This window comes from Burkholderia ubonensis (assembly GCF_001718695.1).
GTDB lineage: Bacteria > Pseudomonadota > Gammaproteobacteria > Burkholderiales > Burkholderiaceae > Burkholderia > Burkholderia ubonensis_B.
The window spans coordinates 629,156-743,385 of the sequence record NZ_CP013420.1 but is presented as its reverse complement, the minus strand read 5'-3'; the positions used below and the strand labels follow the sequence as shown (position 1 = coordinate 743,385).

101 protein-coding genes, 1 other RNA gene and 3 pseudogenes (2 of these 105 running past the window's edge) are annotated in these 114,230 nt (G+C 68.0%); 35 read left to right on the top strand and 70 right to left on the bottom strand.

The features are described from left to right. On the top strand, positions 1–145 hold the 3' portion of the coding sequence (locus WJ35_RS03400) for an efflux transporter outer membrane subunit (RefSeq protein ID WP_060234402.1). 1,397 nt of this gene lie to the left of the window's left edge; 145 of the gene's 1,542 nt are visible here — the last part of the coding sequence; its start codon lies beyond the left edge, outside the window; it ends in the stop codon at positions 143–145. Positions 146–249: 104 nt separating this feature from the next. After that, complete coding sequence (locus WJ35_RS03395) at positions 250–1,281, top strand: MerR family transcriptional regulator (RefSeq protein WP_069238734.1); 1,032 nt, start codon at positions 250–252, stop codon at positions 1,279–1,281. A 42-nt stretch (positions 1,282–1,323) separates the two neighbouring features. Here WJ35_RS03395 and WJ35_RS03390 read toward each other — a convergent pair whose 3' ends face one another. Then, entirely contained in the window at positions 1,324–2,607 is a 1,284-nt protein-coding gene (locus tag WJ35_RS03390; RefSeq protein ID WP_420480904.1) for a sigma-54 interaction domain-containing protein, read from the bottom strand. Positions 2,608–2,958: 351 nt separating this feature from the next. Here WJ35_RS03390 and WJ35_RS03385 point away from each other — a divergent pair, with 351 nt between their 5' ends. From WJ35_RS03385 to WJ35_RS03375, 3 genes and pseudogenes are all read left to right on the top strand, one after another. Beyond that, entirely contained in the window at positions 2,959–3,825 is an 867-nt protein-coding gene (locus WJ35_RS03385; protein ID WP_415858254.1) for an MBL fold metallo-hydrolase, read from the top strand. A gap of 37 nt (positions 3,826–3,862) precedes the next feature. Next, positions 3,863–5,546 (top strand): annotated as a pseudogene (locus WJ35_RS03380) (TIGR01244 family sulfur transferase). A gap of 22 nt (positions 5,547–5,568) precedes the next feature. Next, the gene (locus tag WJ35_RS03375) at positions 5,569–6,375 is read left to right on the top strand and encodes a sulfite exporter TauE/SafE family protein (RefSeq protein ID WP_069238732.1); all 807 of its coding nucleotides are present in this window, start codon (positions 5,569–5,571) and stop codon (positions 6,373–6,375) included. A 107-nt stretch (positions 6,376–6,482) separates the two neighbouring features. On the opposite strand, the gene WJ35_RS03370 is transcribed toward WJ35_RS03375, so the two are convergent. The 4 genes from WJ35_RS03370 to WJ35_RS03355 form a co-directional block, all read right to left on the bottom strand. Beyond that, on the bottom strand, positions 6,483–7,304 hold the full coding sequence (locus tag WJ35_RS03370) for an ABC transporter permease subunit (RefSeq protein WP_069238731.1): 822 nt from the start codon (positions 7,302–7,304) through the stop codon (positions 6,483–6,485). Then, positions 7,301–8,230: an ABC transporter permease subunit gene (locus WJ35_RS03365; RefSeq protein WP_060234394.1), complete on the bottom strand. Its 930-nt coding sequence runs from the start codon at positions 8,228–8,230 to the stop codon at positions 7,301–7,303. Before WJ35_RS03365 ends, WJ35_RS03370 begins: the two co-directional genes overlap by 4 nt. Beyond that, positions 8,227–9,387: an ABC transporter ATP-binding protein gene (locus WJ35_RS03360; RefSeq protein WP_059592462.1), complete on the bottom strand. Its 1,161-nt coding sequence runs from the start codon at positions 9,385–9,387 to the stop codon at positions 8,227–8,229. Before WJ35_RS03360 ends, WJ35_RS03365 begins: the two co-directional genes overlap by 4 nt. A 102-nt stretch (positions 9,388–9,489) precedes the next feature. Further along, positions 9,490–10,584 (bottom strand): polyamine ABC transporter substrate-binding protein, encoded by a 1,095-nt coding sequence (locus tag WJ35_RS03355; protein WP_010095551.1) that lies wholly within the window; start codon positions 10,582–10,584, stop codon positions 9,490–9,492. Positions 10,585–11,096: 512 nt separating this feature from the next. Here WJ35_RS03355 and WJ35_RS03350 point away from each other — a divergent pair. Continuing rightward, complete coding sequence (locus WJ35_RS03350; protein ID WP_010095552.1) at positions 11,097–11,300, top strand: DUF1289 domain-containing protein; 204 nt, start codon at positions 11,097–11,099, stop codon at positions 11,298–11,300. Positions 11,301–11,520: 220 nt separating this feature from the next. Here WJ35_RS03350 and WJ35_RS03345 read toward each other — a convergent pair whose 3' ends face one another. The 3 genes from WJ35_RS03345 to WJ35_RS03335 form a co-directional block, all read right to left on the bottom strand. After that, complete coding sequence (locus WJ35_RS03345; RefSeq protein ID WP_029226818.1) at positions 11,521–12,162, bottom strand: OmpW/AlkL family protein; 642 nt, start codon at positions 12,160–12,162, stop codon at positions 11,521–11,523. 66 nt (positions 12,163–12,228) lie between these two features. Next, the gene (locus WJ35_RS03340; RefSeq protein ID WP_010095554.1) at positions 12,229–13,419 is read right to left on the bottom strand and encodes an NAD(P)H-dependent flavin oxidoreductase; all 1,191 of its coding nucleotides are present in this window, start codon (positions 13,417–13,419) and stop codon (positions 12,229–12,231) included. Between the two features lie 126 nt (positions 13,420–13,545). Then, positions 13,546–14,979 (bottom strand): aldehyde dehydrogenase family protein, encoded by a 1,434-nt coding sequence (locus WJ35_RS03335; protein WP_069238730.1) that lies wholly within the window; start codon positions 14,977–14,979, stop codon positions 13,546–13,548. 259 nt (positions 14,980–15,238) lie between these two features. On the opposite strand from WJ35_RS03335, the gene WJ35_RS03330 reads away from it, so the two are divergent. Further along, complete coding sequence (locus WJ35_RS03330; RefSeq protein WP_069239388.1) at positions 15,239–15,604, top strand: hypothetical protein; 366 nt, start codon at positions 15,239–15,241, stop codon at positions 15,602–15,604. Positions 15,605–15,635: 31 nt separating this feature from the next. On the opposite strand, the gene WJ35_RS03325 is transcribed toward WJ35_RS03330, so the two are convergent. Beyond that, positions 15,636–16,100, bottom strand: a complete 465-nt coding sequence (locus WJ35_RS03325; protein ID WP_011884930.1) for an Lrp/AsnC family transcriptional regulator — start codon at positions 16,098–16,100, stop codon at positions 15,636–15,638. Positions 16,101–16,233: 133 nt separating this feature from the next. Here WJ35_RS03325 and WJ35_RS03320 point away from each other — a divergent pair, with 133 nt between their 5' ends. Continuing rightward, the gene (locus WJ35_RS03320; RefSeq protein ID WP_014723080.1) at positions 16,234–17,280 is read left to right on the top strand and encodes a zinc-dependent alcohol dehydrogenase family protein; all 1,047 of its coding nucleotides are present in this window, start codon (positions 16,234–16,236) and stop codon (positions 17,278–17,280) included. 169 nt (positions 17,281–17,449) lie between these two features. Here WJ35_RS03320 and WJ35_RS03315 read toward each other — a convergent pair whose 3' ends face one another. Continuing rightward, complete coding sequence (locus WJ35_RS03315; protein ID WP_069238729.1) at positions 17,450–19,042, bottom strand: ABC-F family ATPase; 1,593 nt, start codon at positions 19,040–19,042, stop codon at positions 17,450–17,452. Between the two features lie 167 nt (positions 19,043–19,209). Continuing rightward, positions 19,210–21,465 (bottom strand): AsmA family protein, encoded by a 2,256-nt coding sequence (locus tag WJ35_RS03310; protein WP_069238728.1) that lies wholly within the window; start codon positions 21,463–21,465, stop codon positions 19,210–19,212. 152 nt (positions 21,466–21,617) lie between these two features. On the opposite strand from WJ35_RS03310, the gene WJ35_RS03305 reads away from it, so the two are divergent. Further along, entirely contained in the window at positions 21,618–22,319 is a 702-nt protein-coding gene (locus tag WJ35_RS03305) for an ABC transporter ATP-binding protein (RefSeq protein ID WP_069238727.1), read from the top strand. After that, positions 22,316–23,119, top strand: a complete 804-nt coding sequence (locus WJ35_RS03300; RefSeq protein WP_069238726.1) for an ABC transporter permease — start codon at positions 22,316–22,318, stop codon at positions 23,117–23,119. Before WJ35_RS03305 ends, WJ35_RS03300 begins: the two co-directional genes overlap by 4 nt. A gap of 183 nt (positions 23,120–23,302) precedes the next feature. On the opposite strand, the gene WJ35_RS03295 is transcribed toward WJ35_RS03300, so the two are convergent. Beyond that, positions 23,303–23,854 carry a DUF6013 family protein gene (locus WJ35_RS03295; RefSeq protein WP_069238725.1) on the bottom strand — a complete coding sequence of 184 codons (552 nt, stop codon included), beginning with the start codon at positions 23,852–23,854 and terminating at the stop codon, positions 23,303–23,305. A 160-nt stretch (positions 23,855–24,014) separates the two neighbouring features. Next, positions 24,015–25,031: a zinc-binding alcohol dehydrogenase family protein gene (locus tag WJ35_RS03290; protein ID WP_060234446.1), complete on the bottom strand. Its 1,017-nt coding sequence runs from the start codon at positions 25,029–25,031 to the stop codon at positions 24,015–24,017. 125 nt (positions 25,032–25,156) lie between these two features. Here WJ35_RS03290 and WJ35_RS03285 point away from each other — a divergent pair, with 125 nt between their 5' ends. Both WJ35_RS03285 and serB read left to right on the top strand, forming a co-directional pair. Beyond that, positions 25,157–26,110 carry a LysR family transcriptional regulator gene (locus tag WJ35_RS03285; protein WP_060234385.1) on the top strand — a complete coding sequence of 318 codons (954 nt, stop codon included), beginning with the start codon at positions 25,157–25,159 and terminating at the stop codon, positions 26,108–26,110. A gap of 227 nt (positions 26,111–26,337) precedes the next feature. Beyond that, the gene (gene serB / locus WJ35_RS03280; protein WP_060234384.1) at positions 26,338–27,183 is read left to right on the top strand and encodes a phosphoserine phosphatase SerB; all 846 of its coding nucleotides are present in this window, start codon (positions 26,338–26,340) and stop codon (positions 27,181–27,183) included. A gap of 77 nt (positions 27,184–27,260) precedes the next feature. Here the strand turns inward: serB and WJ35_RS03275 are convergent, their stop codons facing one another. The 4 genes from WJ35_RS03275 to rimO all read right to left on the bottom strand — a co-directional run bounded on the left by WJ35_RS03275 (position 27,261) and on the right by rimO (position 31,463). Next, positions 27,261–28,457 (bottom strand): cystathionine beta-lyase, encoded by a 1,197-nt coding sequence (locus WJ35_RS03275; RefSeq protein ID WP_010092284.1) that lies wholly within the window; start codon positions 28,455–28,457, stop codon positions 27,261–27,263. A gap of 110 nt (positions 28,458–28,567) precedes the next feature. Further along, positions 28,568–29,083 (bottom strand): hypothetical protein, encoded by a 516-nt coding sequence (locus WJ35_RS03270; RefSeq protein WP_420480903.1) that lies wholly within the window; start codon positions 29,081–29,083, stop codon positions 28,568–28,570. 88 nt (positions 29,084–29,171) lie between these two features. Next, on the bottom strand, positions 29,172–30,098 hold the full coding sequence (locus tag WJ35_RS03265) for a sugar kinase (protein WP_069238723.1): 927 nt from the start codon (positions 30,096–30,098) through the stop codon (positions 29,172–29,174). Between the two features lie 3 nt (positions 30,099–30,101). Next, on the bottom strand, positions 30,102–31,463 hold the full coding sequence (rimO, locus tag WJ35_RS03260; protein ID WP_059619141.1) for a 30S ribosomal protein S12 methylthiotransferase RimO: 1,362 nt from the start codon (positions 31,461–31,463) through the stop codon (positions 30,102–30,104). A gap of 226 nt (positions 31,464–31,689) precedes the next feature. Between rimO and WJ35_RS03255 the strand changes: the two genes are divergently transcribed. Next, complete coding sequence (locus tag WJ35_RS03255; RefSeq protein ID WP_069238722.1) at positions 31,690–31,944, top strand: hypothetical protein; 255 nt, start codon at positions 31,690–31,692, stop codon at positions 31,942–31,944. 82 nt (positions 31,945–32,026) lie between these two features. On the opposite strand, the gene phaR is transcribed toward WJ35_RS03255, so the two are convergent. The 6 genes from phaR to WJ35_RS03225 all read right to left on the bottom strand — a co-directional run bounded on the left by phaR (position 32,027) and on the right by WJ35_RS03225 (position 39,155). After that, positions 32,027–32,593 carry a polyhydroxyalkanoate synthesis repressor PhaR gene (gene phaR, locus WJ35_RS03250; protein ID WP_069238721.1) on the bottom strand — a complete coding sequence of 189 codons (567 nt, stop codon included), beginning with the start codon at positions 32,591–32,593 and terminating at the stop codon, positions 32,027–32,029. A gap of 121 nt (positions 32,594–32,714) precedes the next feature. Further along, entirely contained in the window at positions 32,715–33,455 is a 741-nt protein-coding gene (locus WJ35_RS03245) for a 3-ketoacyl-ACP reductase (RefSeq protein ID WP_010092274.1), read from the bottom strand. A 120-nt stretch (positions 33,456–33,575) separates the two neighbouring features. After that, positions 33,576–34,757: an acetyl-CoA C-acetyltransferase gene (locus WJ35_RS03240; RefSeq protein WP_069239387.1), complete on the bottom strand. Its 1,182-nt coding sequence runs from the start codon at positions 34,755–34,757 to the stop codon at positions 33,576–33,578. 99 nt (positions 34,758–34,856) lie between these two features. Then, entirely contained in the window at positions 34,857–36,731 is a 1,875-nt protein-coding gene (gene phaC, locus WJ35_RS03235; protein ID WP_069238720.1) for a class I poly(R)-hydroxyalkanoic acid synthase, read from the bottom strand. A 369-nt stretch (positions 36,732–37,100) separates the two neighbouring features. Continuing rightward, positions 37,101–37,940 carry a peptidoglycan editing factor PgeF gene (gene pgeF / locus WJ35_RS03230; protein WP_060235048.1) on the bottom strand — a complete coding sequence of 280 codons (840 nt, stop codon included), beginning with the start codon at positions 37,938–37,940 and terminating at the stop codon, positions 37,101–37,103. A gap of 6 nt (positions 37,941–37,946) precedes the next feature. After that, the gene (locus tag WJ35_RS03225) at positions 37,947–39,155 is read right to left on the bottom strand and encodes an RluA family pseudouridine synthase (RefSeq protein WP_069238719.1); all 1,209 of its coding nucleotides are present in this window, start codon (positions 39,153–39,155) and stop codon (positions 37,947–37,949) included. A 41-nt stretch (positions 39,156–39,196) separates the two neighbouring features. On the opposite strand from WJ35_RS03225, the gene WJ35_RS03220 reads away from it, so the two are divergent. Beyond that, on the top strand, positions 39,197–40,021 hold the full coding sequence (locus tag WJ35_RS03220) for an outer membrane protein assembly factor BamD (protein WP_060234909.1): 825 nt from the start codon (positions 39,197–39,199) through the stop codon (positions 40,019–40,021). Positions 40,022–40,090: 69 nt separating this feature from the next. On the opposite strand, the pseudogene WJ35_RS03215 reads toward WJ35_RS03220, so the two are convergent. The 3 genes and pseudogenes from WJ35_RS03215 to WJ35_RS03205 all read right to left on the bottom strand — a co-directional run bounded on the left by WJ35_RS03215 (position 40,091) and on the right by WJ35_RS03205 (position 43,449). After that, positions 40,091–42,341: pseudogene (locus WJ35_RS03215) on the bottom strand (ATP-dependent DNA helicase). A 55-nt stretch (positions 42,342–42,396) separates the two neighbouring features. Then, positions 42,397–42,612, bottom strand: a complete 216-nt coding sequence (locus WJ35_RS03210) for a YdcH family protein (RefSeq protein WP_010092269.1) — start codon at positions 42,610–42,612, stop codon at positions 42,397–42,399. Between the two features lie 78 nt (positions 42,613–42,690). Further along, on the bottom strand, positions 42,691–43,449 hold the full coding sequence (locus WJ35_RS03205) for a hypothetical protein (protein WP_069238718.1): 759 nt from the start codon (positions 43,447–43,449) through the stop codon (positions 42,691–42,693). 162 nt (positions 43,450–43,611) lie between these two features. Here WJ35_RS03205 and WJ35_RS03200 point away from each other — a divergent pair, with 162 nt between their 5' ends. After that, positions 43,612–45,939, top strand: coding sequence for a Tex family protein (locus tag WJ35_RS03200; protein WP_060234912.1), 2,328 nt, complete (start codon positions 43,612–43,614; stop codon positions 45,937–45,939). 94 nt (positions 45,940–46,033) lie between these two features. On the opposite strand, the gene WJ35_RS03195 is transcribed toward WJ35_RS03200, so the two are convergent. From WJ35_RS03195 to ndk, 17 genes and pseudogenes are all read right to left on the bottom strand, one after another. Then, positions 46,034–47,953, bottom strand: coding sequence for a potassium transporter Kup (locus WJ35_RS03195; protein ID WP_060234913.1), 1,920 nt, complete (start codon positions 47,951–47,953; stop codon positions 46,034–46,036). Positions 47,954–48,207: 254 nt separating this feature from the next. After that, positions 48,208–48,800: pseudogene (locus WJ35_RS03190) on the bottom strand (phosphoribosyltransferase). Positions 48,801–48,806: 6 nt separating this feature from the next. Continuing rightward, the gene (locus WJ35_RS03185; RefSeq protein ID WP_029226527.1) at positions 48,807–50,153 is read right to left on the bottom strand and encodes an adenylosuccinate synthase; all 1,347 of its coding nucleotides are present in this window, start codon (positions 50,151–50,153) and stop codon (positions 48,807–48,809) included. Between the two features lie 115 nt (positions 50,154–50,268). Continuing rightward, positions 50,269–51,417, bottom strand: coding sequence for an ATP phosphoribosyltransferase regulatory subunit (locus WJ35_RS03180; protein WP_059618057.1), 1,149 nt, complete (start codon positions 51,415–51,417; stop codon positions 50,269–50,271). A 96-nt stretch (positions 51,418–51,513) separates the two neighbouring features. Then, on the bottom strand, positions 51,514–51,705 hold the full coding sequence (locus WJ35_RS03175) for a DUF2065 domain-containing protein (protein WP_010092260.1): 192 nt from the start codon (positions 51,703–51,705) through the stop codon (positions 51,514–51,516). A gap of 36 nt (positions 51,706–51,741) precedes the next feature. Next, complete coding sequence (gene hflC / locus WJ35_RS03170; RefSeq protein ID WP_069238716.1) at positions 51,742–52,641, bottom strand: protease modulator HflC; 900 nt, start codon at positions 52,639–52,641, stop codon at positions 51,742–51,744. A gap of 14 nt (positions 52,642–52,655) precedes the next feature. Beyond that, positions 52,656–54,014 carry an FtsH protease activity modulator HflK gene (hflK, locus tag WJ35_RS03165; RefSeq protein WP_069238715.1) on the bottom strand — a complete coding sequence of 453 codons (1,359 nt, stop codon included), beginning with the start codon at positions 54,012–54,014 and terminating at the stop codon, positions 52,656–52,658. Positions 54,015–54,061: 47 nt separating this feature from the next. Then, on the bottom strand, positions 54,062–55,237 hold the full coding sequence (hflX, locus tag WJ35_RS03160; protein WP_196222092.1) for a GTPase HflX: 1,176 nt from the start codon (positions 55,235–55,237) through the stop codon (positions 54,062–54,064). A 72-nt stretch (positions 55,238–55,309) separates the two neighbouring features. Further along, positions 55,310–55,549 carry an RNA chaperone Hfq gene (gene hfq / locus WJ35_RS03155; protein ID WP_006399927.1) on the bottom strand — a complete coding sequence of 80 codons (240 nt, stop codon included), beginning with the start codon at positions 55,547–55,549 and terminating at the stop codon, positions 55,310–55,312. Between the two features lie 141 nt (positions 55,550–55,690). Next, positions 55,691–57,028 carry a ribosome biogenesis GTPase Der gene (gene der / locus WJ35_RS03150; RefSeq protein WP_060234916.1) on the bottom strand — a complete coding sequence of 446 codons (1,338 nt, stop codon included), beginning with the start codon at positions 57,026–57,028 and terminating at the stop codon, positions 55,691–55,693. Positions 57,029–57,270: 242 nt separating this feature from the next. Next, on the bottom strand, positions 57,271–58,416 hold the full coding sequence (gene bamB / locus WJ35_RS03145) for an outer membrane protein assembly factor BamB (RefSeq protein ID WP_060234917.1): 1,146 nt from the start codon (positions 58,414–58,416) through the stop codon (positions 57,271–57,273). A gap of 41 nt (positions 58,417–58,457) precedes the next feature. After that, positions 58,458–59,087: a YfgM family protein gene (locus WJ35_RS03140; RefSeq protein ID WP_060234918.1), complete on the bottom strand. Its 630-nt coding sequence runs from the start codon at positions 59,085–59,087 to the stop codon at positions 58,458–58,460. 55 nt (positions 59,088–59,142) lie between these two features. Next, positions 59,143–60,483 (bottom strand): histidine--tRNA ligase, encoded by a 1,341-nt coding sequence (hisS, locus tag WJ35_RS03135; protein WP_060234919.1) that lies wholly within the window; start codon positions 60,481–60,483, stop codon positions 59,143–59,145. Between the two features lie 8 nt (positions 60,484–60,491). Next, positions 60,492–61,805, bottom strand: coding sequence for a flavodoxin-dependent (E)-4-hydroxy-3-methylbut-2-enyl-diphosphate synthase (ispG, locus tag WJ35_RS03130; RefSeq protein ID WP_069239386.1), 1,314 nt, complete (start codon positions 61,803–61,805; stop codon positions 60,492–60,494). A 112-nt stretch (positions 61,806–61,917) separates the two neighbouring features. Next, positions 61,918–62,943 (bottom strand): helix-turn-helix domain-containing protein, encoded by a 1,026-nt coding sequence (locus tag WJ35_RS03125; protein ID WP_069238713.1) that lies wholly within the window; start codon positions 62,941–62,943, stop codon positions 61,918–61,920. A 166-nt stretch (positions 62,944–63,109) separates the two neighbouring features. After that, complete coding sequence (rlmN, locus tag WJ35_RS03120) at positions 63,110–64,249, bottom strand: 23S rRNA (adenine(2503)-C(2))-methyltransferase RlmN (RefSeq protein WP_060234921.1); 1,140 nt, start codon at positions 64,247–64,249, stop codon at positions 63,110–63,112. Between the two features lie 57 nt (positions 64,250–64,306). Beyond that, a complete protein-coding gene (gene ndk / locus WJ35_RS03115; RefSeq protein ID WP_010092247.1) occupies positions 64,307–64,732 on the bottom strand; it encodes a nucleoside-diphosphate kinase in 426 nt (141 codons plus the stop codon). 249 nt (positions 64,733–64,981) lie between these two features. Between ndk and WJ35_RS03110 the strand changes: the two genes are divergently transcribed. Then, positions 64,982–65,680 carry a Bax inhibitor-1/YccA family protein gene (locus WJ35_RS03110; protein WP_010092245.1) on the top strand — a complete coding sequence of 233 codons (699 nt, stop codon included), beginning with the start codon at positions 64,982–64,984 and terminating at the stop codon, positions 65,678–65,680. Positions 65,681–65,752: 72 nt separating this feature from the next. Here the strand turns inward: WJ35_RS03110 and rlmD are convergent, their stop codons facing one another. Further along, positions 65,753–67,150 (bottom strand): 23S rRNA (uracil(1939)-C(5))-methyltransferase RlmD, encoded by a 1,398-nt coding sequence (gene rlmD / locus WJ35_RS03105; protein ID WP_196222085.1) that lies wholly within the window; start codon positions 67,148–67,150, stop codon positions 65,753–65,755. A gap of 70 nt (positions 67,151–67,220) precedes the next feature. Here rlmD and WJ35_RS03100 point away from each other — a divergent pair, with 70 nt between their 5' ends. Then, on the top strand, positions 67,221–68,075 hold the full coding sequence (locus tag WJ35_RS03100) for an endonuclease/exonuclease/phosphatase family protein (protein WP_060234923.1): 855 nt from the start codon (positions 67,221–67,223) through the stop codon (positions 68,073–68,075). Positions 68,076–68,084: 9 nt separating this feature from the next. On the opposite strand, the gene WJ35_RS03095 is transcribed toward WJ35_RS03100, so the two are convergent. The 10 genes from WJ35_RS03095 to ffs all read right to left on the bottom strand — a co-directional run bounded on the left by WJ35_RS03095 (position 68,085) and on the right by ffs (position 77,920). Continuing rightward, the gene (locus WJ35_RS03095; protein ID WP_010092242.1) at positions 68,085–68,861 is read right to left on the bottom strand and encodes a 3'-5' exonuclease; all 777 of its coding nucleotides are present in this window, start codon (positions 68,859–68,861) and stop codon (positions 68,085–68,087) included. Continuing rightward, positions 68,862–69,950 carry an RNA polymerase sigma factor RpoS gene (gene rpoS / locus WJ35_RS03090; protein ID WP_042584159.1) on the bottom strand — a complete coding sequence of 363 codons (1,089 nt, stop codon included), beginning with the start codon at positions 69,948–69,950 and terminating at the stop codon, positions 68,862–68,864. An 11-nt stretch (positions 69,951–69,961) separates the two neighbouring features. Further along, the gene (locus WJ35_RS03085; RefSeq protein ID WP_060234924.1) at positions 69,962–70,852 is read right to left on the bottom strand and encodes a peptidoglycan DD-metalloendopeptidase family protein; all 891 of its coding nucleotides are present in this window, start codon (positions 70,850–70,852) and stop codon (positions 69,962–69,964) included. 5 nt (positions 70,853–70,857) lie between these two features. Beyond that, positions 70,858–71,910, bottom strand: a complete 1,053-nt coding sequence (locus WJ35_RS03080; RefSeq protein ID WP_060234925.1) for a protein-L-isoaspartate(D-aspartate) O-methyltransferase — start codon at positions 71,908–71,910, stop codon at positions 70,858–70,860. Beyond that, the gene (gene surE, locus WJ35_RS03075) at positions 71,907–72,668 is read right to left on the bottom strand and encodes a 5'/3'-nucleotidase SurE (protein ID WP_010092237.1); all 762 of its coding nucleotides are present in this window, start codon (positions 72,666–72,668) and stop codon (positions 71,907–71,909) included. Before surE ends, WJ35_RS03080 begins: the two co-directional genes overlap by 4 nt. A 105-nt stretch (positions 72,669–72,773) precedes the next feature. Further along, a complete protein-coding gene (locus WJ35_RS03070; protein ID WP_010092236.1) occupies positions 72,774–73,979 on the bottom strand; it encodes a CaiB/BaiF CoA transferase family protein in 1,206 nt (401 codons plus the stop codon). A gap of 56 nt (positions 73,980–74,035) precedes the next feature. Further along, entirely contained in the window at positions 74,036–74,632 is a 597-nt protein-coding gene (gene recR, locus WJ35_RS03065) for a recombination mediator RecR (protein ID WP_010092235.1), read from the bottom strand. Between the two features lie 31 nt (positions 74,633–74,663). After that, entirely contained in the window at positions 74,664–74,990 is a 327-nt protein-coding gene (locus WJ35_RS03060; RefSeq protein WP_010092234.1) for a YbaB/EbfC family nucleoid-associated protein, read from the bottom strand. 114 nt (positions 74,991–75,104) lie between these two features. Then, complete coding sequence (locus tag WJ35_RS03055) at positions 75,105–77,690, bottom strand: DNA polymerase III subunit gamma/tau (RefSeq protein WP_069238711.1); 2,586 nt, start codon at positions 77,688–77,690, stop codon at positions 75,105–75,107. 131 nt (positions 77,691–77,821) lie between these two features. After that, positions 77,822–77,920, bottom strand: an RNA gene (gene ffs / locus WJ35_RS03050) — signal recognition particle sRNA small type. A 367-nt stretch (positions 77,921–78,287) separates the two neighbouring features. Between ffs and trxA the strand changes: the two genes are divergently transcribed. From trxA to WJ35_RS03010, 8 genes are all read left to right on the top strand, one after another. After that, positions 78,288–78,614 (top strand): thioredoxin TrxA, encoded by a 327-nt coding sequence (trxA, locus tag WJ35_RS03045; protein WP_006402348.1) that lies wholly within the window; start codon positions 78,288–78,290, stop codon positions 78,612–78,614. A 200-nt stretch (positions 78,615–78,814) separates the two neighbouring features. After that, on the top strand, positions 78,815–80,077 hold the full coding sequence (gene rho, locus WJ35_RS03040; RefSeq protein WP_060234927.1) for a transcription termination factor Rho: 1,263 nt from the start codon (positions 78,815–78,817) through the stop codon (positions 80,075–80,077). A 126-nt stretch (positions 80,078–80,203) separates the two neighbouring features. Continuing rightward, positions 80,204–80,704, top strand: a complete 501-nt coding sequence (locus WJ35_RS03035; RefSeq protein ID WP_060234928.1) for a MerR family transcriptional regulator — start codon at positions 80,204–80,206, stop codon at positions 80,702–80,704. Further along, a complete protein-coding gene (locus WJ35_RS03030) occupies positions 80,701–82,257 on the top strand; it encodes an MFS transporter (protein WP_060234929.1) in 1,557 nt (518 codons plus the stop codon). The genes WJ35_RS03035 and WJ35_RS03030 overlap by 4 nt, the downstream gene beginning before the upstream one ends. Positions 82,258–82,295: 38 nt before the next feature. Beyond that, positions 82,296–83,129 (top strand): M90 family metallopeptidase, encoded by an 834-nt coding sequence (locus WJ35_RS03025; RefSeq protein WP_060234930.1) that lies wholly within the window; start codon positions 82,296–82,298, stop codon positions 83,127–83,129. A 156-nt stretch (positions 83,130–83,285) separates the two neighbouring features. Then, positions 83,286–83,549 (top strand): type B 50S ribosomal protein L31, encoded by a 264-nt coding sequence (locus WJ35_RS03020; protein ID WP_010092226.1) that lies wholly within the window; start codon positions 83,286–83,288, stop codon positions 83,547–83,549. Positions 83,550–83,761: 212 nt separating this feature from the next. Further along, positions 83,762–85,519 carry an ArnT family glycosyltransferase gene (locus tag WJ35_RS03015; RefSeq protein WP_060234931.1) on the top strand — a complete coding sequence of 586 codons (1,758 nt, stop codon included), beginning with the start codon at positions 83,762–83,764 and terminating at the stop codon, positions 85,517–85,519. 2 nt (positions 85,520–85,521) lie between these two features. Beyond that, positions 85,522–86,871, top strand: a complete 1,350-nt coding sequence (locus tag WJ35_RS03010; RefSeq protein WP_069238709.1) for an MATE family efflux transporter — start codon at positions 85,522–85,524, stop codon at positions 86,869–86,871. A gap of 15 nt (positions 86,872–86,886) precedes the next feature. On the opposite strand, the gene lipA is transcribed toward WJ35_RS03010, so the two are convergent. The 6 genes from lipA to WJ35_RS02980 form a co-directional block, all read right to left on the bottom strand. Continuing rightward, positions 86,887–87,852, bottom strand: a complete 966-nt coding sequence (gene lipA / locus WJ35_RS03005) for a lipoyl synthase (RefSeq protein WP_069224226.1) — start codon at positions 87,850–87,852, stop codon at positions 86,887–86,889. A 2-nt stretch (positions 87,853–87,854) separates the two neighbouring features. Further along, positions 87,855–88,970 (bottom strand): acetoin dehydrogenase dihydrolipoyllysine-residue acetyltransferase subunit, encoded by a 1,116-nt coding sequence (locus tag WJ35_RS03000; protein ID WP_034195400.1) that lies wholly within the window; start codon positions 88,968–88,970, stop codon positions 87,855–87,857. Positions 88,971–88,974: 4 nt separating this feature from the next. Continuing rightward, a complete protein-coding gene (locus tag WJ35_RS02995) occupies positions 88,975–89,979 on the bottom strand; it encodes an alpha-ketoacid dehydrogenase subunit beta (RefSeq protein ID WP_046426131.1) in 1,005 nt (334 codons plus the stop codon). Between the two features lie 61 nt (positions 89,980–90,040). After that, a complete protein-coding gene (locus WJ35_RS02990) occupies positions 90,041–91,024 on the bottom strand; it encodes a thiamine pyrophosphate-dependent dehydrogenase E1 component subunit alpha (RefSeq protein ID WP_014723114.1) in 984 nt (327 codons plus the stop codon). A 76-nt stretch (positions 91,025–91,100) separates the two neighbouring features. Next, on the bottom strand, positions 91,101–91,907 hold the full coding sequence (locus WJ35_RS02985) for an SDR family NAD(P)-dependent oxidoreductase (RefSeq protein WP_069238708.1): 807 nt from the start codon (positions 91,905–91,907) through the stop codon (positions 91,101–91,103). Positions 91,908–91,966: 59 nt separating this feature from the next. Continuing rightward, entirely contained in the window at positions 91,967–93,025 is a 1,059-nt protein-coding gene (locus tag WJ35_RS02980) for an ATP-NAD kinase family protein (RefSeq protein WP_034195399.1), read from the bottom strand. A gap of 513 nt (positions 93,026–93,538) precedes the next feature. Here WJ35_RS02980 and WJ35_RS02975 point away from each other — a divergent pair. Further along, positions 93,539–95,467, top strand: a complete 1,929-nt coding sequence (locus WJ35_RS02975) for a sigma-54-dependent Fis family transcriptional regulator (protein WP_069239385.1) — start codon at positions 93,539–93,541, stop codon at positions 95,465–95,467. 37 nt (positions 95,468–95,504) lie between these two features. Here the strand turns inward: WJ35_RS02975 and WJ35_RS02970 are convergent, their stop codons facing one another. After that, complete coding sequence (locus WJ35_RS02970) at positions 95,505–95,939, bottom strand: carboxymuconolactone decarboxylase family protein (protein ID WP_069238707.1); 435 nt, start codon at positions 95,937–95,939, stop codon at positions 95,505–95,507. Further along, entirely contained in the window at positions 95,923–96,384 is a 462-nt protein-coding gene (locus WJ35_RS02965; protein ID WP_069238706.1) for a MerR family transcriptional regulator, read from the bottom strand. Before WJ35_RS02965 ends, WJ35_RS02970 begins: the two co-directional genes overlap by 17 nt. 309 nt (positions 96,385–96,693) lie before the next feature. Between WJ35_RS02965 and WJ35_RS02960 the strand changes: the two genes are divergently transcribed. Continuing rightward, the gene (locus tag WJ35_RS02960; protein ID WP_069238705.1) at positions 96,694–97,296 is read left to right on the top strand and encodes a ComEA family DNA-binding protein; all 603 of its coding nucleotides are present in this window, start codon (positions 96,694–96,696) and stop codon (positions 97,294–97,296) included. A gap of 98 nt (positions 97,297–97,394) precedes the next feature. Then, entirely contained in the window at positions 97,395–97,826 is a 432-nt protein-coding gene (locus WJ35_RS02955) for a YidB family protein (protein WP_010092219.1), read from the top strand. A gap of 109 nt (positions 97,827–97,935) precedes the next feature. On the opposite strand, the gene clpB is transcribed toward WJ35_RS02955, so the two are convergent. After that, positions 97,936–100,533: an ATP-dependent chaperone ClpB gene (gene clpB / locus WJ35_RS02950; RefSeq protein ID WP_060234935.1), complete on the bottom strand. Its 2,598-nt coding sequence runs from the start codon at positions 100,531–100,533 to the stop codon at positions 97,936–97,938. 154 nt (positions 100,534–100,687) lie between these two features. Next, entirely contained in the window at positions 100,688–101,203 is a 516-nt protein-coding gene (locus WJ35_RS02945) for an Rrf2 family transcriptional regulator (RefSeq protein WP_069238704.1), read from the bottom strand. A gap of 252 nt (positions 101,204–101,455) precedes the next feature. Here WJ35_RS02945 and WJ35_RS02940 point away from each other — a divergent pair, with 252 nt between their 5' ends. Next, the gene (locus WJ35_RS02940; RefSeq protein WP_069238703.1) at positions 101,456–102,019 is read left to right on the top strand and encodes a group III truncated hemoglobin; all 564 of its coding nucleotides are present in this window, start codon (positions 101,456–101,458) and stop codon (positions 102,017–102,019) included. 70 nt (positions 102,020–102,089) lie between these two features. Here WJ35_RS02940 and moaE read toward each other — a convergent pair whose 3' ends face one another. From moaE to WJ35_RS02910, 6 genes are all read right to left on the bottom strand, one after another. Then, complete coding sequence (gene moaE / locus WJ35_RS02935; RefSeq protein WP_069238702.1) at positions 102,090–102,566, bottom strand: molybdopterin synthase catalytic subunit MoaE; 477 nt, start codon at positions 102,564–102,566, stop codon at positions 102,090–102,092. A 9-nt stretch (positions 102,567–102,575) separates the two neighbouring features. Next, positions 102,576–102,833: a molybdopterin converting factor subunit 1 gene (gene moaD, locus WJ35_RS02930; RefSeq protein WP_060234937.1), complete on the bottom strand. Its 258-nt coding sequence runs from the start codon at positions 102,831–102,833 to the stop codon at positions 102,576–102,578. 19 nt (positions 102,834–102,852) lie between these two features. Continuing rightward, on the bottom strand, positions 102,853–104,100 hold the full coding sequence (glp, locus tag WJ35_RS02925; protein ID WP_060234938.1) for a gephyrin-like molybdotransferase Glp: 1,248 nt from the start codon (positions 104,098–104,100) through the stop codon (positions 102,853–102,855). A 281-nt stretch (positions 104,101–104,381) separates the two neighbouring features. Continuing rightward, positions 104,382–105,833 (bottom strand): threonine synthase, encoded by a 1,452-nt coding sequence (gene thrC, locus WJ35_RS02920; RefSeq protein WP_060234939.1) that lies wholly within the window; start codon positions 105,831–105,833, stop codon positions 104,382–104,384. 14 nt (positions 105,834–105,847) lie between these two features. After that, on the bottom strand, positions 105,848–107,176 hold the full coding sequence (locus tag WJ35_RS02915) for a homoserine dehydrogenase (RefSeq protein WP_060234940.1): 1,329 nt from the start codon (positions 107,174–107,176) through the stop codon (positions 105,848–105,850). Between the two features lie 54 nt (positions 107,177–107,230). Further along, positions 107,231–108,469 carry a pyridoxal phosphate-dependent aminotransferase gene (locus WJ35_RS02910; protein ID WP_042584181.1) on the bottom strand — a complete coding sequence of 413 codons (1,239 nt, stop codon included), beginning with the start codon at positions 108,467–108,469 and terminating at the stop codon, positions 107,231–107,233. A 355-nt stretch (positions 108,470–108,824) separates the two neighbouring features. On the opposite strand from WJ35_RS02910, the gene WJ35_RS02905 reads away from it, so the two are divergent. The 6 genes from WJ35_RS02905 to WJ35_RS02880 all read left to right on the top strand — a co-directional run. Continuing rightward, positions 108,825–109,199, top strand: a complete 375-nt coding sequence (locus WJ35_RS02905) for an Mth938-like domain-containing protein (RefSeq protein ID WP_042584182.1) — start codon at positions 108,825–108,827, stop codon at positions 109,197–109,199. A 128-nt stretch (positions 109,200–109,327) separates the two neighbouring features. Next, the gene (locus tag WJ35_RS02900) at positions 109,328–111,010 is read left to right on the top strand and encodes a glycosyltransferase family 39 protein (RefSeq protein ID WP_060234941.1); all 1,683 of its coding nucleotides are present in this window, start codon (positions 109,328–109,330) and stop codon (positions 111,008–111,010) included. Positions 111,011–111,022: 12 nt separating this feature from the next. After that, on the top strand, positions 111,023–111,394 hold the full coding sequence (locus WJ35_RS02895) for an EamA family transporter (RefSeq protein ID WP_059611520.1): 372 nt from the start codon (positions 111,023–111,025) through the stop codon (positions 111,392–111,394). Positions 111,395–111,516: 122 nt separating this feature from the next. Continuing rightward, the gene (locus tag WJ35_RS02890; protein ID WP_060234942.1) at positions 111,517–112,668 is read left to right on the top strand and encodes a DegT/DnrJ/EryC1/StrS family aminotransferase; all 1,152 of its coding nucleotides are present in this window, start codon (positions 111,517–111,519) and stop codon (positions 112,666–112,668) included. 6 nt (positions 112,669–112,674) lie between these two features. After that, the gene (locus tag WJ35_RS02885) at positions 112,675–113,712 is read left to right on the top strand and encodes a glycosyltransferase (RefSeq protein WP_029226520.1); all 1,038 of its coding nucleotides are present in this window, start codon (positions 112,675–112,677) and stop codon (positions 113,710–113,712) included. After that, positions 113,709–114,230, top strand: the 5' portion of a protein-coding gene (locus tag WJ35_RS02880) for a formyltransferase (RefSeq protein ID WP_060234943.1). Its footprint extends 426 nt past the window's final position; 522 of the gene's 948 nt are visible here — the first part of the coding sequence; it begins with the start codon at positions 113,709–113,711; the stop codon falls past the right edge of the window. The genes WJ35_RS02885 and WJ35_RS02880 overlap by 4 nt, the downstream gene beginning before the upstream one ends.

The following is a 114,230-nucleotide window of genomic DNA, read 5'->3' as shown; positions in this document are numbered from 1 at the left end:
CGCGACGGGCGCGCGGCTCGCGGACACCGCGCGGCTGTACCAGGCGATGGGCACGCCGCCCGTCGGCACGGCAGCCGGCCGGCAAGCCCGCGCCGCGATCCCGCACGCTCCGAACGCTCCGGACGCCCCGCCCTCGCCGCAATGAGCTGGCCCGGGCGTCGGGCGCCGCGCCCGACGCCCACTCTTCCGCTTGACCCTCACGTAGCGTAACGTTCGAGACTCCAGGGTGCGCACCAAACGGAGGAACGAATGCGACTGAAAGTGGGAGAACTGGCGAAACGCAGCGGGCTGACCGTCCGCACGCTTCATCACTATCACGCGATCGGTCTGCTGACGCCTTCGGCGCGCGCCGACAACGGCTACCGGCTGTACGACCGCGACGACATCGCCCGGCTCCACCAGATCCAGGCCCTGCGTCGCTTCGGACTGTCGCTCGCCGAAATCGGCGACTACCTGAACCAGCCCGGCGCCCCGCTCGTCGACCTCGTCGCGAAGCAGATCACGCTGCTCGACCGTCAGATCGAACAGAGCGCGCAGTTGCGCGAGCGGCTCGTGCGCCTGCACGCGCAGCTCGCCGAAGGCACGGAGCCGGAACTGGCCGATTGGCTCACCACACTGGAGTTGATGACCGTGTACGACAAATATTTCTCCGAGGAAGAACTCGCGCGCATGCCGATGTACCGCAAGAGCCAGACCGGCGACGCGGAATGGATCGCGCTCGTCGCCGACGTGCGCGCGCTATACGACGCGGGCGTGCCGCCCGAGGACGAGCGCGTGCGCGCGCTCGCCGACCGCTGGATGACGCTGCTCGTGCGCGACACGAACAACGACCCGCGCCTGCTGGCGAAGCTGAACCTGATGCACGAACGCGAGCCGTCGCTGCAGGCGCAGATCGGCATTTCGACCGCGTTGCGCGACTACGTGCTGCGCGCGGTGGCCGAAACGAAGATGCGGATCTTCGAGAAGTACCTCGCGCCGGACGAGATCCGCTTCATGCGCGCGCATTACGGCGAGCGTGCGATGGAATGGCCGCAGCTGATGGCCGACGTGCGCGACGCGATCGACGCGGGCGCGCGGCCCGATTCGCCCGAGGCCCGCGCGCTCGCGCGGCGCTGGCTCGACCTGTTCCGCAGCTATGCGGGCGACGATCCGGCCACGCACGCGAAATTCCGCCACGCGATGATGAACGAGCCGGCGCTGACGAAGGACGCGTGGGCCGACGAGACGCTGCTCGGCTTCATGCGGCAGGCGATGGCGCAGTTGCAGACGGCCCGGCATTGAACGACGGCGGCGGCAGCGCGACGGCCGCGCGACGCGGCACCGTCAATCGTCGCCGCGCGCGCCGAGCCCCAGCGCCTTCAGCCGGCGGTACAGCGTGCGCTCGCTCAGCCCCGCGCGCTCGGCCAGCGCCTTGCGCGTCCCGACGAATCCGCTCGCGATCCGCAGCAGTTCCGCGTCGCTCGGCGGGCTGGCCGCACGCTGCGCGTCGTGCGGCAATGCCGACGCCGCGACGAGTTCGGCAGGCAGGTGCTCGACGCGGATCGTGCCGTCGTCCGCGAACAGGCATGCGCGTTCGAGCACGTTGCGCAATTCGCGGATGTTGCCGGGCCATGCATAGGCGTCGAGGCACGCGCGCGCGGCGTCGGTCAGCGTGTGCGGCGCGGCGAGCGCGTCGCCCGCGCCGGCGCGCGCGTTCGCGATCCGCCGCAGGATCGACGCGGCCAGCAGCGCGACGTCGCCGTGCCGCTCGCGCAACGCCGGCAGGTGGATCGGAAACGCGTTGATCCGGTAATAGAGATCCTGCCGGAACCGGCCGTCGTCGATCATCGCGCGCAGCGGCTTGTGGGTGGCGGCGACCAGCCGGAAATCCGCGCGCAGCGTCTCGACGCCGCCGACGCGCCGGAACGTGCCCGACTCGATCAGCCGCAGCAGCTTCACCTGCATCGGCAACGGCACGTCGCCGATCTCGTCGAGAAACAGCGTGCCGCCCTGCGCGGTTTCGACGAGGCCAGGCTTGCGCGCCGCCGCGCCCGTAAACGCACCCTTCTCGTAGCCGAACAGCTCGCTTTCGAACAGCGTCTCGGCGATCCCCGAGCAATCGACCACGACGAACGGCCCCATCGCCCGCGCGCTCGCCTCGTGCAGCGCCCGCGCGAACAGTTCCTTGCCGGTGCCCGACTCGCCGAGCAGCAGCACCGGCAGCAGCGACGGCGCGACGCGCTGCAGCGCGCCGAGCGCCGCGTTGAACGCGTCCGAGCCGCCGACGAGCCCTTGCGCGCTCGGCTGCGCGGACGCGCTCTTCAGCGTCGTCAGCCGCTCGACGTACGCGATCACGTCGCCCGCCGCATCGAAGATCGGGCGCAGCTCGACGTCGACGTGCTCGGGGCCGCGCGGCGTGTGATGGATATGCAGCACGCGGTCGGCGCCGCGCGACTCGAGCGCCTGCTTCATCGGGCAGTGCTCGCCCGCCTGGTCGCACGGCACGTCGTAGTGATGCGACACGCGGTAGCAATGCCGGCCCACGTGCTCGACGCCCGCGACGCCGAACTGCCGCCGGTACGCGCCGTTCGCCGCAAGGATCCGGTAGTCGGGGTCGACCACGATCATCGGCTGCGGATCGTGTTCCAGGTAGGAGACGAGCGCGCCCACGTCGGGCGCGGCGCCGCGCGGCTGGGCGGGAACGATCGGGATGACGTCGTGCTGGCTCATGGTCGGGTTCGGCGGGGTCTGTCATGCGGACTGCCAATTCTGCCACGACACTGCCGGAACTGGCAGCATGCGTGCGCCGGCCGGTTGCGCGCAGCGCCGCCCGCCGCGTGCCTGCCGGTAAAAACCCGAACCGAATCAAGCCCCTGGTGCGTTCCCGGGCGCGTCACGGTCGCCTGGCACGGTTTTTGTACTACCGAACGCCGATTGCAGAACCTGAATGAGGACGATCCCGTGAGCAACCTGCCCGTCATGTCGGTCGAAGGCTTCTTCGACCCGGCGACCAGCACCATCAGTTACCTGCTGCTCGATACGACGAGCCGCGAATGCGCGCTGATCGACAGCGTGCTCGACTACGACCCGAAGTCGGGGCGCACGCGCACCGCCAGCGCCGACCGGCTGCTTGCGCGCGTCGGCGAGCTCGGCGCGACGGTGCGCTGGCTGCTGGAGACGCACGTGCACGCCGACCACCTGTCGGCGGCGCCGTACCTGAAGGCGCGCGTCGGCGGCGCGATCGCAATCGGCGCGCAGGTGCGGCGCGTGCAGCATGTGTTCGGCCGGCTGTTCAATGCGGGCGCCGGCTTCGCGAGCGACGGCAGCCAGTTCGACCGGCTGCTCGACGACGGCGACGTGCTGCCGCTCGGCGCATTGTCGATCCGCGCGCTGCACACGCCCGGCCACACGCCCGCGTGCATGACCTACTGCGTCGACGACGGCGCGCAACGCGCCGCGTTCGTCGGCGACACGCTGTTCATGCCCGACTACGGCACCGCGCGCTGCGACTTCCCCGGCGGCGACGCGCGCACGCTGTACCGGTCGATCGCGCGCGTGCTCGGCCTGCCCGCCGACACGCGCCTCTACATGTGCCACGACTACCCGCCCGGCGGCCGCGACGTGCAGTACGTGAGCACCGTCGCCGAGCAGCGGCGCGCGAACGTGCACGTGCGCGACGGCGTGACCGAGGACGACTTCGCCGCGATGCGCACCGCGCGCGACGCGACGCTCGACATGCCGGTGCTGATGCTGCCGTCGGTGCAGGTCAACATGCGCGCGGGCCACCTGCCCGAACCCGAAGACAACGGCGTGCGCTACCTGAAGATCCCGCTCGACGCGATCTGACGCCCCGCCGCCGCCCCAACCGAAGGACCCACAACTGATGAACATCCGCAAGCTGACCGACACGCTGTCGGTCTCGCCCCAGATCACGGCGGCCGACCTGCCCGCGCTCTCCGCCGCGGGCTTCCGTGCGATCGTCTGCAACCGCCCGGACGGCGAAGGACCGGACCAGCCGACCGTCGCCGAGATTCGCGCGGCCGCCGCGCCGCTCGGCATCGCCGTGCACGACCTGCCGGTCGATTCCGGCAAGGTCACCGACGATCAGGCCGCGCGCTTCGGCGCGCTCATCGCGTCGCTGAATGAGTCACTGCATGCGCCGGTGCTCGCATACTGCCGCACCGGCACGCGCTCGGCGACGCTGTGGGCGCTGTCGCAGGCGGGCCTGCGGCCGCTGGACGACATCGTCGCGACGGCCGCCGCGGCCGGCTACGACCTGGCCGGCATCGCGCCGCGCGTCGCGGCGCGCGGCCAGCGCGCGGCGCAGGCCGTCGACGCCAGCCACGACATCGTGATCGTCGGCGCGGGCGCGGCCGGCCTCGCGGTCGCATCGAGCCTGCTCGCGCGCGACCGGTCGCTCGACATCGTCGTGATCGATCCGGCCGACGTTCATTACTACCAGCCCGGCTGGACGATGGTCGGCGCGGGCGTGTTCCGGCCGGAGACGACCGCGCGCCGGATGTCCGCCGTGCTGCCGCGCGGCGTGCGCTGGATCCAGGCGGCCGTGGCCGGCTTCGAGCCGGACGCGCATGCGGTCGTGCTCGACGGCTGCCGGCGGATCGGCTACCGGCAGCTCGTCGTCTGCCCCGGCCTCAAGCTCGACTGGCACGCGATCGACGGCCTCGCCGACACGCTCGGCCGCAACGGCGTCACGTCGAACTACCGCTACGATCTCGCGCCGTACACGTGGCAACTCGTCCGCGAATTCCAGGGCGGCCTCGCGCTGTTCACGCAGCCGCCGATGCCGATCAAGTGCGCGGGCGCGCCGCAGAAGGCGATGTATCTCGCGTGCGACCACTGGCTGCGCTCGGGCCGGCTCGGCGCGGCGAACGTCGAGTTCTGCAATGCGGGCGCCGCGCTGTTCGGCGTCGCCGACTACGTGCCCGCGCTGATGGAATACGTGAAGCGCTACGACATCGGGCTGTCGTTCGGCCACAACCTCGTCGCGATCGACGGGCCCGCGCGCCGCGCGACGTTCCGGCGCACGCTGCCCGACGGCGGCGCGGAAACCGTCGAGCGCGAGTTCGACATGATCCACGTCGTGCCGCCGCAGACCGCGCCCGATTTCGTGCGCGCGAGCCCGCTCGCCGACCCGGCCGGCTGGATCGACGTCGATCCGGCGACACTGCGACACAAGCGCTTTCCGGACGTGTTCGCGCTCGGCGACGCGACCAACACGACCAACGCGAAAACCGCCGCCGCCGCGCGCAAGCAGGCGCCCGTCGTCGCGCACAACGTGCTCGCGGCGCTCGGCAAGGAAGGCGCGGGGCGACGCGGCCTACGACGGCTATGGCTCGTGCCCGCTGACCGTCGAGCGCGGCCGGATCGTGCTCGCCGAATTCCTGTACGGCGGCAAGGTCGCGCCGACCTTCCCCGCGTGGCTGATCGACGGGCGGCGTCCGTCGCGGCTCGCGTGGCTGCTGAAGGAGCGGCTGCTGCCGCCGCTCTACTGGAAGGCGATGCTCAAGGGCCGCGAATGGCTCGCGAAGCCGACCATCGCCGACTGATCGCGCCCGACCGGATGACATCATGCTGATCTCTCTCGTGCTGGGCGGCATCGTCGGCGCCGTGCTCGGGCTCACGGGCGCGGGCGGCGGCATTCTCGCCGTGCCCGCGCTCGTCGTCGGGATGGGCTGGCCGATGCAGCAGGCGACCCCGGTCGCGCTCGTCGCGGTGGCCGGCAGCGCCGCGCTCGGCGCGCTCGAAGGCTTTCGCCACGGCCTCGTGCGCTATCGCGCGGCGTTCCTGATGGCCGCGGCCGGCGTGCCGCTCACGACACTCGGCGTGCGGCTCGCGCACGTGCTGCCGCAACGCGTGCTGCTCGCGCTGTTCGCGGCGACGATGCTGGTCGTCGCCGGCCGGCTGCTGCGGCAGGCGCTGCGCACGCCTGGCGGCGCCGTGCAGGCTTCGCCGCTGTGCGTCGGCCGCGTGAACCCCGACACCGGCCGGCTCGTCTGGTCGTGGCCGGCCGGTGTCGCGCTCGCGTCGACCGGCGCGGTGACCGGCCTCATGACGGGCCTGCTCGGCGTCGGCGGCGGCTTCGTGATCGTGCCGATGCTGCGCAAGTTCACCGACGTATCGATGCACGGGATCGTCGCGACATCGCTGATGGTGATCGCACTGGTCGGCACGGGCGGCGTGTTCGCGACGCTCGCCGCCGGCACGCACGCGCCGCTCGACGTGACGCTGTGGTTCACCGTCGCGACGGCGCTCGGCATGGTAGTCGGGCGCGCCGCCTCGCGGCACCTGTCCGCGCGCCACGTGCAGGCCGGCTTCGCGATCGTGCTCGTGTGCGTGGCGCTCGGCCTGCTCGCGAAGGCCGCGTTCAGCGCATAAGCCGCGCGCAGCCTGCGCTGGCGACAAAAACGCCCGGCCCGACTCGTCGTCGGTGCCGGGCGTTTTGTTGTTGCCGGTTGCGCGGCAACCGGCGCGTCAAGCGGCGCTCAGGCCGCGAAGCCCGCCATCCGCTTGCGTTGCTGGCGCAGCATCACGAAGTTCGCGATCACGACGCCGGCCGTCACCGCGAAGATGAGCAGCGTCGCGAGCGCATTCATCTCCGGATTCAGGCCGAGCCGCACGCGCGAGAACACGACGAGCGGCAGCGTCGTCGAGCCGGGGCCCGACAGGAACGCCGACAGCACGAGGTCGTCGATCGACAGCGTGAACGACAGCAGCCAGCCGGCGATCAGCGCCTGCGAGATCAGCGGCAGCGTGACCGCGAAGAACACCTTGAGCGGCGTCGCGCCGAGATCGAGCGCAGCCTCCTCGAGCGACGGGTCCAGCTCGCGCACGCGCGACTGCACGATGATCGCGACGTACGAGATGCACAGCATCACGTGGCCGAGCCAGATCGTGAAGATGCCGCGCTCGGCCGGCCAGCCGATCCACTTGCCGAGCTCGATGAACAGCAGCAGCAGCGAGATCCCCTGGATCACTTCCGGAATCACGAGCGGCGCATTGATCATTCCGCTGAACAGCGCGAAGCCGCGAAAGCGCCCCATCCGCGCGAGCACGAAACCGGCCCATGTGCCGATCACGACCGACGCGGTCGCGGTCATGAGGCCGATCTTCAGCGACAGCCACGCGGCGGTCAGCAGCTCGTCGTCGTCGACGAGCGCCGAGTACCAGCGGAACGAAAAGCCGGACCATACCGTGACGAGCTTCGACTCGTTGAACGAATAGACGATCAGGCTGACGATCGGGATGTACAGGAACGCAAAACCGGCAAGGAGCACCGCGAACTGCAGGATACGATTCGGCTTCATTGACGGCGGCCCTCCTGCTCTTTCGCCTGGAAACGCTGGAACATCGCCATCGGCACGAGCAGCAGCAGCACCATCGCGCAGGTGACCGCGGAAGCCATCGGCCAGTCGGCGTTGTTGAAGAACTCGTTCCACATCACGCGGCCGATCATCAGCGTATTCGCGCCGCCGAGCAATTCCGGAATCACGTATTCGCCGACCGCCGGGATGAACACCAGCAGGCAGCCCGCGATGATCCCGTTCTTCGACAGCGGCAGCGTGATCTGCACGAACGCCTTCCACGGCTTGGCGCCGAGGTCGTACGCGGCTTCGAGTAGGCGCAGGTCCATCTTCACGAGGTGCGCATAGAGCGGCATCACGAGGAACGGCAGGTACGAGTACACCATCCCGATGTAGACCGCGTAGTTCGTGCGGTACAGCTCGATCGGCGTATGGATCACGCCGATCGCCATCAGGAAGTTGTTCAGGAGGCCGTTGTTCTTCAGGATGCCGATCCACGCATACACGCGGATCAGGAACGACGTCCAGAACGGCAGCATCACGCCCATCATCAGGATGTTGCGAGTGGCCGGATTCGAGCGCGCGATGTAGTACGCCATCGGATAGCCGATCAGCAGGCACAGCAGCGTCGTGATCGCGGCCACCAGCACCGAGTTCACGTAGGTCGCGAAGTACAGGCTGTCGGTCAGCAGGAACGCGTAGTGCGACAAGTTCAGCGCGATGTGCACGACGCCGTCGGCGTACGTCGCGAGCTCCGAGTACGGCGGGATGCCGAGCTGCAGCTCCGCGAAGCTGATCTTGACGACCAGCACGAACGGCACGAGGAAGAACAGCACGAGCCACGTGAACGGGCCGGCGACGACCGCGGTGCGGCCGGTCAGGTTGAAGCGCCTCACCGGCCAGTTGAGCAGGGACTTGAACGCGGTCATGAGGTCAGCACCACGCCCGCCGATGCGCTCCAGCGCACGTAGATCTCGTCGCCGAGCGACGGCGTCTCGAGCTCCGAGATCGCGAGGCTCGACACGTTCGCGATCACGGTCTTGCCGCCGTCGAGCTTCACGTGATACAGCGAATACCCGCCCATGTACGCGACGTTCGAGATCCGGCCGTGCGCCCAGTTGAACGCGCCTTCGGGCGGCTTGCGCGTCAGCGCGATGCGCTCGGGGCGCACCGACACCGAGACCGGCATGCCGAGCGGGCCGGTGATGCCGTGGTTCACGTACAGCCGGCACGGCAGGCCCGGCGACTCGATGAACACGTGGTCGGGCTCGTCCTCGACGGTGACGCCGTCGAACAGGTTGGTCGAGCCGATGAACTCGGCCGAGAAACGCGTGTTCGGATACTCGTAGACTTCGTTCGGCGAGCCGATCTGGACGATCTGGCCTTCGCTCATCACCGCGAGCCGGTTCGCCATCGTCATCGCCTCTTCCTGGTCGTGCGTGACCATGATGCAGGTGACGCCGACCTTGTTGAGGATGTTGACGAGCTCGATCTGCGTGCGCTGGCGGATCTGCTTGTCGAGCGCCGACATCGGCTCGTCGAGCAGCAGCAGCTTCGGGCGCTTGACGAGCGAGCGCGCGAGCGCGACGCGCTGCTGCTGGCCGCCCGACAGCTGGTGCGGCTTGCGCTTCGCGAACTTGCCCATCTGCACGAGCTCGAGCGCCGCATGCACGCGCTCCTTCAGCTCGGCCTTCGGCACGCCTTCCTGCTTCAGGCCGAACGCGACGTTCGCCTCGACCGTCATGTGCGGGAACAGCGCATACGACTGGAACATCATGTTCACGGGCCGCTTGTACGGCGGCATCTGCGCGAGGTCCTCGCCGTCGATCAGGATCTTGCCCGACGTGACCGTCTCGAGGCCGGCGAGCATCCGCAACAGCGTCGACTTGCCGCAGCCCGAGCTGCCGAGCAGCGCGAACAGCTCGCCTTTGCGCACCGTCAGGTTGACGCTGCGCACCGCTTCGGTCTCGCCGAATTTCTTGACGACGTCGATGATCTGGACAAAGTTTTCGGCGCGCGAACCGGCGCCGGACGAGGAAACGAAGGACGGCGCGCTCGCAACCGGCGCACTCGACTGGCTATTCATGATGTGCTGCTTCTCTCCTGCGTTTGACGAACAAAGCCCCCGGGGGCACCAGGGGCTTCATGACTGCATGTGCGATGCGACTCCGGCTCGCTTTGCTTTGCGTCAGCGTCCCGATTTCAGCTCGGTCCACAGACGCGTCTGCAGACGCTGGATCTCCGGCGGCAGCGGCTTGAGCAGGAACAGCGTCTTCACGACGTCGGCCGGCGGGTAGACGGCCGGATCGTTCGCGACGTCAGGCCGCACGTACTTGCGCGCCTCGGCGTTCGCGCTCGGGTAGTACACCGCGTTCGTGATCGCCGCGTGAACCTTCGGGTCCTCGATGTAGTTGATCCACTGCAGCGCAGCTTCCTTGTTCTTCGCATCCTTCGGGATCGCCATCACGTCGAACCAGACCGGCGCGCCGCCCTTCGGGATGTAGTATTCGACCTTGTACGGCTTCTTCGCTTCCATCGCGCGATGCTTCGCGATCACGACGTCGCCCGACCAGCCGAACGCGAAGCACAGGTCGCCGCCGACCAGGTCGTTGATGTAGCCCGACGAGTTGAACTGCGTGATGTACGGGCGGATCTTCTTCAGCACCTGCATCGCGGCCTGGTAGTCGGCCGGGTTCGTGCTCATCGGATCCTTGCCGATGTAGTGCAGCGTCGCCGCGAACATCTGGTCGGGCGCGTCGAGCACCGACACGCCGCACGCCTTCAGCTTCGAGATGTTTTCCGGCTTGAACAGGATGTCCCAGTTGTCGAGCGGCACCTTGCCGAGGATCTGCTGGGCCTTGTTCACGTTGTACCCGAGGCCGGTCGTGCCGTATGCCCAGGGCACCGCGAACTTGTTGCCCGGGTCCGCGCCCGCGACGAGCGCCATCAGTTGCGGATCGAGATGCTTGAGGTTCGGCAGCTTCGACTTGTCGAGCGGCGTGAAGATGCCGGCCGCGATCTGCTTGCCCGCGTAGTTGCTGGTCGGCACGACGATGTCGTAGCCCGAGCTGCCGGTCAGCAGCTTCGCCTGCAGCGTGTCGTCGCTGTCGTAGTTGTCGTAGCGGACCTTGACGCCGGTCTGCTTCTCGAAGTTCGGGATCGTGTCCTTCGCAATGTAGTCCGACCAGTTGTAGACATTGAGCTGCGTATCCTTCGCCGCTGCCGCCGATGCGCCCACGCACAGCGCTAGCGCTGCGAACCGGCCCGCCACCTTTGCTTTCATCCCGTTCTCCCGTCCGTCCGGACGCGTGTCCGGCTGTCGTCTGCCTCGCCATGACGGCGCGTGAAAATCCGTGCCGTCCCTCGAAAACCCCGAAAGCTACCATTATTCGCCGCCCGTCACAAAAAAATCGTGCCGGTGTCGCGCAAACGGAACACATTGCCGCCGCCGGCCCGTCGGGCGGCGCGCGCAGCCACGCATTTCCGGGGGAATTCTATCGGGTAATCGGCGTCTGTCCATCGGGAAAACAAGGCGGCGGCGAATCGGGATGCGGGTCGTGTACGCGGCGCGCGCAGGGGCGCCAAGGTTGCGATCGGGTCGCGGGTGCGGAGATGCTCAGTGGGTCACGTCGTCGCATGGCGTAGCGTGCCGGACGGCCGGTGTGGATCGGCGCCCGGTCGGTCGGCCGCGCAGTCCGGCGATGCGCCGTGCGCCCGGATGGCGGCCCGCCCGGGTCGAGCCATGCCGATGCATTAAAATGACGCCCCGTCGACTCCACCGCGCGAACCCTTCCGATGGCCTCCAATCTTCACGACCTGCCCGACAGCCCCTGCATCGGCGTCTGCTCGACCCTCTTCGACGAAGTCTGCAAGGGCTGCGGCCGCACGGCCGCCGAGGTCTCGAACTGGGTGTTCCTGAGCGACGACGAAAAGCGCGCGGTGTGGGAGCGCATTTCGCGCGAGGGCACCGCGATGCGCTTCCAGTACGACAAGCTGTAAGACGACGCGCGTCGATACGTACCGCTCGCGCGGCCCGTGAACGGCAACGCCGATGCCGGTCCGTCGCGGTGCCAGCGTCTTTCGGCCGCGCGATGCACGCGTCCCGCTTGCCGCCGCGCGCTGCGTGCTCTGGCTCCACCCGCAACGGCGCTGCATAAAAAAAGAGCGGCATGCCGACTGCCATGCCGCCAACCCCAACTCAGTTTGTTGCTCTGCTCGCTTAGAACTTCATCCCGACGCCCACGCCGACGATCAGCGGATCGATGTGCAGCGTGCCGATCGGCTTGTCGCCGAGCGTCGCGTCGGTGCTCATCCAGATCTTCTTCACGTCGACGTTGACGAACACCTTCTTCGTCACCTGCACGTCGACGCCGAACTGCAGCGCCGGGCCGAAGCTGCTCTTTTCGATCGACACGCCCTGCCCGCCGACGTTGAGCCCGTTGTTGTAGAAGTACGTGTAGTTCAGGCCCGCGCCGACATACGGACGCACCTTGCCGGCATGGTTGAAGTGGTACTGCAGCAGCAGCGTCGGCGGCAGCACGTTCACGCCGCCGAGGTTGCCGAGGTTCGACGTCATCTGGTGCCGCGACGTGCCGAGAATCAGCTCGACGCCCAGGTAGTCGCGGATCATGTACGTGAAATCGAGCTCCGGCACGATCGCGTTCTTCACGCCGACGTTGATCGCGCCCAGCGTGTCGCTGCCGCGCTCGTTCGGCTGAATGCTGATCGCGCGCAGGCGGGCCAGAAAATCGCCCTGGTAAATGCCGTCGCCCTGCGATGCTGCGTGCGACACCGCCGGCATCGCTGCAAGACCCGCGGCGCATGCCGCGGCGATAACAAATTTTTGAATCGTTTTATGCATCTGTATGGACCCCCAAAGAACGGAATCCATTCTGCCGGCAGGGTCTTGGGTGTGTTTTGATGTTCGTCAAGCCAGCGTAAACGCTGGACGGTTTGTCGCAGGCTCGTCCGCGCTGCCCGTGAGCAGCAGGTCGAGCAGATCGCGCACGCTGCGGATCGCACGGCCGAACGGCAGCGCTTCGCGGCCGCGGAAGAACAGCCCGTTCGCGACGTCGCCGCGCAACGCGGCCGCGAGGCGCGTATCGATGCAGAAGTGCCCGAACTTCTCGATGCCGTCGCGCAGCCCGCACACGCTCAGGCATTCGAGCGCGGCCGGGCAGCGCAGCTTCAGCGCGCCGAGCTTCTCGCGTATGCGCGCCTCGTTGCGCAGGTAGCGCTCGAGCCACGGCGTCTTCACCGCGCGCGCCGGCAGGCCCGTCACGCTGACGAACTCGACGATGTCGTCGGGGCGCGCGTCGGCGAGCACGCGCTTGAAATTCGGATGGGCGTCGCCTTCCGCGGTGACTGCGAACGGCGTGCCGATCTGCACGCCGTTCGCGCCGGCGGCCAGCGCGTCGCGCACCGCGTCGTGGCTGTTGATCCCGCCGGCGACGATCAGCGGAATGCGCTCGCGCTCGAGGCCGAGCGACGCGATCACCTGCGTGGTCTCGTCGAGCACGCGCGCGAAATCGAAGCGCGCGTCGTGCATGTCGTCGAGCTGCGTGACGCCGAGATGGCCGCCCGCGTGCGCGGGATGCTCGATCACGATCGCATCCGGCAGCCGGCCCTTCTTCATCCACTTCTTCAGCACGAGCGCGATGCCGCGGCTGTCCGACAGGATCGGAACCAGCGCGATGTCGCGGCCGTGCGTCAGGTCCGGCAGGTCGAGCGGCAGGCCCGCGCCCATCACGATCGCGTCCGCGCCTTCGTCGCAAGCGACGCGCACGTAGTCCGCATGCGCGCGGACCGCCTTCATCACGTTGACGGCGATCATTCCGCGCCCTTCGCCATAGGTTTTCGCGAGCCGGATCTCGCGCGCGAGCGCCTCGAGATTCGCGGCCTCGAGCGTGGCGCGGTCCGGTTGCGCGCGGCAGCGCGCGAGCAGGTCCGCATGGTGATGCCGCAGGTCGATGCTCGCGATCGTGCCGAGCGCGCCTTCGCGCGCGACGCTGCCGGCGAGGCGATGCGCGGACACGCCGACGCCCATGCCGCCTTGCACGATCGGCAGCAGCGAACGGCCGCGAATCACGAGCGGCGGGAAGGAAGTGCGTGCGGACATCGGGTACCTCGTCGAACATCGGGAAATGCGATGATCGGCGCGTCCGCCGACGCGCACCTTGAGCCGCGTCAAGAAAAAACGGCACGCGCGGTGCGTGCCGTTTTCAGAAATCGCGCGTCGTGCCGTTCAGGCGGGCTTCGCCGGCTTCATCTGCATCGACTTGTATTCGAGGTATTCCTCGAGTCCGTAGACGCCGTTCTCGCGCCCGTGGCCCGACTGCTTGAAGCCGCCGAACGGCGCGGCCATGTTCCACGTGCCGCCGTTGATGTCGACCTGCCCGGTGCGCATGCGCCGCGCGACGCGCAGCGCGCGCTCGTCGCTGCCCGCCCACACCGCGCCGCCGAGGCCGTACGGCGAGTCGTTCGCGATGCGGACCGCTTCCTCCTCGTCGCGATACGTGATGATCGACAGCACGGGCCCGAAGATTTCCTCCTGCGCGATCGTCGATTTCGGATCGACGCGGCCGAACACGGTCGGCTTCACGAAGAAGCCCTTCTCGATGCCGTCCGGCAGGCCGACGCCGCCCGTCACGAGTTCGGCGCCTTCGTCGATGCCGCGCTGGATGTACGACTGCACGCGCTGCTGCTGCGCCGCCGACGCGAGCGCGCCGAGGCGCGTCGCCTCCTGCCGCGGGTCGCCGGCGACATACGCTTCGGCCGCGGTCTTCGCCAGCGCCCGCGCCTCGTCGTAACGCGCCTGCGGCACGAGCATCCGCGTGTGTGCCGAACAGGTCTGCCCGGCGTTCAGGTAGCACGCGTTGACCGTGCCCTTCACCGCCGCCGCGAAGTCGGCGTCGTCGAGGATCACCGACGCCGACTTGCCGCCCAGCTCGAGCGCGACGCGCTTGACGCTCGCGGCGGCCAGCTCGGCCACGCGCTTGCCCGCGCGCGTCGAGCCGGTGAACGACACCATGTCGACGTCGGGGTCGGTCGCGAGCACTTCGCCGACGACGGGCCCGTAGCCGCACACGAGGTTGAATACGCCGGCCGGCAGCCCCGCGGCGTCGATCGCCTCGGCGAGCATGAACGCATTGAGCGGCGCGACTTCGGACGGCTTGAGGACCACCGTGCAGCCGGCCGCGAGCGCCGGCGCGACCTTCAGCGTGATCTGGTTGAGCGGGTAGTTCCACGGCGTGATTGCCGCGACGACGCCGACCGGCTCGCGCACGACGAGCGAATTGCCCACTTGCGCGTCGAACTCGAACGACTCCGCGAGCTTCGCATACGCGTTCCAGTTGTAGATCGGCCCGCCGACCTGGATCGCGCGCGACAGCTTGATCGGCATCCCGACTTCGCCCGTGATCGACTGCGCCAGCTCCTCGCTGCGCGCCTGCAGATGCCCGGCGATCTTGCGCAGGTACGCGGCGCGGGTCGCGGGCGGGGTCGCGGCCCAGCCGTCGAATGCGGCGCGCGCGGCGCGGACCGCCTGCGCGTCGGCCGGCTGCCCTTCCGGAATCCGGCCGATCACGGCCTCGGTGCCCGAGTCGATCACGTCGATCGTGCCGGCGCCCGCCGGTTGGCGCCAGGCGCCGTCGATATAGAACTGGTCGTAGGTTTTCATCGCTTCCTGTCTCCCGGAAAACGGCCATTCTAACGACGGTGCGACGGGTGCGGCGACGCGTGGGGAGCCGACGCGGCCGACCCGCTGCGGGCGCGCGGTGGGGCTGCGGTGCGCGCGCCGCCGGCCCCGCGTTCGACCCTCTGAGCCGAGCCCGCGACGCCGGTGCGCCAGGTGGCGCGCATCGTGCTATGTTTTTAGTATGGGCGCCGGCCGCTGCACGCCGCGCCACCCGGAATCGACGCTTTTCGTGAGCGCTGCCATGACCGACGCCCGCCCCACCCTCGGCTCGCACGACCGCCTGGAGCTCCTCTGCTGGCTCACCTGCGGCAATCTCGGCGCGTACTACCTCAATGAGGCATGGCCGGATTCCGCGTTCCAGGTACAGGCCGCGCACCGCTGGCTCGACCGCCACCACCGCATGGCCGACTGGCTGGCGATCGCGAAGCTGTCCGCGCTCGCGCAGGACATCGCGAAACGCCATGCCGGCTTCGTCGACGCGGCCTGGGCGCGCGACGCGGTCGAGGAGATCGTCGACACCGATGATCTCGACTACCGCGCGAAACTCGTGCAGCGGGTGTACGACGACTGCTGCAAGGCGCTCGCCGACAAACGGCTCGCCGACTAAGCGTCGGCGCACGCACGCGCCGGCGTGCGCGTCACGCGATCGGCAGCCGCTGCGTCGATTTCAGCTGCCGCAGCGACAGGTTCGAGCGAATGCTCAGCACGCCCGGCAGCTTGCGCAACACCCTTTCGACGAAATGGCTGTAGTCGTCGAGATCGGCTGCCACGACCTGCAGCAGGAAATCCGCTTCGCCGGTCGTGTTGTCGCAGGCGAGCACGTTCGGGCTCGCCTGGATCAGGCGCTCGAACTCCGCGGTCACCGCCTCGCTGTGCTGCGTGCAGACGATCTGCACGAACGCCATCACGCCGAACCCCAGCTTTCTGCGATCGAGCCGCGCGTGATAGCCGGCGATCAGCCCCGCTTCCTCGAGCCGGCGCAGCCGGCGCCAGCACGACGTCTCGCTCAGCGAGAACGCTTCCGCCAGGCGCGCGTTCGACACGCGCCCGTCCTGCTGCAGCATGTCCAGCATGCCGCGATCGATCCTGTCCAGCTGCTCCATGAAAGCTCCTTGCGGCAATCGCACGATCGTCGCAAGGCTATCTCAGAATCGTGCGCTTCTCAATCGCAAGACGAAAGAACAATCCACCATTGCCGCGCTATATTGAAAGAGTCATTCGACCCAGGAGGAGATCGTGAAAGCAGTCGTTTATGAAGCGTTCGGCGCGGCGCCGCGGCTGATGGACGTGGACGATCCGAGGCCGGCACCCGACGGCGTCGTGATCGAGGTGAAGGCGACCGGCGTGTGCCGCAGCGACTGGCACGGCTGGATGGGACACGATCCGGACATCGTGCTGCCGCATGTGCCGGGCCACGAACTGGCGGGCGTGGTGGTCGCGACGGGCGCGGCGGTCACGCGCTGGAAGGCCGGCGACCGCGTGACGGTGCCGTTCGTCGGCGGCTGCGGCCATTGCCCGGAATGCCACTCTGGCAATCAGCAGGTCTGCGAGCGCCAGTTTCAGCCCGGCTTCACGCACTGGGGCTCGTTCGCGCAATACGTCGGCATCCACCACGCGGACCTGAACCTCGTGCGGCTGCCCGATGCGCTCGACTTCCCGACCGCGGCGAGCCTCGGCTGCCGGTTCGTGACGTCGTTTCGCGCGGTCGTCGACCAGGGGCGCACGTCGGCCGGCCAGTGGGTGGCCGTGCACGGCTGCGGCGGCGTCGGCCTGTCGGCGATCATGATCGCGAACGCGATCGGCGCGAACGTCGTCGCGATCGACATTTCCGAGCGTGCCCTAACGCTCGCGCGCGCGCTCGGCGCGGCGGCGACCGTCGATGCGTCGCAGGTGACGGACGTCGTCGACGCGGTGAAGGAGATCACGCGCGGCGGCGCACACGTCTCGCTCGATGCGCTCGGCCATCCGACCACCTGCTTCAACTCGATCAGCAACCTGCGCCGGCGCGGCAAGCACGTGCAGGTCGGGCTGATGCTCGGCGAACACGCGACGCCGGCCGTGCCGATGAGCAAGGTGATCGCGCACGAACTCGAGATTCTCGGCAGCCACGGGATGCAGGCGCATCGCTACGGCGCGATGCTCGACATGGTGCATGCCGGCAAGCTCGCGCCGGAGCGCCTGATCGGCAAGGAAATCAGTCTCGGCGAGTCGATCGACGCGCTGATGAACATGGATCGGTTCGAAGGCGCCGGAGTGACGGTGGTGACGGATTTTTCGGGCTGAGGGGGGCTAACGGTTAGCGGTTCACGATTCATGGCCGCCGTGCTCGCATATCTCAACGGGTGTACGCACCGCCCGCTTATTGCCGCACGCCCACAGACGCAAAAAAGCCCGCCAGGAATAAACCTGGCGGGCTTCACGCGAATCGGCGCGGGCATGGTCGCCCGTGCGATTACTCCTGCCCCTGGCTCGCGAGGAAGTCCTCGTAATTCCCGCCGAAGTCGGTCAGCGTGCCATGCGTGGTCACTTCGATGATCCGGTTCGCGAGGCCGCTGACGAACTCACGGTCGTGCGACACGAAGATCAGCGTGCCTTCGAACTTCTCGAGCGCGATCTGCAGCGACTCGATCGATTCCATGTCCATGTGGTTGGTCGGCTCGTCCATCAGCAGCACGTTGTGGCGGCCGAGCATCAGCTTGCCCCAGATCATGCGGCCCTTCTCGCCGCCCGACAGCACCTTCACCGACTTCTTGATGTCGTCCGCCGAGAACAGCAGGCGGCCGAGCGTGCCGCGCACCATCGTCTCGTCGTCGCCGTCCTTGCGGTACTGGTCGATCCAGTCCATCAGCGTGACGTCGTTCGGGAACTCTTCGTACGTGTCCTGCGGCATGTAGCCGACGTTCGCGTTCTCGGCCCACTTCACCGTGCCGTGATCGAGCGTCAGGTTGCCGAGCAGCGCACGCAGCAGCGTCGTCTTGCCCGCGCCGTTCTCGCCGATGATCGCGATCCGCTCGCCCGGCTGCACCGACAGGTTGAAGTTCTGGAAGATCGTGCGCTCGTACTTCTTCGTGATCTCTTCCGCGACGACCGCGACGTTGTGCAGCTTCTTCTCGTACTCGAAGCGGATGAACGGGTTCTGGCGCGACGACGGCTTGAATTCCTCGATCTTGATCTTGTCGATCTGCTTCGCGCGGCTCGTCGCCTGGCGGGCCTTCGACTTGTTCGCCGAGAAGCGGCGCACGAAGTCCTGCAGCTCGGCCACGCGCTCCTTCGCGCGCGCGTTCGCGGCAGCCTGGCGCTCGCGAGCCTGCGCGGACGCGAGCATGTAGTCGTCATAGTTGCCCGGCCAGACCTTCAGCGTGCCGTAGTCCATGTCGGCCATGTGCGTGCACACCGAGTTCAGGAAGTGACGATCGTGCGAGATGATGATCATCGTCGAGTTGTACTCGTTGAGCGTGTCTTCGAGCCAACGGATCGAGTTGATGTCGAGGTTGTTGGTCGGTTCGTCGAGCAGCAGCACGTCCGGCTTCGAGAACAGCGCCTGCGCGAGCAGCACGCGCAGCTTCCAGCCCGGCGCGACGTCGCTCATCGTGCCGTTGTGGAACTTCTCGTCGATGCCGATGCCGAGCAGCAGCGCGCCCGCGCGCGCCTCGGCGTCATAGCCGCCGTACTCGGCGAACTTGGCCTCGAGCTCGGCCGCATGCATGTAGTCGTCGTCGGTCGCGTCCGGGTTCGCGTAGATCGCGTCGCGCTCGGTCATCGCGGCCCACATCTCGGTGTGGCCCATCATCACGACGTCGAGCACGCGCACGTCCTCGTACGCGAACTGGTCCTGGCGCAGCTTGCCGAGGCGCACGTTCGGCTCGAGCGCGACGTTGCCGCCGCTCGGCTCGAGGTCGCCGCCGAGGATCTTCATGAACGTCGACTTGCCGCAGCCGTTCGCGCCGATCAGGCCATAGCGATTGCCCTCGCCGAACTTGACCGAGATGTTCTCGAACAGGGGCTTCGGCCCGAATTGCATCGTGATATTGGCAGTAGAAAGCACGGCAGATCCCGTTAGGAGGTAATCGACGGAAAACCGGGTATTTTAGCAGGAGTCGGTGAATCGCTGGGTCACACCGAATCCGGCTGCCGGATAAACAGGGGCGCATCACAATTTCCGCGGGGGGCGGCAACCGGCGCCGAAGGCGTCCCGGCCGCCGTGCGCGCCCGTCATTTGCCGGCCTTCGCCGACACCTTCGTCGGCGTCTTCAGCTGCGCGAACAGCTCGCTGCACGGCACGTCCTTGTTGTTGCTCGGCGCAATCAGCGGGATCAGCGCGGCCAGCGGGTTGATCAGCCCGAGGCCGACCATCGCGCCGGCGCGCAACGCGAGCGCGCCCGCATCGACGCCGACGTCCGGATTCTTGAACGTGCCCTTCACGTACAGCGGCGAGCGCAGCGAGAAAATTCGGAAGCCCTTCGTGTGCGGATGCACTTTCAGGTTCATCGATTCGTCGCGCAGGCTGATCGGGCCGTCGACGTTGATCAGCGCGTCGTCGGTGTCGAGCGCGAACACCTTCGTGTCGAGCACGCCGTTGGTCGCCTGGAAATCGACCGCCGCGCAGTTGATCTTCACGTCGCGGCCGCCGAACAGCTTCTCGTAGACGACGTTCGCGACGTTCAGGCCGGCCGCTTCCATCAGCAGCCGGCTGATCGCGCCGTTGGTCACGATCGCCTTCACTTCGCCGTTCGACGTCGCGGCGAGCGCGGCCGGCGAATTGCCGGTCGCGGACAACGACGCATCGCCGTTGATCTCGCCGAGCGCCGACTGCATCACCTTCTGGGTCGGGAACAGCTGCTTGAGCTTCAGGTGCCGCGCGGCGACCGTGAAGCGGCCCTTGAGCGGCGCGCCGCTGCCGTCGAGATGCGCGGTCGTCGCGAGCGAGCCGCCCGCGACACCGAACTTCAGCGGCTCGAACGACAGCACGCCGTCCTGCATCACGACGTGCGTGTACAGGTCGGTGATCGGCAGGTCGGCGCTCTTGATCAGCTTGCGGCCGGTGAACTTGACGTCCGCGTCGAGCGCGCGCCAGCGGTCGGTGCGGAACGCCTCGACCGGCAGCACGCGGCCCGCCGGCTGGCGCGTCGTGTCGCCGCGCTGCGCCTTGCTCGCGGCGGTGTCCGCGCCGATCACCGGCGCGAGGTCGGAGAAGCGCAGCAGGTTCGACACCAGCTCGCCCGACAGCTGCGGACGCGGCTCGCGCTGCGCATAGGCGAGCGTGCCGCCCAGGTCGCTGCCGCCGACCCGGCCGTTGAAGTTCTCGTAGCGGAACGTGCTCGCGTGCGGCTTGAAATTGCCGATCAGGCGCCCTTCGGTCGCATAGGGCGGCGTGTCCGGCAGCGTGATGCCGGTCAGCGCATACAGGTGCGACATCGTCGTGCCCTGCAGCCACAGACGCAGGTCGATCGCGGCCAGTTGGCGCGGATCGGTCAGCGTGCCGACGATCGCGAGGCGCGTGTCGCCCGCCTTCACGTCGGCCTGCAGCGGGAACGGCCGCGACGCGTCCTCGAGCGCGAGCACGCCGCCGAGCTTGCCGGTGCCGCTGATCGGCACGCCCTTGTAGCGGCCGTCGACCTTGAGCCCGAACGCATAGGTCGGACCGGACGACTGCGCGGACGCAGTGGCGCCCGAGGCAGCACGCGCACTAGACGCACTAGACGCAGCGGACGCCTGCACGACCGCTGACGCAGACGAAGCCGAAGCCCCCGAAGCAGCCGCCGCTCCGCTCGCCCCCGACGCTGCATCGGCATTGGCCTTCGCGCTCAACTGCGCGGCGCCATGCTTGCCGACGCGCTGCGCCGACGCCGCACGCGACGTTTCCTCCTGCTCCTTCATCACGTCGCCGAGCGGAATCGGCTGGCCGAGCGTGTCGATCGCGATCGTCAGGTCGGCTTTCGTGATCGCGTCGCGATACGTGACCATGCCCTTCGCGAAGCCGAAGCTGTCGAGCCGCACCTTCCACGGCGACGGCTGGCTCGACTGCTTGAACTGGAAGGTCCACGTGTTGCGGCCGTCGGCGAGCCGTTCGAGATCCACCGCGGGATTGACGACGTCGATCGACGGAATGACGATTTCATGCGCAAGCAGCGGCAGGATCGCGAGATCGAAGTGCGCGGCGTCGAGCGTGACGAACTTCGGCGCCTTCGCCCAGTCGGGGTTGCCGATTTCGATCCGTGTCGCGGAGAGGCTCGGCCACGGCACCCACGCGCGCCAGCCGGTTTCGCCGTCGGGGCGGCGCCAGTCGACCTTGAGATCGCCGTTGATCGCGAACGGGCGGCCGAGCGCCGCGCTCACCTGTTCGTTGACCCACGGTTTCACGTGGTTCCAGTCGAACGTGAAGACAAACACGCCGGCCACCGCGATCACGACCGCGACGATGCCGGCGATCCATGCAGCCGATTTGCCGATGGCTCGAGTAAGCGTCATGGCGGTTCCGTTGTTGTTCTGCAGAGTTGGCGCGCCATGTCGGGCCACTTGCGCGAGCGCACAGAGCACGACACCGGCGGCTTTTCAATCGGTATTATGACGCACGCCTTCGCGCCGCTTCGGCGCCGTTAACGCTTTTTTTCATTTTCGACATGACCGCCCCGACCGCTCTCATCGACGCGCAGCAGATCACGCGCCGCGACGCGAACAACGGCAAGACGCTGCTGGCGCCGACCGACCTCAGCGTCGCCGCAGGATCGCGAATTGCTATCACGGGGCCATCGGGCTCCGGCAAGAGCGTGCTGCTGCGCGCGCTCGCGCTGCTCGATCCGCTCGACGGCGGCCAGCTCCTCTGGCGCGGCGCGCGCATCAAGCGCGGCGCAATTCCGCGCTACCGGCGCAGCGTCGCTTATGTGCGTCAACGCGCGGCGCAGACGGACGGCACGGTCGAATCGCAATTGCGCTATCCGTATTCGCTCGCGGTCTATCGCGACCTGACGTTCGATCGCGCGCGTGCGGAACAGCTCGCCGCGCGCGCGGGCCGCGGCGCGGACTTCCTCGACAAGCGCGCGAGCGAGCTGTCGGGCGGCGAGGCGCAGATCGCGGCGCTGCTGCGCGTGCTGCAGCTCGATCCCGACGTGCTGCTGCTCGACGAGCCGACCGCCGCGCTCGACCCTGACTCGACGCGCGCGATCGAGGCGCTCGTCGGCGCGTGGTTCGATGCGGCGCCCGACGCGCGCGCCTACCTGTGGATCTCGCACGATCCCGCGCAGGCCGCGCGGATCGGCACGATCCAGCTCGTGATGCAGGCCGGCGTGCTGCACGCGGTCAACCCGACGGAGTGTGCGCAATGAGCCCGACGCTGCAGGATCTGAGCCTCGTCGACGTCGGCATCGCGGCGGCGCTCGTCGCGGTCAACGGCGCGATCTCGGCCGCGCTGTCGCTCGGGCTCGGCCGCAAGCTCGCGCTCGCCGCGGTGCGCACCGTCGTGCAGCTGCTCGCGATCGGCTACGTGCTCGGCTGGGTGTTCGGCCATGCGCGCTGGTACGTCGTGCTGCCGCTCACCGCGCTGATGACGCTGATCGCCGGCTTCGCGGGCGCCGGCCGCGGCAAGCGCACCTATCGCGGGCAGCGCGTCGACAGCATCCTGTCGATCTGGGCCAGCAGCTGGATCGTCGCGGCGATCGGGCTGTTCGTCGTGATCCGCATTCATCCGTGGTATGCGCCGCAGTATGCGATTCCGATCCTCGGGATGATCCTCGGCAATACGCTGACCGGCGTGTCGCTCGGCGTCGAGCGGATGACCGAGGAGCTCACCGCGCGCCGCGACCGCGTGGAAACGGCGCTCGCGCTAGGCGCGACGCGCTGGGAAGCCGCGCAGGACGCCGCGCGGCAGGCCGTGCGCGCCGGCATGCTGCCGACGCTCAACCAGATGGCCGTCGTCGGCGTCGTCAGCCTGCCGGGCATGATGACCGGCCAGGTGCTGGCCGGCCAGTCGCCGCTGCAGGCCGTGCGCTATCAGATCGTCATCATGTTCCTGATCGCCGCGGCGTCCGCGCTCGGCACGGTCGGCGCGGTGCTGCTGACCTATCGCCGGTTGTTCTCGCCCGACCATCGCTTCATTGCGTCGCGGCTGGAGGAACGCAAGTCGTGACGCGTGGCGCGGCAAGGCCGCCCCGCGCGTATGCATGACCGGGTTGGAATGACGTCTGGGAAGAAGAACCGCCGCGCCGCAGCTGCGTGACGGCCATATGACGTCATGCAGTGCGGCGGGCGAGCGGCCATCCGGCCGGCGCGCACCCGCGATGGTTGCGCACGCACCGGTCGGCGGCCGGCCTCAGTGCTTGATCGATACGGTGACCTTCGTGCCGTCGCTCATCGTGACGGTTTTCGATCCGCCGCTGGACGAGATCGTCAGCCACTTCACCTGGCTCACCGACACGACGTTCGGACACAGCAGCGACTTGCCGCCGGCCGTCACGCTGCGCGTGCCTTTCGGCGCGGCCGCCTGGAAGCTCATCTGCACGTTCGCCATCCCCTTCGCGTCGATCGACGGCGCGAGCCGGACCTGCGTCTGCCGGACCATCGCGCCGTTCGCGTCGCGCGGCAGGTTGGCGGAATTCGGGCACTCGTCCGGCATCGCGACCGCGCCATCGGGCGGAACCGATTTCCAGTTGAAGTCGTCCGTCTCGCCCGAGCGGATCTTGCGCGTCTCCTGCGTGTTGCCGAACGTCTTCGAATCGACCTTGACGGTGTACTCGAGCTGTCCGGTGCCGCCGCCCTTCAGGCTGCCCTTGACCGGCGGCGCCGCGAACACGCTGGCGCTGACGCACGCCGCCGCGATCGCGACCGACCACGATGCGGCGACCGACACACTGCGTTGGCTCATGCTGACCTCCTTGTTTTGCGGCGCTGCTGGCGCGCGCCGCGCGGTTTTCGATGCATGATGCGCTGCCAGTCTACCGCCAAGCGGCCCGTCATGCGCCCCGATCGCATCGGGTGTTACCCCGCTTGCGTTCGCCGCGCATGCCGTGCGTCCGATGCTGCGCTCAGAAGCCGCTCAGCACCAGCTTGCCGATCGCGCGCCCCGCTTCCAGCAGCCGATGCGCGCGCCGCACGTTGTCCGCGTTGATCGCACCGAGGTGCTCGCCCAGCGTCGTGCGCAGCACGCCGTCGTCGACGAGCCGCGCGACTTCGGTCAGCAGCTTGTGCTGCTCGATCATGTCCGGCGTCTCGAACATCGCGCGCGTGAACATGAATTCCCAGTGAAACGCGGCGCTCTTCGCCTTCAGCAGCTCGACCGGAATCGGCTTCGCGTTCTCGACGATCGTGCAGATGCCGCCCTGCGGCCGGATCACCTCAGCCGCCGCCGGGAAGTGCCGGTCGGTGTCGTTGAAGATCAGCACGTAGTCGACCTGCGGGTGGCCCGCGTCGCGCAGCTGCGCGGGCAGGTCGCCGAAGTGGTCGACGGCCTGGTCGGCGCCGAGCGCGCGCACCCACTGCACCGATTCGGGCCGTGACGCGGTCGCGATCACGTGCAGCTTGCCGAGCGTCTTCGCGAGCTGGATCGCGATCGAGCCGACCCCGCCCGCGCCGCCGATGATCAGCACCGACTTGCCCGCGTCCGCGCCCTGCGGCGACACGCGCAGGCGGTCGAACAGCGCTTCCCACGCGGTCAGCGCGGTGAGCGGCAGCGCGGCGGCGGCCGCGAAGTCGAGCGTGCTCGGCTTCAGCGCGGCGACGCGCTCGTCGACCGCGTGGTATTCGCTGTTCGCGCCCGGCCGCGTGATGCTGCCCGCGTAGAACACCTCGTCGCCCGGCCGGAACAGCGTCACGTCCGCACCCACCGCGACGACCGTGCCGGCGGCGTCCCAGCCAAGCACGCGCGGCGCGGCTTCGACCTGCGGCTTCGGCGCGCGCACCTTGGTGTCGACCGGATTCACGGAAATTGCCTCGACCTTCACGAGCAGGTCGCGCGGGCCCGGCACGGGCTGCGGCAGCTCGACGTCGAGCAACGCCTGCGGATCGTCGATCGGCAGGTAACGTGTCAATCCAACGGCTTTCATCATGCGGCTCCTTGCAGGGGGTCGATCGGGCCGCGACGGCGGCCCTGTGACACCGCATCGTAGGCCGCGCGATCATTCGCGAAAACCGCTATATTTCCTGAAACATTTTCTTGATTTTCCGAAGAATGACATCGGCCCCGACATCAGCCCCCATGCCCGCCCCCGACAAGCCGCTCGACCTGCTCGACGTCGGCCTGTTCGTGCGCGCGGCGCTGCTCGCGAACGTGACCGCCGCCGGCCGCGAATTCGGCGTGTCCGCCGCGGTCGCGAGCGCACGCATCGCGCAACTCGAACGCCAGCTCGGCGCCCGCCTGCTGCATCGCACCACGCGCCGCATCAGCGTCACGCAGGACGGCGAGGTGTTCATGGCGCGCGCCGAGGCGCTGCTCGCCGCCGCCGACGCCGCGCGCGCGTCGGTCGGCCACGGCCGCACCGATCCGTACGGGCGCCTGAAGGTGTCGATGTCGTCGTCGTTCGGCCGCCAGCACGTCGCGCCGGTGATCCCTGCCTTCCTGCGCCGCTACCCGTCGGTGTCGCTCGACCTGCGGCTGTCCGACGAGATCGTCGACCTGGTCGACGAAGGCATCGACGTCGCGATCCGGCTCGGCGCGCTGAAGGATTCGACGCTGGTCGCGCGCAAGCTCGCCGTGAACCGCCGCGTCGTGTGCTGCTCGCCCGCCTATCTCGCCGAGCACGGCGCGCCGCGCCACCCGGCCGATCTCGCGCAGCACGAATGCGTGATCCTCGGCGACCAGCGCGACTGGTCGTTCGTCACGCCGCAGGGGCCGCTCACGGTACGTGTCGGCGGCCGGCTCGTCGCGAGCAACGGCGAGGCGATCCGCGAAGCGCTCGTCAACGGCTTCGGGATCGCGATCAAGTCGACCTGGGACGTCGCGCCCCAATTGGCGCGCGGCGCGCTCGTCACCGTGCTCGACGACTATCCGCTCGCCGACGAAGTCGCGATCTGGGCCGTCTACCCGAGCCGCGCGCACGTGCCGCTGAAGACGCTCGCGTTCATTGCGTTTCTCGCCGGGCATTTCGGCGATCCGCCTTACTGGGATCGGACGGATGCACGATAGACGGCGCGCGTGACCGGTGCGGACCGGCTCCGGGCGGGCGCGTGAACACGCCCGGCTATCCGCTCGCGATCGCCGCGCGCCGCCGTCCGGCGCCCAAGCCGCACTGACCGGCTACAATGTTGCGTTTGCGGCGCAGCCGCCCGCCGCCCGCTTCGGGCGGCCCGGTTCGGCGTCCGCAGGCGGCCACGGCCGCCCACGCATTCCATTCGCATTCCAACCCATCCGTCATGATTCAGAATCTCGTCATCCAGAGCGTCGCGCCGTTGTCGGACGCGCATCACAAACCGTTGCTCGCGCTGGCGCGCGGCGCCCGCGCCGTGCAGGTCGACGAGCACGCGCTGCGCATCGAGGGTGCCGATCCGGCGCAGCGGCCCGACATCGACGTGTACTGCGGCACGCACGCGCTCGACTTCGCGTTCGTCGACGCCGGCCGCACGCTGCGCGACTTCGGGCTCGTCGTGATGGACATGGATTCGACGCTGATCACGATCGAGTGCATCGACGAGATCGCGGATTTCTGCGGCCTGAAGGCGGAGGTGGCGGCGATCACCGAGGCGTCGATGCGCGGCGAGATCCGCGATTTCGACGAAAGCCTGACGCGCCGCGTCGCGCTGCTCGCCGGCCTCGACGCGCAGGCGCTCGAGCGCGTGTACGACGAGCGGCTGCGGCTGTCGCCGGGCGCGGAAACGATGCTCGCCGGCGCGAAGGCCGCCGGCCTGAAGACGCTGCTCGTGTCGGGCGGCTTCACGTTCTTCACCGCACGCCTGAAGACGCGGCTCGGCCTCGACTTCGCGCACGCGAACACGCTCGAGATCGTCGACGGCAAGCTGACCGGGAAAGTGATCGGCGAGATCGTCAACGCCGACGTGAAGGCGCGCATGCTGCGCGACACGTGCGCGTCGCTCGGCATCGCGCCGAGCCGCGCGATCGCGATGGGCGACGGCTCGAACGACCTGAAGATGATGGCGGAAGCCGGCCTGTCGGTCGCCTTCCGCGCGAAGCCGATCGTGCGCAGCGCGGCGACGGTCGCGTTCGATCACGTCGGCCTCGACGGCCTGCTGCGCCTGTTCTGAAATCAAAACGCCGGCGCGACCGCAGGTCACGCCGGCATATGGCCTTGACCGGCCTGCCCGCCCTGTGCGAGCGCCGCTCAGCCGAGCGTCGCCTGCATCGCGCGCTCGATGTCCGCGCGCAGGTCGGCCTCGTCCTCGAGGCCGACGTAGAAGCGCACCAGCGTGCCGCGATGCGGCCACTCCGGCCGCATCGACGCGACGTCGTACGGCATCGCGAGGCTGCACGCGCCGCCCCAGCTCCAGCCGATTGCGAACAGCTCCAGCGCCTCGACGAAGCGGTCGACCTGCGCCGCGCTGTAGCGCGCGTCGAAGATCACCGAGAACAGGCCGCCTGCCGCCGGAGCGCCGCCCGCGGTGAAATCGCGAACGAACGACGCATGGCCCGGACAATCCGGCAGTTGCGGATGCAGCACGGTCGCGATTTCGGGCCGCGCCTTCAGCCAGTGCGCGAGCGCGAGCGCGCTCTTGCTGTGCGCGTCGAAGCGCGCGCGCATGCTCGGCAGGCTGCGCAGCACGAGCGAGCAGTCGTCGACCGACACGCCGATCCCGCAGCGCATCCGCGCGAGCTTCAGATGCGCGTGCAGCGCCGCGTCCGCGGTGATCGTCGCGCCCATCAGCAGGTCGCTGCCGCCCGACTGGTACTTGGTCAGCGCCTGCACCGAGATGTCGACGCCGTGCTCGAACGGCTTGAACGCGAGCCCCGCCGAATACGTGTTGTCGATCGCGGTGACGACGCCGTGCTGCTTCGCGACCGCCGTGATCGCCCGGACGTCCGGCACTTCCATCGTCACCGAGCCGGGCGCCTCGAGCCAGATCAGGCGCGTGTTCGGCCGGATCAGGTCCGCAATGCCGGCGCCGACGAGCGGATCGTAGAAACGCGCGGTGATGCCGAAATCCTTGGCGAGCCAGTTGCCGAAATCGGCGTTCGGGCCGTAGACGTTGTGCGGGATCAGCACGTCGTCGCCTGCCTTCACCAGGCCGAAGTAGACGTTCATGATCGACGCGAGACCCGACGGCTGCAGCAGCGCGTGCGTGCCGCCCTCGATCTCCGCAAGCCGCTGCGCGAGCGCGAGCGAGGTCGGCGTCGCGTGCAGGCCGTATCGCCACTGGCTGTCCTGGCGCCAGTCGAGGTTGCGCATCGTCGCGAGGTCGGGAAACACGACCGTCGACGCGCGCGCGACCGGCGCGACGAACGAACGGAAGCCTTCCGGAATCACGTCGTCGGGTTGAACGATGCGGGTTTGCAGCGCGCGCTTGGAAGTGGATGCAGTCATGTCGGCAGGCCGGTAGGAGGCTCGGTTGCGAAAGATGTCGCTAGGGTAGTCAAATTCGCCGCGTTTGGCCCGGTACAATGCGCGCCGCGCACACCGAGCCAGCGCGGGACTCAGTCGTCGGCGCGCAGGTCGACGACACCGCCGACCGTCTCGATCTCCTGCACGCGGCCATCGCGCACCTGCAGCGCCGCGCGCGACCCGCGCGCCGGCCGCAGCACGACCGGCTGCGGGTCCGATTCATCCGAGTTCATCCGGTCCGCCTTCAGGCCGCCCGACGCATCGAAGCGGCCGATCCACACGCCGGTGATGCTGGTGCCGTCGTTCGACTCCTCGATTTCGAGCGTATCGCCGTCGCGGTCGCCGGCCAGCAGGATCACTTCGCCCGTGTCGGCGAACTGGTACTCGCCGTGCACGCCCTCTTCGTTCTCCTTCGGACCGAGACGCACGACGATCGGCCGGCCGCCGAGCGTGCCTTCGTAGCGCGGCAGGCGGGCGAACTCGGGATTGGGCCGCAGCGGCCGCGCGGGCGCCCCTTCGTCCATCTGCATGCCGGGCGCGACCGCCTGCGCGACGACCGCGCGCGGCAGCGCGAGGCTCGCCGCAAGCACGCCGGCCAGCGCCAGCATCCGTTGCCACTGCTTGTATTGCCGCACGTTGTGTTGCTCCCTTCTTCAAATTCGCTCGAAAATCGCGGCCGTATCCCGGCCATCGACGTCAGCCCCGCAGCAAGCGTTCGACCGCGTCGCGATGCGGAATCGGCGCGACCGCGCCGTAGCCCGTCGTCGACAGCGCCGCCGCCGCGTTCGCGTAGCGCGCCGCCGTGAACGGATCGTCGCCCGCGACGATCCGCGCGACGAACGCGCCGCCGAAGCAGTCGCCCGCGCCCGTCGCGTCGATCGCCTCGACCGTGAAGCCCGGCACGACGCGCCGTTCGTGCGGCGTCGCGACATACGCGCCGTCCTTGCCGAGCTTCAGCGCGACGACCTGCGGCCCGAGCTCGAGCATCGCGTCGACGATCGCGTCGCGATCGTCCGCGCCCGTGATCGCCGTGACATCTTCCCAGCTCGGCAGGCAGATGTCCGTCTGGCGCAGCGCTTCGCGCATCACCGCGCGGGCGCGCGGCAGCGGCCACAGCTTCAGGCGCAGGTTCGTGTCGAAGCTGACCTTCGCGCCGTGCTCGCGCGCATGCCCGATCGCCGCGAACGCGGCGTCGCACGCGGCCGTGCCGATCGCGAGGCTGATGCCCGACAGGTGCACCGCCTTCGCGGCGGCAAGCGCGTCGAGCGGCAGGTCGCCGGTCGTGTAGCGGCTCGCGGCCGAGCCGGCGCGCAGGTAGTCGAACTGATGGCCGTTCGGGCCGTGCGTGACGAAGTACACGCCGGTCGGCGCCGCATGGTCGATGCGCACGTACGTCGTGTCGACGCCTTCGCTGCGCCACAGGTCGCTCAGCAGCCGGCCGAACGGGTCGTCGCCGACCGCCGACACGAAGCCCGCCGACGCGCCCTGGCGCGCGGCCGCGATGCAGAAGTTCGACGTGTCGCCGCCGAAGCCCTGCAGGAATTCGGGGCGGCCCGGCTGCGACTGGTTGAATTCGACCATCGCCTCGCCGAGCGCGAGGATCTCCGGAAACGGCGCCGCCATTGCTTACACCTCGCCCCACAGATCATGACCGTCGGCGCCCGTGATCTTCACGGACACGAAATCGCCGACCTTGTAGCGCTTCGACGCCTTCTGCGCCGGCTCAACATAGACGACGCCGTCGATTTCCGGCGCGTCCGCCGCCGTGCGGCCGATGCCGCCTTCGTCGCTCACTTCGTCGATCAGCACCTTCAGCGTCTTGCCGACCTTGCGCTCGATGCGCTTCGCCGACACTTCCTCGGCCACTTCCATGAAGCGCGCGCGGCGCGCCTCGCGCACGTCGTCGGGCAGCGCGCCGTCCAGTTCGTTCGCGGTCGCGCCTTCGACCGGGGAATATGCGAAGCAGCCGACGCGGTCGAGCTCCGCCTCGCGGATGAAGTCGAGCAGCGTCTCGAACTGCTCCTCGGTCTCGCCGGGGAAGCCCGCGATGAACGTGCTGCGGATCGTCAGGTCCGGGCAGATCTCGCGCCACTTCTGCACGCGCTCGAGCACCTTCTCCGCGTTCGCCGGGCGCTTCATGCGCTTGAGCACTTCCGGATGCGCGTGCTGGAACGGCACGTCGAGGTACGGCAGCACGTGGCCCTTGAACGGACCTTCGGCCATCAGCGGAATGACTTCATCGACGCTCGGATACGGATACACGTAGTGCAGGCGCACCCACGCGCCGTACTGCGCCGCGAGCTCGCCGAGCGCGGCCACCAGGTCGGTCATGCGCGTCTTGATCGGCTTGCCGTTCCAGAAGCCCGTGCGGTATTTGACGTCGACGCCGTAGGCGCTCGTGTCCTGCGAGATCACGAGCAGCTCCTTGACGCCGGACTTGAAAAGGTTCTCCGCTTCGAGCATCACTTCCGCGACCGGGCGCGACACGAGGTCGCCGCGCATCGACGGGATGATGCAGAACGTGCAGCGGTGGTTGCAGCCTTCGGAAATCTTCAGGTATGCGTAGTGGCGCGGCGTGAGCTTGATGCCGGCCGCGGGCACGAGGTCGACGAACGGATCGTGCGGCTTCGGCAGGTGCGAATGGACCGCCTGCATCACCTCGCCGACCGCGTGCGGGCCGGTGACCGCGAGCACCTTCGGATGCACTTCCTCGATCAGGCCCGAGCCGCTTGCGCTCTTTTTCGCGCCGAGGCAGCCGGTGACGATCACCTTGCCGTTTTCGGTCAGCGCCTCGCCGATCGCGTCGAGGCTCTCCTGCACGGCTTCGTCGATGAAGCCGCAGGTGTTGACGACGACGAGGTCGGCGCCGTCGTAGGTGCCGGAGATTTCATAGCCCTCGGCGCGCAGCTGGGTGATGATTTGTTCGGAGTCGACCAGCGCCTTCGGGCAGCCAAGCGAAACGAAGCCAACTTTCGGGGATTGGGACATCTTGAATATGGGGGCGTGGCGGCAAAAACGAGAGTTTACAGCCATTTAGAGGTGAGCGAGACAAAACCGGCGGCAGCGCACCGCCCGCAGTGGCCCCAAAATGCGTGCCCCGCAAATGCGACACGCCGCCGAGGCTCGCGTTCCCGCCCACACCGAAGCGCTCCGCCGCCCCGCCCTCATGCGAAAATCGCAGCGTCCGCTTTTTTACTTTCCCAACGGAATCCGCATGACCACGCATATCACGATCGAATTCACCGAGCACGCCGCCGAAACCATCGGTGAACAGACCAGCACGAGCTTTTCGTACGATCAGGGCGCACAGGTGCCGCAACCGGGCGACTTCGTCGAACTCGAGAATTTGCAACAGACGTTTCTCGTCATCGGCCGGGTGTTTTCGCTCAAGGCGAACTACAGCGCGGTGAAACTCGTGCTCGATCTGCCGCCGTCGGACGACGATCAGGACCTCGATATCGCCCTGTGAGCAAAACCGGCACGGCGTGCCGGCCTTGCGCCGACCCGCCGCTGCACGCTGAACGTTGCACGCCGCCGCGCAGGCGACGGCCTTACTTCTTTTCCGGCTCCGGCGCGCCCGGCTGCTTGAACGGGAACGAGCTGAACATCGACTTCGCCTGATTCTGCATTTGCTCCTGCATCTGGACGAACATGTTCTTCGATTGCTCGATGTAGCTCGTCATCATGCCCTGCATCATCGGCGCCTGCATGTTCATGAACTGCGACCAGATCTCCGGGTTCATCGCATTGTTCTCATACAGGTTCTTCGACTGGTCCGCGAGCTTGTTCTGGATGTCGATGAATGCCTGGATGTTCTTCTCCAGATAAGTGCCCATCATCCCCTGCATCGCATGCCCGTAGAAGCGGATGATCTGCGACAGCATCGACGACGAGAACATCGGCACGCCGCCGCTTTCCTCTTCGAGGATGATCTGCAGCAGGATGCTGCGGGTCAGGTCTTCGCTCGATTTCGCGTCGACGACCTTGAAATCCTCCTGGTCCAGCACGAGCTGTTTCACGTCGGTAAGCGTGATGTACGTGCTTGTCTCGGTATCGTAGAGCCGGCGGTTCGGATATTTCTTGATGAGCCGTTCAGCCGTTTTCTTTGTAGTAGTCATGTAACGCCTTTAAGTGCCCAGCGCAGCGCAGTGACGATCCCCCGCCGCCCGAAAGACGGGCGGCGGGGCCCCTTTGCAAACGCCGAGCCGCGCGGCCACCCGGCCCGCGCGGCTCGGGGGCTCAGCCCATGTGCAGGCCGCCGTTCAGCGAGAAGTCGGCGCCCGTCGCGAAGCCCGAATCGTTCGACGCGAGCCACGCGACGATCGAGCCGATCTCCTCGGGTGCGCCGAGACGACGCACCGGAATCGTCGCGACGATCTTCTCGAGCACGTCCGGACGGATCGCCTTGACCATGTCGGTGCCGATATAGCCCGGCGACACGGTGTTGACCGTCACGCCCTTCGTCGCGACTTCCTGCGCGAGCGCCATCGTGAAGCCGTGAATGCCGGCCTTCGCGGTCGAGTAGTTGGTCTGGCCGAACTGGCCCTTCTGGCCGTTCACCGACGAGATGTTGATGATCCGGCCCCAGCCGCGTTCGACCATGCCGTCGATCACCTGTTTCGTCACGTTGAACAGGCTCGTCAGGTTCGTGTCGATGACGGCGGTCCAGTCCTCGCGCGTCATCTTGCGGAACACGACGTCGCGCGTGATGCCCGCGTTGTTGACCAGCACGTCGATCTCGCCTACCTCGGCCTTGACCTTGTCGAACGCTTCCTTGGTCGAGTCCCAGTCGCCGACATTGCCTTCCGATGCGATGAAGTCGAACCCGAGCGCCTTCTGGTCTTCGAGCCACTTCACGCGACGCGGCGAGTTCGGGCCGCAGCCCGCGACCACCTTGAAGCCGTCCTTCAGCAGGCGCTGGCAGATGCTGGTGCCGATGCCGCCCATGCCGCCCGTTACGTAAGCAATTCGCTGAGACATGAATCTCACTCCATTTTTAGATTCGAGAGCTGCAGAAGGCCCCTCTGACTTTCACGTGACGCCGGCCGATTGCGGCTTCGGCCGGCGCCCGGATCGGTTCGGCCGATTACGGACGACCGCTTACGCGCGCTCGACCGCGAGCGCAACCCCCATCCCGCCGCCGATGCACAGCGACGCCAGCCCGCGCTTCGCGTCGCGCTTGACCATCTCGTGCAGCAGCGTCACCAGGATCCGGCAGCCCGACGCCCCGATCGGATGACCGATCGCGATCGCCCCGCCGTTCACGTTCACCTTCGACGTGTCCCAGCCCATCTGCTTGTGCACCGCCAGCGCCTGCGCCGCGAACGCCTCGTTGATCTCCATCAGGTCCAGATCGCCCGGCGTCCAGCCCGCACGCTCCAGGCAGCGCCGCGACGCCGGCACCGGCCCCATGCCCATCACGCTCGGATCCACGCCCGCGTTCGCGTACGCCTTGATGCGCGCCAGCGGCGTGAGCCCCAGCGACTGCGCCTTCTGCGCCGACATCACCAGCACCGCCGCCGCGCCGTCGTTCAGCCCCGACGCGTTCGCCGCCGTCACCGAGCCGTCCTTCGCGAACGCCGGCTTCAGCCCCGCCAACGATTCCGCCGTCACGCCGTGACGCACGAACTCGTCGGTCGCGAACTGCAGCGGCTCGCCCTTCTTCTGCGGGATCGCCACCGGCACGATCTCGGCATCGAAGCGTCCCGCCTTCTGCGCCGCTTCCGCCTTGTTCTGCGACAGCGCCGCGAATGCGTCCTGCTCCGCGCGCGTGATCCCGTATTCCTTCGCGACGTTCTCCGCCGTGATCCCCATGTGGTACTGGTTGTACACGTCCCACAGCCCGTCGACGATCATCGTGTCGACCAGCTTCGCGTCGCCCATCCGGAACCCGTCGCGCGAGCCCGGCAGCACGTGCGGCGCCGCGCTCATGTTCTCCTGCCCGCCCGCGACCACGATCTCCGCGTCGCCCGCCGCGATCGCGTTCGCCGCCAGCATCACCGCCTTCAGGCCCGACCCGCACACCTTGTTGATCGTCATCCCCGGCACCGCGCTCGGCAGCCCGGCCTTGATCAGCGACTGCCGCGCCGGGTTCTGCCCCGAGCCGGCCGCCAGCACCTGGCCCATGATCACTTCGCTCACCTGCTCCGGCTTCACGCCGGCGCGCTCCAGCACCGCGCGGATCACCGTCGCGCCCAGCTCCGGCGCCGCGATCTTCGCGAGCGTGCCGCCGAATTTGCCGACCGCGGTCCGCGCGGCCGATACGATCACTACGTCCGTCATTTCCATTTCCTCCGGGCCGGCGCGACACGGCGCATCGCTCCCCGCCCTGTTAAAAAAACTGCGGCGCTCTGAACAGCGTGCTCCGCTGTCCGGCTTTCGTCAATCGCGCTGCAACACGTAGCGGCCGGGGGCCGGCTCGATCACCGGGAACTGTGGCGAGCCGAGCTGCGCGCGCGGGGCCACCTTGCGGCCGCCGTACTGATCGAGCCATTCGATCCAGGCCGGCCACCAGCTGCCGGGCTGCTCGGTCGCACCGGCGAACCAGTCGTCGGCCGATTCGGGCAGGCTGTCGTCGTTGATCCAGTAACTGCGCTTCTTTTTCGCGGGCGGATTGACCACGCCTGCGATATGGCCCGACGCACCCAGCACGAACTTCAGCGGCCCCGTCAGGATCGACGTCGACGCGTAGGCCGTCTGCCACGGCACGATGTGATCCTCGCGCGAGCCGTAGATGAACGTCGGCACGTCGATGCGCGACAGGTCGACCGCTTCGCCGCACACGGTCAGCGCACCCGGCACGCGCAGCCGGTTCTCGAGATAGGTATTGCGCAGGTACCACGCGTACATCGGGCCGGGCAGGTTCGTCGAGTCGCTGTTCCAGTACAGCAGGTCGAACGGCGCCGGCGTGCGGCCCTTCAGGTAGTTGTCGACGACGTAGTTCCACACGAGATCGTTCGGGCGCAGGAACGAGAACGTGTTCGCGAACTCGACGCCGCGCATCAGCCCGGGCGGCGTGCCGTTCTTGCCGCCGATCGTCTGTTCGCGCATCTGCACGTGCGCCTCGTCGACGAACACGTCGACGACGCCCGTATCGGAGAAGTCGAGCATCGCCGTGAGCAGCGTCATCGACGCGGCCGGATGCTCGCCACGCGCCGCGAGCACCGCGAGCGCGGTCGCCAGCATCGTGCCGCCGACGCAGAAGCCGAGCGTGTTGATCTGCTCGCGGCCGCTGACCTGCTGCACCGCATCGATCGCGGCCAGCATGCCTTCGTTCATGTAGTCGTCCCAGGTCTTGTGGGCGACCGACGCGTCCGCATTGCGCCACGACACGAGGAACACCTGGTGGCCGCACGACAGCGTGTGCGCGACGAGCGAATTCTCGGGCTGCAGATCGAGGATGTAGAACTTGTTGATGCACGGCGGCACGATCAGGAGCGGCCTTTCGAACACCGTCTCCGTCGTCGGCTTGTACTGGATCAGCTGGATCAGGTCGTTCTCGTAGACGACCGCGCCCTCGGTGCAGCCGAGGTTCCTGCCGACCACGAACTGCGATTCGTCGGTCTGCGAGATCTTGCCGCGCTGCAGGTCGCCGAGCAGGTTCATCATCCCCTGGCGCAGGCTCTCGCCCTGGGTCTCGATGATCGACTTCTGCGCGTCCGGATTGAGCGCGAGGAAGTTGCTCGGCGCGGCGGCTGCCGTCCACTGCTGGACCGTGAAGCGAATCCGCTCGCGCGTCTTCGGATCGGTCTCGAGCGCGTCGGCAAGCTCCTGCAGGTAGCGCGCGTTGAGCAGGTACCACGCCGCGGCGAACGCATGCGCGGGCGACGCCTTCCATGCGTCGCCGCTGAAGCGGCGATCCTTCAGTTCGGGCGCCTCGAGCTTCGCGGCGCTCGCCTGCTGCATCAGCGTCACGCAGTCGCGCGCATAGTCGGCTTGCAGTTTCTGCAGGCGCTCCGGGGCTATCGCGGCGACCGGCAGCTTCAGGCCCGCGAACGGCGAAGCGAAATTGCCGAGGCCCGCGAGGTCGGGCATCGCCGGCATCTGGAACGGAAGCGCTGTCGGGAACTGGAATGCGGCGAACGGATTCGCCGCGCTCGCCGCGGTGGCCGCGCGCGCCGGATCGGCAAAACCGCGCCATGCGTTCAACCACGCCTCGAACATCTGCTGCATCGGCTGGGCTGCCTGATCGAATGCCTGGCGGCCCGTGGGAGTGTCCGCCTGTGCGGACGTCGACGAGTTTTTCGATGCTGTCATTACCTGCCTTACCGGTGATTCCTGAGCGTCAATCGTAGAAATCCTGCTCGCGGCGCGGCGTGCCGGCCGAACGAGCCGGGCCGTCATGCACTGGAGAGGCGCCTCCAGATTCTGCCGCAGTGCGGTATTTTTATCATTATCGTTTTCCCCATGTGAAGCGCCACATCAAAGGACCGAACATTTCTGCCCGGAGATAATCGTCGCGCGACAGGCAGGACAAGGCTTGCGCGGAAACATAAAACATTTTCGGTGACTCGCGTTTGCGATTATTCATTCCAGTGTGCATGCCGCGCCGCATTGCGTCGGTAATATCGAGACAAACCGATTTTGCGGCGCAACACGCGGCGCGCGCAAGTGCGCGACCCGGTGTCAGTCGGCCAGCCAGATCGCCGCGGCCATGCGGCCCGTCACGCGATCGCGCCGGTACGAATAGAAGCGCGAACGCTCGGCGACCGTGCACGCGCCGCCGCCGCTCACGCGCACGACGCCCGCCCGCGCCAGGCGCAAGCGCGCCAGCGCGTACAGATCGGCGAGAAACTTGCCGGGCGCGCCTTCGATCGCGACGAACGCTCGGCCGGTTTCATCATGCTCCGACTGCGGGGCCGTGTCGAGAAATGCGTCGCGCACGTCCGCGCCGACCTCGAACGCATCCGGGCCGATCGCCGGCCCGAGGAACGCGTGCAGGCCATCCGTCGCGCCGCCGGCAAGCGCTGCGACGCGCGCGGCGGTCTGCTCGACGATGCCGGCCGCGAGCCCGCGCCAGCCCGCGTGCGCCGCGCCGACCGCGCGCCCCTGCGCATCGCACAGCAGCACCGGCAGGCAATCGGCGACCATCACGACGCATACCGCATTCGCGCGATCGGTCACGCTCGCGTCGGCCTGCGCCGGTGCCGCGGATCCGGAATCGGCTGCGATCACCTCGTCGGCACGCACGATCCGCGCGCCGTGAACCTGATCGAGCCACGCTGCGCGCGGCTGGCCCGCGAGCGCGAGCAGCCGTGCGCGGTTCTCGGCGACATGGGCCGGGTCGTCGCCGGTATGCAGGCCGAGATTCATCCCGCCCGGCAGCGCGACGCCGTCCAGCCAGCGCCCGTAAGGGCCTTCGCTGACACCGCCGTTGCGCGTCGTGACCAGCGCACGCACGCGCGGCGACACCTGCCAGTCGGGCTGCACGCAGTCCTGCCACGTCAACGGCGCCAGGTTCGTCATCGCCACTCACTCCTCCTCGTCGTCCAGGTACGGCTCATCGTCGTGATAGCCGCCGCCGAAATCATCGTCGTAGACACCGTCGTCGTCGTCGTCGAATTCCCCATCTTCCTGCCCGAACCCGAGCGCCGCGACGAGCGCGGTCATGTCGTCCGGCAGCGGGCAGCGCCATTGCATCGTCTTGCCGCTCGCCGGATGCACGAGGCCAAGCCGCCACGCATGCAGCGCCTGCCGCGCGAAACCGTCCGGCAGCGGCGTCACCGAGCGCTTGCCGCGCGCGCGCCCGTACACGGGATCGCCGAGCAGCGGATGCCCGGCGTGTGCGCAATGCACGCGGATCTGGTGCGTGCGGCCCGTCTCCAGATCGCACTGGATCGCGGAAACCGGCTGACATTGCCACAGGCATGTGTCAACCGTGCGGAAATGCGTGCGCGCCGGCTTGCCGGACGCGCCGGTCACGACCGCCATCCGGGTGCGCTCGCGCGGATCGCGGCCGATCGGCGCGTCGATCGTGCCTTCGTCGGGCATCGTGCCCCAGACGAGCGCGAAATAGCGGCGCTTCACGGTGCGGGCCTGCAGCTGGCGGACCAGGTCGGTCTGCGCGGCAAGCGTGCGCGCGACGACCATCAGGCCCGAGGTTTCCTTGTCGAGGCGGTGGACGATCCCCGCGCGCGGCAGGCCGGCCGCCGCGTCGCCGTAGCGGTGCAGCAGGCCGTTGAGGATCGTGCCGCTCCAGTTGCCGGCGGCGGGATGGACGACGAGGCCGGCCGGCTTGTTGATCACGACGAGCGCGTCGTCCTCGTAGACGATGTCGAGCGGCACCGGCTCCGGCGTGAACGCGAGCTGCTCCGGCAGCAGGTCGGGCACGAGCTCGATCGTCGCGCCGAGCGGCACCGGCTGGCGGATCTTCGCGGGCGCGCCGTCGACGCGCACGCGCTGCGCGTCGATCCAGCTCTGCAGCCGGCTGCGCGAGAATTCGGGGAACAGTTGCGCGAGCGCCTTGTCGAGTCGTTCGCCGGCGAGCGACGGCGGGACTTCGACGACACGCGGCGCATCGTCGGCCGTGGCGGACGGTGCGACGGACGACGGCAGCGCGTCGCCGATGAGGTCGTCATCGAGCGAATCGCCGGGAGCGGCGTCGGCGGGCCGATCGCTTGGGCTATAATCTTCGCGATTTGACTTGCCCTTCCGGGCATTCAGCGAATTAGAACGGGTCATTTAGACTGGGTCACCGAGACTTGAAGCTAGGACATGCGAGCATGATGAATTCGACCAAACGCGCGGCAATAACCGTCGCCGCCCGGGCAACGGCGGTTGCGGCCGCAGCCCTCATCGCGGGTTGCCACGGCTTGCCGCAGAAGCAGGACGAGACCGCGACCTGGTCGAACAACAAATTATACTCAGAGGCTCAGGATGCCTTGACCGGCGGCGACTGGGGCAAGTGCGCGAAGTACTTCGAAGCGCTGCAGGGCCGCGACCCGTTCGGCCATTTCGCGCAGCAGGCGCAGATCAACGTCGCGTACTGCAACTGGAAGGACAACGAACCGGCTGCAGCCGACCAGGCCGTCGACCGCTTCATCCAGTTCCACCCGGATCATCCCGACATCCCGTACGCGTACTACCTGAAGGGCATGATCCACTTCAACGACGATCTCGGTCTGTTCGGCCGCTTCTCCGGCCAGGACATGAGCGAGCGCGACCCGCAGGCGCTGCGCGAATCGTATGACGCATTCAAGGTCGTCGTCGACCGCTATCCGAAGAGCAAGTACGCGCCCGACGCGGCAGCCCGGATGCGCTACATCGTCAACGCGCTCGCGTCGCACGAAGTGCACGCCGCCGACTACTACTACCGTCGCGGCGCCTATGTCGCGGCGATCAACCGCGCGCAGCTCGCGATCAAGGAATACAAGGGCGCGCCGGCGATCGAGGACGCGCTGCACATCATGATCCTGTCGTACGACAAGCTGCAGCAGCCGCAGCTCGCCGAGGACACGAAGCGCGTGCTCGCGGGCACGTTCCCGGACAGCCCGTACGTGACGGGCAAAGCCCGCCCCGGCGCGAAGAAGTCTTGGTGGCAGTTCTGAGCCTCCGCTGCGCATGAAGCGACAAAAAAACCCGGCCGATTGGCCGGGTTTTTCATTGGCGCCGCGCCGCTATGCCCGCTTCGCCGCGCGATGCTCGTCGAAGAACTCCTCGACGACTTCGATCTCGCGGGTCCGCTTGAACGGCGGCAGGCTCTGCCAGATCCGCCGCCCATAAGGCTTGTCGACGAGGCGCGTGTCGCAGATCATCAGCACGCCGCGATCGGTTTCCGCGCGAATCAGCCGGCCCGCGCCCTGCTTCAGCGTGATCACCGCCTGCGGCAGCTGGTGCGCGGCGAACGGACTCAAGCCCTTCTTCGCGAGCGCGTCGAGCCGCGCGGCCAGCACCGGATCGTCGGGCGGCGCGAACGGAAGCTTGTCGATCACGACGAGCGACAGCGCGTCGCCGCGCACGTCGACGCCTTCCCAGAAGCTCTGGCTGCCGACGAGGATCGCGTTGCCGTACGCGCGGAACCGGTCGAGCAGCTCGGTGCGGCTCGCATCGCCCTGCACGAGAAGCGGCGTGTTCCAACCGCGCGACTCGATCACGTCGCGCAGCTTCGCGGCGATCCGGTCGACCGCGCGCAGCGTCGTGCACAGCATGAACACGCCGCCGCCCGATGCCTCGATGGCCGGCAGCGCGGCGTCGAACACCGCATCCGTGAAGGCGGGCGACGACGGCTGCGGCAGATTGCGCGGCACGTACAGCAGCCCCTGCGCCTGGTAGTCGAACGGGCTCGCGAGCGTCATCGAGCGGCGCGAGCTGAGCCCCATCTGCGCTGCGTAGTGCGTGAAATCGCCGCGCACCGACAGCGTCGCCGACGTGAACACCCACGCGCGCGGCACGCCCGCGCGCTGCTTCGCGAAGATCGGCGCGACGGACAACGGCGTCTCGTGCAACTGGACCGTATGCGAGAACACCTCGACCCAGCGCACCTTCTCGCCGGCGTCGCCGCCCTCGCCGGCCTTCGATTCCGCCGCCTCCACGCCGGCAGCCGCCTGCGCGGCGCCGGGCGCGACCCAGCCGGCGAGCAGGTCCTGCAGCTCGCGCGCGCGCCGCAGGCATGCGCCGAGCGATTCCGCGCGTTCGGCCTGGCTCGCGAGCGCCGATGCAAGCGCATCGAGCGCCGCCTCCAGCTCGTCGAGCGCGCCGAACAGCGGATGATCGTCGCCGAGCTGCGCGAGCGACATGCGCACGATCGTGTCGTCCGCGAACGCAAGCCGCAGGTCCCGCGCCGCGCGCTCGAGTGCGCCGCCGAGCTTCACCCATTCGACCGCGTCGCGCGCATGGCTCAAGCCCTCCGCGACCGTATCGCGCGCAAGCTCGAGGATCTGCGTCGTCGACAGCGTTTCGCCGAAGAACAGCGTCGCCGTCTCCGGCAACTGGTGCGCTTCGTCGAAGATGATCGTGTTCGCGTTCGGCAGCAGCTCGGCCATCCCGGTGTCGCGCAGCATGATGTCAGCGAAGAACAGGTGATGGTTGACGACGACGATGTCGGCCTGCTGGGCCTCGCGCCGCGCCTGCATCACGAAGCAGTCCTTGTAGTGCGGGCACTCCTGGCCGAGGCAGTTGTCGCGCGTCGACGTGACCATCGACCATACGGGCGCGTTCTCCGGCACGCTCGCCAGCTCGGCCTTGTCGCCGCTTCTCGTGACTTTCGCGAAACGGACGATCTCCTGCAGGTACGCAGTGTCCTGCCGCGACGGCAGCCTGCCGTTGTCGGCGGTGCGCTGCAGGTAGTAGTGGCACAGATAGTTCGCGCGCCCCTTGAGCATCGCGACCGTGACCGGCACCGCGAGCGCGTCGCGCACGGTCGGGAGATCGCGCAGGAACAGCTGGTCCTGCAAGTGCTTGGTGCCGGTCGACACGATGACCTTGCCGCCCCACAGCATCGCCGGCACGAGATACGCGTAGGTCTTGCCGGTGCCCGTGCCCGCCTCGACGATCAGCGTATTGTCGCCCGCGTCGCCGTCGGCCTCGGCCGCGACGTCGTCCGCGCCGGCTTGCGCTGCCTTGTCGGCGGCGCCTTCGCCGAGGCGCCGCGCCGGGCGCTTGCGGGTCTCGAATATCTCGGGTTCGGGCATCCGGCGCGCGGACGCCTCCATCGCGGCCGCGACCGCACGCGCCATCTCGATCTGCGATGCATGCACGGGGTCGGTAGCCGTCGAGCGCTCGCGCGAACAGCCCGCCGTCGCCGAAGATCGCGTCGAGCTCGTCGACGCGCTTGCGGCTCAGCTCAAAGGTGGCTTCAGGCGCACGGGCGCGCCCGGCGGACGAGGAGTCTCGCCGGGCATCGGGGGTGGCTTCAAGCGGTGAATTCAAGGCAAGCGTTCCTGTGTCCAGCGCCCGGGCGGCGCCGGCGCTTGCCAGGCCGCGCTCAGGCGCGCTTATCCGGTTCCAGCTGCGATTGCAGCATGATGATTTTGTCTTTGGCCGCCAGCTTCTCTTTCTTCAGTCTGTGCAGCGTAATGTCGTCGATGTCGGACCGCCCTTCCTTCTGCTCGATCTCCCGAGCAAGCTGAGCGTGGAGCTCCTGCAATGAAGCCAACCGGTTGTGCAATTCCTGCTGCTGTTCCGCATGACGGCTTTGCATATGCGCCTCCTCATCGAAGCGGCGCGCCGGCCTGCGCGCCGGTGCGCTCGAGACTGCTTTCCGGATCAACCCAACACGTTACTGCCCCTGCATTTGCTGCTGTTGCTGCCTGGCCTTCTCGGCCGCTTCCTTCTGTCGCTGCTCCACGTCGGCCTTGTGCTGCGCGGCCTCCTTCTGCTTCTGCTCGTAGCGCGCGGCGTTTTCCGCCCGTTCCTGCGCCTTCTGGGCCGCCTGCTGGTGCGCTTCGTCGAGCTTGCGCTGGAAACCGGCCTGCTTCTGGTCGTAGGCCTGCTTGTTCGCCGCGCGCTGCGGGCCTTCCGCGCCGCGCTGCGCCTGCTTCAGCGCATTCTGTTCCTGCTTGTCGCGGAACGCAGCCGCGTTCGCCGCTTCGTTCGCCGCGCGCTGCGGCGCCTCCGCCGCATTCTGCGCCTGTTTCAGCGCGGCTTGCTGGTCACGCTGCTGCGCCCGCACCGCACGCTGCTCGTCGTCGAGCGCGAGCTGCTCCTGCCGGATGCTCGCGCGCTCCTCGCGCATCTGGTCGCGCGCCTTGCCGAGACAGTAGTTGACGAAGAACTTGCTGTAGCAGTCGTGTTCGGCCACCGCATAACGATAATCGTTTTTGGCCGTGCGTTGATCGAGCACTTTTTGACGTGCGTCGAAATCCTGTGTGGCGGAAGCGGCGACGGGCGCGGCGGCTGCGACATCCGGCGCGGCTGCGCCCGAGGCCTGCGCATACACGGCGGCAGGCCCGCCGGACAAAGCCGCGGCAAGCGCTGCGCCGAGCGCGACGAGAGGAAAGCGGGAGGTTGGCAACGTCGTAGGAAAGCTGCGGGACATGTGTCAAATTCTATCACCCCGCGGATGGACGCTCTGCCATTTATGGCAAAATGCCCCGCTTCATTCACCCGCGGCGTCGGTTCGGCGGGCTCGTGTTGCAGGCCGCGAGCACGGCCCGCCGGCCCGCGCCGCGATTTCAGCCAGGCAGAGATCATCCACGACATGACGGAAACCGTAGCACTCAAGATCGTACAGCGCATCGCCACCGAACTGACCGTCCAGCCGCGCCAGGTCGCGGCGGCAGTGCAACTCCTCGACGAAGGCGCCACCGTTCCGTTCATCGCCCGGTACCGCAAGGAAGTGACCGGCAACCTGGACGACACGCAGCTGCGCCAGCTCGAGGAGCGCCTGCTGTACCTGCGCGAGCTCGAGGAGCGCCGCGCGACGATCCTCGCGAGCATCGACGAGCAAGGCAAGCTGACCGACGAACTGCGCGCCGCGATCGACGCCGCCGACAGCAAGCAGGTGCTCGAAGACCTTTATCTGCCGTACAAGCCGAAGCGCCGCACGCGCGCGCAGATCGCCCGCGAAGCAGGCCTCGAGCCGCTCGCGCAGGCGCTGCTCGGCAACCCGCTGCTCGACCCGCAGACCGAAGCGGCCGCCTACGTCGACGCCGACAAGGGCGTCGCCGACGTGAAGGCCGCGCTCGACGGCGCCCGCGACATTCTGTCCGAGCAGTTCGGCGAGACGGCCGAGCTGCTCGGCAAGCTGCGCGACTACCTGCACAGCCAGGGCGTCGTGTCGTCGGCGGTCGTCGAAGGCAAGGAGAACGAAGAAGGCGAGAAATTCCGCGACTACTACGACTACGCGGAAACGATCAAGACCGTGCCGTCGCACCGCGCGCTCGCGCTGTTCCGCGGCCGCAACGCCGGTGTGCTGACGGTCAAGCTCGGCCTCGGCGAGGAACTCGACGCGCAGGTGCCGCATCCCGGCGAGGCGATGATCGCGCGCCATTTCGGCATCGCGAACCAGAACCGGCCGGCCGACAAGTGGCTGTCCGACGTCTGCCGCTGGTGCTGGCGCGTGAAGGTGCAGCCGCACATCGAGAACGAATTGCTGACCCAGTTGCGCGAGGACGCCGAGCACGAGGCGATCCGCGTGTTCGCGCGCAACCTGAAGGACCTGCTGCTCGCGGCGCCGGCCGGCCCGAAGGCCGTGATCGGCCTCGACCCCGGCCTGCGCACCGGCGTGAAGGTCGCGGTCGTCGACCGCACCGGCAAGCTGCTCGCGACCGACACGATCTACCCGCACGAGCCGCGCCGCGACTGGGACGGCTCGCTCGCAAAGCTCGCGCGCATTGCCGCGCAGACCCAGGCGGAGCTCGTCAGCATCGGCAACGGCACCGCGTCGCGTGAAACCGACAAGCTCGCGAGCGAGCTGATCGCGAAGCACCCCGAACTGCGCCTGCAGAAGATCGTCGTGTCGGAGGCCGGCGCGTCGGTGTACTCGGCGTCCGAACTCGCGGCGAAGGAATTCCCCGAGCTCGACGTATCGCTGCGCGGCGCCGTGTCGATCGCGCGCCGCCTGCAGGACCCGCTCGCCGAACTCGTCAAGATCGAGCCGAAGGCGATCGGCGTCGGCCAGTATCAGCACGACGTGAACCAGCGCGAACTCGCGCGTTCGCTCGACGCAGTCGTCGAGGACTGCGTGAACGCGGTCGGCGTCGACGCGAACACCGCATCGGCCGCACTGCTCGCGCGCGTGTCCGGCCTGAACGCGACGCTCGCACGCAACATCGTCGACTACCGCGACGCGAACGGTCCGTTCCCGTCCCGTGAGCACCTGCGCAAGGTGCCGCGCCTCGGCGACAAGACCTTCGAGCAGGCAGCCGGCTTCCTGCGCATCAACGGCGGCGAGAATCCGCTCGACCGCTCGTCGGTGCACCCGGAAGCGTATCCGGTCGTCGAACGGATCCTCGCGAAGATCAGCAAGCGCATCGACGACGTGCTCGGCAGCCGCGAAGCGCTCGCGGGCCTGTCGCCCGCCGAGTTCGTCGACGAGCGCTTCGGCCTGCCGACCGTACGCGACATCCTGTCGGAACTGGAAAAGCCGGGCCGCGACCCGCGTCCGGAATTCAAGACCGCGACGTTCCGCGAAGGCGTCGAGAAGGTGTCGGACCTGGTGCCGGGCATGATCCTCGAAGGCGTCGTGACGAACGTCGCCGCATTCGGCGCGTTCGTCGACGTCGGCGTGCACCAGGACGGCCTCGTCCACGTTTCCGCGCTGTCGACGAAGTTCATCAAGGAACCGCACGAAGTCGTGAAGGCCGGCCAGGTGGTCAAGGTCAAGGTGCTCGACGTCGACGTCAAGCGCCAGCGCATCTCGCTGACGATGCGCCTCGACGACGATGCGACCCCGGGCACGGCGGCGCGCGGCGGCCAGGATCGCGGCGGCGCAAGCCGGGGCGGCCAGGCGCGTCCGCCCCGTTCGCGCGAGCCGGAACCGTCCGGCGCGATGGCCGCAGCGTTCGCGAAGCTCAAGCAGCGCTGAGCGCGAGCGTTCCGGCAAAAGGAAAAGCCCCACCGAATAAGCGGGGCTTTTTTCGTTCCGGTGCGGCCATCGCGGGGCGTGCGCCCCGCAGCCGTCAGATCTCGATCTTCGTGCCGAGCTCGACCACGCGGTTCGCCGGAATCGCGAAGAAATCGGTCGGCTTCGCGGCGTTCTGGTGCATCCACGCGAACACGCGCTCGCGCCAGATCGACATGCCCGGCAGCTGCGTCGGCACGACCGTTTCGCGCGCGAGGAAGAACGACGTATCCATCAGCTCGAACGTCATGTCGTGGGTGCGGCCGAACTCTTCGAGCACCGCCTTCACGTCCGGCGTTTCGTTGAAGCCGTATTCCGCCGTCACCATGTACAGTCCGCCGCCCGCGTCGCGCGCGGCCAGCCGCTTGTCGTCGCGCACGTACGGGATATCGCGCGTGACGAACGTCAGGAAAATGGTCCGCTCGTGCAGCACCTTGTTGTGCTTCAGGTTGTGCAGCAGGCTGACGGGCACGAGCTTGTCGTTGCCGGTCAGGTAGATCGCCGTGCCCGACACGCGGTGCGGCGGATGCGCGAGCAGCCCCTGCAGGAACGGCTCGAGCGGGATGCCGTCGGCCGCCGTGCGCTCCTTCACGATGTGCCGCCCCTTGTACCAGGTCATCAGCAGGAAGAACAGCAGCGCGCCGATCCCGAGCGGCAGCCAGCCGCCCTGCGCGACCTTCAGCAGGTTCGCGCCGAAGAAGCCCAGGTCGACCGCGAGGAAGACCGCGATGATCGCGCCCACCAGCAGCCGGTTCCAGTTCCACACCTTCACCATCACGACCGCGGCGAGCACGGTCGTGATCACCATCGTCGCCGTCACCGCGATACCGTACGCGGCGGCGAGGTTGTCCGAGCTCTTGAAGCCGATCACGATGCAGAGGATCACGAACAGCAGCAGCCAGTTCACGACCGGCACGTAGATCTGGCCGATCGCCAGTTCGGACGTGTGCAGCACCTTCATGCGCGGCACGTAGCCGAGCTGGATCGCCTGCGAGGTCAGCGAATACGCACCCGAGATCACCGCCTGCGACGCGATCACGGTCGCGACCGTCGACAGCACGACGAGCGGCAGCAGCGCCCAGTCGGGCGCGAGCAGGAAGAACGGGTTCTCGATCGCCTTCGGGTTCTGGATCAGCAGCGCGCCCTGCCCGAAGTAGTTGAGCACGAGCGACGGCATCACGAGCCCGTACGCCGCGATCCGGATCGGCTTCGCGCCGAAATGGCCCATGTCCGCGTAGAGCGCTTCGGCGCCCGTCAGCACCAGCACGACCGAGCCGAGCACGACGTAGGCCTGCAGCAGGTGGTCCGACATGAACGACACCGCATAGTACGGGTTGATCGCCGCGACGATGCCCGGCACGCGCACGATGTGATACACGCCGAGCGCTGCGATCGCGACGAACCACAGCACCATGATCGGGCCGAACAGCTTGCCGACCGTCGCGGTGCCGTGGCGCTGGATCCAGAACAGCGCGATCAGGATCACGATCGTGATCGGCAGCACGAGATGCGAAAGATGCGGGGTCGCGATCTCGAGACCTTCGACCGCCGACATCACCGAGATCGCCGGCGTGATCACCGCGTCGCCGTAGAACATGCACGCGCCGAAGATCCCGAGCGCCATCAGCGCGCCGGTCACGCGGCTCTTCGAATTGAGCGGCCGCAGCGACAGCGCCATCAGCGCCAGCACGCCGCCCTCGCCGTTGTTGTCGGCGCGCATCACGAACAGCAGGTATTTGACGCCGACCACGAGAATGATCGCCCAGAACAGCAGCGAGATCACGCCGAGGATCGAGCCTTCCGTGAGCGGAATGCCGTGTGCGGGGCTGAACGCCTCCTTGAGCGAATACAGCGGACTCGTGCCGATGTCGCCGAACACCACGCCGATCGCGGCAATCGCGAGCGCCTGCAGCGAATGTCGTTGCGTCGACGAATGCGGCGCGTGAATCGCGTCGGTCGCGTGAGTCGTATCGTTCATATGCAGCGAAATAATCGGGTCCGGAGTCGAACAAAACGAGCGCTATTCTACTCGCGCGGGGGTCGAATGCCGTCCTGTCCTGTTGCCGCGAAGCCACGAGGCCCACTGCGCCGATGCAACGCGGCGCGAGCTGTGGCAGGGAGGCCATCATAGCCGTGACGCCGGCGGTTGCCTACCCGGGTCGCGACGCGACAATGAAAAGCGGCGCCGCAAGCGGCGCCGTCAGAGCGGTTTGGCGATCGGCCGGCAGGCGCTTACGCGCGTGCGGCGTCGCGCTGCGCGTCGCCGCGCTTGATCCAGGCCTCGAGATTGTGCGGACGAACCGTATCCCATTCCTCGAACGGCTGATGGATCCACGGATTCGTCGGCAGGAACTGCGTGTGGTAGTCGGGCTTCACCTTCGAGCAGCCCTTGTACCAGAGCACGGCCGAGCGCACCGCCGTGACGGCCGGATAGCGCTCCTTCAGGTGCTCCTGCACGCGCGCGAGCGTGACGCCGGAGTCGACGAGGTCGTCGACCAGCAGCACGTTGCCGGCAAGATTGCCGCGTGTCATCGTGATGTACTGCGCGATGTCGAGGTCGCCCTGCTCGCGGCCGGCCGCTTCGCGGTACGAACTGGTCGCGAGGATCGCGAGCGGCACGTCGTAGATGCGCGACAGCTGGTCGCCGACGCGCAGGCCGCCGCGCGCGAGGCACAGGATCTGGTCGAACTTCCAGCCGGACTCGTGCACCTGGAGCGCGAGCATCTCGATCAGGCGGTGATACTCGTCCCAGCCCACCCACAGGTTCTTGTCGTCGTTGCGCGGATCGGTCATCACACAAGCGTCATCGTGTTCTGCTGCGTCATCGTGCGTTACACCTTGAACGGATGACGGAGCAGGATCGTCTCGTCGCGGTCCGGGCCGGTCGACACCATGTCGATCGGCACGCCGGCCACTTCCTGGACGCGGGTCAGATATGCACGGGCGTTTTCCGGCAGCGCATCCCACGCGTTGATGCCGACGGTGCTTTCCTTCCAGCCGACGAACGTCTCGTACACGGGCTCGCAGCGCGCGACATCGGCCGCGCCGCGCGGCAGGATGTCCGCATCCTTGCCGTCGATCTTGTAGCCGACGCACAGCTTGACCTCGTCGAGGCCGTCGAGCACGTCGAGCTTCGTCATGCACAGGCCCGACACGCCGTTGATCTGGATCGAGCGGCGCAGCGCGGCCGCGTCGAGCCAACCGGTGCGGCGCGGGCGACCCGTGACCGAACCGAACTCCTTGCCGACGTTCGCGAGCGTGACGCCGACCTGATCCTGACGCTTCGGGTTGTCGGCGTCGTACAGCTCGCTCGGGAACGGGCCCGAGCCGACGCGCGTGCAATACGCCTTCGTGATGCCGAGGATGTAGTTGAGCTTCTGCGGACCGACGCCCGCGCCCGCCGCCGCCGCACCGGCAACGCAGTTGCTCGACGTGACGAACGGATAGGTGCCGTGGTCGATGTCGAGCAGCGTGCCTTGCGCGCCTTCGAACAGCAGGTTCTGGCCCACGTTGTTCGCGTCGTACAGGCGGCGCGACACGTCGGCCACCATCGGCTTCAGGCGGTCCGCATAGCCGAGCATCGTGTCGAGCGTGGCCTGGAAGTCGACTGCCGCGCCGCCCAGGTACTGGGTCAGCACGAAGTTGTGGAAGTCGAGGTTTTCGCGCAGGCGGTCGGCGAAGGTCTTCGCGTCGAACAGGTCCTGCACGCGCAGCGCGCGGCGGCCGACCTTGTCCTCGTACGCCGGGCCGATGCCGCGGCCGGTCGTGCCGATCTTGCCCGCGCCCTTGCGCGCTTCGCGCGCCTGGTCGATCGCGATGTGATACGGCAGGATCAGCGTGGTCGCTTCGGAAATGAACAGTCGGTCGCGGACATTCAGGCCGGCCTCTTCGAGCTCGCCGATTTCCTTGAACAGTGCCTCGGGGGACAGGACGACGCCGTTGCCGATGTAGCAGGCGACGCCTTCACGCATGATGCCCGACGGAATGAGGCGCAAGATGGTCTTCTTGCCGCCGATGATGAGGGTGTGGCCGGCGTTGTGGCCGCCCTGGAAACGCACGACGCCCTGAGCGTGGTCCGTCAGCCAGTCGACGATCTTGCCCTTGCCTTCATCACCCCATTGAGTCCCCACGACGACGACATTGCGCCCGGGAGTCACATTCACTGCGCTGGCAGACATGTTGATTCGTTAGCTGGTTAAAAACGTATTCTACCTAGGTTCGCGGGCGATTCCGAATTTTTCCGTTTCGCTTCAACGATGTGGGCACGCCAAAACGCGGCCCGCGAACGCCTTTTTAGCGGGGCTCGACCACCCACGCGCCGTTGCGCTCGACGAGCGAGCGGTCGCAGGCGAACTCGTCGAGCACATGATCGTGCCCCGGCAACGCCTGGATCACGACCTCGCCTGCATCGCGCAGCGCCGCAACGGCCGCGCGCAGCGCGTCGTCCTGCGCCCACGGCGCGAGGATCGCGGTGCCGCGCGCCTCGACCGGCGAAATTCGCGCGAGCTCGCGCAGGTCGAGCGAGAAGCCCGTCGCCGGGCGGGCGCGGCCGTATGCCTGGCCGACGTGATCGTAGCGGCCGCCGCGCGCGATCGCGTTCGGCACGCCATCGATGTAGGCCGTCAGCATCGCGCCGCTGTGGTACGCGTAGCCGCGCAGGTCGGCGAGATCGATCGCGACTTCGACGCCCTTCGCCTGCGCGGCGAGCTGCGCGAGATCGTCGAGCGCCCGCGTGATCTCCGGCAGCGCGGGCAGCCGCGCGCGGGCCTCGTCGAGCACGCTCGCATCGCCGTACAGATGCGGCAGCGCGCGCAGCGCGGCGCGCGTGTCGGCGCCGAGATCGTCGGTCAGTTCGTTCAGCAGCGGCACGTCCTTGCCCGACAGCGCGTCGTACAACGCCTCGCCGCGCTCGGCGGCCTGCGCGTCGCGCGCGAGCAGCGCCGCGAGCACGCCCGCGTGGCACAGATCGAGCCGGATGCGCGACAGGCCCGCGAGATGCAGCGCGTCGAGCATCAGCTGCTGGATTTCGAGATCGGCTTCCAGCCCGGCGTGACCGTAGATTTCGGCGCCGATCTGGATCTGCTCACGGGTGGCGTGCAGGCCGCGCGGGCGCGTGTGCATCACGTGGCCCGCATAGCAAAGGCGCGTCACGCCCTGGCGGTTCAGCAGGTGCGCGTCGATGCGCGCAACCTGCGGCGTGATGTCCGCGCGCAGGCCGAGCGTGCGCCCCGACAGCTGGTCGACCAGCTTGAAGGTGCGCAGGCGCAGATCGTTGCCGCCGCTCGTCAGCAGCGACTCGAGATATTCGAGCAACGGCGGCATCACCATTTCGTAGCCGTACGAACGGAAGCGGTCGAGCAGCCTGCGGCGCAGCTCCTCGATCTTGCGCGCTTCCGACGGCAGCACGTCGGCGATATTCTCGGGAAGTAACCAGGTCGACATCGGTACGGTCCTACGACGGGAAACACGGCGCGCGACACGCGCACCGCGGTGTGAATCGGAATCGGGTTCAGGCAGACGGCCGGTGCACCGTCCGGATCAGGTGGCGAGCAGCAGCAGTGCGAGCCCGAGCGCCATCACGATCAGCCCGCCGATCCGGATATGATGCGGCGGCCGCTCCGCTATTCTACGAAACGTGTCCCGCCATGCGGACGGAAACACGAAGGGGAATGCGCCCTCGATAATCAGCATCAACGCAACTGCGAGCAACAACGAGCCAGCCAGATCCATGCGAGCGACGGCGCCGCGTGACGCGGCGCCCCAAGGTCAGTGTTTGCGGGGTGCGGGCGCCGCCGGTGCGGCACCGCCTGTCGGGCTGCGCATGAAGCGGAAGAACTCGCTGTCGGGGTCGACGACGATGATGTCGTTGCGCTTGAACGTATTGCGATACGCCTGCAGGCTCGCATAGAACTGGTAGAACTGCGGATCGCGGCCGAACGCGTCGGCGGCGATCGTCGCGGCCTTCGCGTCGCCCTCGCCCTTGATCGTCTGCGCCGACTTGTATGCGTTCGCCAGCACCGCCTGCTGCTCGCGCTCGGCGTCGGCCTTGATCTGCTCGACGTCCGCCGCGCCTTCGGCGCGCACCTGCGCAGCCTGCCCGCGCAGCGCGGCAATCATCCGCTGGTACGCGGCGTCGGTCTGCGCGGCCGGCAGGTCGACACGGGTGAGCTGCACGTCGACCACGTCCACGCCGAAGCCCGCCGCCTTTGCCCGCACCGCGTCGCGCGCCGCGCTCGCGATGTCGCGCTGGCCGCCGAGCGCGTCGTCGAGCGCGCGCTTCGCGAAGGCGTCGGCGAGCGCGCCCTTCAGCGCATCGGCGAGGCGTTCGGTGGCGGCCGTCGGGTCGCCGCCGGTGGCCGTGAAATACTTCATCGGATCGGCAATCCGATACTTGAGCGCATACGCGACGAGCAGATCGTGCTTGTCTTCGGTGGCCAGTTGCAGCGGGTCCGTCGACTCGAGCGACTGCAGGCGGGTGTCGATCAGCGTCGCCGTCTGCAACGGCGGCGGCAGCTTGAAATGCACGCCGGGGCCGGCCAGCGTAGGGTCGGCGCCCGAACGGCCCGACAACACGGCCGCATGACGCGGGTCGACGGTGAGGACGGTCGACGACGCGGCGAAGGCAACGATCACGATTGCAACGACGAGCGCAATGATTCGATTCATGACACGCGCTCCCGTTACTTCAGATTGTCTTCGCGCGACCGGCTGCGAAAAGCTTCGCGCGATCGCAGCACGTCGCTGCCCGCGGCGGGCGCGGCAGCGGCCGAAGCGCCGCTCGCCGGTGCGCCCGACGCGACGGCGGCCGGAGCCGACGCCGTGTCCGGCGCGGCTGCGCCGGCTGCCGCGTTCGATGCACCTGCGGCGTTCGCGGCATTTTGCCGGCCCTGCTCGACCAGCTTGTCGAGCGGGAGATACAGCACGTTGTTGCCGCCCTTGCTGCCGACGAATATCTTCGTCGAGTTCGAATAGATTTCCTGCATGGTCTCCAGGTACATCCGTTCGCGGATCACGGCCGGCGCCTTCGAATACTGCGCGTAGACCTGCTTGAAGCGCTCCGCGTCGCCTTCGGCCTGCGTGACGACACGATCCGCATACGCCTTCGCCTCGTCGATCAGTTTCGCGGCGTCGCCCTGCGCCTTCGGCAGCAGGTCGCTCGCATAGGCCTGCGCGGCGCGCTTCGCGGCCTCGCGCTCGTCGCGCGCCTTCGCCACTTCGCCATAGGCAACCTGCGTCTGCTCGGGCGCCGCGACGCTTTGCATCGTCACGGACGTGACTTCGAGCCCCGTGTGATAGCGGTCGAGATCGCGCTGGATCGCTTCGCTCACCTCCTGCTGGCGCAACGCATCGCGATCCTGATTGAGGATGTCCGCCGCGCTGCGCGTGCCGACGATCGCGCGCACCGCGGCCTGTGCGGCCTGCGTGACGCTGCGTTCCGGATCGACGCTGCGGAACAGGTAATCTGTCGCTGAACGGACCCGGTACTGCACCGCGAAGCGCACGTCGACGATGTCGGCGTCGCGCGTCAGCATCGCGGATTCCTTCACGTTCGCGACACGCACGACGTTGTTGCGGCCGACCTCGACCGAGCGGCTCTGCGACGTGTCGACGATCTCGTGCGATGCGAACGGATACGGCGCGCGCCAGTGCACGCCCTGCTCGACGGTGCCGGTAAGCCGGCCCATCTGCAGCACGACGCCCGTCTGGCCTTCCGGCACGACGAACAGGCCGCTGCCGGCATAGACCGCGGCCAGCACGCCGATCACGATGCCGACGCCGACTCGCGCGGCCCGGCCGTTATCCGGACGGAACCCGTTGCCGCCCTTGCCGCCGAACAGGCCGGCCAGGCGCCGGTTGAAGTTGCGCCACATTTCGTCGAGATCGGGCGGGCCTTCACCGTCACCGCCTGGCGGGCGCTTCGATTCGTTCGCGCGGGGCTGCGTCCCGCCATTGCGTTCGCCACGTCCCCAGCGGGGATCGTTGATCGACAGCAAGGCGTGCTCGCGCCGCCCGTTACTCCGCTCGTTGTATTCGTTCACCAGAGTTTGTTCACCAGATTAGACGCCGGCAAACCGGCCGGGACCGGCTAGCGCCCGTGTTCGGAAAGCGTATGGTCTTCGTGTGATTCCGCGGGCGCGCCGTCGAGCGGGCCGTCGGCTGACATCGCGCCGTCAAGGTGTTCCGCAGAGGCGATTTCGGCGATGGCGGCGCGCAGCGCATCCAGCCCTTGACCGGTGCGCGCGCTCAAAAAGACGCGCGAAATATTACCATACTCGTCCCGCTCGACCGCGTCGCCGCGGGCCGCCAGCTCAGGCACGGCGTCGATCTTATTGAATACCAGGACCTGCCGGATCGTGTCCGCGCCGATCTCGTGCAGCACACCGTTGACCTGCTCGATCTGCTCGAGCCGCACCGCGCTCGACGCATCGACGACATGCAGCAGCAGATCCGCGTGGATCGTTTCCTCGAGCGTCGCGCGGAACGCCGCGACCAGCTGGTGCGGCAGTTCGCGAATGAACCCGACCGTGTCCGACACGACGATCTGGCCGATCTCGTCGCCGAGATACACGCGCCGCGACGTCGTGTCGAGCGTCGCGAACAGCTGGTCGGCCGCATACGCCTGCGCTTTCGTCAGCGCATTGAACAGCGTCGACTTGCCGGCGTTCGTGTAGCCGACGAGCGAGACCGACATCGTGCCGCTGCGCGCCCGCTGGCGACGCTGCGTGCTGTGCTGGCGGCGTAGCCGGTCGAGGCGCGACTTCAGCATCTTGATGCGATCGCCGATCAGCCGGCGGTCGGTTTCGAGCTGGGTTTCGCCGGGGCCGCGCAGGCCGATACCGCCCTTTTGCCGCTCGAGGTGGGTCCACGCGCGGATCAGCCGGGTCGACAGGTATTGCAGTTGAGCGAGCTCGACCTGCAGCTTGCCTTCGTGGCTGCGCGCGCGCTGCGCGAAGATGTCGAGGATGAGGCTCGTGCGGTCGACGACCCGCCTGTTAAGCGCACGCTCCAGATTGCGTTGCTGAGCCGGCGCCAACGCGTGATTGAAGATGACGATGTCGACGTCGTTGGCTTCGCAGGCGAGCCGCAATTCTTCGGCTTTGCCGCTGCCGACGAACATCGCGGCATCGGGGCTGGAGCGGCGGCCTGTCAGGGTGACGGCGGGATGCGCACCCGCGCTGGATGCGAGAAGACTGAGTTCTTCGAGACTGGCCTCGAAATCGGTCTTGCCGAAATCGATGCCGACGAGCGCTGCGTTGATCAAATTGTCAGGTGTCAAGATTTGGCGGCTGGCATCGGTCGCACGCGGCGACCGGATGCCGGCCGCTGCGATAGGTTAGGACGAGGCTTCCGCGTCCGGGTGGAAGTTCACCGGGCGCGCCGGGACGACCGTCGAGATGGCGTGCTTGTAGACCATCTGGGTCACCGTATTACGGAGCAACACGACGTACTGGTCGAACGATTCGATGTTCCCTTGGAGCTTGATGCCGTTGACGAGATAGATCGAAACGGGAACGTGCTCCTTGCGCAGTGCGTTCAAAAACGGGTCTTGTAACAATTGCCCTTTGTTGCTCATGGCGTACTCCATCTTGTTTTGCAGGTTGATCTGGATTGGCGACGAAGAAAAAGAGATCCGGCGCCAATCGCTACACTATAGCTGATTTTGCGTGCCCCGCCCGGGCGTCGGCCATGCGGCCTACCCTTGCGGGACGTGCGTTCAGCTCTTGTCCGCGTACGGGTTGTGCGACGAACGGAACTCTATGCGCAATGGAGTCCCGGTCAGGGAGAAAGTTTCGCGGAAGCGGTTCTCCAGGTAGCGCTTGTAGGTGTCGGTCACCGCATCGAGCGCATTGCCGTGGATCACGATGACCGGCGGATTCTGGCCGCCCTGGTGCGCATAGCGCAGCTTCGGGCGCACCGGGCCGCGACGGCGCGGCTGCTGGAACTCGACCGCCTCGATCAGCGCGCGCGTGAGCTTCGGCGTCGGCAGCTTCGCCATCGCCGCGCCGTACGCATCGTCGACCGAGCGCATCAGCGGACCGATGCCGGTCTTTTCCGCTGCGGAAATGAAGTGGAATTTCGCGAACTCGAGGAATTTCAGCTTGCGGGTCAAATCCGCTTTCGTGCGTTCGCGCACGTGCGGGTCGAGACCGTCCCACTTGTTCACCCCGACCACCAGCGCCCGCCCTTGCTCGACCACGAACCCGGCGATGTGCGCGTCCTGGTCTGAAATCTCCTGGCGCGCATCCAGCAGAAGAATGACGACATTCGCGTCGGCAATCGACTGCAGCGTTTTCACGACCGAAAATTTCTCGATTGCCTCGAACACCTTGCCGCGGCGGCGCAGGCCGGCCGTGTCGATCAGTGTATAAGGCTTGCCGTTGCGCTCGAAATCGACATAGATCGAATCGCGCGTCGTGCCGGGCATGTCGAACGCGATCACGCGATCCTCGCCGATCAGCGTGTTGACGAGGGTCGACTTGCCTACGTTCGGCCGGCCGACGATCGCGATCTTGGTCCCGCGCGACGCCTTGTCCTCGTCGCTCTCTTCCGGCTGGCCCGCGTAAGCGACTCCGAGCGCCTCGTTGATCATCTCGGTCACGCCGTCGCCGTGCGCGGCCGAAATCGCGCGCGGATCGCCAAGCCCGAGCTCGTAGAAGTCCGACGCGACGGCCGTGTACTTCATCCCCTCGGACTTGTTGACGACGAGGAAGATCGGCCGGCCGGTCTTGCGCAGGTAGTCGGCGATCGACTTGTCCTGCGGCGCGAGCCCGTTGCGGCCGTCGACGATGAACACGACGACGTCGGCCTCCTCGACCGCCTGCCGCGTCTGGCGCGCCATCTCGTGCAGGATGCCGTCCTTCGCGACCGGCTCGAAGCCGCCCGTGTCGACGACGAGGTACGGCCGCTCGCCGACCCGCCCTTCGCCATAATGGCGATCGCGCGTCAGGCCCGGCAAGTCGGCTACCAGCGCATCGCGCGAACGCGTGAGCCGGTTGAACAGCGTGGATTTCCCCACATTGGGGCGCCCAACAAGGGCAATGACCGGTTTCATCTGTGTAGTCTACGGTGAGGCGCAGCAGCGGGAGGCCCGCTGCTGCGGGCGGCTGCGCTGAATGAAAATATCACGAATTCGCGCCGCGCCGGATGCGCGCGCCCGGCGCGCGACGCGCGCCGTCCATCTTTCGTCTCGTACTGCCTTCCAAATACCGAACGGCCGGGAGCACCCGGCCGCCTTCAAGTGATGCGCGGCGCACCGTGCGGCGAACCGCCGCGCCAGGCGAGCGTGCCGTCGCGTCAGCGCGGACGAAAGCCGTACAGCCCGCCGTCGTTCGTCTGCACGACAAGCGTGTTGCCCGCGAGGACCGGCGCCGCCGTGATCGGGCTGCCGTCGGTCTTCATCCGTGCGATGAACGTGCCGTCTTCGCGCGACAGGAAGTGCACGTAACCCTTGTAGTCGCCCATCACGACCGCATGGCCGAGCAGGTACGGCACGCCGACGTCGCGGCTCTTCAGCTTGGTGTTGCGCCACAGCTCGTTGCCGCTCGCCGCGTCGTACGCGGTGACGACCGACCAGTCGTCGCCGCCCGCGACCACCGAGTCGTCCTGCGCGATGCCGCTGCGGCTCGAGAACGCCTTCTCCCACACCGGGCGGCCCGAGTTCGCATCGAAGCAGCCGAGCTGCCCCTGGAACGTCACCGCGCACGCTTGCGCGCCGACGAGCGTCGGCGGACCGCTGACGTCGTTGATCCGCTCGACTTCCGTCACACCTTTCGGAAACGACACCGGCGTCTGCCAGTACGGTTCGCCCGTCTGCAGGTTGATCGCGACGAGGCCGCCGCCCGGGAAGCCCGCGAGCACCGCGGCGTCGCCCGCGAACGTCATGCCCGCCGACACGCGCAGGTTCAGCGGCACCGCGCGGTTGCGGTAGTTCCACTTCTGTTCGCCGGTTTGCGCGGAGAACGCGATCACCTGGCCGTCGATCGTGCGGACGATCACGAGGCCGTTGCCCACGAGCGGCGGCGAGAAGATCTCGCCCTGCACGCTCGTCTTCCACAGCAGCTTGCCGTCCGGGCCGAGCACGAACACGCCGCCCTTCAGCGCACCGACCGCGGTCAGGTTGCCGTCGCTGCCGACGCCCGCCGACAGGTCCGAGTCGAGCTTGGTGCGCCAGATCCGCTGACCGGTCTTTGCATCGATCTTCTCGACCGAGCCGTTTTCGCCGGCCGCGAAGACCGCGTCGCCCACCGCCACCGGCGAGAACAGGTAGCGGCCGCCCTTGCCGACGCTCGACGACCAGACCTGCTGCACGTCGAGAGCGGGTTTGAACTCGGTCAGCGGCGTCGGCACGCGACGCGCGTCCTTCGTCGACGAGCAGGCCCCCAGTGCCAGGACGGCCGCCGCGCAGGCAACGGGCACAGCGTAACGTTTCAGCAAATTCATCGGTTAGCGAAGCAAAGTTAAGAGGTTGAGGAAGCCGAGGCTCAGCTGCCCAGCGCGTCCAGCTTGAACTGCACGAGCTGGCGCGCCGACATGTCTTCCTTCGGCAGGCTGTCGAGCGCGAGCTTGTATGCGGCGCGCGCATCGTCCGCCTTGCCTTGCGCGGCGAGCAGATCCCCGCGGCGATCGGCCACGAGGCCCTTGAATGCATCGATCGGCGTGCCGGACAGCAGCGCGAGCCCCGCGTCGTACGCCTTCTCGTCGAGCAGCAGCGACGCGAGGCGCAGCTTCGCGATCTGCTTGTATTCGTCGTCCTTCGCGTGATCGACCGCCCACTGCAGCTGCGCCTTCGCGCCCGCGGCGTCGCCCGCCGCGTACAGCACCTTCGCGGCCGCGAGCGCCGTCATCTGCGCATACGGGGTGCCGCTGTACTTGTCTTCCATGTCGGCGGCAGCGCGGGCCATCGTCGCCTTGTCGTTCGACGCGGCGGCTTTCTGCACCTGTTCGTACAGCCCCGATGCCTGCGCGGCCTGGCGACGCTGCCAGAAATTCCAGCCGTTGAAGCCGGCCGCGACAACGAGCGCCGCGAGGACGATCCACGTGGTGAGGTTGCCCCAGCGGGCCCACCACGCCTTGAGGCTTTCAATCGATTCTTGTTCGTCGTGGTAACTCATCGGCGAGCGATTCCTTCCTGTTCAGGCCTTTCTTGTCGAGCGAATGCCAGCGCGATCAGTCGTCGCCGTCTTCGGCGGATGCAACCATCGCATTGATTAGGAATTCGGTCAAGCTTTCGACCGGTACGGTCTGCTGAGCGTTCTTTTCCCCTTCCTCGCCCGTGCCGCGCAGCGCTTTCACGCCCACCGTGCCGTTCGCGATCTCCTCTTCGCCGAAGATCACCGCGAACGCGGCGCCGCTCGCATCGGCGCGCTTCATCTGCGACTTGAAGCTCGCCGGCGCGCCGTCGGCGCTGCAGTGGAAGATCACGTCGAGGCCCGTGTCGCGCAGACGCTCGGCGGCGATGAACGCCTGCTCGCGCGCCGCCTCGCCCTGGTGCACGACGTACACGTCGACACCGTCCTGCTCCGGCACGAGCTGCTCCTCCTTCAGCAGCTCGAGAATGCGCTCGACGCCCATTGCCCAGCCGCACGCGGCGGTCGGCTTGCCGCCGAGCTGCTCGATCAGCGGATCGTAGCGGCCGCCGGCGGCGACCGTGCCCTGCGCGCCGAGCTTGTCGGTGACCCACTCGAACACGGTCAGGTTGTAGTAGTCGAGGCCGCGCACGAGACGCGGGTTGATCGTGAACGGAATGTTGTTCGCCTTCAGCAGGCGCTGCAACCCGTCGAAGTGCGCGCGCGAGTGGTCGCCGAGGAAGTCGATCAGCTTCGGCGCATTCCGCACGATCTCCTGCAGCACCGGGTTCTTCGTGTCGAGCACGCGCAGCGGGTTCGTATACAGGCGGCGCTGCGCATCGGCGTCGAGCGCGTCGACGTGCTGCTCGAGATACTTGATCAGCTCGACGCGGTGCGCCGCGCGCTCTTCCGCGAGGCCCAGCGAGTTGATCTCGAGCTTGATGCCGGTCAGGCCGAGGTCGTCCCACAGGCGCTGGCACATCATGATGATTTCCGCGTCCGCGTCCGGGCCCGCGAAGCCGAGGGCCTCGACGCCGACCTGGTGGAACTGGCGATAGCGGCCGCGCTGCGGACGCTCGTGACGGAACATCGGGCCGATGTACCACAGGCGCTTCGGGCCGTCGTACAGCATGTTGTGCTCGATCGCCGCGCGCACGACGGCGGCGGTGTTCTCCGGACGCATCGTCAGGTGCTCGCCGTTCAGCGCGTCGGTGAAGCTGTACATCTCCTTCTCGACGATGTCCGTGACTTCGCCGATGCCGCGCGTGAAGAGCTGCGTGTGCTCGACGATCGGCGTGCGGATGTTCTGGTAGCCGTAAGCGCGCAGCAGCGACTTCACGGTGGCTTCGAAGAACTCCCAAAGGCCGGCATCCTGCGGGAGGATGTCGTTCATGCCCTTGACGCCCGCGAGTTTCTCGATCTTGCGTTTCTGTTCAGTCATCGTGTCTGTTACGAATTAGTTCTGGACGGCCGCACACGGCCGTAATTGCGTTCGACGTAGTCGCTGACGATCTGCTGGAATTCCTCGGCGATGCGCTCGCCACGCAGCGTCCTGACCTTCTCGCCGTCGATGAAGACAGGTGCGGCCGGATTCTCGCCCGAACCCGGCAGGCTGATGCCGATGTTCGCGTGCTTCGATTCGCCCGGGCCGTTGACGATGCAGCCCATCACCGCGACGTTCATCGTCTCGACGCCCGGATATTCCTTGCGCCAGACCGGCATCTGCTCGCGCAGGTAGGTCTGGATCTGCATCGCGAGCTCCTGGAACAGCGTGCTCGTCGTGCGGCCGCAGCCCGGGCATGCGATCACCATCGGCGCGAACGAGCGCAGGCCCATCGTCTGCAGGATCTCCTGGCCGACCACCACTTCGCCCGTGCGCGATGCGCCCGGCTCCGGCGTCAGCGAAATGCGGATCGTGTCGCCGATCCCTTCCTGCAGCAGCACGCCGAGCGCCGCCGTCGACGCGACGATGCCCTTCGAACCCATGCCCGCCTCGGTCAGCCCGAGGTGCAGCGCGAAGCCGCAGCGGCGCGCGAGCTCGCGGTAGACGGCGATCAGGTCCTGCACGCCGCTGACCTTGCACGACAGCACGATGCGGTCGCGGCCGAGGCCCAGTTCGACCGCGCGCTCCGCCGAGCCGATCGCGGACTGGATCAGCGCTTCGTACATCACGCTCTGCGCATCCCACGGCTGCGCGCGCGCGCCGTTCTCGTCCATCATGCGCGCGAGCAGGTCCTGGTCGAGGCTGCCCCAGTTCACGCCGATCCGTACCGGCTTGTCGTACTTGATCGCCGCCTCGATCATCTGCGCGAACTGCGTGTCGCGCTTCGCGCCCTGGCCGACGTTGCCGGGGTTGATCCGGTACTTCGACAGCGCCTCCGCGCAGCCCGGATGGTCGCGCAGCAGCAGGTGACCGTTGTAATGGAAGTCGCCGACGAGCGGCACCGTCACGCCCATCCGGTCGAGCTGCTCGCGGATCGCCGGCACGGCCGCCGCCGCCTCGGGCGTGTTGACCGTGATGCGCACGAGTTCGGAACCCGCGTTCGCGAGCTCCTTGATCTGGATGGCCGTGCCGATCGCGTCCGCGGTGTCGGTATTCGTCATCGACTGCACGCGCACCGGCGAATCACCGCCGATCGTCACCAGCGTTCCGCCCCAGCGGACATTCACCGCATGCGATACGCGGCGCGGCGCATGCCCGCCGAACACCGGCTCGGTTGAACAAATCTGGCTGCTGCGTGGGGATTGAGCTTCGGATTGCATCGATAGATCCATTTACGCCGAATGCGCCGCGTCGCGGCGCATGAATTGAAAAAGCGCCGTGCCTTCAGGGCCTGTCGTCACGCGTCACAGACCCACGCCACGGCGCTTGCCGTCAGGGCAACGTGAACCGCGCCACGTTACCCCGCGCTGCCGAATATTTTGCCGGATCGACCGGTTTGCCTTCGAACGTGATCGCGTCGAGGCCCGCCTTGTTGCCGATCGTGACCTTGAACGGGCCGTCACCCGCGACCTGCTTCGTCTCGCCGCCGCGCACCAGCCCCGAGAACAGCTCCTTGCCGCTCTTGTCCCGCACGCTGAACCAGCTGTCCTGCTTGACCTTCAGCTCGACCATCGACTGGCCGGCCGCGACCGCGACGCTCGCCGGCTGGGCCGCATTTGCCGTGCTTGCCGCGCTCGCGGCGGCCGGCTGCGATGCGGGCGATGCTGGGGCCGCAGCCGCCGGGGCAGCCACGGACGCCGCGACCGGCGCCGACGCCGACGCCTGCGCGACTACGGCCGAAGCAGCCACAACCTCGTTGCCTGCTGCCGTCGACGCACTGCCCGCCGCGGGCTCTTCCGCGGCCGATGCGGCCGATGCCGCCACTGCACTCGCCGCCGGCGCATGCTCGGCGGCGGCGCCCTTGAAGCGCGCGAGCCAGTTCGGCGAATCGCCGCCAGTGTGCCACATGAGCACGGCGATCACCGCCACGACGACGATCGCGGTGCCCCACAGCCACGGATGATGACCGGACGAGCCGCCGAGCGGAATCGACACGCGGCCGCGCGGCAGATCCGTCCCCGACGACGCGGGCATCGACAGATCCACCTCCGGCTCGCCGCGCTCGCGGCGCAGCGCCTGCGCAAACGGCTCCGGATCGACGCCGAGCATCTTCGCGTAGCTGCGCACAACCCCGATCGCGAACGTCACCCCGGGCAGATGGCTGATGTCGCCCGACTCGAGCGCCCGAAGCTTCTGCGGCGCGACCTTGAGTCGCGCCGACACGTCGTCGACCGTCCAGCCCTTCGCCTCCCGAAGCTGCGCCAGCCGTCCCCCGACGGCCGTCAGCGATTCCAGTCCAGCCGTTGCCGGCTTCGCGGCATTCGTCTCTGCGCCGTTTGACGGCTGCGGCTCACTCATCCTATTCCTCGCGTCGATTCTTCTTCACTGGCGGGCGCATCCGGCTCCTGCCGGCGCGGCGCCCGCGCGTCGTCCATACCATGCGCGGCGCACGAGGCGCCGCGTCCGATCGCTATTCGCGTGTTGTACCGCCAAATAGTCCGGGCATCCCGCCTAGGCGGCCCCGTCAAACCGCCCGGACCTCGATTACTTTTCCTGCTGCGCCCGTGCGCTCGGCAAGGCGCGTGCGATCCTTCACCGCACCGGCCAGCTGGCCGCACGCGGCGTCGATATCGTCGCCGCGCGTCTTGCGCACCGTCGTGACGACGCCCGCGTCGATGAGGATCTGTGCGAAGCGCTTGATCTGCTCCGGCTTCGAACGGATGAGCCCCGACTCCGGAAACGGATTAAACGGGATCAGGTTGAACTTGCACGGGACGTCGCGCGTCACCGCCAGCAGTTCGCGCGCATGCGCCTCGGTGTCGTTGACGCCGTCGAGCATGCAGTATTCGAACGTGATGAAGTCGCGCGGCGCCACCTTCAGGTAGCGCTGGCATGCGGCCATCAGTTCGCGAAGCGGGTGCTTCTTGTTGAGCGGCACGAGCATGTCGCGCAGCGCATCGTTCGGCGCGTGCAGCGACACGGCGAGCGCCACCGGCAGCTCGGCGCCGAGGCGGTCCATCATCGGCACCACGCCGGACGTCGACAGCGTGACGCGGCGGCGCGACAGCCCGTACGCGTTGTCGTCGAGCATCAGCCGCATCGCCGGCACGACCGCGCTGTAATTCAGCAGCGGCTCGCCCATGCCCATCATCACCACGTTGGTGACCACCCGTTCGGCCTTGCCATTCGGGCCCGGCGCGCGGCCGAGCGAAGCGCGCAGCGCGAATTCGGCCATGCGCAGCTGGCCGATGATTTCAGCCGTCGACAGGTTGCGGGAGAAACCCTGCTTGCCCGTCGAGCAGAAGCGGCAGTTCACCGCGCACCCAGCCTGCGACGACACGCACAGCGTGCCGCGCGTCTCTTCCGGGATGAACACGGTTTCGACCGCATTGCCGTTTCCGACGTCGATCAGCCACTTGCGCGTGCCGTCGGTGGAAACGTGGTCGCTGACGATATCCGGCATCACGATCGATGCGCGGCCCTTGAGCTTTTCCCTCAGGGACTTCGCGAGATCGGTCATGCCGTCGAAATCGCCGGCGTTGTATTGGTGGATCCAGCGCTGCAACTGCTTGGCGCGGAACGGCTTCTCGCCGAGGCCGCCGCAATACGCGACAAGACCCTCGGCGTCGAAGTCGAGAAGATTGACGGAAGTTTCGCTCGTCATGATGTGCTGCCTTGCCGCGTGCGCTGAATCCTGCCTGCCTGTATGCTCAGTCAGTGCTTAACGCGAGTAGACGTTCATTTCCGGGAAGAAGAACGCGATTTCGACGCTTGCCGTTTCCGGTGCGTCCGAGCCGTGCACCGCGTTCGCGTCGATGCTGTCGGCGAAGTCGGCGCGGATCGTGCCCTTTTCCGCCTTCTTCGGGTCCGTCGCGCCCATCAGGTCGCGGTTCTTCAGGATCGCGCCTTCACCTTCCAGAACCTGGATCATCACCGGGCCCGAGATCATGAAATCGACGAGGTCCTTGAAGAACGGACGCGCCGCGTGGACTGCGTAGAACTTCTCTGCATCAGCGCGCGACAGGTGTGCCATGCGCGCTGCGATGACCTTCAGGCCGGCGCCTTCGAAACGGCTGTAGATCTGGCCGATCACGTTCTTTGCCACCGCATCCGGCTTGATGATCGACAGGGTGCGCTCGATTGCCATAAAAACTCCAAGAAATTAAGAAGTTACACTTCCAAATGAATCGGCTATTGTAGCACGATCCCGTGTATCATTGCGATTGAACCCTTACACACGTGAAAGGTTCCAAATCCATATGTTTTGCGTCGCTCGGCCATTGAAACCTCCCGGCGCGGAACATATCTTAGCCATAGCTGCTCCGGTTTGCTGCGCCGCACACCGCGCGCGCCGAACCGGCCCCGGACGCCCACGCGTTCAATGTTAGGAGAAACCATGAACGACTATCCGTACAATTTCGGCCGCGGTGGCTCCGTCAGCACCGTCGAGGTTCGCAACCGCGTGCTGCGGAACACGTACTGGCTGCTCGCGCTGTCGATGGTGCCGACGGTGCTGGGGGCCTGGGTCGGCGTCGCGACCGGCTTCTCGCTGTTCGCGGCCACCAGCCCGATGATGAGCCTCCTCGCATTCTTCGCGATCGCGTTCGGCTTCATGTTCGCGATCGAACGCACGAAGAACAGCGCGGCCGGCGTGTTCGTGCTGCTCGGCTTCACGTTCTTCATGGGCCTGATGCTGTCGCGCCTGCTCAGCTTCATCCTCGGTTTCTCGAACGGCCCGTCGCTGATCATGCTGGCATTCGGCGGCACCGGCATCATCTTCGCGGCAATGGCGACGATCGCCACGGTCAGCAAGCGCGATTTCTCCGGTCTCGGCAAGTGGCTGTTCATGGGCGTCATCGTGATCCTGCTGGCGTCGGTCGCGAACATCTTCCTGCAACTGCCGGCGCTGATGCTGACCGTGTCGGTGCTCGCGATCGCGATCTTCTCCGCGTACATGCTGTTCGACGTCCAGCGCGTCGTGAACGGCGGCGAGACGAACTACATCAGCGCAACGCTCGCGATCTACCTCGACCTGTACAACGTGTTCACGAACCTGCTCGCGCTGCTCGGCATCTTTGGCGGCAACCGCAACTGACGTTCGCCGCACAACCAGCAAAAAACCGGCCCTCCGGCCGGTTTTTTTACGTCCACCGCCGGCGCGGCGCGCTCAGTCGCGCTCGAACAGCGCGATCGATTCGACGTGCGACGTATGCGGAAACATGTTGACGACGCCCGCGCCCTTCAGCCGGTAGCCGGCCTCGTGCACGAGCAGGCCCGCGTCTCGCGCGAGCGTCGACGGGTTGCACGACACGTAGACGATCCGGCGCGGCAGCGGACCTTCGCCGCTCTGCGCGATGTCCGCGAGCGCCTTCGACACCGCGAGCGCGCCTTCGCGCGGCGGATCGATCAGGAACTTGTCGAATGCGCCCAGCGCGCGGATATCGTCGGCGGTCACTTCGAACAGGTTCCGGCACGCGAACGTCGTATGGCCGTCGACGCCGTTCTCGCGCGCATTCGCGAGCGCGCGCGTCGTCAGCGTCTCGCTGCCCTCGATGCCCATCACCTCGCGCGCGAGGCGCGCGAGCGGCAGCGTGAAATTGCCGATCCCGCAGAACAGGTCGAGCACGCGATCGTCGCGCGACGGCGCGAGCAGGCGCAGCGCGCGGCCCACCAGCACGCGGTTGATCTGATGGTTGACCTGCGTGAAGTCGGTCGGCTTGAACGGCATGCGGATGCCGAACTCGGGCAGCGTATAGTCGAGCGGCACGTCGAGCGGATAGAACGGCGTCACCGTATCCGGGCCCTTCGGCTGCAGCCAGAACTGCACCTTGTGCTCGTCGGCGAACGCGCGCAGCAGCGCTTCGTCGGCCGCGTTGATCGGCTCCAGCACGCGCAGCACGAGCGCCGTGACCTGAGAGCCGACCGCGAGCTCGATCTGCGGCATGCGATCGCGGATCGATAGCCCCTCGACCAGCCGGCGCAGCGGCACGAGCATCGCCGACACGTGCGGCGGCAGCACCTCGCAGCTCGTCATGTCGGCCACATAGCTGCTCTTCTTTTCGTGGAAGCCGACCAGCACGCCGCCCTTCTTCACGACATTGCGCACGGTCAGGCGCGCGCGGTAGCGGTAGCCCCACGACGGACCATGGATCGGCGCGAACATCGTCTCCGCGCGCAGCTTCGCGAGATGCAACAGGTTGTCCTCGAGCACGCGCTGCTTGATCGCCACTTGCGCGCGCATGTCGAGATGCTGCATCGAGCAGCCGCCGCAGGTGCCGAAGAACTTGCATTTCGGCTCCGTGCGCATCACGCTCGGGCGCAGAATATCGACAACCAGCGCCTGCTCGTAGCTCGGCTTGCGGCGGTAGCTCGAATAGGTCACGCGCTCGCCGGGCAGCGCGCCCTCGACGAAGATGACCTTGCCGGGCTCGCCGTCCTCGGTCGTCATGCGGCCGACACCGCGCGCTTCCATGTCGAGCGATTCGATCTCGAGAACCGGGGCGCCATCGTGCGCGGCGGGCACGCTTTTCAATTTGCGCGCAGAAGTGGGGGCGGCTTCAGACACCAGCTTTTCCTGACAAACGTTGAAAGGCGAGATTGTAGACGAAGCACCGCCTCACCATGGAGATTCGACCATGCGACTGATCGACTGGAACATTCAATGGGGTCGGGACGCGGATGGCGTCGTCGACCTCCCCCGCACCATCGCCGCCGCCCGCGGGCTCGGCGATTTCGACGTGCTGTGCCTGCAGGAAGTCACGCGCGGGTTCGGCGCGCTGGCCGGCCATCCCGGGCCGGACCAGTTCGCGGAGCTCGCCGCGCTGCTGCCCGGCTTCACGGTCGTCGAGGCGATCGGCGCCGACCTGCCACCCACCGCGCCCGACGCACCGCGCCGCCAGTTCGGCAACGCGATCGCCAGCCGCCTGCCGGTCGGGCGCGTGATGCGCCGGCTGCTGCCGTGGCCGGCCGACGATGCCGCGCCGTCGATGCCGCGCGTTGCGCTCGAGGTCGAGCTCGCGACCGCGTCGGGCCCGCTGCGCGTGACCACCACTCATCTCGAATATTATTCCGCCCGGCAGCGGCTCGCGCAGGTCGATGCGCTGCACGACCGGCATCGGGAAGCGTGCGCACATGCGGACCGCCCCGCGCGCGCCGAGCATGCGGACAGCCCGTTCAGCGCGACCGCGCAGCCGCGCGACGCGATCGTCTGCGGCGACTTCAACAGCGCATACGACAGCGACGCGTATCGGCGCTTTCTCGAACCGGTCGAAGGCGCGCCGCGCTTCGTCGACGCATGGGCGGCATTGCACCCGGGCGTCGCACCACCGCCGACGGCCGGCATCTATGACACCGTGCAATGGTCGGAGGGGCCGCTTGCGTGCGACTTCGTGTTCGTCACCGACACGCTGCTGCCGCGCGTCGCGCGCTGCGAGATCGACGGCGACCTGCGCGCATCCGATCACCAGCCGATCGTGCTCGAGCTGAATTGACGGCGCGCGCTACGCGTCGAATGCGGCGAGGTACTCGGCCCAGTGCGGCGCAAGCTCCTGGGCGAGTGCGTTCTTGACGAGCAGGATCTCGTTCGCGTACTCGTCCGGCGTCAGCCCGCCACGCATCAGCTGGAACCGGCAGTAGAGCAGATAGGTATTGACGACGTCGGTTTCGCAGTAGTTGCGGATCTCCTCGATCCGCCCTTCCCGGAACGCGGTCCAGACCTGGCTGCCGTCCATCCCGAGCTTGCCCGGGAAGCCGCACAGCTTCGCGAGCGCGTCGAGCGGCGCGTTCGCGCGCGCCTGATACATCGCGAGCAGATCCATCAGGTCGGTATGCCGCGAGTGATAGCGCGAGATGTAGTTGTTCCACTTGAAATCGCGGTCGTCCTCGCCGAGATCCCAGTAGCGCGTCGCGGGAATGCCGTGCACGAGCGCGCGGTAATGGAGCACCGGCAGGTCGAAGCCGCCGCCGTTCCAAGACACGAGCTGCGGCGTGTATTTCTCGATCACGCGGTAGAACGACTGGATCAGCGTCGCTTCGCCGTCCTGCGGCGTGCCGAGCGAGCGCACGCGAAAGCCGTTGGCGTCGCGGAACACGCACGAGATCGCCGCGACGCGCTGCAGATGGTGCGGCAGGAAATCGCTGCCGGTCTTCTCGCGGCGGGCGGCAAACGCGTGTTCGGCCACCGCGGCATCGTCGAGCGTCGCGGGCAGATCGTCGAGACGGCGAATGCCGTCGACATCGGGAATCGTCTCGATGTCAAAAACCAGAATCGGAGTCATTTACAGAACGGCGTCCTTGCGAACGCCATTGGAGGCGAAGAACCGCTTGAGGCGCACCAGCGCTTCCTGCTGGATCTGCCGCACGCGCTCGCGCGTGAGCCCCATTTCGTCGGCGAGTTCCTCGAGCGTCGCCGGTTCGATGTGGTTCAGGCCGAAGCGGCGCTCGATCACGTGCCGGTGCTTGTCGGACAGCCGCGACAGCCACGCGCGCGTGAGCGTCTCGAGCTCGCGGTGCTGCACTTCGGCGTCCGGCGACTGGCTCTGGTCGTCCGGCAGCAGATCGAGCAGGCTGCTTGCCGGATCGAGATCGAGCGGCGCGTCGAGCGACGCGGTGTGCTCGTTCAGCGCAAGGATGTCGGTGACTTCCTCGGCGGTCTTGCCGGTCAGGTAGGCGATGTCGTCGATGCTGGCTTCGCGGCGCTCGGCCGCCTCGCCCGTCGACATCGAGTTCTTTTCGAGGTGGCGCTTCGCGCGCAGCACCTGGTTGAGTTCGCGGATCACGTGCACCGGCAGGCGCACGGTGCGGGCCTGATTCATGATCGCCCGCTCGATGCTCTGCCGGATCCACCACGTCGCATAGGTCGAGAAACGGAAGCCGCGCGTCGGGTCGAACTTCTCGATCGCGTGCATCAGGCCGAGATTGCCTTCCTCTATCAGGTCGAGCAGCGGCACGCCGCGATTCAGGTAACCCTTCGCGATGCTGACGACGAGCCGCAGATTGCGCTCGATCATCACCTGCCGCGCCTCGAATTCGCCGGCCTTCGCGAGGCGCGAATAGCGCTGCTCTTCCTCGACGGTCAACAGCGGCTTGACGCTGATGCGGTTCAGGTAATGCTGGATCGTGTCGGCGGTCAGCTCCGCCTGCAGCATCGCCCGGAAATCGTCCAGCTCGGGCGACGCTTCCGCGCTGCCTTCGCGCTCGTCGTCGCCGCCGTCGGCGTCGGCGTCGCGCGACTCGAACTCGCGCTCGTTGTCCGCGACGTCCTCTTCGTCGTCCGTCGAAGCGCCAGTGCGCCCCACCGATGCTTGCGTGGCGCGACTGAGGTTCTCAGACTCGGCTTGCGGCTCGTGGCGCTTCGATTTCGGCATGGTCGTCTCGGTTATTGAGGCGGCAAATACTTCAGCGGATCGACAGGTTTACCCTGACGGCGAACCTCGAAATGCAGCATCACGCGGTCGGCATCGCTATTACCCATCTCGGCGATCTTCTGCCCCTTCGTCACCGCGTCCCCCTCTTTTACCATCAAAGCGCGATTGTGTGCATATGCCGTGAGGTAAGTTGCGTCGTGCTTGATGATAATGAGGTTGCCGTAGCCACGCAGGCCGTTGCCCGCGTAGACGACGCGGCCGTCCGCCGCCGCCTTCACGATCTCGCCGGACGCGCCGCCGATGTTGACGCCCTTGTTCTTCGCGTCGTCGAAATTGTTCAGCACCGGGCCGCGCGCGGGCCATGCGAACGTGACGGGGCCGCTCGGCGCCGCCGACGTGTCGCTCGACGCCGCCGCGGCAGCGGGCGACGCGGCGGTGGCTGCCGACGCGCCGCGGGCAGGCGTGGCCGGGCCGCTGCTCAGCGGCGCGGTCGCGACGCCGCCGCCCGTGATGGGCGCGGCGCCCGGCGCAACGCCGGCGGCTGCCGCGCCGCCCGGCGGCGCGACGCGCAACAGCTGGTCGACTTCGATCTGATTCGGATTCGCCAGGTTGTTCCACGCGGCGATGTCGCGGTAGTTCTGTCCGTTCTCCAGTGCAATCCGGTACAGCGTATCGCCCGGCTTCACACGGTAGTAACCCGGAGGAGGCGGGCCGAGCGGAACCGCCGGCTGCACGGCGGGCGTCGTGCCGAGCGAGCCGGAGCGGTCGACGACGGGCGCGTTGTCGAGCCGCGTCGCACAGGCGGCCAGTAGCGTGGTGAACGCGGCCACACAGATCGCGCGCTGGGCGAGCGTGAGCGGTTCCTTGGAACGTTTGTTTTGCATCGCGCGCAACATACTCATCGGTTTCAAATTACTCCGGATTTTAAAGGGACAAAGAAAACGCGATCAAGCCGCGACTCCCGCCACTGTGCGGGCGCGACGCGCTCGACGAGCGTGAGCACCTGGGGCTGCCCGCTCTGCCCGCCGACCGGCGCGACGAGCCGCCCGCCGATCGCCAGCTGCTCGAGTAGCGCCTGCGGCACATCGAGCCCGGCCGCGGCGATCACGATCGCGTCGAACGGCCCCGCGGACGGCAGGCCCACGCGCCCGTCGCCGTAGTGGAGACGGATGTTCGGCACGCGCAGCGGCCGCAGGTTCAGCTTCGCGCGCTCGTAGAGCGGCTTGATGCGTTCAATCGAATACACGTCGCGCGCCACATGGCTCAGCACGGCGGCCTGGTAGCCGCAGCCGGTGCCGATTTCCAGCACGCGCTCGAGGGTGCGGCCGGCCATCGCGAGTTCAATCATCCGCGCGACGACCGACGGCTTCGAAATCGTCTGCTGGTGGCCGATCGGCAGCGCGGAATCCTCGTAGGCCTGCGTCGCGAGCCCGGGATCCACGAACAGGTGGCGCGGCACCGCGGCCATGGCCTCCAGCACGCGGGCGTCGGCGACGCCGTTCGCGCGTAGCCGTTCGACCATCCGTTCGCGCACGCGTTCAGACGTCAGCGCATGCGCGCCGGCCAGCGCGGCATTCTGCATTTGCATCGCGGGCTTGGAGACAGCTTTCGGCGCAGCTGGTGGCGCGGCAGGCTTGCCGGCCGCCAGCCCGGGCGCGGGCGGCTTCGGCGCCGCCGGTTTGCGCGTGGCCGCGACGGGCGTCACCAGCTTGGGTGCAATCGGTTTTGGCGCAGCAGCGGGCTTGGGCGCAGGCGCCGCGCCCGGCCTGGACGCGCCAGGCGGATCGGACGCCCGCGGCGTCGCCACCGCGCCGCCTCGCGCGGACGCGCCGGCCGACAACCGCTGGCGCGTGCCGTCGCCCGCAGCACGGCGCTCGTCCGCCCGGCCCTCGGCCTTGCGCGGCGCCCGCTTGAGGTCTTCGAGCGCAAGCGGGAACCGCTTCGCGCGCTCGCCGCTCATGAAGCGTGCCCCCCGGCGCGCACCCAGTCGTGCGTCGCGGGCAGCATGTGCGTATGCGTGAGATCGAGCTGCAGCGGCGTGATCGACACGAAACCGTTTGCGACCGCATGGAAATCGGTGCCTTCGCTCGCATCCAGCGCCGCCCCTGCCGGCCCGATCCAGTAGATCGGCTCGCCGCGCGGGTTGGTCTGGCGGATCACCGGCTGCGACGGATGACGCTTGCCGAGGCGCGTGACCTTCCAGCCTTTCAGCTCGTCGTAAGGCAGGTTCGGGATGTTGACGTTCAGCAACGGCTGGCCCGGCAGCGGATGCGCGAGATAGTGCTGCACGATCTCGGCGGCAACGCGCGCGGCGTCGGCAAGATGCGCCCAGTCCTTGTCGACCAGCGAGAACGCGATCGCGGGCACGCCGAACATGATGCCTTCGGTCGCCGCCGCAACTGTCCCCGAATAGAGCGTGTCCTCGCCCATGTTCTGGCCGTTGTTGATCCCCGACACGACGAGGTCCGGCTTCGTATCGAGCATGCCGGTCAGCGCGATGTGCACCGAATCGGTCGGCGTGCCGTTCACATAGAAGAAACCCGTACTCGCGGAGCGCTGGATCGACAGCGGTCGCGACAAGGTCAGGGAATTCGATGCGCCGCTGCAGTTCTGCTCAGGCGCCGTCACCGTGAGTTCGGCCAGCGGCTGCAGCGCGTCGTGAAGCGCCGCGAGACCGGGGGCGAGATAGCCGTCGTCGTTGCTGAGTAGGATTCGCATGCGGCGATTGTAACCGAGGAAAGATGGCGCGAGAGCGACAGTCCGGCCCGTGCAAACGCGCGCTCGCGCGGCATGCGCCGCCGCGTTGCGCGGCGGCCTTCCCGGTCAGATCGCGCCGGCTTCGCGCAGCGCCGCGATCGCCTGCGCGTCATAGCCGAGACCGCGCAGCACCTCGTCGGTATGCTCGCCGAGCTCGGGCCCGAGCCAGCGCGTTTCGCCCGGCGTGCCGGACAGTTTCGGCGTGACGTTCGGCAGCGGAATGTCGGTGCCGTCGGCGAGCTTGAAGCGCTGGATCATCTGCCGCGCAACGAACTGCGGGTCGGTGAACATGTCGGCGACGCTATAGATCCGCCCGGCCGGCACGTCCGCCGCGTTGAGCACCGTGAGCGCCTCGTCGATCGTGCGCGGCGCGAGCCACGCGGCGATCGCGTCGTCGATCTCCCGGGTGCGCGGCACGCGCCCGTCGTTGCGCGCGAGCGCCGGATCGTCGGCGAGGTCGTCGCGTTCGATCGCCTTCATCAGCCGCTTGAAGATCGGGTCGCTGTTGCCGCCGATCACGATGCTGCCGTCGCGGCACGCGTAGGTGTTCGACGGCACGATGCCCGGCAACGACGCGCCGGTGCGCTCGCGCACCATCCCGTACACGCCGTATTCCGGCACGACGCTTTCCATCATGTTGAACACCGCTTCGTACAGCGCGACGTCGACCACCTGCCCCGCGCCGCCGTTCATGTTGCGATGATGCAGCGCCATCATCGCGCCGATCACGCCATGCAGCGCGGCGATCGAATCGCCGATCGAGATGCCGATGCGCGGCGGCGGCAAGTCGGGATAGCCGGTGATGTGGCGCAGCCCGCCCATCGATTCGGCGATCGCGCCGAAGCCGGGCCGGTCGCGATACGGGCCGGTCTGCCCGTAGCCGGACAGGCGCACCATCACGAGGCCGGGGTTCTCGGCTGACAGCACGTCGTAGCCGAGCCCGAGCTTCTCGAGCAGGCCCGGGCGGAAATTCTCGATCACGATGTCCGCGTCGCGCGCGAGCTGACGCGCGATCGTCTTGCCGGCGTCCGATTTCAGATTGAGCGTGACCGATTTCTTGTTGCGCGCCTGGACCGACCACCACAGTGACGTGCCGCCCGTCTCCGGATGCAGCTTGCGCCACTTGCGCAGCGGATCGCCGCCGTTCGGATCCTCGATCTTGATGACTTCCGCGCCGAATTCGGCAAAGAGCCGCGACGCAAAGGGCCCGGCGATCAGCGTACCGAATTCGAGCACTTTGACGCCCGCGAGCGGGCCCTGGCTGGTGCTCATGTGCCTCCCTGGCATGAGGAACGGCGCCGCCAGATCAATCAGCGGCGGCCGTAGCGTTACATCGTGCGGCGGTCGAGCATCGCGCGCGCGATCGTGCCCGCGTCGACGTATTCCAGCTCCCCGCCGACCGGCACGCCGCGCGCGAGACGCGTCACCGCGAGCCCGCGCGCCTTCAGCGTCTGGCCGAGATAGTGGGCGGTGGCCTCGCCTTCGTTCGTGAAGTTGGTCGCGAGCACGACCTCCTTGACGATGCCGTCGGACGCGCGCCGCACCAGCCGGTCGAAATGGATTTCCTTCGGGCCGATGCCGTCGAGCGGGCTCAACCGCCCCATCAGCACGAAATACAGCCCGCGATAGGTCATCGTCTGTTCGAGCATGATCTGGTCGGCCGGCGTCTCGACGACGCACAGCAGCGTCGGATCACGCTCCGTATCGCTGCAGACCTCGCAGATCTGCGCCTCCGTGAACGTATTGCACTTCTCGCAGTGCTGCAGATGCTCGGTCGCGAACAGCAGCGAACGGCCAAGCCGCTCCGCCCCCTCCCGATCGTGCTGCATCAGGTGGTACGCCATGCGTTGCGCGGATTTCGGCCCGACGCCGGGCAGCACGCGCAGCGCTTCGACGAGGGCGGACAAGGCGGACGGCTGTTTCATACGTCGACGGATGCCTGGACGGACGCGCCGCTCAGAACGGCAGCTTGAAGCCCGGCGGCAGCGGCAGGCCGGCCGTCATGCCGCTCATCTTCTCCTGCGACGTCGCCTCGGCCTTGCGCACGGCATCGTTGAACGCGGCAGCCACGAGATCCTCGAGCATGTCCTTGTCGTCCGCGAGCAGGCTCGGGTCGATCGACACGCGGCGCACTTCGTTGCGGCAGGTCATCGTCACCTTGACGAGGCCCGCGCCCGACTGCCCTTCGACCTCGATCTGCGCAAGCTGCTCCTGCATCTTCTTCATGTTTTCCTGCATTTGCTGCGCTTGCTTCATCAGTCCGGCGATGTTGCCTTTCAACATGGGAATACTCCTTCTTGATCGTGTGAAAACCGGCACGCGGCGCGTGCCGGCAATGTGCATGGGCGTGACTTGTGCCTGTCGCGGTGCTTATCGTTCAATGCGGTTCGATGCAGTTCAATGCAACGTCGGCGACGCGCCATCCGCCGATGCGGCGGCATCCGCGAGCGGACGCACCGAGCCGTCGACGATGCGTGCGTCGAAGTCGCGCACGAGCTGCTGGACGAACGGATCCGCGTGAATCTCCTGCTCCGCTTCGCGCTGGCGCGCCGCGCGCGCGGCCGCGTCGAGCGCCGCCGCGGTGCGTCGCGCGGGCCCGACCTCGACGGCGACGTCGACCGGCTTGCCCAGCGCATCCGCGAGGGCGGCCTTCAGTTTCGCGACCTGCGCCGCATCCGCGTATTGCGGCACCGGCACGGACAGCTTGAGCGTCGTCGCGTCGACCGCCGTCAGCTCGCTGTTGAACGCGAGTTGGTACGCGACGCCCTTCAGCGGCAGCCGCGCGGCCAGCGCCGGCCACTCGCCGTCGAAACCGATCGGATCGAGCGCGATGGCGGGCGGCAGTGGGCGCGTGTCGACCGGCGCGGACGCGGCCGGCTTCGGCGCGACGCGCACGTCGTCCGGCCCGCTGTCGAACACCGGCACGAAGCCGTCGTCGGGCGGACCGCCGAACATCTCGTCCGCGCTGAGCGGCACGTACTCGTCCGGCGGAATGTCTTCCCAAGGCGGCGGCGCCTGACGCGTATCGGGCTGCGGCGCGCGGGCGGCGGCTCGCGGAGTGGGCACCACGACGGCCGGACGCGACGGCGCGGGCTTTTCGGCCGCCGGTTGTGCGGCGGCTGCCTTCGGCGCGGCGCCGGGCCGCGAGCGATCGGGCGACACGCGCATGCCGGCGTTGCGCAGCACATCGAGCGCCGCGGCGGCGCCGCCGCGGGCGGAGGCACGCGGCGCCGACTCGGCCGGCGCAGGCTCGGCCGGCGCGGTGCGCGGTGCCGGCTCGGCGGACGGTGCGGGGGCCGCGCTGCGCGGTGCGACAGCGGACGCGTCAGGATCTGACGGCGCCGACGGACGTGCATCGTTTGCCGGTGCGGCGCGCGCTGCCGACGGCGGTTGCGCGGAAGCAGCGACCGGTGCTTCGGGCGTCGCCACTACCGGTGCTTGCGCAGCAGCAGGGTTCGCGGCGGGTGTAGCGGCTGCGTCGGCGGATTGGGCCGGTGCCGGGGTTTCGGCCGGCGCCTGTGATTGGGTCGGCGCCGCCGATTGTGCCGGTGCCGTGGATTGGTCCGGTGTCACGGATTGGGCCGGTGCCGCGGATTGTGCCGATGCCGCGGATCGGTTCGATGCCGTGGATTGGTCCGATCCCGAAGATTGGCTCGGCGCCGAAGATTGATTCGGTGCCGAAGATTTGGCCGGCGCGGTGGATTGAGCCGACGCCGAACGCGCCGCAGGCACAACCGGCGCGGCGGCCTGCGGACGCGCCGCTTCGCCTGCCCCGCCCGATACCGCAGCACGCGGCGTCGCAGCGGCAGCAGCGGCAGCAGCAGCAGCCGCGCGCGGCGCAGCCGCCGGCACCCCACGCGGCACGGCGGGCTCACCACCGGGCGCGCTGCCCGAGCCGACAGCCGGCTCGAACGCGAGCATCCGCAACAGCGTCATCGTGAAGCCCGCGTACTCGTCGGGCGCGAGACCCAGTTCCGCACGCCCGACCGTCGCGATCTGGTAGAACAGCTGCACCTGCTCGGGGCTGAGCGTCTGCGCGAACCGACGCAGGTCGGCCGCTTCCGGCCATTCTTCGAGCACCGAGCCCGGCGCGAACTGCGCCCACGCGATCCGGTGCAACAGGCTGGCGAGATCCTGCAAGGCGGTCGAGAACGACAGGCTGCGCAGCGACATTTCGTCGGCGATCGCGAGAATCTCGGTGCCGTCGCCAGCCGCGAGCGCGTCGAGCAGGCGCACCATGTAGGTCTGGTCGAGCGCGCCGAGCATCCCCGACACGGCCGTTTCCGTCACTTCGTTCGCCGAATAGGCGATCGCCTGGTCGGTCAGCGACAGCGCATCGCGCATGCTGCCCTGCGCCGCGCGCGCGAGCAGGCGCAGCGCCTGCGGCTCGAACGTAATCTGCTCTTCGCCAAGGATGCGCTCGAGATGCGACACGATGTGTCCGGCCGGCATCTGCTTGAGGTTGAACTGCAGGCAGCGCGACAGCACCGTGACGGGAATCTTCTGCGGGTCGGTCGTCGCGAGGATGAACTTGACGTGCGGCGGCGGCTCCTCGAGCGTCTTCAGCATCGCGTTGAACGCGTGGTTCGTCAGCATGTGCACTTCGTCGATCATGTAGACCTTGAAGCGCGCATCGACGGGCGCGTACACCGCGCGTTCGAGCAGCGCGGCCATTTCGTCGACGCCGCGGTTGCTCGCGGCATCCATTTCGACGTAGTCGACGAAGCGGCCTTCGTCGATCTCGCGGCACGCACGGCACACGCCGCACGGCTGCGACGTCACGCCGGTTTCACAGTTGAGCGCCTTCGCGAAGATCCGCGACAGCGTCGTCTTGCCGACGCCGCGGGTGCCCGTGAACAGATAGGCGTGATGCAAACGCCCGCCGTCGAGCGCGTGCGTGAGCGCCCTGACGACGTGCTCCTGGCCGACGAGCGAAGCGAAATCCTTCGGACGCCACTTGCGTGCGAGAACTTGATAGGTCATCGGGAAATTGTATCAGCAACGCTGCGTCGCGCCGACACGCGAAACGGTACGGAACACGGATGCATGCGAAAACGTGAAAAGCGCGTGGAGAGCGGAAATAAAAAACGCCCTGCGAACGGGGCGAGAAGGAAGGTGACGAGCCCGACCCTCGGCACTGGCGGAAAACGGCTGTGGCTGCTTCGTTCCCGACCTGACCAGGTTCACCGGCCCACCATGCGAGGAGGCCCGTCACGGCGCATTCTATCACCGCTTCGCGCCGAATGCGATCGTTATTCGAACGAACATGCGAAAGCAGGCGCGTGCAACAGGCGCGACCGCCCTCTTGTATTTTGCGCGCCGGCCTCCACCTGCGTGACGCAACGGTCTTCGGCGTACGTGCCCCTACTCGCGAAGCGGCTACTATCGCCGTCAACAGCGGATAGCAATTTAGGCTAATATGACGCCCGAATGACCCGCGAGCCGCGGTACGCAGCGCTTACGCCCTTCTTTTCCGGAGTGCGGAGCTACCTGCCGCAGCGGCCTGCCGCCCGCCGGGCGGCAGGCGCGCCGAGAAGGCGCCATGCAGGCAGTCCCCGAACCGAAAGAGGTATTGACCAAATGAGCGAACAGATCAAACACATCAGCGACGCATCGTTCGAACAGGACGTCGTCAAATCCGACAAGCCGGTGCTCGTCGATTTCTGGGCCGAATGGTGCGGCCCGTGCAAGATGATTGCCCCGATCCTCGACGAAGTCGCGAAGGACTACGGCGACAAGCTGCAGATCGCGAAGATCAACGTCGACGACAACCAGGCGACACCGGCGAAGTTCGGCGTGCGCGGCATCCCGACGCTGATTCTCTTCAAGAACGGCGCGGCCGCCGCGCAAAAGGTCGGCGCACTGTCGAAGTCGCAGCTGACCGCGTTCCTGGACAGCCACCTGTAAAAAAAATACCGGCAGGTTCGCGGACGTGTTGTCAGCCGGCAACATGTCCGCCGCCAAGCCGCCGATCGGCCGCTCAAGCGCGAATCGGCCTATGCTAGAATTAAAAAACGTCTACAAGACGCATTTAAGTCTCTGAGCGATTCCGCTCGCCCTCCTCCCTTTTTTCTTTCGTCGCTTCTCTTCCCTGGCGGGATTCCCGTATGCATTTATCCGAGCTCAAGTCTCTGCACGTGTCCGAATTGATCGAGATGGCCAACGGCCTGGAGATCGAAAACGCGAACCGCCTGCGCAAGCAGGAGCTGATGTTCGCCATTCTCAAAAAGCGCGCCAAGACGGGAGAGACGATCTTCGGCGACGGCACGCTCGAAGTGCTGCCGGACGGCTTCGGCTTCCTGCGCTCGCCGGAAATGTCGTACCTCGCGAGCACCGACGACATCTACATCAGCCCGTCGCAGATCCGCCGCTTCAACCTGCACACCGGCGACACGATCGAAGGCGAAGTCCGCACGCCGAAGGACGGCGAGCGCTACTTCGCGCTCGTCAAGGTCGACAAAGTCAACGGGCAGCCGCCCGAGGCCTCGAAACACAAGATCATGTTCGAGAACCTCACGCCGCTGCACCCGAACAAGCCGCTGTCGCTCGAGCGCGAAATGCGCGGCGAAGAGAACGTCACGGGCCGCATCATCGACATGATCGCGCCGATCGGCAAGGGCCAGCGCGGCCTGCTCGTCGCGTCGCCGAAGTCGGGCAAGACCGTGATGCTCCAGCACATCGCGCACGCGATCAAGCAGAACCACCCGGACGTGGTCCTGTTCGTGCTGCTGATCGACGAGCGCCCTGAAGAAGTGACCGAAATGCAGCGCTCCGTCGCAGGCGAAGTGATCGCATCGACGTTCGACGAACCGGCCACGCGCCACGTTCAGGTCGCCGAAATGGTGATCGAGAAGGCCAAGCGCCTCGTCGAAATGAAGCACGACGTCGTGATCCTGCTCGACTCGATCACGCGTCTCGCACGCGCGTACAACACCGTGATCCCGGCGTCGGGCAAGGTGCTGACGGGCGGTGTCGACGCGAACGCGCTGCAGCGCCCGAAACGCTTCTTCGGCGCGGCGCGCAACATCGAGGAAGGCGGCTCGCTGACGATCATCGGCACCGCGCTGATCGAAACCGGCAGCCGCATGGACGACGTGATCTACGAAGAGTTCAAGGGCACCGGCAACATGGAAGTGCACCTCGAGCGCCGCCTCGCGGAAAAGCGCGTCTACCCGTCGATCAACCTGAACAAGTCGGGCACGCGCCGCGAGGAAATGCTGATCAAGCCCGAGATCCTGCAGAAGATCTGGGTGCTGCGCAAATTCATCCACGACATGGACGAAGTCGAGGCAATGGAATTCCTGCTCGACAAGATCCGCCAGACGAAGAGCAACTCCGAGTTCTTCGACCTGATGCGCCGCGGCGGCTGATCGCCCCGGCAGCGGATAGGACGGCCGCCCGCGCGTTGCGCCCGGCGGCCGTTTTTTCGCGCCAACATGTACGTGAACGTACACGTTGATCTATAATCCATCCCGTCGCCCCAACCCACCGCCACGATGACGACCGACACCCCCATCCTGCTGCTGACCGTGAGCGACGCCGCCGCGCGGCTCGGCGTCACGCCGCGCACGCTGAAGTACTACGAGGAGCGCGGGCTCGTCACGCCGTCGCGCAGCGAAGGCCGCTATCGTCTCTATGACGACGCCGACCTCGAGCGCTTCGCGCGAATCCTGCGCCTGCGCGCGCTCGGCTTCTCGCTGCAGGGCATCACCGAAATGCTCAAGCGTCCGCTGGAAGAGACGGACGACGGCCGGCGCCGCTACTCGGACGCGTCGCTGCGGGACATCCGCACCGGTCTCGCGGAACAGATCGGCACGCTCGACCGGCGCATCGCGGCGGTCCAGCGCGAGCTGAAGGAAGCGATGGCGCTGCGCAAGGAACTGCAGCGCGACATCGACTACGTCGAGCGGCGTCTCGCCGGCGAAAGCGCGGATGCGCTGATCGCGCAGCGGCGGGCCGAGGCGAGCGAGCGCCGGGCGCGCAAGAGCCGCGCATGAACGCGACGCCGGGCCGCCCGCCACTGTGGAGCCGCGCAAGCCTGCGCGCCGACCTGTTCCCGTGGGCGCTCGCGCTCGTCACCGGCATCGACTATTTCGACAACGCGACGTTCTCGTTCTTCGCCAGCTACATCGCGGGCGGCATCAACGCGTCGCCGGACGAGCTCGTGTGGTCGTCGAGCGCGTACGCGGTCGCGGCCGTGCTCGGCATCCTCCAGCAGCAATGGTGGATCGACCGCCTCGGGCATCGCCGCTACGTCGCCGGCTGCATGCTGATGTTCTCGCTCGGCGCGATCGCGTCCGCGCTCGCCGATACGTCGCTGGAGCTCGCGTTCGCGCGCGGCTTCCAGGGCTATTTCATCGGGCCGATGATGGGCGCGTGCCGGATCCTGATCCAGATCAGCTTCACGCCGCGGGAACGGCCACCCGCGACGCGCGCGTTCCTGATCATGATCCTGCTCGGCAGCGCGCTCGCGCCGATCGCCGGCGGCCTGCTCGTCGCGCATTCGACGTGGCGCGCGCTGTTCGCGTGCACCGCGCCCGCAGGCGTCGCGTTCGCGATCCTCGCACTGCTGACGCTGCCCGACACCGGCAACCTGCCCGACGACGAACGCGGTACCGGGCATTTCTGGCCGTACGTCGTGTTCGCGCTCGCGCAGGGCGCGCTGCAGGTCGTGATGCAGCAGGTGCGGTACCAGCTCTACAGCGGCTCGCCGATGCTGATCCTGCTGACGGTCGCGGGCCTCGGCGCGCTCGCGTGGTTCGCGCACCACCAGTGGCACCACCCGACGCCGCTCGTGCGCCTGCACGCATTCCGCCAGCGGACCTTCCAGGTCGGGCTCCTGCTCTACATGTTCTATTACTACGAGTCGACCGGCTTCAGCTACCTGACCTCCCGCCTTCTCGAATCGGGGCTCGGCTATCCGGTCGAGAACGCCGGGCGCCTCGTCGGCACGATGTCGCTGATCTCCGCGACCGCGCTGTTCGCGTACCTGCGCTACGCGAAGCTGATCACGCACAAGAAATGGATCATCGTGCCGGGCTTCGCAGTCGCCGCGTTCGCCGCGCTGTGGATGACCCGCATGACGCCGCAGGTCGGCGAAGCGGCGCTGATCGTGCCGCTGCTGCTGCGCGGCCTGCTGCTGCTGTTCATCGTGCTGCCGGTCGCGAACCTGACGTTCCGGATCTTTGCGATCGACGAATACACGCACGGCTACCGGCTCAAGAACATCGTCCGCCAGCTGACGATCTCGTTCGCAACGGCGTCGGTGATCATCGTCGAGCAGCATCGGCAGGCCGTGCACCAGACGCGGCTCGTCGAGCGCGCGAACGTGTTCGACCCGCTGTTCCAGCAGACGGTCGACGCGCTGGCCCGCAGCTACGCGGCCGCCGGCCATGCACCGGGCGACGCGCACGCGTTCGCGATCTCGTCGATCGCGCGGATGGTCGCGCAGCAGGCGTCGTTCCTGTCGTCGCTCGACGGGTTCTATTTCCTCGCCGGCGTCGCGATTTGCGGCGGGATCTTCGCCGCATGGCAAAAAGACATCGATTGAGTTAAAAGTCAGGCTTTGGGATTCACGTTGCCGTTTTCATGCTTTCGAAACTCACCCGCTGGCTCGACCATCGCCGCCGCAACCGCGCGCTGCGCAGCCACCCGATCCCCGACGCGCTGTGGCAGGACACCGTCGCGCGACTGCCGTTCCTCGACTACCTGCCGCCCGACGACCTCGGCCGGCTGCGCGAGCTGACGAGCCTGTTCATCGCGCACAAGTCGTTTTCGACCGCGCACGGCCTCGAGCTGACCGACGAGATGATCGTCGGCATCGCCGTGCAGGCCTGCGTGCCGGTGCTGAATCTCGATCTGTCGCTGTACGACGGCTGGGTCGGCGTCGTCGTGTATCCGGGCGAATTCGTGATCCGCAAGACCGTGCAGGACGAGGACGGCGTCGTCCACGAGGTCGAGCAGGACGCGAGCGGCGAAGCCTGGGAAGGCGGACCGGTGATCCTGTCGTGGGAAGACGCGCAGATGACCGACGGCCGCGACGCGTACAACGTCGTGATCCACGAGTTCGCGCACAAGATCGACATGATCAACGGCGCGGCCGACGGCTATCCGCCCCTCTTTCGCCGCTGGCATGCGCCGCATCTCGACGCGCAGGCGTGGGCCGACGTGTTCGAAAACGCGTACGACCAGTTCTGCGCACGCGTCGATGCGGTGCCGGATCGCGCGTGGGCGCGCTTCGAGCGGGAGTCGCTGATCGACCCCTATGCGGCCGACCACCCGTCGGAATTCTTTGCCGTATGCAGCGAGGCGCTGTTCGTGCGGCCGCGTGCGTTCGAGGCCGAGTTCCCCGAGCTCTACCGGCTGCTCGCCCGCTATTACCGGCAGGATCCGGCCCAAACCGGCGCGCTGGACGCGCGCTGAAAATTAATCGCCAACCGTCTGATTTTCTGGCATAATTGCCGTTTTTCGACCTTAGGCAAGTGGCTCGCGCCGGGCTTGACGCCAGCCGACACGCGCAATTCGCGCGGTTCGGAGCGGCAAGCGGCGGGTTGGCTACCGCTCTCACCAAGGAAAATCATGAAACCTGGCATTCACCCGGATTACCGCGAAGTCGTCTTCCAAGACATGTCGAACGGCTTCAAGTTCATCACGCGCTCGACGATCCAGACGCGTGAAACCATCGACTTCGAAGGCAAGACCTACCCGCTCGCCAAGATCGAAGTGTCGTCGGAGTCGCACTCGTTCTACACCGGCCAGCAGAAGATCATGGACACGGCCGGCCGCGTCGAGAAGTTCAAGAACAAGTTCGGTTCGCGCGCCAGCGGCAAGGTCGCGAAGTAAGCTTCGCGCCGCATCCGGTGACCGCATCGCACCGGTATCGCACCAAAGGGCAGCCCAGGCTGCCCTTTTTCGTCTCTGCTCGCCCGAGCGCCGTCGGCCGGCGCCCGGGCGCGACCGCTGACGCGCAACGGCCGGCGCGTCTACAATGCCGGATGCTCAAAACCGGCGCGCCGCGCGGCATCGCGCGAGCCGCGCCCAGAACGCCCATCTGCATGAAGCCTGTCGTTCGTCTCACCGCCTCCGCCACGCGCGCGCTGCCGCGCTGGCTGCTGCTCACGCTCTGCCTCGTCTATGCGGCGTTCGGCCTGTTCGGCCGCGACCCGTGGAAAAACGAGGACGCGGCGGGCTTCGGCGTCATGTGGACGATGGCCAAGGGCGGCTGGCACGACTGGCTGCTGCCGAATCTCGTCGGCAAGTTCATCACGACCGACGGACCGCTCGGCTACTGGCTCGGCGCGCTGTCGATCCGCGCGCTTGGGTCCTGGGTCGACGCAAGCAACGCGTCGCGGCTCGCCACCGGCATCCTGTTCTGCATCGCCTGCGCGTTCGTCTGGTACGCCGCGTATCTGCTCGGCCGGCGCGCCGAAGTCCAGCCGTTCAAGTACGCGTTCGGCGGCGAGCCCGAGCCGCGCGACTACGGCCGCACGCTCGCCGACGGCGCGCTGCTGATCCTGCTCGCCTGCTTCGGCCTCGCGGAGCGCGGACACGAAACGACGCCGCAGCTCGCGCAGTTCGCGTGGATCGCGATGCTCGTCTACGGGCTCGTGCGCGGCATCGACAAGCCGCTGCAGGGCGCGCTGTGGTGGAGCGCGGCGATCGGCCTCGTCTGCCTGTCCGGCAACCCGGTGCTCGTCGGCGCGCTCGTCGTCGGCACCGCCGTGCTGTGGCTCGTCACGCCCGAGATGCGCAACCTGCACCTGCCCGCGATCGGCGTGCCCGTCGCCGCCGCGATCATCGCGCTGTGGGTGTTCGCCGCGCTCGCCGCGGCGCCGGACGACGCCGCGTGGTTCTTCGACCAGTGGGTGCGCGGCAGCCTGATGCGCTTTTCCGGCCCGCCGACCGCCGTGCTGATGTACGCGGCGAAGAACCTGCCGATCTTCGCGTGGCCCGCGTGGCCGCTCGCGATCTGGGCGTGGTGGAGCTGGGCCGGCCTGCGCCGGCGCACGCACATCGCGATTCCGCTGTCGGTCGTCGTGCCGCTCGTTGCGCTCGTGATCCTGCAGAGTCAGCAGTCGAACCGCATGTACATGCTGCTGCTGCCGCCGCTCGCGGTGCTCGCGACGTTCGCGCTGCCGACGCTTAAGCGCGGCGCGATCAACGCGATCGACTGGTTCGCGGTGTTGAGCTTCACGATCCTCGGCAGCTTCGTGTGGCTCGTCTGGCTGGCGTCGATGACCGGCTTCCCGCACCCGCTCGCGCGCAACCTCGCGCGGCTCCTGCCCGGCTACGAGCCGCACTTCAAGGTGCTGTCGTTCGTCTGCGCGGTCGCGGTGACGGTCTGCTGGTTCCTGCTCGCGAGGTGGCGCGTGTCGCGTCAGCCGAAGGTGCTGTGGCGCAGCGTCGTGCTGTCAGGCGCCGGCACCACGCTGATGTGGGTGCTGCTGATGACGCTGTGGCTGCCGATCGTCAACTACGGCCGGACCTATCGCGACGTCGCGCAGCAGATCGCCGCGCACCTGCCGTCCGATTACGAATGCATTTCGCCGGTGCGGCTCGGCGACGCGCAGATCGCGACGTTCGCCTATTTCGGCAACATGCACTTCGATTACTCCGGCGACTGCGACGTGATCCTGCGCCAGGACCGCGCCGATTTCGGCGAACCGAGCTCGATGTCGCAGTACGTGTGGCGTCTCGTCTGGGAAGGCCGCCGCGTCGCCGACCGCGACGAGCGTTTCCGCCTGTACGAGCGCATCGAGCGGCCGAAGACGCCGGTCAAGCGCCGGCCGCCGCGCCGCAAGGCGGACGATTGACGATGCTGGCCGATATCCGTCGGATCATCGGCCTCGCGTGGCCGGTGCTCGTCGGCCAGCTCGCGATCATTGCGTTCGGCGTGACCGACACCGCGATGGTCGGCCGCTTCTCCGCCACCGATCTCGCCGCGCTCGGGCTCGGCGCGTCGATCTACCTGTCGGTCTTCATCGGCCTGACGGGCATCCTGTCCGCGCTGCAGCCGATCACCGGCCAACTGTACGGCGCGCGGCGCTACGCCGAGATCGGCGAGGAAGTCCGCCAGGCGCTGTGGCTCGCCGCGCTGCTCGCGGTGCCCGGCTTCCTGCTGCTGCATTTCCCCGAACCGCTGTTGCGTCTCGCGCATGCGCCCGCCGCGCTGCACGAGCGCACCGTCGCCTATCTGCGCCTCCTGTCGTTCGGGTTGCCGGCGAGCCTCGTGTTCCGGATCTACGGCGCGCTCACCAACGCGGCCGGCAAACCGCGCCTCGCGATGATCCTGCAGATCGGCGCGCTCGCGCTCAAGTTTCCGCTGAACATCTGGTTCATCTTCGGCGGGTTCGGCGTGCCGGCGCTCGGCGGCCCGGGGTGCGGGCTCGCGAGCACGGTGATCAACTGGGCGCTCGCGCTGGTCGGCTTCACGTTGCTCGCGAAGCTCGACGTGTTCGCGCCGCTCGCGATCTTCTCGCGCTTCTGCTGGCCGGTCTGGGCGCGCCAGAAGGCGATCCTGAAGCTCGGCGTGCCGATGGGCCTGTCGTACCTGATCGAGGTCACGTCGTTCACCTGCATGGCGCTCTTCATCGCGCAGTTCGGCACGACCACGCTCGCCGGGCACCAGATCGCCGCCAACATCAGCGGCGTGCTGTACATGACGCCGCTGTCGATCGGCGTCGCGACGTCGACGCTCGTCGCCCGCGCGCTCGGCGCCGGGCAGCCCGACGAAGCCCGGCTGCTCGGCCGGCACGGCGTGACGCTCGCGGGCGGGATCGCCGCGCTGTATGGCCTGCTGGTGTTCGCGCTGCGACCGCTGATCGTCGGCGGCTACACGCCGAACCCGACAGTCGCCGCAGCCGCGATGCCGCTCGTCGCGATCGTCACCTGCTATCACTTCTTCGACGCGCTGCAGGTCACGTCCGCGTTCGCGCTGCGCGCGTACAAGGTCGCGGCCGTGCCGACCGTCATCTACGCGGTCGCGCTGTGGGGCGTCGGGCTCGGCGGCGGCTACCTGCTCGGCTTCGACGTCGGCGGCCACTCGCCCGCGTGGCTGACCGGCGCGCGCGGCTTCTGGTTCGCGAACACGATGAGCCTGATGCTCGCGGGCGCCGGGCTCGCGGTCTATCTGCGCCGCGTGAGCCGCGCGCAGGCTGGCGCCTGACGCGCGGCGGGCGGCTCACGCGGGCTTCAGCACGTCGGCCGCGTGATACGACGAGCGCACGAGCGGGCCTGCGACGACTTCGCGAAACCCCAGCGCCAGCGCCTCGTCGCGCCACGCGTCGAACGCGTCGGGGCTCACGTAGCGCCGCACCGGCAGGTGATGCGCGGACGGCGCCAGATACTGGCCGAGCGTCAGCACGTCGACCTCGTGCGCGCGCAGGTCGTGCAGCGTGGCGCGCACCTCGTCGTCGCGCTCGCCGAGCCCGAGCATCAAGCCCGATTTCGTCACGAGCGCCGGCCGCGCGGCCTTCGCCTGCGCGAGCAGTTCGAGCGAGCCGCGATAATCGGCGCCGGGCCGCGCGGCCCGATACAGCGACGGCACCGTCTCGATGTTGTGATTGAACACGTCCGGCCATGCCGACGACAACGCGTCGAGCGCACGCGCGACGCGGCCGCGAAAATCGGGCGTCAGCACCTCGACGCCGATGCCCGGCACGCGCGCGCGCACCGCCGCGATGCAGGCGGCGAAATGCGCGGCGCCACCGTCGCGCAGGTCGTCCCGATCGACCGACGTGATCACGACGTAGCGCAGCCCGAGCGCGGCCGCCGCCGCGGCGAGCCGCGCGGGCTCGTCGGGATCGAGCGGCTCGGGACGGCCGTGCGCGACGTCGCAGAACGGGCAGCGCCGCGTGCACAGCCCGCCCATGATCATGAAGGTCGCGGTGCGCTGCGCGAAGCATTCGCCGATATTCGGACACATCGCCTCCTCGCAGACGGAATGCAGCCGATGATCGCGCAGCACGGCCGCCATGTCGGCGACCGCCCCGCTCGACATCGGCCGCGCCCGCAGCCACGACGGCTTCGGCAGCGCCGCGCCCGCCACGGGCTCGACGCGCACCGGAATGCGCGCGAGCTTGTCGCGGCTGCGCGCGCCCGGCTGGCCGAGCGCGGTGAGGCTGGGTCGTTCGAGCGCGGCGGCCATCGTCAGTCTCCGAGAAACGCGACGATCAGGCGGTTCACGTCGGCAGCCGCCTCCATCTGCACCATGTGGCCGCTGCCGGCGATCACCTCGGCGCGCACGCCGTCCGGCAAGCCCTGCGCGTGCTGCGCGGGAATCACCTGGTCGTGCTCGCCCCAAATCACCAGCGTGCGCGGCGCGAGCGACGCGACGCGATCGCGGAACACGCGCCGCTGGGCCGCGCCGTCGAACGCCGCGTTCGCGATCTTCTCGAGCGCCGCCTGCACGCCTTCGAGCCGCTTGTACTTGACGAGATCCTCGACCAGTTGCCGCGTCACCAGCGCGTGATCCGCGAACAGCGCGCCGAGATGCGGCTTCAGCGTGTTGCGGCTGTTGCCCGCGACGAAGCCGTCGATGTAATCGCGGTTGATGTCGGCGCCGAGCCCGGCGCTCGCGATCAGCGTCAGCGACGCCACGCGTTGCGGCGCGCGCTCGGCCGCCGCCATCGCCACCGCGCCGCCCATCGAATGGCCGATCAGGTGCGCGCGCTCGATCTGCTGCGCATCGAGCAGCGCGAGCACCGCGTCGGCCAGCTCGTCGAGGCTGCCGGTCTCGACCGCCTTGCCGGACTCGCCGTGCCCCGGCAGGTCGAGCGCCCACACCGGCCGATGCGCGGCGAGTTCCGCGTGATTGAACAGCCAGTTGTTCAGATCGCCGCCGAAGCCGTGAATCAGCACGGCCGGCGTGCCCGAGCCGTCACCGAGCTTCAGGAACCGCAGCGTGCGCCCGCCGATCTGCGCCTTCTCGGGCTGCGGGCCGGCCGCGTCGTCGGCGGCCGCGCTCGGCACGAAATCGCGCTGGAATTCGGCGATCGCCGCGTCGATGTCGGCGTCGCTCGCATCAGCTGCGGCGACCACGCCGAGCAGCGCGCCGACCGGCAGCGTCTCGCCTTCCTGCGCGACTTGCCGGCGCAGCGTGCCGTCGAACGCGCACTCGACGCCCGACGAAATCTTGTCGGTCTCCACGTCGAGCACTTCGTCGCCCTTCGTCACGCGCTCGCCGATCGACTTCAGCCAGCCATTGACCTGCCCCTGCTCCATCGACAGCCCCCACTTGGGCATCGTGATCATGTGAATCGACATCGTGTCAGCTCCTCGTCTTCAGTACCGCCTGCGCGATCGCATCGGCGGACGGGATGTACAAGTCTTCCAGCACGCCGGCGAACGGCGTGGGCGTGTGCGGCGCGGTCACCAGCTCGATCGGCGCCTGCAGCGAGCGGAACGCGCGCTGCGCGACGAGCGCCGCGATGTCGGTGGCGATCGAGCAGCGCGGGTTCGCCTCGTCGACGACCACCACGCGCCCGGTGCGCTCCGCGCTCTCGAGGATCGTTTCCTCGTCGAGCGGCGACGTCGTGCGCAGGTCGATCACGTCGACGTGAATGCCGTCCTTCGCGAGCTTCGCGGCCGCGTCGGTGGCGAGATGGACCATGCGGCCGTAGGTGACGATCGTCGCGTCGTCGCCTTCGCGCACGATGCTGGCCTCGCCGAACGGGATCGCATACGATTCCTCGGGCACCTCGCCTTCACGCGTGTAGAGCAGCTTGTGCTCGAGGAAGATCACCGGGTCGTTGTCGCGGATCGACTGGATCAGCAGGCCCTTCGCGTCGTACGGCGTCGACGGGCACACCACCTTCAGCCCCGGGATATGCGTGAACAGCGACGTGAGCATCTGCGAATGCTGCGCCGCCGCCCGCAGGCCGGCGCCGTACATCGCGCGGATCACCACCGGCGTGACGGCCTTGCCGCCGAACATGTAGCGGAATTTGGCGGCCTGATTGAAGATCTGGTCGAAGCACACGCCCATGAAGTCGATGAACATCAGCTCCGCGACGGGCCGCATCCCGCACGCGGCCGCGCCGACCGCCGCGCCGATGTAGCCGCCTTCCGACAGCGGCGTATCGAGCACGCGGCCCGGAAACTTGTGGAACAGCCCCTTCGTCACGCCGAGCACGCCGCCCCACGCGTCGTCCTCGCCGGGCGCGCCCGCGCCGCCTGCATTGTCCTCGCCCATCACGATCACGCTGTCGTCGCGCGCCATTTCCTGCGCGAGCGCCTCGTTGATCGCCTGCGAATAAGTGATCTTCCTTGCCATGTCTGTCTCCTGGAATATTCGGTTCGCCGTGTCGGCCGGCAGTTGCTCGGTCAGGCCGCGCTCACGGATACGACACGTACACGTCGGCGAGCAGGTCCGCCGCATCGGGCAGCGGCGCGGCCTTCGCCTGCGCGACCGCGTCGTCGATCAGCGCCTTCACCTGCGCATCGACCGCGCGCAGTTCGTCGGTGGTCAGCACTTCGGCGCGCACCACGCGCGTTTCGAAGTGCTTCAGGCAGTCCTTCTCGTCGCGCAGCTTCTGCACTTCTCCCGGCGCGCGGTAAGTCTGCGCGTCGCCCTCGAAGTGGCCGAAGTAGCGCGTGAACTTCACCTCGACGAGCGTCGGGCCGCCGCCGTTGCGCGCGCGTGCGACCGCTTCGCCGAGCGCCTCGTGCACCGCGAAGAAGTCGAAGCCGTCGACGATCACGCCCGGCATCCCGAAGCCGTTCGCGCGGTCGGCGATGTTGTCGGTCGCGACCGACCAGCTCGCCGACGTCGCTTCCGCATAGCCGTTGTTCTCGGCGACGAAGATCGCCGGCAGCCGCCACACCGACGCGAGGTTCATCGATTCGAAGATCACGCCCTGGTTCGATGCGCCGTCGCCGAAGAAGCACACGCCGACGCCGCCGGTCTTCTTGTGCTTCGCCGCGAGCGCCGCGCCGCAGACGAGCGGGCCGCCCGCGCCGACGATCCCGTTGGCGCCGAGCATCCCCATCGCGAGGTCGGCGATGTGCATCGAGCCGCCCTTGCCGTGACAGACGCCCGTCTTCTTGCCGTAGATCTCGGCCATCATCCCGTGCACGTCGACGCCTTTGGCGATGCAGTGGCCGTGGCCGCGGTGCGTGGTGGCGACGTAATCCTCGAGGCCGAGGTGCAGCATCGTGCCGACCGCGGACGCCTCCTCGCCCGCATACAGGTGAACGAAGCCGGGGATTTCGCCGGTCGCGAACTCGACGTGCAGGCGCTCCTCGAATTCGCGGATGGTGCGCATCAGCCGGTAGGCGTCCAGCAGCGTGTCCCTGCTGAGCTGGGTCGAAACGGTCATGTGTGTCTCCTGAGTAGGTCTGACTGCGAATGCCGCCGCGGCCGCGCCGCGGCGACGGATTGCTCGGCGTGCGTGGTCAATGGAACGTGAAGCCGCCGTCGACGTTCACGGCCTGGCCGGTCACGTTGTCCATCGTCGCGAAGAACAGCGCGAGGCGGCCCATGTCTTCGGGCGTCTGCGCGCGGCCCTGCGGGATCAGCGTGAGCTGATGCCGCTGCCACGATTGCTCGACCGATTCGCCATCGGTCTTCCATTCGTCGGACAGCCGGTCCCACATGTAGGTGCGCACGATGCCCGGACAGATCGCGTTGACGGTCACGCCGTCGCGCGCGAGTTCCTTCGCCAGTGCGTTGGTGAAACCGACCACCGCGAACTTCGATGCGCTGTAGTGGGCGAGATTCGGGAAGCCCTCCTTGCCGGCGATCGATGCGACGTTGATGATCCGCCCATGCCCCTGCGCCTTCAGATGCGCAAGCGCCGCGCGGCAGCCGAGGAACGTGCCCTTCGCGTTCACGTCCATCACGAAATCCCAGTCGCGCTCGCTCAGCGCCTCGACCGGATGAATGCTGATCACGCCCGCGCAATTCACCATGATGTCGAGCCCGCCCAGCTCGGCGAGCGCCTGCGCGACCATCGCGTCGACCTGCGCGGCCTGCGTGACGTCGACCTTCGCGAGCACCGCCCGGCGGCCGAGCGCGCGCACTTCGCGCGCGGTCGAGTCGAGCGCGCGCACTTCGCGCGCGGTCGAGTCGAGCGCGTCGTCGAGCAGATCGGCCAGCAGGATGTCGGCGCCCGCCGCCGCGAGCGTCAGCGCGATGCCGCGGCCGATGCCGCGCGCACCGCCGGTCACGATCGCGACCTGGCCTTCCAGAGGGGTTGTCATGGCGATGTCTCCGTGTTCGTCGTTATGGATATCGAAATGGCTTGCCGGTACACGCACCTTCAATCGCGCCACGCGCCGGCTTCGCGCAGCACCTGTCGTGACGACGCGTAGCGCAGCGTGCGGCCGACGTCGACGGTCAGCGGCCCGTGCCAGTCGAGCGCGATCTCGTAGCGCTCGCCGCGCGCGACCTCGATCTCGCGCTCGCCGTCGAATGCGAGCGTGCCGCGCTCGAACGGGATGGTCTGCCATGCACCGGGCTCCAGCCGCTCGCAGCTGCGCATCACGACGCGATCGACGCGCCCCGGTGCGATCGGCGCGACGAGCGGCGTGCCGTCCGTCCGCCCGTCTACGGCAAAGCGCATCGCGAGCCCGTGCGGCGCGCTGCGCTCGAGCGGCGCCCATGCGCCGCCGAGCGCGGACAGGCCGATGCCGTCCGGCTCCGCGAAGGTCAGGTAGAGCGTCTCGATGTCGGCCGGCCCGGTGACCGCACGCGCGCCGATGAAGCGCTGTCGCGCCGCGCACACGTCGACCAGCGCGATCTCCTCGCGCCCCGCGTTCGCCCCGGCGATGCAGCGCACGACGAGCCGCTTGTTGCGCACGAACGCGATCTCGGCCGGCACCGCGCCGGTCGCGGCGAGCCCGGCCGCGACGCCCGCGACGGTTGCCTCGCGATGTTCGGGAAAGGCGTTGTTGGTGCCGGTGGACAGCGCGACGAGCGGCGTCGCGCCGCAGTGCGCGGCAACCGCGCGATGCGTGCCGTCGCCGCCGAGCACGACGATCAGCGACACTTCCATCCGGTGCATGTAGGCGGCGCCCGCCTGCGTGTCGGCGACGCTGTCGGTGATCGGCAGATCGACGAATTCGACCTCGGGCCAGCGCTCGTGCGGCGCGACCGCGCGGTGCGTATCGAGCGCACGCATCAGCAGCGTCGCGATGCCCGTCTTGTCGCGCAAGGTCAGCACGCGCTCGACGCCCATCGCGCCGAGGCCGGCGAGCAGGCGCACGACCATGTTGGCCTTCTCCGCGGTCGGGAACACGGATGCATGCGTCGTCAGACGGCGAATGTCGCGCCCCGATGCGGGGTTCGCGATCACGCCGACGGTCACGGGCGTCGTCACGGGCTTGTCTCCATCCATTGGGCCGGCGCTCGCGCAGCGGCCCTGCATGTCTCGTCCGCCGTCATCGAGGGCAGCGGATCGTCGTCGCCGACGCCAACGCGCCGGGCTTGCCGATCACATCTGCAAGCGGCGTGCCATCGTGCGCACCACGACCGCGAAACCCGCGCGGATACAGGCTCGGCACCGCTGCCGGGCGGTGACGCAGGCCGGCGCGACGGCTCGCCGCCGCACGAAACGCCCCGTGCGTCTCACGCGGCCGAGTCGCACGGGTGGCTGCCGCGGCGACGTCGCCCATCGCGCGGTTCGGCCGCCGAGCCATGCGTGTCGCGGCACGGCGCGCGCCGGCCGAACGTCGCGGCCGGCCCGCCCGCGCGTCTCAACGGCGCGAGACGGCCGAGATCGCGCTGAGACGAACGTCTCACGCGTGCCGCGTGCTGCGATGCAATGTGATCCGCGCAAGCGGATGTGCTACAAGAAGGTCGAATTCCCCGCCGTATGGAACCGGAGCCGACCATGCCCTATGCCGTCCCCCAGGCCCAGCACGCCGATCGCGTCCTTGGCGCGCTTGCCGGACGCCTGCCCGCGCCGGCCGAATCCGCGCGTCTGGTGTCGTCGTGGCAGCGCTCGCTCGAGCGCTACGCGCTCGATCCCGCGTCGTCGATCGGCCCGCGCGTGCTCACCGCGGCCGAGCTGCGCGAGGTGCGCGACAAGGAAGAGGCGTTCCTGCGCGCGTCGGGCCAGTGCCTCACGCGCCTGCACGACATGATTCGCGTTGCAGACTATTGCGTGATGCTGACGGACGCGCACGGCGTGACGATCGACTACCGGATCGAGCGCGACCGCCGCAACGATTTTCGTCATGCGGGGCTGCACATCGGCACCTGCTGGTCGGAAAGCGAGGAAGGCACCTGCGGCGTCGCGAGCGTGCTGACCGATCTCGCGCCGATCACCGTGCACAAGACCGACCACTTCCGCGCCGCGTTCACCACGCTGACCTGCAGCGCCGCGCCGATCTTCTCGCCGGGCGGCGAGCTGATCGGCGTGCTCGACGCATCGGCCGTGCAGTCGCCGGACAGCCGCGACAGTCAGCGCCTCGTGTACCAGCTCGTGCGGCAGAGCGCGGCGCTGATCGAGGACGGCTACTTCGTGCACAGCACCGCGCAGCACTGGATTCTGTTCTGTCATCCGAACCGTCATTACGTCGAGGCGCAACCCGAATGGCTGATCGCGTTCGACGAATGCGGCAACATCATCGCCGCGAACCGGCACGCGCGCGACGCGCTGCCGGCGCTGAACGAGCCGCGCCATATCGACGAGATCTTCGATGCGACCGAGATGCCGCTGCGCGACGCCGCGCGCCTCGATGCGATCGTTGCGCTGCGGCTGCGCGCCACCGGCGCGCCGCTCTATGCACGGCTGCGGGCGCCGCTGCGGCGCGCGAACCGCGAGACCGACAAGACGGCGCGCCGCCCGGGCGCCGAGCAGCGTCACGTCGGCGCGCTCACGCCGTTCCTGAACAGCAGCGACGCGCGCGTCGCGCAGCAGGCCGAACTCGCGCTGCGCGTGGCGAGCAAGCGGCTGCCGATCCTCGTGCTCGGCGAGACGGGCGCGGGCAAGGAAGTGTTTGCGCGCGCAGTGCATGACGCCGGCGCGCGGCGCGCGCGGCCGTTCGTGGCGGTCAACTGCGGCGCGCTGCCGGAGGCGCTGATCGAGAGCGAACTGTTCGGCTATGCGGCCGGCGCGTTCACCGGCGCGCGCAAGCACGGCGCGCGCGGCAAGATCGCGCTCGCCGACGGCGGCACGCTGTTCCTCGACGAAATCGGCGACATGCCGCTCGCGTTGCAGACGCGCCTGCTGCGCGTGCTCGCGGACGGCGAGGTCGTGCCGCTCGGCAGCGACACGCCGGTGCGCGTCGATCTCGACGTGATCTGCGCGACGCACCGCGATCTCGCCCGCATGGTCGCCGACGGCACGTTCCGCGAGGATCTGTACTACCGGCTGAGCGGCGCGACGTTCGCGCTGCCGCCGCTGCGCGAGCGCGCGGACGTGCGCGACGTGATCGCCGCGGTGTTCGCCGAGGAGGCGCAGGCCACCGGCCACGTGCTGACGCTCGACGCGACGCTCGCCGAAGAGCTCGCCGCCTACCCGTGGCCCGGCAACGTGCGCCAGCTGCGCAACGTGCTGCGCTACGCGTGCGCGGTATGCGACGGCGCGCGCGTGACGCGGCGCGACTTGCCGGCCGACCTCGCCGCGCAGCTCGGTGCCCGGCTCGGCGCGCACGGCGCGGGCGTGCCGCCGGACGACGAGCGCGGCCGCATCGTCGCGGCGCTCACCGCCCATCGCTGGCGGCCCGACGCCGCCGCGCGCGCGCTCGGCATCTCGCGCGCGACGCTGTACCGGCGCATCGCCAAGCACCGGATCGTCGCGCCGCACCGGATCTGATCCGTCGGCGCGTCCGCCCGCCGACGCGCGCTTCGCTTCACCCGCAGTGCGCCACGGCCGCTTCCGTGCGGGCGTCGGCGCCGGCCGCGTCGACGCGCCGCGTGAACACCTCGTGCGCGGCGAACAGCGCATTCAGCGCGGCCGGAAACCCCGCGTAGACGGCCATCTGCATGAACACTTCGACGATCTCGTCGCGCGTGCAGCCGACGTTCAGCGCCGCCTCGATATGCACCTTGAGTTGCGGCTGCGCGTTGCCCAGCGCGGCGAGCGCGGCAATCGTCGCGATCTCGCGCGCCCTCAGGTCGAGCTGCGGCCGGCTGTAGATGTCGCCGAAGCCGAATTCGACCAGCAGCCGGCCGAAATCCGGCGCGATCGGCGCGAGCGCCGCGATCACGCGTTCGCCCACGTCGCCGTCGATTTCCTTCAGTTTGTTCCAGCCGCGCGTGTAGCGGTCGTCAGCGAGTCGTTCCATTGTGTGTGTCCTGTTCCGAGGGTAAGTGAGTAGGATTTGCCCGTCGTTCCGTCTCGCGCTCCTGCTGCTCGTAGTACGCGATCTTCTCGCCGATCACGTCGAGGCTCGCCTGCAGCTCCGCGATATGCGCGCGCACCGCATCGCGATGCGCACTGAGCAAGCGCCGCCGCGCGCCGAAGGTCGACTCGCCTTCGGCCCGCAGCGCCGCGAACCGCTGCATCTGAGCGATCGGCATGCCGGTCGCCTTCAGTCGCATCACGAAGCGCAGCCAGTCGAGGTCGGCCGGCGCGTACAGCCGGTGCCCGGCCGGCGTGCGCGCGATCGCGCGCAGCAGGCCCGCCTGCTCGTAGTAGCGCAGCGTGTGCGTCGATACGCCCATCAGTTCGGCAACCTGACCGATCGTCAGCGGGCCGGCGGCGGTGGATCTGGAAACGGTTTTCGACATGGCAGGAACAAGGTTAGGACTTAGAGTTCACTCTAAGTCAAGCACGATCGAACGGCCAGGCCCGATCGCCGTCACGCGCTGCGTCACACACCCGCCCGCACCCCCGCACACCGTCAAGAATGGTCAAAAGCACCGTGCCGCGCGGCTTTGCGTCTTTACACCGGCGCAAGCGTTCAGCAAGATTCCGGCAGCCTGTCTTAAAAAGGGCACGCACTTGTCCTATGCTTAACGGCGGCACGCGGCGGGTGTCGCGTCGCCGTCGATTGCTACCGCCATCCATCCGTCCGTTCGAACCAGGGAGCCTTTGCCATGCTGAAAAAGCTGCTGATGCTGTTCGTCGCGCTATCGCTGTCGCTGACCGCGGCCTTCGCCGCGGCGGTCGAAGTCAACACGGCCGACCAGGCCGCGCTCGAGTCCGTCAAGGGTCTCGGGCCCGTGAAGTCGAAGGCGATCATCGACGAACGCACCAAGAACGGCCCGTTCAAGGATGCTGACGACCTCGCGAACCGCGTGAAGGGACTCGGCACGAAGTCGGTCGCGCATCTCGAGGAAAACGGCCTGACGATCGGCGGCTCGGCGACGCCGCCGAAAGGCGTGAAGGCGTCGAAGCCGGCCGCGACGCCGTCGGCGGCTCCGGCTCCGGCCCCGTCGGCCACGACGTCGCCGAGCGCGACCACCGGCACGCCGGCGACCGCGCCCGCGCCGGCCGCAAGCGCGCCGGAAGCGGCGTCGAAGCCGGCCAAGACCAAGCGCGCGTCGAAGAAGGACAAGGCGGCAGCAGCAGCCGCGGCGTCGGCCGATGCAGGCGCGAGCGCCCCGGCCGCAGCGTCGTCCGCGAAGGCAACGAAGGGTTCGAAAAAGAAGGGCAAGAAAGACAAGGCTGCCTCCGCCGCCGCGGCGTCGGGCGCCTGATGCGCGCCGCGTGCGCAGCAATGCGCGCAGCAATGCGCGCGCGGCTTCGTTCCACGGGCGCCGCCGTCGCGGCGCCGTTTCATTGAAGGTGAAGAATCATGGGTCTACTCGACATCGTCGGCGGTCTGCTCGGCGGCCAGGCCGGCGGCAATTCGCAAAGCGCGCTGCTGTCGGCCGCGCTCGAATTCATCAACAACCAGCCGGGCGGCCTGAACGGCCTGATCGAGAAATTCAAGGCCGGCGGCGCCGGCGACATCATCGGCTCGTGGGTCGGCACCGGCGAGAATCAGCCGATCTCGGCCGACACGCTGCAGAACGTGCTCGGCTCCGACGCAGTCGGCGCGCTGGCGAGCAAGTTCGGCGTCGATCCGGCGCAGGCGTCGGGCATCCTCGCGCAGGTGCTGCCGCACGTCGTCAACCATGCGACGCCGAACGGCGAAGTGCCGGCCGACGGCCAGGTCGACACGTCGAACGTGCTCGGCACGCTGACGCAGCTCGCGGGCCTGTTCGGCGGCAACAAGCAGGCGTGAGCCACTGCCGGCAGTTGCACGCCGGATGAAGAAACACCCCGCCTCGCGGCGGGGTGTTTGCTTTTGGCGGCCCGGCATCGCACGCCGGGCCCGGCAGCAAGACGCGCGCTCAGTGAACGACGCGGTCGAACACGAACGTGCCGTCCCGGACGTCGACCGGAATCACGTCCTTCGGACCGAAGCGGCCCGCGAGGATCAGCTTCGCGACCGGGTTCTCGATCTCCTGCTGGATCGCGCGCTTGAGCGGCCGCGCGCCGAACAGCGGATCGTAGCCGACCTTGCCGATCTGCTCGAGCGCCGCTTCCGACACGTCGAGCGCCATGTCGAGCTTCGCGAGCCGATCGTGCAGGCGGGCGAGCTGGATCTTCGCGATCGACTGGATGTTGCCGCGGTCGAGCGCATGGAACACGACGACATCGTCGATCCGGTTCAGGAACTCGGGGCGGAAATGCTGCTTCACCTCGAGCCACACCGCGTCCTTGATCTCTTCCTGCGGCGAACCCGTCATCGCCTGGATCACCTGCGAGCCGAGGTTCGACGTCATCACGATCACCGTGTTCTTGAAGTCGACCGTGCGCCCCTGCCCGTCCGTCATCCGGCCGTCGTCGAGCACCTGCAGCAGCACGTTGAACACGTCCGGATGCGCCTTCTCGATCTCGTCGAGCAGGATCACGCTGTACGGCTTGCGGCGCACGGCTTCCGTCAGGTAGCCGCCTTCCTCGTAGCCGACATAGCCCGGCGGCGCGCCGATCAGCCGCGCGACGCTGTGCTTCTCCATGAACTCGCTCATGTCGATGCGGATCAGGTGCTCTTCCGAGTCGAACAGGAACGCCGCGAGCGCCTTGCACAGCTCGGTCTTGCCGACGCCGGTCGGGCCGAGGAACAGGAACGAGCCGTACGGACGGTTCGGATCGGCGAGACCCGCGCGCGAACGGCGGATCGCATCGGCGACCGCGTCGATCGCCTCGTTCTGGCCGACCACGCGCTCGTGCAGCTTCTCCTCGATGTGCAGCAGCTTCTCGCGCTCGCCCTGCATCATCCGCGACACCGGAATGCCGGTGGCGCGCGACACGACTTCCGCGATTTCCTCCGCGCCGACCTGCGTGCGGAGCAGCCGCGGACGCGTCGGGTTGTGCTGCTCCCGCTCTTCGGCCTGCGTGACCTGCTTCAACTGCGCATCGAGCTGCGGCAGCTTGCCGTACTGCAGCTCCGCGACCTGCTCGAGCTTGCCTTCGCGCTGCAGGCGCGCGATGTCGGCGCGCACCTTCTCGATCTCTTCCTTGAGCTGCGCGCTGCCCTGCACCGCGGCCTTCTCGGCAGTCCAGATCTCCTCGAGGTCCGAGTATTCTCGGCCGAGCCGTTCGATTTCCTCCTCGATCAGCTGCAGGCGCTTTTGCGACGCTTCGTCCTGCTCCTTCTTCACGGCCTCGCGCTCGATCTTCAGCTGGATCAGCCGGCGGTCGAGCTTGTCCATCTCTTCGGGCTTCGAATCGATTTCCATCTTGATCTTCGACGCGGCCTCGTCGATCAGGTCGATCGCCTTGTCCGGCAGGAAGCGGTCCGTGATGTAGCGATGCGACAGCTCGGCCGCGGCGACGATCGCCGGGTCGGTGATGTCGACGCCGTGGTGCAGCTCGTACTTCTCCTGCAGCCCGCGCAGGATCGCGATCGTCGCCTCGACGCTCGGCTCGTCGACGAGCACCTTCTGGAAGCGGCGCTCGAGCGCGGCGTCCTTCTCGATGTACTTGCGGTATTCGTCGAGCGTGGTCGCGCCGATGCAGTGCAGCTCGCCGCGCGACAGCGCCGGCTTCAGCATGTTGCCCGCGTCCATTGCGCCTTCGGCCTTGCCCGCGCCGACCATCGTATGGATTTCGTCGATGAAGACGATCGTCTGCCCTTCGTCCTTCGCGATGTCGTTGAGCACCGCCTTCAGGCGCTCCTCGAATTCGCCGCGATACTTCGCGCCGGCGAGCAGCGCCGCCATGTCGAGCGACAGCACGCGCTTGCCCTTCAGCGTCTCCGGCACCTCGCCGTTGACGATCCGCTGCGCGAGCCCTTCGACGATCGCGGTCTTGCCGACGCCCGGCTCGCCGATCAGCACGGGGTTGTTCTTGGTGCGGCGCTGCAGGATCTGGATCGAGCGGCGGATTTCGTCGTCGCGGCCGATCACCGGATCGAGCTTGCCCGCGCGGGCGCGCTCGGTCAGGTCGACCGTGTATTTCTTCAGCGCCTCGCGCTGGCTTTCCGCGTCCTGGCTGTGCACCTGCGAGCCGCCGCGCACCGCGGCGATCGCGGCTTCGAGCGCCTTGCGCGTCAGGCCGTGCTGGCGCGCGAGCCGGCCGACCTCGCCCTTGTCGTCGGCGGCCGCGAGCAGGAACATCTCGCTCGCGATGAACGTGTCGTTGAGCTTCTGTGCTTCCTTGTCCGCCTGGTTCAGCAGGCCGATCAGTTCGCGGCCGAGCTGGATGTCGCCGCCCGTGCCCGTCACTTGCGGCAGGCGCGAGATCGCCTCGTTCAGCGCGCCTTGCAGCGCCTGCACGTGAACGCCCGCGCGCGACATCAGCGAGCGCGCCGAGCCGTCCTGCTGCGCGATCAGCGCGGCCAGTACGTGAACCGGTTCGATGTATTGATTGTCGCGGCCTGCCGCGAGGCTTTGCGCATCCGCCAGCGCTTCCTGGAATTTGGTGGTGAGCTTGTCGATTCTCATTTGGTAGAGACCTCCAATTTTCGATTAACACCAAAATGAGGATGGTTATGCGGCTTTCAAGCGAAAATCCGGTTGATTCAACTCAACAGTTGCCGGGCGGCGGGAGGCGGCCCGCACGGGCGTCAGAGGCGCCCGGCGGCAGGCGCGGCAGACGTCAATCGGCCTTGGTCGGCAAGGCGGCGGCGGCCGGTGCGTCGTCCGGCGCTGCGTCGCCGCGCGCGGGCGCGGCCGGGCGAATCCCGAGCAGTGCGACGAGCGGCGACGCGGGCACGGACAGTTCGCCGATCGTATGGCGGTCGAGCTCCGCGAAGAACGCGTCGCGCGCCGCCGCCAGCACGCCCTTCAGGCGGCAGTGCGGCTCGATGACGCACGCGCGCTGCGACTCTCCGCCGGCAAAGCAGCCGACCAGCGCGAAATCGTTCTCGGTCTCGCGCACGACCTGCCCGACCGTCAGCCGCGTCGACTGCGGGAACAGCCGCAGCCCGCCGTTGCGGCCGCGGACGGTATCGACCCAGCCGAGTTCGCCGAGGCGCTGCACGACCTTCATCAGATGATTCTTCGAGATGCCGTAGGCGTCCGAAATCTCCTGGATCGTCGCGAGCCCGTCGCCGCGCACGGCAAGGTACAGCATGACTCTCAGCGAGTAGTCGGTGTAGTCGGTCAGTCTCATGAGCGGTACGCAAAAATGTCGATCGGGCCCGATTATGCACGCTGCATCAATCGGAACGCTCGCCGGGCGGCGGGCGCGATCGCGCGACGCGATACGGTTGCCGGAATGGCCGGCGCGCAATAAGATGCATTACATCCACGCATTTTTCCGACCTTGGTCGACGCTATTTTGCGTCAAAATCGTGCGCGCGTCCTGCGCCTGAAGCGCGCAGCCGCACCGCCAACGCCCCGACTTTCCCGGCCCTTTTTCGTCATGACCTCCCTGCCCGCCTCGTCCGATACCGCGCCGGCCCGCATCCGCGACGCGGAACCCACTGAAGACAACATCCGCGCGCTCGTCTACGCGTTCTACGACCGCGTGCGCGCCGATCCGCTGCTCGGGCCCGTGTTCGACGGCAAGCTGGCCGGCCGCTGGGACGCGCACCTGCCGAAGATGGTGACCTTCTGGTCGAGCCTCGTGCTCGGCACCAAGGGCTATCGAGGCAACGTGCAGCAGGCGCACCAGCCGCTCGACGGCCTCGAGCCCGTGCATTTCAGCCGCTGGCTGACGCTGTTCCTGAAGACGGTCGAAGCGCGCTACACGCCGCCCGCGGCGGTCCGCTTCATGGAGCCGGCGCTGCGGATCGCGCAAAGCCTGCAATTGAGCCGCTTCGGCTGGGATTACCGGATTCCGCCCGAACAGCAGGCGCTGCTCGATGCGGTCGCGCCGCGCCGCCGCGACGATCCGGATCACCTGCCGTCGCGCACGCGCGGCGAGCAGTTCCCGGCGAAGATCATCGGGCGCGGCGTCGAGCCCGAGGCCGGCCCCGACGCCTGATGCCCGCCATGCCGATGCGCGCGCCGCGCGCGCGGCTGCGGCGAATCGCCGCGGGGCTCGTACGCGCCGCTCAGCGCGGCCGGTTGCCCGATTCGACGCCCCAGCGCGCAAGCGCTGCGTCGTCGGTGCTGCGGGCATCCACCCAGCGCGCGCCGTCGGGCGTCGTTTCCTTCTTCCAGAACGGCGCCTGGGTCTTCAGGTAGTCCATCACGAACTCGCACGACGCGAACGCGTCGCCGCGGTGCGCGGCGACCGTCGCGACCAGCACGATCTGGTCGAGCGGGTAAAGCTTGCCGACCCGGTGCACGATCGCGACGTCGATGCCCGGCCAGCGGCGGCACGCATCGGCGGCGATCTGCTCGAGCGCCTTCTCGGTCATCCCCGGATAGTGCTCGAGCTCCATCGCGGCGACCGAATCGCCGTCGTTCAGGTCGCGCACCGTGCCGACGAAGCAGGCGATCGCACCGATCTTCGGATTGCGCGCGCGTAGCGCCGCCACCTCGGCATTCAGGTCGAAATCGTCGGCCTGGACTCGCACCGTTGCCATCGCGCCTCCTCAGCCGCCCGTCACCGGCGGAAAGAATGCGACCTCGCAGCCGTCGGTGATCCGCGTGCCGGCGTCGGTCATTTCGTGATTGCAGGCCATGCGCAGCGCGCGGCCTTCCGCGAGCGTGTCGGCCCACGCGCCGCCGCGCGTGCGCAGCCACGCGCGCACGTCGCCGACGGTCGTCACGCCGTCCGGCACGTCGGCCTGCTCGTCGGAAACGCCCAGCGCCTCACGGACGCTCGCAAAGAATTTCAGTTGAATCTTCATGTCGAAAGGCGCCGCCCCGTCAGGACAGCAGTTCGGAAAACGGCAGGAAGCGGACGGTCTCGCCCGCGCTGATCGCATGGTGCGGCGGATTGTCGATCAGGCCGTCGCCCCACACCGTCGACGTCAGCACCGCCGAGCTCTGGTTCGGGAACAGGTCGAGGCCGCCCGCCGAGTTGATGCGCGCGCGCAGGAACTCGTTGCGCCGGTCGGATTTGCCCTGCGTGAAGTCGGCGCGCAACGACAGCGCCCGCGGTGCGACGTCGCGCACGCCGGACAGGCGCAGCAGGAACGGCCGGACGAACAGCAGGAACGTGACGAAGCTCGACACCGGATTGCCGGGCAGCCCGATGAAATGCGCGTCGGGCCGGCCGTCGCCGCGCCGGATCGCGCCGAACGCGAGCGGCTTGCCGGGCTTCATCGCGATCTGCCACAGCGCGAGCCGTCCTTCGGCTTCGACCGCGGGCTTCACGTGGTCCTCGTCGCCCACCGACACGCCGCCGCTCGTGAGAATCACGTCGTGGTCGCGCGCGGCCTCGCGCAGCGTGTCGCGGGTCGCGGCGAGCGAATCGGGCACGATCCCGAAATCGGTCACGTGGCAGCCGAGCCGCTCCAGCAGCCCGCGCAGCGTGAAGCGGTTCGAGTTGTAGATCGCGCCCGGCTTGAGCGGCTCGCCGGGCATCGTCAGCTCGTCGCCGGTGAAGAACACCGCGACCTTGATCCGCCGCGCGACCGACAGCTGCGCGCAGCCGACCGACGCGGCGAGGCCCAGCGCCTGCGGCGTCAGCCGGGTGCCGGCAGGCAGGATCACCGCGCCGCGCCGGATGTCGGCGCCTTGCGCGGTGATCCATTCACCGGGCTTCGGCGTATGCAGGATCTCGACCGCGTCGCCGTCGGCTTCGGTCTGCTCCTGCATCACGACCGCGTCGGCGCCGGGCGGCACCGTCGCGCCGGTGAAGATGCGCGCCGCGGTGCCGGCCGCGAGGGGCGCTGCCGGATGGCCGGCGGGAATGCGCTGCGACACCGGCAGGCGCCGGTCGCCGTGCATCAGATCGGCAACGCGCACCGCATAGCCGTCCATCGCGCTGGTGTGCATCGGCGGCACGTCGAGCGTCGACTCGACGTCGGCGGCCAGCACGCGCCCGAGCGCATCGAGGGTGGCGACGGATTCGGCGCCTGCCAGCGGCGTCGCGGCGTCGAGCAGCGCGCCGAGCGCTTCGGCGGTCGACAGCATCGGCGCGCGCGGCGCCGCGGGATTCGGATTCGACATCGATTGAATCGGGGATCGTTGGGTGCAATACACCATTGTAGCGACGCTGCTGCAGCCGCGCGCGGTATGGCCGACATGCGCACACGGCGATTGCCGCGACCGGCAGGCGCGCGCACGCACGGCTTCGCGCCGGCTGACGACGGCAAACGGCAGCCGGCGCCCGCGCCCATCGCGCAAATGCCACAGCCAAGCAAAACGGCCGGAACCCCGATCCGTTCGACGAATCGGCGTTCCGGCCGTAGTGCGCCGCCGGCCGCCCCAGCGGGCGGCCCGGCGCCGCGTTACGCGCCCGTATGCGCGGCGATGAAATCCTTGACCTGCTGCGCGTCGGCCTTCACGACCTCGAAGCGCTGCGGCAGCGCCTCCAGCCCGTCGAACGCGGCCGGCCGCTCCGGCTCGCGATCGAGCGCTTCGCGGATCGTCTCGCCGAACTTGATCGGCTGCGCCGTCTCGAGCACCACCATCGGCACGCCCGCATCGAGATGCTCGCGTGCGACCTTCACGCCGTCGGCGGTATGCGTATCGATCGTCGTCGCATAGCGCGCGAACACGTCGCGGATCGTCGCGATCCGGTCCGCATGGCTGCTGCTGCCCGACACGAACCCGAATTCCGCGACGCGCGCGAAATCGCCGCTCGCCGTCAGGTCGAAGCCGCCCTTTTCCTCGACGTCGCGGAACAGCTGCATCACGCGCGCCGGATCGCGGCCGAGCAGGTCGAACACGAAGCGCTCGAAGTTCGACGCCTTCGAGATGTCCATGCTCGGGCTGCTCGTGTGATACGTCTGCTCGGCGCTGCGCACGCGGTATGCGCCGGTGCGGAAGAACTCGTCGAGCACATCGTTCTCGTTGGTCGCGACGACGAGCTTTGCGATCGGCAGGCCCATCATCCGCGCGATGTGGCCCGCGCACACGTTGCCGAAGTTGCCCGACGGCACCGTGAACGACACACGCTCGTCGTTGCTCGTCGTCGCGGCGAAGTAGCCCTTGAAGTAGTAGACGACCTGCGCGACGACGCGCGCCCAGTTGATCGAGTTGACCGTGCCGATCTTGTGCTGCGCCTTGTACGCGTGATCGTTGGACACGGCCTTCACGATGTCCTGGCAGTCATCGAACACGCCTTCGACCGCGAGGTTGAAGATGTTCGGATCCTGCAGGCTGAACATCTGGGCCGTCTGGAACGCGCTCATCTTCTTGTGCGGCGACAGCATGAACACGCGCACGCCGGCCTTGCCGCGCATCGCGTACTCGGCCGCGCTGCCGGTGTCGCCCGACGTCGCGCCGAGGATGTTCAGCGCTTTGCCGTGCTTCGCGAGCGTGTACTCGAACAGGTTGCCGAGCAACTGCATCGCCATGTCCTTGAACGCGAGCGTCGGGCCGTTCGACAGCTCGAGCAGCGAGATCGGCGCGCCGTTCTCGGTGCCGAGCGTCTTCAGCGGCGTGATGTCGGCCGCGTTCTCGCCGTGGCGCGTATTGCGATAGACATCGGCCGTGTAGGTGCGGCGCGTGATCGCGCGCAGGTCGTCGGCCGGTATGTCGTCGCTGAACTTCGACAGGATCTCGAACGCGAGATCCGCATACGGCAGCGTGCGCCAGCGCGCGAGCTCGTCGGCGGACACCTTCGGATACTCGGCCGGCAGGTAGAGCCCGCCGTCCTTTGCGAGGCCGCCGAGCAGGATGTCGGAGAACGTGTGGCGCTCGCCGATGCCGGCGCCGCGCGTGGAGATGTAGTTCATGTCGCCCTCGATCCTCAGTTCAGCGCTTCCATGCGCAGCTTCGTCACCTTCGACACGACCGTCGCGAGATCCTCGATCCGCGCGATCGCCGCGTTGACGTTCTTCTCGACCGTCACGTGCGTGATCAGGATGATGTCGGTCTCGCCGTTCGCGTCGTCGACCTGCTCGGACTCCTTCTGCAGCAGCGCGTCGATCGAGATGCCCGAATCGGCGAGGATGCGCGTGATGTCCGCGAGCACGCCGGTCTGGTCGGCGACGCGCAGGCGCAGGTAGTAGCCGCTCGTCACTTCGTCGATCGGCAGGATCGGCGTGTTCGACAGGCTGTCCGGCTGGAACGCGAGATGCGGCACGCGATGCTCGGGGTCGGCCGTGTGCAGGCGCGTGACGTCGACGAGATCCGCGACGACCGCCGACGCGGTCGGCTCCGCGCCCGCGCCCTTGCCGTAGTACAGCGTCGTGCCGACCGCGTCGCCGTGCACGACGACCGCGTTCATCGCGCCCTCGACGTTCGCGAGCAGGCGCTTCTCCGGGATCAGCGTCGGGTGCACGCGCAGCTCGATGCCGTTTTCGGCGCGGCGCGTGATGCCGAGCAGCTTGATCCGGTAGCCGAGCTCTTCCGCGTAGCGGATGTCGGTCGCGTCGAGCTTGCTGATGCCCTCGACGTACGCGCGGTCGAACTGCACCGGCACGCCGAACGCGATCGCGCTCATGATCGTCGCCTTGTGCGCGGCGTCGACGCCTTCGATGTCGAAGGTCGGGTCGGCTTCCGCGTAGCCGAGCTCCTGCGCGGCCTTCAGCGCGGTCGCGAAGTCGAGGCCGCGGTCGCGCATTTCCGACAGGATGTAGTTGGTCGTGCCGTTGATGATGCCGGCGATGTACTGGATGCGGTTCGCGGTCAGGCCTTCGCGCAGCGCCTTGATGATCGGGATGCCGCCGGCGACGGCCGCCTCGAACGCGACCATCACGCCCTTCTCGCGCGCCGCCTCGAAGATCTCGGTGCCGTGCACCGCGAGGAGCGCCTTGTTCGCGGTCACGACGTGCTTGCCGTTCGCGATCGCGCGCAGCACGAGCTCGCGCGCGACGCCGGTGCCGCCGATCATCTCGGCGACGATCGCGATCGACGGATCGTCGACGACCGCGTTGAAGTCATCGGTGATCTGCGCGCTGCCGGCGTCGCCGGCGAGCGCGGCCTGGGCCTTGGCCGGGTTGCGCACCGCGATGCGGATCACCTCGATGCCGCGCCCCGCGCGTCGCTTGATTTCTTCCTGATTGCGGCGCAGCACCTTGAAGGTGCCGCTGCCTACCGTGCCGAAGCCCAACAGGCCAACTTTGATCGGTTCCATGCTGCGTGTGATCGTGAGTAAAAGTTAAAAACGGATGGCTCGGTGTCGCCCGGCTCAGACCGAATGACGCTTGCGATAGCCGTCGAGGAAACGCGCGATCCGGTCGATCGAATCGGTCAGGTCGTCGAGATTCGGCAGGAACACGACGCGGAAGTGATCCGGCGTCGGCCAGTTGAAGCCGGTGCCCTGCACGAGCAGCACGCGCTCCTCGAGCAGCAGGTCGAGAATGAACTGCTGGTCGTTCTGGATCGGATAGAGCTTCGGGTCGAGCCGCGGGAACATGTAGAGCGCGGCCTGAGGCTTCACGCAGGTCACGCCCGGAATCGACGTGAGCATGTCGTACGCGAGCTCGCGCTGCTTGTAGAGACGCCCCGACGGCACGATCAGCTCGTTGATGCTCTGGTAGCCGCCGAGCGCCGTCTGGATCGCGAACTGCCCCGGCACGTTCGCGCACAGCCGCATCGACGACAGGATGCCGAGCCCCTCGAGATAGTCCTTCGCGCGCCGGCGGTTGTCCCCGCCCAGGCCCGACACGGCCATCCAGCCCGCGCGGTAGCCGCACGAGCGGTAGCTCTTCGACAGGCTGTTGAACGTGACGGTGATCACGTCCTCCGACAGCGCGCCCATCGCCGTGTGCTCGCGGCCGTCGTAGACGATCTTGTCGTAGACCTCGTCGGCGAACACGATCAGCCCGTGCCGGCGCGCGATCTCGAGCAGTTCGAGCAGCAATTCGTCCGAATAAAGCGCGCCCGTCGGGTTGTTCGGGTTGATCACGACGATCGCCTTCGTATTCGGCGTGATCTTGCGGCGGATGTCGTCGAGGTCGGGCATCCAGTCGTTCTGCTCGTCGCAGACGTAGTGGACCGGCGTGCCGCCCGACAGGCTGACCGCGGCCGTCCACAGCGGGTAGTCGGGCGCCGGCAGCAGCACCTCGTCGCCGTCGTTCAGCAGCGCCTGGGTCGCCATCACGATCAGCTCGGACGCGCCGTTGCCGATGTAGATGTCGTCGAGGCCGACCCCGACCACGCCCTTCTGCTGCGTGTAGTGCATCACCGCCTTGCGTGCCGAGAACACGCCCTTCGAGTCCGAATAGCCGGACGACGTCGGCAGGTTGCGGATCATGTCCTGGATGATCTCGTCCGGCGCGTCGAAGCCGAACGGCGCAAGGTTGCCGATGTTCAGCTTGATGATGCGATGGCCTTCTTCCTCGAGGCGCTTCGCGTGCTCGAGCACCGGGCCACGGATGTCGTAGCAGACGTTGAGCAGCTTGTTCGATTTCTGGATCGGTTTCACGACGACACGGTTCCTGGATAAAATGCCTGGCGGCCTGGGGACGGGAATCGAAACTGGAGAGCGGCCGGTTTGCGCGCGCTGTCTAGGCAGGACGATTTTGCGGCGGCCGGGCGCGGCTTGTGGCGACGCACGACGCGGATGCCGCCCGGGGGCGGCCAAAAAGTTATAATTTAGCGGATTTTGGCCGACTTTCGCAATGCACAAAGCCGCGCCGGGCCCGCGCCGTCGGGCGTCCCGCGCGCACCGCGCGCGAAATCGGCCGCCTGGGCCCGCGCGGCCCGTCCGGGAAGCCCCCCTTGACGGCCCCACTTGGGCGGCCCCTTCGAACACCTATCGGAACTGCGGACATACTGATTTGAAACTGCACCAGGACGCGAGCGGCGCGCTCAACACCGTTACCGGCTATGGCCCCGATTATGTCGACGTGAATCTCGAGCGTCACGAACAGAGCGTCATCGTGCTGCCCGGCGGGCCGGTGCTCGCGTGGCCGGTGTCGTCGTTCGACGCGCTCGCGCCCGAGCATTTCGCGATGCTGCTCGAACCGGCGCCCGAGGTCGTGATCTTCGGCAGCGGCGCCCGCCTGCGCTTCCCCCATCCGCGCCTCGTCGCGGCGCTCACCGCGCGGCGCATCGGCGTCGAGACGATGGACTTCCAGGCCGCCTGCCGCACCTACAACATCCTGATGGCCGAAGGCCGCAAAGTCGCCGCCGCGCTCTTAATTGAACGTTAATCCCCGATGCGGTAAAACTCTCGCCGGCATACCGGGCCGCGCCGGGCCGGGTCCGATCCCCGGTCCGGCGCATGCCCCGTCGCAAGCCGCCGGCGGCACATCACAACAACCAACAGGCTGAAACTTCCATGAACGATACGCCGTCGAGGCTACCGCTCAATCGCACCGCGCTCGCCCTCCTGATCCTCGCGCTCGCCGTCGTCTGGTTCGCGCCGCTCGGCTTGCGCCACCTGATTCCCAGCGACGAAGGCCGCTACGCCGAGATGGCGCGCGAGATGTTCGTCACCGGCGACTGGATCACGCCGCGCTACAACGGCTACAAGTACTTCGAGAAGCCGCCGCTGCAGACCTGGCTCAACGCGCTCACGTTCGCGTGGTTCGGCATCGGCGAGTGGCAGGCGCGCCTCTATACCGCGCTCGCGAGCTTCGCGGGCGTGCTGGTCGTCGGCTTCACGGGCGCGCGCCTGTTCAACCCGCTGTCCGGCTTCCTCGCGGCCGTCGTGCTCGCGAGCTCGCCGTACTGGAACCTGATGGGCCATTTCAACGCGCTCGACATGGGCCTGGCGCTCTGGATGACCATCACGCTCTGCGCGCTGCTGCTCGCGCAGCGACCTGGGCTGCGGCCCGCCGCCGCGCGCGGCTGGATGTGGGCGTGCTGGGCGTCGATGGCGCTCGCGGTGCTGTCCAAGGGCCTCGTCGGCCTGATCCTGCCCGGCGCCGTGCTGGTGCTCTATACGCTGATCGCGCGCGACTGGGCGCTGTGGAAGCGCCTGTACCTCGTCAGCGGGCTCGTGATCTTCTTCGCGATCGTCATGCCGTGGTTCGTGCTGGTCCAGCAGCGCAACCCGGAATTCTTCAATTTCTTCTTCATCGTCCAGCAGTTCCGCCGCTACCTGACCCCGGAACAGAATCGTCCCGGCCCCTTCTATTACTTCGTGCCGGTGCTGCTGGTCGGCTTCCTGCCGTGGCTGTCGGTAGCGTGGCAGAGCCTGCGCCATGCTCTGCGCATGCCGCGCCAGCCGAACGGCTTCGCGCCGATGCTCGTGCTGATGATCTGGAGCGCGTTCATTTTCCTGTTCTTCAGCGCGTCGCATTCGAAGCTGATCTCGTACGTGCTGCCGGTCGCGCCGGCGCTCGCGCTCATGATCGGCGCGTACCTGCCGCTCGTGCCGGCCGACCGCTTCCGCCGCCACCTGCTCGGCTACCTCGTGTTCCTGGTCGTCGCGGCGTTCGGCATCATCTTCCTCGCCTACCAGGGCGATGCGCGCACGCCGAACGCGCAGTACCGCGCATTCCAGCTGTGGCTGTACGCGGGCCTCGCGGTCGCGGCCGCGCTGACGCTCGCCGCCGCGTGGCTCAACCGCCATGCGCGCGCCGGCGTCGCCGCCGCGATCACCGCGTTCGGCGCCGCGTGGCTCGCGTTCGGCACGATCGGCGGCACCGGCCACGACGAGTTCGGCCGCTACAGCTCGGGCGCGCTGCTCGCGCCCGCGGTGCGCGCCGAACTGGCGAAGCTGCCGGCCGACACGCCGTTCTACTCGATCGAAATGCTCGACCACACGTTCCCGTTCTACGTCGGCCACACGACGATCATGGTCGCGCGCACGGACGAGCTCGCCTTCGGCATCTCGGTCGAGCCGGACAAGTGGATCCCGACCGTCGACGAGTGGATCGCCCGCTGGAACAAGGAGCGCTACGCGCTCGCGATCATGCCGGTGAACCGCTACGACGATCTCGCGAAGGCCGGCCTGCCGATGCGCGTGATCGCGCGCGACAACCGCCGCGTGATCGTCGAAAAGCCGCAATCGTAAGGACGCCGCCCCGTGAACCCGATCTCGCTCGTCTGCATCATCACCGGCGTCATGCTCAACGCCTGCGCGCAACTGCTGCTCAAGGCCGGCGTCAACGCCGTTGGACACTTCGAATTCACCCGTGCGAACATCGTGCCCGTCGGCCTGAAGATCGCGACCCAGCTGCCGATCATCGGCGGCCTCGGGTGCTACGTGCTCAGCGTCGTCGTCTGGATCGTCGGGCTGTCGCGGGTCGACGTGTCGATCGCGTACCCGATGCTGTCGCTCGGCTACGTCGTCAACGCGTTCGCCGCGTGGTACCTGTTCGGCGAAGTGCTGTCCGTCCAGCGGCTCGTCGGCATCGGCATCATCCTGGTCGGGGTGTTCGTGCTCGCGCGCAGCTGAGCCATCCGGCCGTTAAGCGCCTGCCTACAAAAAATCACGGTACGAATCCGTCAACCGGTGTTTAATGCCGGTTTCGGGCGAGCGCCCGACCCTTTTCACACGCCATTACGAGTCATGCGTTCATGAGCCAGACTACCGTTCCGTTCCTGCCGTTCACGCGCCCGGAAATCGACGAGGAAACCATCCAGGGCGTCGTCGAGGTGCTGCGCTCGGGCTGGATCACCACCGGCCCGCAGAACCAGCGCTTCGAGGCCGCGCTGTCCGAGTACTTCGGCGGCCGCCCGGTGCGCGCGTTCAATTCGGGCACCTGCACGCTCGAGATCGGCCTGCGCATCGCCGGCGTCGGCCCCGGCGACGAGGTGATCACGTCGCCCGCGTCCTGGGTGTCGACCAGCAACGTGATCCTCGAGACCGGCGCGACGCCGGTGTTCGCCGACATCGACCCGGTCACCCGCAACATCGACCTCGACCTGCTCGAAAAGGCGATCACGCCGCGCACGAAGGCGATCATCCCGGTCTACCTGGCCGGCCTGCCGGTCGACATGGACCGCCTGTACGCGATCGCGCGCGCACACAAGCTGCGCGTGATCGAGGACGCCGCGCAGGCGCTCGGCTCGACGTGGCGCGGCCAGCGCATCGGCGCGATCGGCGACATCGTGTCGTTCAGCTTCCACGCGAACAAGAACCTGACGACGATCGAAGGCGGCGCGCTCGTGCTCAACAACGAGGACGAGGCCGTCCTCGCGCAGAAGTACCGGCTGCAGGGCATCACGCGCACCGGCTTCGACGGGATGGACTGCGACGTGCTCGGCGGCAAGTACAACCTGACCGACGTCGCCGCACGCGTCGGCCTCGGCCAGCTGCCGCACCTCGAGCGCTTCACCGCGCAGCGCCATGCGCTCGCCCGCGCGTACTTCGCCGCCTTCGAAGGCGGCCCGGCCGCGAAGCTCGGCCTCGGCCTGCCGCTCGCCGAATTCGAGCACGGCAACTGGCACATGTTCCTCGTCACGCTGCCGCTCGAGCGGCTGACGATCACCCGCGCCGAGTTCATGGCGCAGATGAAGGAGCGCGGCATCGGCACCGGGATCCACTACCCGGCCATCCATCTTTTCTCGCTGTACCGCGCGCGCGGCTTCAAGGAGGGCATGTTCCCCCACGCCGAACGGTACGGCGCGTCGACCGTCACGCTGCCCCTCTTCACGCAGATGACGGAAGGCGACGTGCGTCGCGTCGTCGACGCCATCAACCAGATTTGCGAACAATACGGAAAGTAAGCCTACATGAGTCACCTTGAAGCACGCGCCGGGCATCCGGGCGCCGGACGTCCGGGCGCAGCCAATCCGGAAGTATCGGTCGTCATTCCCGTGTACAACGAGGAAGACGGCCTCGCCGCGCTCTTCGCGCGGCTGTATCCGGCGCTCGACGCGCTCGGCACGTCGTACGAAGTGATCCTGATCAACGACGGCAGCCGCGACCGCTCGGCCGCCATGCTCGCGGACCAGTTCCACGTGCGCCCCGACACGACGCGCGTCGTGCTGCTGAACGGCAACTACGGCCAGCACATGGCGATCCTCGCCGGCTTCGCGCAGTCGCGCGGCGAGATCGTCGTCACGCTCGACGCCGACTTGCAGAACCCGCCCGAGGAAATCGGCAAGCTGATCGCGAAGATGCACGAGGGCTACGACTACGTCGGCTCGATCCGCCAGCAGCGCCAGGACAGCCTGTGGCGACGCAAGGCGTCGGCGATGATGAACCGGCTGCGCGAGCGCATCACGCGCATCAAGATGACCGACCAGGGCTGCATGCTGCGCGCGTACAGCCGCCGCATCATCGATACGATCAACGTGTGCGGCGAGGTCAACACGTTCATTCCGGCGCTCGCCTACACGTTCGCGCAGAAGCCGACCGAAGTCGAGGTCGCACACGAGGAGCGCTTCGCGGGCGAATCGAAGTACTCGCTGTACAGCCTGATCCGCCTGAATTTCGACCTCGTGACCGGCTTCTCGGTCGTGCCGCTGCAATGGCTGTCGTTCATCGGCGTGATCCTGTCGCTCGGCTCCGCCGCGCTGTTCGTGCTGCTGCTCGTGCGGCGCTTCATCGTCGGCGCGGAAGTGCAAGGCGTGTTCACGCTGTTCGCGATCACGTTCTTCCTGCTCGGCGTGATCATCTTCGCGCTCGGCCTGCTCGGCGAGTACATCGGCCGCATCTACCAGCAGGTGCGCGCGCGGCCGCGCTACCTGATCCAGACCGTGCTCGAGCGGCACGGCAACGTGCAGGATGCGCCGGCCGGCGAAGGCCGCCAGGAGGTCGCGCGATGAAGCCGCGCGCCGTCGTCTTCGCCTATCACAACGTCGGCGTGCGCTGCCTGCAGGTGCTGCTCGCGCGCGGCGTCGACGTCGCGCTGGTCGTCACGCACGAGGACAACCCGAACGAGAACATCTGGTTCGGCAGCGTCGCGTCGGTCGCGGCCGCGCACGGCATCCCGGTCGTCACGCCGGCCGATCCGGCGGACCCCGCGTTGCGCCGCGCGCTCGCCGATGCGCGGCCGGACTTCATCTTCTCGTTCTATTACCGGCACATGCTGCCCGTCGACCTGCTCGCCGTCGCGCCGCGCGGCGCGTACAACATGCACGGGTCGCTGCTGCCGAAATACCGGGGTCGGGTGCCGACCAACTGGGCGGTGCTCAACGGCGAGACGGAAACCGGCGCGACGCTGCACGAAATGGCCGCGAAGCCCGACGCGGGCGCGATCATCGGCCAGACCGCGGTGCCGATCCTGCCGGACGACACGGCCGCGCAGGTGTTCGACAAGGTCACGGTGGCCGCCGAGCAGACG

Bases quoted from the DNA above. Each gene is read 5' to 3' on its own strand.
- ndk (WP_010092247.1), bottom strand. From the start codon at position 64,732: ATGGCAATCGAGCGCACCCTGTCGATCATCAAGCCGGATGCGGTGGCA.
- WJ35_RS02945 (WP_069238704.1), bottom strand. From the start codon at position 101,203: ATGAGACTGACCGACTACACCGACTACTCGCTGAGAGTCATGCTGTAC.
- WJ35_RS02890 (WP_060234942.1), top strand. From the start codon at position 111,517: ATGAGCCAGACTACCGTTCCGTTCCTGCCGTTCACGCGCCCGGAAATC.
- moaE (WP_069238702.1), bottom strand. From the start codon at position 102,566: ATGGCAACGGTGCGAGTCCAGGCCGACGATTTCGACCTGAATGCCGAG.
- rlmN (WP_060234921.1), bottom strand. From the start codon at position 64,249: ATGACGAGCGAAACTTCCGTCAATCTTCTCGACTTCGACGCCGAGGGT.
- WJ35_RS03070 (WP_010092236.1), bottom strand. From the start codon at position 73,979: ATGAGCACCAGCCAGGGCCCGCTCGCGGGCGTCAAAGTGCTCGAATTC.
- WJ35_RS02960 (WP_069238705.1), top strand. From the start codon at position 96,694: ATGCTGAAAAAGCTGCTGATGCTGTTCGTCGCGCTATCGCTGTCGCTG.
- WJ35_RS03180 (WP_059618057.1), bottom strand. From the start codon at position 51,417: ATGTCGACCTGGTTACTTCCCGAGAATATCGCCGACGTGCTGCCGTCG.
- WJ35_RS03305 (WP_069238727.1), top strand. From the start codon at position 21,618: ATGACCGCCCCGACCGCTCTCATCGACGCGCAGCAGATCACGCGCCGC.
- WJ35_RS03015 (WP_060234931.1), top strand. From the start codon at position 83,762: ATGAAGCCTGTCGTTCGTCTCACCGCCTCCGCCACGCGCGCGCTGCCG.
- WJ35_RS03110 (WP_010092245.1), top strand. From the start codon at position 64,982: ATGAACGACTATCCGTACAATTTCGGCCGCGGTGGCTCCGTCAGCACC.
- hisS (WP_060234919.1), bottom strand. From the start codon at position 60,483: ATGACTGAACAGAAACGCAAGATCGAGAAACTCGCGGGCGTCAAGGGC.
- WJ35_RS03295 (WP_069238725.1), bottom strand. From the start codon at position 23,854: ATGAGCCAACGCAGTGTGTCGGTCGCCGCATCGTGGTCGGTCGCGATC.
- WJ35_RS03285 (WP_060234385.1), top strand. From the start codon at position 25,157: ATGACATCGGCCCCGACATCAGCCCCCATGCCCGCCCCCGACAAGCCG.
- rpoS (WP_042584159.1), bottom strand. From the start codon at position 69,950: ATGCCGAAATCGAAGCGCCACGAGCCGCAAGCCGAGTCTGAGAACCTC.
- WJ35_RS03085 (WP_060234924.1), bottom strand. From the start codon at position 70,852: ATGAGTATGTTGCGCGCGATGCAAAACAAACGTTCCAAGGAACCGCTC.
- WJ35_RS02970 (WP_069238707.1), bottom strand. From the start codon at position 95,939: ATGGAACGACTCGCTGACGACCGCTACACGCGCGGCTGGAACAAACTG.
- WJ35_RS03225 (WP_069238719.1), bottom strand. From the start codon at position 39,155: ATGACCCGTTCTAATTCGCTGAATGCCCGGAAGGGCAAGTCAAATCGC.
- WJ35_RS03330 (WP_069239388.1), top strand. From the start codon at position 15,239: ATGACCGACGCCCGCCCCACCCTCGGCTCGCACGACCGCCTGGAGCTC.
- pgeF (WP_060235048.1), bottom strand. From the start codon at position 37,940: ATGACGAACCTGGCGCCGTTGACGTGGCAGGACTGCGTGCAGCCCGAC.
- der (WP_060234916.1), bottom strand. From the start codon at position 57,028: ATGAAACCGGTCATTGCCCTTGTTGGGCGCCCCAATGTGGGGAAATCC.
- WJ35_RS03360 (WP_059592462.1), bottom strand. From the start codon at position 9,387: ATGAATAGCCAGTCGAGTGCGCCGGTTGCGAGCGCGCCGTCCTTCGTT.
- WJ35_RS03125 (WP_069238713.1), bottom strand. From the start codon at position 62,943: ATGAGTGAGCCGCAGCCGTCAAACGGCGCAGAGACGAATGCCGCGAAG.
- WJ35_RS02965 (WP_069238706.1), bottom strand. From the start codon at position 96,384: ATGTCGAAAACCGTTTCCAGATCCACCGCCGCCGGCCCGCTGACGATC.
- surE (WP_010092237.1), bottom strand. From the start codon at position 72,668: ATGCGAATCCTACTCAGCAACGACGACGGCTATCTCGCCCCCGGTCTC.
- rho (WP_060234927.1), top strand. From the start codon at position 78,815: ATGCATTTATCCGAGCTCAAGTCTCTGCACGTGTCCGAATTGATCGAG.
- WJ35_RS03340 (WP_010095554.1), bottom strand. From the start codon at position 13,419: ATGTCCGCACGCACTTCCTTCCCGCCGCTCGTGATTCGCGGCCGTTCG.
- WJ35_RS03185 (WP_029226527.1), bottom strand. From the start codon at position 50,153: ATGTCTGCCAGCGCAGTGAATGTGACTCCCGGGCGCAATGTCGTCGTC.
- WJ35_RS03240 (WP_069239387.1), bottom strand. From the start codon at position 34,757: ATGACGGACGTAGTGATCGTATCGGCCGCGCGGACCGCGGTCGGCAAA.
- WJ35_RS03055 (WP_069238711.1), bottom strand. From the start codon at position 77,690: ATGACCTATCAAGTTCTCGCACGCAAGTGGCGTCCGAAGGATTTCGCT.
- WJ35_RS03265 (WP_069238723.1), bottom strand. From the start codon at position 30,098: ATGGCGGCGCCGTTTCCGGAGATCCTCGCGCTCGGCGAGGCGATGGTC.
- WJ35_RS03035 (WP_060234928.1), top strand. From the start codon at position 80,204: ATGACGACCGACACCCCCATCCTGCTGCTGACCGTGAGCGACGCCGCC.
- WJ35_RS03385 (WP_415858254.1), top strand. From the start codon at position 2,959: ATGTCGGTCGAAGGCTTCTTCGACCCGGCGACCAGCACCATCAGTTAC.
- WJ35_RS03095 (WP_010092242.1), bottom strand. From the start codon at position 68,861: ATGACTCCGATTCTGGTTTTTGACATCGAGACGATTCCCGATGTCGAC.
- WJ35_RS03355 (WP_010095551.1), bottom strand. From the start codon at position 10,584: ATGAAAGCAAAGGTGGCGGGCCGGTTCGCAGCGCTAGCGCTGTGCGTG.
- WJ35_RS03310 (WP_069238728.1), bottom strand. From the start codon at position 21,465: ATGACGCTTACTCGAGCCATCGGCAAATCGGCTGCATGGATCGCCGGC.
- thrC (WP_060234939.1), bottom strand. From the start codon at position 105,833: ATGAACTACATCTCCACGCGCGGCGCCGGCATCGGCGAGCGCCACACG.
- WJ35_RS03100 (WP_060234923.1), top strand. From the start codon at position 67,221: ATGCGACTGATCGACTGGAACATTCAATGGGGTCGGGACGCGGATGGC.
- WJ35_RS03390 (WP_420480904.1), bottom strand. From the start codon at position 2,607: ATGATCGTGGTCGACCCCGACTACCGGATCCTTGCGGCGAACGGCGCG.
- recR (WP_010092235.1), bottom strand. From the start codon at position 74,632: ATGAAACAGCCGTCCGCCTTGTCCGCCCTCGTCGAAGCGCTGCGCGTG.
- WJ35_RS03375 (WP_069238732.1), top strand. From the start codon at position 5,569: ATGCTGATCTCTCTCGTGCTGGGCGGCATCGTCGGCGCCGTGCTCGGG.
- lipA (WP_069224226.1), bottom strand. From the start codon at position 87,852: ATGGCCGCCGCGCTCGAACGACCCAGCCTCACCGCGCTCGGCCAGCCG.
- WJ35_RS03300 (WP_069238726.1), top strand. From the start codon at position 22,316: ATGAGCCCGACGCTGCAGGATCTGAGCCTCGTCGACGTCGGCATCGCG.
- phaR (WP_069238721.1), bottom strand. From the start codon at position 32,593: ATGACTACTACAAAGAAAACGGCTGAACGGCTCATCAAGAAATATCCG.
- WJ35_RS03220 (WP_060234909.1), top strand. From the start codon at position 39,197: ATGATGAATTCGACCAAACGCGCGGCAATAACCGTCGCCGCCCGGGCA.
- WJ35_RS02985 (WP_069238708.1), bottom strand. From the start codon at position 91,907: ATGACAACCCCTCTGGAAGGCCAGGTCGCGATCGTGACCGGCGGTGCG.
- rimO (WP_059619141.1), bottom strand. From the start codon at position 31,463: ATGTCCCAATCCCCGAAAGTTGGCTTCGTTTCGCTTGGCTGCCCGAAG.
- WJ35_RS03205 (WP_069238718.1), bottom strand. From the start codon at position 43,449: ATGTCCCGCAGCTTTCCTACGACGTTGCCAACCTCCCGCTTTCCTCTC.
- WJ35_RS03175 (WP_010092260.1), bottom strand. From the start codon at position 51,705: ATGGATCTGGCTGGCTCGTTGTTGCTCGCAGTTGCGTTGATGCTGATT.
- hfq (WP_006399927.1), bottom strand. From the start codon at position 55,549: ATGAGCAACAAAGGGCAATTGTTACAAGACCCGTTTTTGAACGCACTG.
- WJ35_RS03345 (WP_029226818.1), bottom strand. From the start codon at position 12,162: ATGCATAAAACGATTCAAAAATTTGTTATCGCCGCGGCATGCGCCGCG.
- WJ35_RS02955 (WP_010092219.1), top strand. From the start codon at position 97,395: ATGGGTCTACTCGACATCGTCGGCGGTCTGCTCGGCGGCCAGGCCGGC.
- WJ35_RS03245 (WP_010092274.1), bottom strand. From the start codon at position 33,455: ATGTCTCAGCGAATTGCTTACGTAACGGGCGGCATGGGCGGCATCGGC.
- WJ35_RS03270 (WP_420480903.1), bottom strand. From the start codon at position 29,083: ATGCTGGCGCTGGCCGGCGTGCTTGCGGCGAGCCTCGCGCTGCCGCGC.
- WJ35_RS03290 (WP_060234446.1), bottom strand. From the start codon at position 25,031: ATGAAAGCCGTTGGATTGACACGTTACCTGCCGATCGACGATCCGCAG.
- glp (WP_060234938.1), bottom strand. From the start codon at position 104,100: ATGTCGAATCCGAATCCCGCGGCGCCGCGCGCGCCGATGCTGTCGACC.
- WJ35_RS03080 (WP_060234925.1), bottom strand. From the start codon at position 71,910: ATGAGCGGCGAGCGCGCGAAGCGGTTCCCGCTTGCGCTCGAAGACCTC.
- ispG (WP_069239386.1), bottom strand. From the start codon at position 61,805: ATGCAATCCGAAGCTCAATCCCCACGCAGCAGCCAGATTTGTTCAACC.
- trxA (WP_006402348.1), top strand. From the start codon at position 78,288: ATGAGCGAACAGATCAAACACATCAGCGACGCATCGTTCGAACAGGAC.
- WJ35_RS02900 (WP_060234941.1), top strand. From the start codon at position 109,328: ATGAACGATACGCCGTCGAGGCTACCGCTCAATCGCACCGCGCTCGCC.
- WJ35_RS02975 (WP_069239385.1), top strand. From the start codon at position 93,539: ATGCCCTATGCCGTCCCCCAGGCCCAGCACGCCGATCGCGTCCTTGGC.
- WJ35_RS03020 (WP_010092226.1), top strand. From the start codon at position 83,286: ATGAAACCTGGCATTCACCCGGATTACCGCGAAGTCGTCTTCCAAGAC.
- WJ35_RS03140 (WP_060234918.1), bottom strand. From the start codon at position 59,087: ATGAGTTACCACGACGAACAAGAATCGATTGAAAGCCTCAAGGCGTGG.
- WJ35_RS03025 (WP_060234930.1), top strand. From the start codon at position 82,296: ATGCTTTCGAAACTCACCCGCTGGCTCGACCATCGCCGCCGCAACCGC.
- WJ35_RS03200 (WP_060234912.1), top strand. From the start codon at position 43,612: ATGACGGAAACCGTAGCACTCAAGATCGTACAGCGCATCGCCACCGAA.
- WJ35_RS03395 (WP_069238734.1), top strand. From the start codon at position 250: ATGCGACTGAAAGTGGGAGAACTGGCGAAACGCAGCGGGCTGACCGTC.
- WJ35_RS02885 (WP_029226520.1), top strand. From the start codon at position 112,675: ATGAGTCACCTTGAAGCACGCGCCGGGCATCCGGGCGCCGGACGTCCG.
- WJ35_RS03275 (WP_010092284.1), bottom strand. From the start codon at position 28,457: ATGACTGCATCCACTTCCAAGCGCGCGCTGCAAACCCGCATCGTTCAA.
- WJ35_RS03325 (WP_011884930.1), bottom strand. From the start codon at position 16,100: ATGGAGCAGCTGGACAGGATCGATCGCGGCATGCTGGACATGCTGCAG.
- WJ35_RS02990 (WP_014723114.1), bottom strand. From the start codon at position 91,024: ATGACCGTTTCGACCCAGCTCAGCAGGGACACGCTGCTGGACGCCTAC.
- WJ35_RS03335 (WP_069238730.1), bottom strand. From the start codon at position 14,979: ATGAAAACCTACGACCAGTTCTATATCGACGGCGCCTGGCGCCAACCG.
- WJ35_RS03255 (WP_069238722.1), top strand. From the start codon at position 31,690: ATGACCACGCATATCACGATCGAATTCACCGAGCACGCCGCCGAAACC.
- phaC (WP_069238720.1), bottom strand. From the start codon at position 36,731: ATGACAGCATCGAAAAACTCGTCGACGTCCGCACAGGCGGACACTCCC.
- serB (WP_060234384.1), top strand. From the start codon at position 26,338: ATGATTCAGAATCTCGTCATCCAGAGCGTCGCGCCGTTGTCGGACGCG.
- WJ35_RS03210 (WP_010092269.1), bottom strand. From the start codon at position 42,612: ATGCAAAGCCGTCATGCGGAACAGCAGCAGGAATTGCACAACCGGTTG.
- WJ35_RS03365 (WP_060234394.1), bottom strand. From the start codon at position 8,230: ATGACCGCGTTCAAGTCCCTGCTCAACTGGCCGGTGAGGCGCTTCAAC.
- WJ35_RS03370 (WP_069238731.1), bottom strand. From the start codon at position 7,304: ATGAAGCCGAATCGTATCCTGCAGTTCGCGGTGCTCCTTGCCGGTTTT.
- moaD (WP_060234937.1), bottom strand. From the start codon at position 102,833: ATGAAGATTCAACTGAAATTCTTTGCGAGCGTCCGTGAGGCGCTGGGC.
- WJ35_RS03030 (WP_060234929.1), top strand. From the start codon at position 80,701: ATGAACGCGACGCCGGGCCGCCCGCCACTGTGGAGCCGCGCAAGCCTG.
- WJ35_RS03195 (WP_060234913.1), bottom strand. From the start codon at position 47,953: ATGAACGATACGACTCACGCGACCGACGCGATTCACGCGCCGCATTCG.
- WJ35_RS02940 (WP_069238703.1), top strand. From the start codon at position 101,456: ATGACCTCCCTGCCCGCCTCGTCCGATACCGCGCCGGCCCGCATCCGC.
- WJ35_RS03000 (WP_034195400.1), bottom strand. From the start codon at position 88,970: ATGTCGATTCACATGATCACGATGCCCAAGTGGGGGCTGTCGATGGAG.
- hflC (WP_069238716.1), bottom strand. From the start codon at position 52,641: ATGAATCGAATCATTGCGCTCGTCGTTGCAATCGTGATCGTTGCCTTC.
- WJ35_RS03010 (WP_069238709.1), top strand. From the start codon at position 85,522: ATGCTGGCCGATATCCGTCGGATCATCGGCCTCGCGTGGCCGGTGCTC.
- WJ35_RS02995 (WP_046426131.1), bottom strand. From the start codon at position 89,979: ATGGCAAGGAAGATCACTTATTCGCAGGCGATCAACGAGGCGCTCGCG.
- WJ35_RS03350 (WP_010095552.1), top strand. From the start codon at position 11,097: ATGGCCTCCAATCTTCACGACCTGCCCGACAGCCCCTGCATCGGCGTC.
- WJ35_RS03060 (WP_010092234.1), bottom strand. From the start codon at position 74,990: ATGTTGAAAGGCAACATCGCCGGACTGATGAAGCAAGCGCAGCAAATG.
- clpB (WP_060234935.1), bottom strand. From the start codon at position 100,533: ATGAGAATCGACAAGCTCACCACCAAATTCCAGGAAGCGCTGGCGGAT.
- bamB (WP_060234917.1), bottom strand. From the start codon at position 58,416: ATGAATTTGCTGAAACGTTACGCTGTGCCCGTTGCCTGCGCGGCGGCC.
- WJ35_RS02915 (WP_060234940.1), bottom strand. From the start codon at position 107,176: ATGGAACCGATCAAAGTTGGCCTGTTGGGCTTCGGCACGGTAGGCAGC.